Source organism: Paenibacillus sp. GCM10027628 (assembly GCF_042676385.1).
GTDB lineage: Bacteria > Bacillota > Bacilli > Paenibacillales > NBRC-103111 > Paenibacillus_E.
The window spans coordinates 1-80,819 of record NZ_JBHTHA010000050.1; the positions used below are offsets into that span (position 1 = coordinate 1).

The window sequence follows — 80,819 nt, forward strand, 5'->3', positions numbered from 1 at the left end:
CTACTGCCTTCGCCATTCGGGACTTGAACCCTATAGATAGCGCCCATGCTGGGCGCACACGGACAAACAAAGCAGTTGCCGCGGCAACCTGCTTTGTCATCAAGAAAAGGGCTATTTTACAATATTTTAAGCCAAGCCCGGTACGGAAGCGCTACCTCTGGGCGATGAACACCCTTAGGCTTATATCCCAAGCTTTCGCTCATACCGACCACTTCAGTGAGTAAATAAACGATGCTGAGCCACATCTCTGTGCCTTGAAGGCTTGGTTGATCCAATCGATCTAACTGAAAACTGAATCCCCTGCCCTCTACCCATCGGTTTAACACCCGTTGTAGCTGGTGTTCCGCCCAAATTTGGATCTCATTACGACGGTAGTCGGTTTGCTTCAAACATAGCCACAATGGGTGAATGACGTCCAGCACATTGCAAGCATTCCCTTTTTCACTACTGAAGAAAGCCGTATTACGAGTGTGTGCCAAAACGGTATCGATTGTTGTCTCGGCATAGGGAAGCTTTCCTCCGAATTGTGCATGAGTCGCTCGGGTTAACCGGTAAAAGCCATTTACAGGCTGCAGCCATTGCTCTGTGGCTGTCGGAGAACCCCAAAGACCTGATTGCGGATTGGCGTGTGTATTTAACCAGCCCAAGAGGGCGTCTGGTGTCCGTTTTGAGCCAAAATGTTTAGCATTTAAATACAGCCCTGTCCCAATACTATCGATCCAATCTCCACATGACCACGCTTGATTTGCCCAAGGCAAGTTATCTAGCAGCTTGTACAGTGTTTCAACATTCATTCGTTCAACGGCCTGAATTGGATATAGCGGCTTGGAATCTAGCAGTTCCAGAGCGTAACCGATGGCGAGTATGTTATAGCGTGACAAGTGATCGGACAGTTCGAATGGGCGGTTCGTGGCAGGATCAGGCAGCTTCCAAGGATCGGGGAACAGCCCAAACTCAGGCTCCTGGAAACCTTGCAACAGTTCCACCAATTGTTCTCTTGTAAAACCTGGTGGCAAACGATTGAACATAGCACCAATCTCGACCGCATCACACCATGCCCGTACCGTTTGACCAGCATCAGGAGTATTGCGATAGGCATGTCCCTTCTCATTAGGAACCAAATACCCGGAAAGTAAACCCTCGATTTGATGACGGACTTTGGTGCCAAATTGCTCAACAGATTCGCGCAGTGAGTTTTCACTGTGAGCGTTCATAGGTTGATGTACTGTCAAACCTGCCGTGTTAGCGCCTCCGCTCAAACGATTGCGAATTAATCTGGCAGGGTTGCCGCCAACGATACTGTATTCCGGAACATCCTTAGTCACGATGGCGCCTGCAGCAACAATACTATGGCTTCCTATTTTCACCCCGTCTACAATCACAGCGTTAGCACCGATCCAAACATCATCCCCGATATCGATGCCCAAAGAGGTGGAGGGCTGCTGAAAAATCGGTTTTGTAACATCTTCATAACCATGATTGAAACCATAAATTGAAGCATGAGATGCAATCCGCACGCCGTCCCCCATCGATACTTTACCTACAACTAGCGCGTAGGAGTTAACGGTGCTATTAGCGCCCATTGTTAATTCCGTGTTTCGTACGATAGCTCCTGCCGCAATATAGCTATGTTCCCCCATGTGGAGTCGGATTGGATGGATAAACGCTTTCCTTGATATATAACAGTCTTCACCGAACGTGGCTCCAAATCTAGCTCTTAGTTCCGCTTGCCATTGTGCCTGATCAGCCAACTGAGTTTCATTTCGCAACATCCAAGGCATGTAGTCCATGTTTATTTGATCCCAGTCATCGTACATTTCCATTGCACCCCTCACCATGATCATCTTTGAATCCATTATGGCTGGTTTGGCATTGATGCACCATGGTTAAATCCGTCTTATTCTTGTACAAAACGCTTCATGCTTTATAATATAAAAATTAGGGAGGGGAGAGCGAAATGATCTATTCCTTAGACGATCTAGTTGTACGTATTCATTGGATGGATGATGAGCACAAGATGTCAGGTTGGAACGATACAAGACGAAACATTTCTAAACATAGCTTCTATTGGATCTATGGAGGCAGCGGATCGTTTCTTACCGAGGAGGGAATTCAAACATTTGGACCTGGGACTCTACTTTACTTAAAGCCCGGTCTTAGAATGTCAATGGAGGCTGGTAGCGAAGGTATGGATATAATCATGACGTTGACCGATCTCATACAGGTCACGAAGAAGCCAGAGACTTCTTTGCATTGGTCAGCCGACTCATTGACAGAATCTATTCATTTACCGTTTCTACATAGAGCTTCTCCCGAACATCTTCTTTTATGGACGCAAAGGCTTCGAAACGCGCACAGATGCTGGGTCCCGGGCTCACAGCGAGGAGAGTTCCAAACACAAGCGATACTTCTTGAGCTCATTGAAGAATGGCATCGAATGACTACTATCGAAGAAAGTGGAGCATCCGAGTCCCGTAAGAGTTATGAACGTATTCGTCAAGAGTTGGAACTGAGATACGCTGACGATCTTAAGATCCGCACTTTGTGCGAACTAAACCATCTCTCTACATCGTATGTTCGGAAATTGTTCATGCGTTATTTGGGAGAGTCCCCGAAAGATTACTTAATACGTATCCGGACTGAGCACGTTAAGAAGTGTCTTCTTTACACGGATATGCCGCTTAAGGCTATTGCTACCAATTGCGGCTTCCTCGATGAATTCCATTTGAGCAGGACGTTCAAGCGATTGAACGGGATTCCGCCAAGCGAATACAGAAAGGTCAACCGGCAATAAGCTTGAGACCGCTTTAACTAAGAGGGCGATTCAATGGAGTGGTAGTAACTTGAATATTTTCAGACCGTAGTCCGTTTGGAGGGGAAGACGTATGCTCCCCTGTTTTTGTCAGTTTCCCAATGAAGAAGGAACTGGGAGCACCGCTGCTCGACCGCCAGGGCCGTACGATTAAACGTAACTTCTTTCAACTATCGTTCTCCGTTTAGCTGAACGAGCTAGATGCCTGATATATCTTTAGAACAGTTGTTTTACGAACAGTTAATCTTTGTTTACTTTTTTTCGTCGGGTAAGCGATATCCCACCAAAACCACTGATGATTGCTATGTAAAATCCTAAATCGTACCACCATCCTGAATTATATATTTCATAAACTCTAATATGGTGTTTGAAAATACCAATAATGAGTGAAAAAGGTGCGATCCATCCATGCCATATTCCCCAGAAGAAACCCGCGGGACGATGAACGTTATTGACTCCATCTCCAGGTACACAGCCCGTTAATGAAAGTACAGTAACAATCAGAATAAGCGTAATAAATAAATACCTTGATTTCATATTCCACCACTCTCCTCAAGTTCTATTTTGATATCGGACAGTGGAAAAACTGTCTTGGGAAAGCTGTCCAATAGCACCAGTATTCTATAATATAGAATCTTTTCGCTCTATATTCGTTGGCCTGCGAAAATAAACTCTTAGAATTAAGAGCGACAGTCTTGGACGAGAAAGTCCTAGACTGCCGCTGATTTATACTGAGGAGGATATCATATCCTGACAACTCGCACGGGTCCAATAAGTCCACTTGGTTCCTGCTGCGCAAAGGCCGATAAGAAGTCGCGCTGATCCTTCACGAGCGTATTCGTGACTTCAATGACAAGCTTGTTTGTGCCCATCTTAATCAGTCCATTGATTTCAAAGCGATAAGGCGGACAGATGCGTACTCCTGCTTGCTCGCCGTTTAACCAAACTTCTGCCGTTTCATAAACCTCTCCTAACTCTAATAGAGCTTGGCTTACGGTTTCATTCCACTCAAATTCCGTTTCATAACGGAAGGTACCTGAGAATCGAGGCAGGCAATCCGGCCCGCTCATATTCATTAAAGCCGTCAGTTTTCCCCATTCCTTAAAACGAGGATAATGTTCAGCTTCAGCAGTGGATACGGTCCATTCACCTGTTAGCTCAAGTTCCGACCCCAACGTATACTGTGGCAGTGCAACATAACTTTCAAGGTCAGCTCCGTGGAGCAGAACGATGGATTCATACGGATTAAGGATAAGCTGCACTGTTTTCGCACCGTTCTCCATACTTACATTCAATTCGATCAACCGATTCTGGAACGCATCATATGCATATACATCACCTTTGATGGGCAAAACAATCTCCGTGCGTATCGTTCGATGCGGATGTTCGTTAAAGAACATAAAGACATCCAAACCGTCATGTATATAATGATAGTTCCGGAGATACGGTTCGTGGTTGTCGACTCTAATATCGTAATGTCCGTCTGCAAGAAGTTCATGCGCAAGTTTGTCTAAAGCTACTACCTTTACATTCCGGTGATCGGCAAGACAAGAGATTTCGTCAGAAACATCAATGCCCTCGCTCGATCGCAACGGCAGCCCGTCAACAAAACGTACGGCTAGTCCTTGATCCGCAAGCTGGGTCAAACGCCGTACCATCGCCGCCGGAAGCGCTTCTGCATAAGGTACGATTAAGCACTCGTAATCCTCGAGATTTACATGCAGCTTGTTGTCTTTCACGTTTGCCGCTTCTAGAAGAACATCGACGGGAACAACTTCGCAGTCGATCTGATGCTGCATCAGTAACTTCACGGGCTTATGAAAATACATCGCTTCCCCGGACCATTCGGCTTCAGCATGATACACGACGGCCGCAGACGCCAAGTGCCTTCCGCCTGATATCAGGTGACTGATCCGATTCATATATCGATTTAAATGCTTGTAGTAGCGATACTGCGGGTTTTTCCCGTTCGCATACATATGCGGCGGACAATCCGGGTCCGAATCTTTTTGGGTAAAGGCATGCGGGACAAAATAATTGACGCCGCGAACGAGCATATGGTCTGTGAGCCATTTCATCAGCTTTAAGCCTTCCGCCCAGCCATATGCCCCATAGACTTCACACATCGTCCTGCCTTGTTTTTTCGGATCAATGTGTCCAAGAGAAACTCCTAGCTTAGCGAGACCATAATGGAAAAATTCGCTATCCGTATCCCCCCCTGGCTTGCTGAAAGACAATTCATCGAAACCGGGGACGATTTGCCACAGCACGACATCGAGGCCTGACATGTCTTGTCCCCACATCGAACGGAAGAAGTGTCCGGCGCCGGGGCCAAGCCTTGCATGAACGTTGTTGTCTTCGAGTACATGTCCGATATATTCTACCCCGCGGGCTCTGCACCACTCTCCGATTTGGTTGCAGAAGTTTTCCGCGTAGAGCTTGCTGACAATATTCATATAGGAGTACCGCACGATGTTCGACTGTTCGCCCGCATCATGCCAGAGAAGATATAGGTGCCTACGGTAGTCCTCACCCAACGCCTGCTCAAGCAAGGCTGGCATTTCCCGGCCCCAAGGAAGCGGCACTCCCTGTTTTCCGGGTTTCGATTTGAAGTCAAAGGTCATCTTATCATTGTAAAATCCGGGTTCGTCCGAAAAGAATCCGGCGAATGTCTTTCCGAAATCCGACTTGTATCTTTCATAAACAGCCTCATAAACCGTATCGAGCAGAATACGAACGGAATCCCGAACTAGCGGGTTCAGATGATCCTCCTGCTCCTTGCTGCCGCCATCCTTATTTTCTGAAATAATAAATACTCGCCAATACCCTTCAGGGATATCCCAATAAAGGATACCGTCTTGCACAAGTTCAGTTATGTCGACACAATCACTGAGTAATGTTCCATTGGATGGATCTCTGCGGACTGCGACAACTGAAATCAGCTTATTTTTACCGCTCGCGTGTTGGCTATGCGAGATGGTCGGTCGAAGCCCACGCATAAGCAAGGTATCCAGCAGCATAGAGGTTCCTTGGGCAGGACCGATGGTATCGATATAACGTTCACCCAAAAACATGCGCTGAAGCTCATCCGGAGCATCCTTGACTCTCCCCGCCGCATGTCCCGTTGGAAAATGATCGTCATCGAGAAGCCATACCTTCATGCCCCGATTCCGGGCTTCCTCCATAATAATGTCCATATCCTTCCACCATTTCGGACCGAGAAAATCAGGATGAGGACGAGCTTCGATGCAAACGGCTCCAATGCCAGCTTCATGAACGCGGGCAATCTCTTCACGTATCGCCTGCTCTTCCTCACCATGCTGCCAAAGAAAAGGTAGGATATAATTTTGTTCTTGACCCTCAAGCACTTCCTTAAGACGATTGTTCATGTTAGCCCCCTGTTTCCAATTAGGTTCGATGATCCGATGACCTCAGCTTGGATTGAAATATCCGCCCGTCTTCGCATCGAAGCCGGGCGGATATTTTTGATCCACATTTATTTCTTCACTTTCGCATACCATTCTCTCGCGCGCTTCGTTACTTCTTCGCCGCCAGATTTGTTCCACTTGTCTACAAATTCGTCAAATTTGCTGATCGGATACTGTCCGGTAATGATCTTGCTGGCATATTCGATATAGAGAGTGCGATTGTTGATATCCGGGAAACCTTCATAGACGCTGGCCGGCATGCCGTCTCCAGCAATGACCTTGGCATACTTCTGGGCATCCTGCATGATTTGAACGGTTTGGTCAATCTCCCACATTCTGTCATCCGAAGCAGTGCTTTTCTGGAGATTGCTTATAAAATCAAGAGTCGAAATTTTTGCATATGGATCGAGAATGAGATTCTCTTGAGTACTCTTGTCATCCGGAAGTTTAACGGCTTTACCATCCTTCATCGTATAGTGCATGCCTTCAACACCAAGGTACAGAGCGTTCCAATTCTTCTTGTCGTACATGTTGTTCAGTAATTTTAAAGTGGCCATCAACTTCTTTTGATCCTTGTTGTTTTTAACGACCCATGCCGGAGGCGTAAACCTTTTCCAAGTATAGAATCCCTTATATCCCGGAACTTCTGGAATAGGAAGGGCTGCAAAATTGCCCTTTACACCACTGTTCTTTTGCAAATTATCCAAATATAGATTGGTTTGCTCTGCCCAGTGGAAGTAGTTACCTGCTTTGTTGGCTGCAACCTTGCCGTCCCACTTGGCCTTGTCGTTTAGAAGTGATTCCTTATCTATTAATCCTTCCTTGTACAGTTTGGAGATGAACTCCAAGGCGGCTTTCATATTAGGTGTTACCGCGGAATAAGTGAGCTTACCGTCATAAATGTCCCAATCCGGATAGCCTTCGAACATGGCTACACCATACATAGCGAACAGATGATCCATCCAGCGCGCCTCCGCTCGGCCGCCTGTCGGAAGCTCATCCTTCTGCCCATTGCCATTAGGGTCCTTATCCCTGAATGCTTCCAAAACCTTCACGTATTCGTCTTGCGTCTTCGGCATCTGTAAGCCCAGCTTGTCAAGCCAATCTTTGCGGATTATGCCGGAATATCTTCCATAGTCTACCATACCAGGGATATAATAAATTCTTCCCTGGCCCGTAGGGTCATTAGCTTTAACAATATCCCACATATCCTTCGGAATGGCTTCCCATAAATTCGGCGCATATTTCGGCAGTAGATCTGTCAAATCGGCGATAGCTCCGTTTTTTGCCAAGCTATTTTCAATGCCCTGTTGGGGTAAAAACAAATCGGGCATTTCGCCGGATGCGATCTTTAGATTTAACTGATTTAAATAGGCAGTCCCTCCGTTCCATTCCACATACGGACTAATGACACCTACGCCCAGTTTTTCCTTATATAATTCATACAATTTGCTGCCTTTGGTGGTTGGTTTATAGCCGATGTTCGTACCCCAAACTTCAATATCGACGACTTCCTCCGATTTTGAATTCGCGCCTTGGTTCGGCGAAGCTGCTGAAGGACTTCCGGAAGAGTTCGTTTTGCCCGTACAGCCGGTAACGACCGTAAAGGCAAGAGCGCCGATTGCTGCAAGGACCCCAAGCTTTTTCATTGCCATGACAAGTTTCCCCCTTAGAATGATTAATATATGTTTGGGCTCAAAGAGCCGTAAAACCGATGTGAGATTAGCCTTTCACGGAACCAAGCATGGCTCCTTTAACGAAGTATTTTTGTAAGAAAGGATATACCGCCACAACAGGAATCATTGCAAAGATAACGGTTGCCGCCCTTAGTGTGCGCTCATTGTACGCTAAATCAGCTGTAGAGACGGCTCCTGTAATCAAGATGTTATCATCGGTGATGAATTGCCGAATCTTGATCTGCAATGGGAATAGATTCGTATCCTGCAAGAACATCAGCGGATGCTGGAACTGGTTCCATAATACAACGCCATAGAATAAGGCCAGTGTGGCTAGCACAGCCTTGGAAAGCGGAAGTACGAATTGGAACAGCATTCGGAAATATCCGCAGCCCTCTATAAAGGCGGCTTCCTCCAACTCCTTGGAAAATTGCTTGAAGAAGGATCGCATAATGATCAGGTTAAACGGATTCAGAATATGAGGAATAATCAGTACCAATGGGTTATTGTAAAGTCCGATACCGCGCACTGTCAGAAAATACGGTACAATTGGCGGCTTGAAGATCATCGCGATCACGACGCCGACCATAATGACAGGGCCCCAGCGAAATTCCGGCTTCGACAGCGGGTATGCAAGAAGAGCCGTGACAAGCAGCGCCAGAATCGTGCCAATCACCGTCGAGCCCAGCGTCAGGAAGAACGATTTCCATAAGTCGGGACGATACATCATAAAATCCCAGGAGGCCAGCGTAAATTCCTTCGGCCAAATCGTGACTTGATTCAGATCCACCATTCGTTTAGAACTGAACGAGGTCGAGAGTACGGAAAGCAGCGGTATAATCGCGATAAAGGATAAAAGCAGGAGGACGACAGTAACTACTGAACCAAATAGTTTTTCCCTTCTGGATTCAAGCATGCTTACCACAACCCCCCGTCTGAAACTTTTCTTGACAACTTATTAAAAATGTAAACCAGAATAAATCCGATAACCGATTGGAATAAACCGACGGCAGTTGCGAAACTATACTGCGCTTGCTGAATACCTGTCCGGAATACATAAGTATCCAGGATATCCCCTACGCTATAAGTCATTGGCGTCTGCAGATTGAACACTTGATCAAAGCCCAAATCCAAGAAGTTGCCGATTTCCAGCAAAAGCAAGACCAATACGGTAGGCAGCAGCAGCGGAAATGTAACGTGGCGGATTTGCTTGAACCGGGATGCTCCGTCAATCATCGCAGATTCATACAGCTGCGGGTCTATCGAGCTGATTGCGGCCATATAGACGACAGTTCCCCACCCCGCATCTTTCCAGATGGAAGTAAGCACATAAACAATACGGAAATAGGAGCTCTCCTGCATGACCAGGATGGGATCCTGATGAAACCATCCAATCACCACGTTAAACAATCCGCTTAGAGAGAACAAATCAAATACAATTCCGGCGACGATAACCCATGATAGAAAATGTGGAACATAGAGAGCCGTTTGAATCCCTTTCTTCAGAGCGGATTTCCGGATTTCGTTGATCATGAGCGCGAGCAGGACGGGCACTGGGAACACAATCACAATTCGCAGAAATCCAAGCATCAATGTATTACTAAACACCCTGATAAAATCGGGATAGTGGAACAGGGCTTCGAAATTTTTGAAGCCAACCCAAGGGCTATCCAGAAAACCTTTGAATACAGAATAGTTCTGGAAAGCGATTACGGAACCAGCCAGCGGAATGTATTTAAAAACAATTAGAAATACAATGCCCGGTATGGCCATCACATACAGTGGCCAAAACACCCTCATTCGATAGATCAACTTGATTCCCCCTAATTTCTAGTTGCTTGTATTCGCTTACAAATAATATACCTTTAGGGGGAAAATTGCTCAAAGGGTCGTTTTTAAGTATTTACTAGGTCATTTTATAGATATAAAAAAAGCCCCTTCGCCTTCGGAACATGGCGATGGGCCTTCTACATTTAGTTCTTCAGGACGTTCTTCCGGTATTCGCTCGGCTTGAAGCCCGTTAGCTTCTCAAACTGCCTGGCAAAATACTGCGTATCCGAGTAACCTACCTTCTCGCAAATTTCATACACCTTAAGATCTGTCTTCTCAAGCAGTTCTTTCGCCTTATTAATGCGAATTTGTGCTAGAAAATTCAAATAGGTGTCCCCTGATTTTTGTTTGAACAGTTGGCTTAAATAATAGGGATTGATGAAAAATCGGGCCGAAAGCTCCGCCAAGCTGATGGATTCATTGTAGTGTTCGGTTACGTATTTCTTGATTTCTGCAATGATATCTTTCTTCTTGGTAATATGATGTTCCAATTTAAATGTAATAATTCCTCGAATAACCTCAACCATCCACTCTTCCAGACGCTCAAGTGTCCGAAACCGCGAAATCGCCTCCAGCGAAAGGATATGGCGCCCCAGAAGCTCGTTCTGTTGCAACTGCTGGAAGGACATCTTGCGTACACTCGACAATAAAATATTCAAGCACTGTAACTGGAGGTTGGTCGGGCTTATATTGCGCTCTGCTTCCATACGCCCAAAAATTTCTCGAATGAGGTTCACGCATTCCTGTTCATCCGTATTGTCCAAAGCGACCTCAAGCTTCTCAATCAACGCTTCCGGGATGGTAAGGCGCCCTCCCATCAAGTTCACGATATCAGGGTATGGAATCACAGCCCCGTCTCCCTGGATGACCTTATAGCCTAAGGCGTGACGAGCCTCCTCGAAGGATAAGCTGATCTCAACTGCCTGTTCCTTAACTGTTCCAACGCCAGCAGTCATCGTCTTTTGCAGCTCCCGAAATACCTCTTCCTTCAGGCTATGAATGGCATGAACCAGCTCATTGTGCTCAATAACCCCGCTATCCGTTACTAATATTGCGATTTGAAGGACGGAATATCGGAACCGATACACGCCTTGGTACTGCTTGTGTAACAACTGATCCACCTGGCTAAATATCACATTCAATTCGTACTCCGTCAAGGCATTTTGGCTATTGTCAAACTCCAAAAGTGCGCAGGCGTATCTGGTTTGTTCCATCGGAATACGAGCTAACCGCAGCAACTCGCTCACATAAATGGGGTTATCGCTGCTAGCGTCGACGATGTCACATAGCGTGCTGTTCAGCATACGGTTTCTGAGGTTGTCCACCTCTTGCATTTTGGCCCGTTCTTCCCGAATTACCTCCATCACCTTATAGACGCAATCCCGCAACTCCTCTTCTTCCACCGGCTTGTTGATGTAAAATTGAACTCCGAGCCGCATGCCTTTGCGCGCGTACTCGAAGTCCGCGTATCCGCTCAGCAGAATGAATTTAGCCTGACAATCGGCGTCTTTCAGCTTCGCGATCATTTCTAAACCGTCTGCATGCGGCATCCGAATATCCGTAATCACGATATCCGGACTAAGCTCTTGAATCAAACTCACACCTTCCAAACCGTTGTAAGCTTCCCCAATAATCTCGCATTCTGGGATATAGCGGCCAATTATTTTTTTCAACCCTTCCACAATGCCTTTCTCGTCATCCACCAAGAACACTTTCATACAAGGTACCTCCCTCTCCATGCCGTACCTCCGGCGCCAAATTATCGTTTGGGGATATGAATCTCGATCGTTGTTCCGCTTCCTTGTTCCGAGTAAACTTTTAAATAATACTGATTGCCGTAATGCAATTTAATGCGTTCCGCGATATTTTTGAGACCAAGCCCATGGCCTATCATTTCACCAGACTGCTCCATCTTGTACTTGTTCGATTCTACCTCCTCCAGCAGAGCGCACATTTCCTCCTGCTTGTCCTGAGGCATGCCGATGCCGTCATCCATAATCCGAATGAAAATCCCTTCGTCCTCCGTCCAAGAACCTTCTATCACGATATTCAAGAACTGGCTATAATCCCGGAAACCGTGGCTAATGCTGTTCTCCACAATTGGCTGGAAAACAAGGGGGATGATGCTGCATTCCAACATTTCATCTGGAAGCCGGGTATCCAGACGGAACCTATCGTCGAACCGGATATTCTGAAGCTTCAAATAATTGATCGTATATTCCAGTTCATCCTTGATTGAATGTTTTCTGCCTTCCTTGCCTAGAACAAGCCGGAACATACGCGCAAGAATTTTAATCATGCCGGCTACCTCGTCGTCCTCCTTCACCAGTGCCTTCATGCGTATCGACTCCAACGTGTTGTACAACATATGCGGGTTGATCTGGTTCTGAAGCGCAAGAAACTTGGCTTGCCGCTGCTTGATCTCCGCAATATATACATCTTCGATCAATGTTCGGATCGTGACGATCATCTTGTTATAGCTGTTGACTAGACTTCCGATCTCATCATGTGCCTGCACCCTTTCGATAGGCATATACTGTCCGGCCTCGGCCTGCATCATGCTCCGCCGCAAGCTTTTGATCGGCTTGGTAATTGCATAGTTTAGACCTAACGAAACGAAAACCATGATTACAAATCCCGTCAGGATCACGATTCCTGTTACAACTTGAATCTTTCGAATCCTCAGCAACAGTTTCTGACGGGGAATTTCCGTCTTAATGATCAGTTTCCCTAATTTCGTACCGCCGGTGATTACGATGCGTTCTTTGTCACTCACATCCTTGGTATAATCGACCCCTGAATCCAAAACATGCTTCCAGGATGCCCGGCCGCTAGCCGCATCAGAATGATAGACCGTTTCACCTGAAGCATTGCTGATAATCACACTCATATCGTATTTATCCCGAGCCAACACAAAATCAGGATTCGGCGCCAGAAGCGTGAACGGATCAAGATCGATGAGAAGCCATCCGGCAAACGCCCCGTCGGAGGTCAGCAGCACCCTTCCCACAGTAACAATAGCACCGACCCCTTTATCCTCGTAATAGGAGCGATCGTGCAATCCCGTTACAAAAAACGTTTCGTCCGAGTTTCGAGGCTGCTTGTACCACTCTTTGGACAATAGCGCGCTTTCATTTACTGTGCTTGTTGTATTCGTAATTTGGTAGACCGTGTTATTGGGGCTTACAAGCATCACAGTATCTATCTCTGGCTTGAGCAGAGCAACCCGCCTCAAAATGCTCCGGACTGTTTCATTTTGGAGGATCAACTCATCCATCGACATTTTCTTACTATCCCTAAGCCTGGAGATGAAATCTTTATCTACCAAAACTGACTTGGTGATTTTGTCGTATTCTTGCATAAGTTGATCCAATGAATTCTGAATTTGTGACGTATATAAGGTGGCGAACTCTTGGGAGGAATCTTCGAGACCCGCAACCGATTGACTGTAAATAAGTGTACTTACAACAAGAACTGGAATCACGCAGCCTAGTAAGTACCCGCCCATCAGCTTATTCTGGAGCTTCATGTTTCTTATTGTCGAGACTATTCTTCGTATCCAACAGATGTGCAACATTTACGTCACTTCCTCGGCTTTATGTCGTCTACTCTTATTGTACGTGTATCAATTAAACAACGCGAACAAATATTTATTAAATGGACCGGCTTCATAAGCATGTTCACATTTTTTTCCGCATGATGAAATACAATGGAAGTATTTGATTAAACAGGAGGACATGATACCCAATGTCACAACCGTCGCAAGCCTTCATGAGAGGTACGTTATTCTTATCCGTCGCCGCGTTTATTAACCGCATACTGGGCTTCATCAGCGGGATGTTCGTAGCCAGGGTGTTGGGTGCGGAAGGAATCGGCCTGTTGATGATGGCGCATCCCCTGGTTCCGCTGGTCATCACAATTACGGAGCTGGGCCTGCCGGTAGCCATCTCCAAGCTGGTCGCTGAGGCCGATGCCCGCGGAGATCGGGCCAAGGTGAGACGCATCCTGCATGTCTCCCTGTTCGTCACCGGCTTCCTGAGTGTCACGCTGACGACCCTCTCCCTGCTTGGCTCGGAATGGATCGCAGCCTTACTGCTCAGCGATCAGCGCGCTTATTACGCCATGCTCGCGATCACGCCCATTGCGCCGATCGTTGCTGTTTCAGCGGTTCTGAAGGGCTACTTCCGCGGGAAGCAGCGGATGCTCACCATCGCCGCCTCCGATGTATTGGAGAACACCGTACAGATCGCATGTGTGCTGGCCTTGGTGCACGTCTTGCTGCCCTACGGCGTTGCCTATGCCGCCGCCGGCGCTATGGCCGCCTCGGTGGTGAGCGAGATCAGCAGTCTGCTGTTTCTACTGGCAAGTTACAAGATGCGCGGTGAAGCCAAACTGCCGGGAGAGACATGGGCTGCCCACCTTCGGAATGGCCGATCGACCCTCACGGAGCTGCTTCGGATTGGCTTGCCGACTACCGGCAATGGTGTGATTCACTCGCTCTACGGTGCCTTCCAGCCGCTGCTCATTACGACAAGCTTGGCAGCTGCCGGCATCAGTACGGCAATGGCTACCAAGCAGTTCGGCATGATCGCCGGATATGCTTTCCCACTGCTCTTCATGCCCAGCTTCATCACCCAATCCCTCTCCACTGCCCTCATCCCAGCCATCAGCGAAGCGGCTGCCAACAAGAACAGCCTGTTGATGCACAAAAGAATGGAGCAGGCCATGCGTCTGGGCTTTTTTATCGGGGCACCGGCCACCGTCATCCTGTTCGTTTGGGCCACGCCGCTCACCACCCTCATCTATGACGCGCCGGAAGTCGGCTTGCTGCTGAAGATCCTGGCACCAATGTTTTTCCTGCATTATTTCGATGCGCCGCTGCATGCCATTCTGCTGGGGCTCGGTCGTGCAAATGCCACCCTGTGGAATTACGTAATTACCACGGTGTTCAAGATTGCAGCCATCTACGTGCTAGGCAGCCAGTTCGGCATTGTTGGAATCGCTTTTGCGCTGGGCTTGAGCATTGTGCTCATCACTATGCTCAACTTCTACTCGATCTCCGGCAGCATCGGGTTCTACTGGGATATCCGCCCTTATGTGAGGGTCACTTTCTCTATGATCATCATGGTTCTTTGCGGGCAGTGGGCGATCAGGTACCTGGATGGCTTGGACCTTCCAATGCTGTGGAACGCCCTCGGTTCCCTCATCTTCTCGTTGCTCGCATACTTCGCCGCCCTGTTTCTGACAAACGCCTGGAGTCGGAAGAGTAGAAAAATCTATTCATAAATGGCAGAAACAGCGGCAGCTCTGTACGAAAGACAGAGCTGCCGCTGTTACTTTAGAAATCCTAGTTTCCGACCCCTATTGTCGCGGATTCTTGTAAATGCCGTACTTATTTCTGATGTGCCCCCTACAAGAAAACGATTTTTCAACAGACAAGAACTGGCGTCGGCAAAACTTTTTCCTACAGCGATTAATGGAGTGCATGGTTCGGCACTTCCTGTGATTGAGAAATTAGTGATCGTTCCCCTTCTTTTTCCGGTTAAAATGACAAAATCTCTTTCTATTCTGCGACGACGTTTACAACCTTTTCCAACCCTGACACTAACCATAGGAGTTTTACTAGCGGGTTTGTTGCGTTTCTTCCCGCCGCATCCACACGAACATGGCATTCTGATACACCTTCTTAATCAAATTAAATTATGATGCATCGTATGTAATAGTTGGTTCATGTGCGTAGACAAGTATCACGGCTTGTTGAACATAACTGACCGTTTAATCCCGTCCCGCTCTGTTGATCATCCGTCGGGAACGAGACAAAGTTGTTGCCACCGATAAATAACAAGAACTTGACCCGATAATAAATAAAGCCCGCAATTTAAGCAGACTTCATTCGGCTAATGTTCTTGTCAACCGGCACATGGCTGTGACAAGCCAGGTTAAGAGATCTTGAGCTTTTTTTGTTTATAAACTTAAAACGTATTATATACATTTTCACATTCTGCTCCGGTCGGTTCATAAAAACAGTGCTTCTTCCATCGTCCTACGAGCGGCTGATTATACCAAGTTGGCGGACATGGTCCGGGATTTTCGAACGTTCCTGGACGGAAATACCATAGCGAGAATTTGCCTGGCCAATTCCGCTCCCCATTCACAGCCCGTTGCGCCAGACGGCGTTCCTTCTCTCTAGCGTTTTGATAGTACAAACCATGTTGCAACGCTTCGAACGCATGCGGTTGGTTGATCATTTTGGGAATTGTCCGGATTCCTTTAAAATCGGAGCAATTCGCTCTTATTCGGTTAATGCCAACATTTCCAACAAGGAGCATGCCCATTTCGCCTTCGGTCTCAGCTTCAGCTCGAAGCAACCTTGCCAGCATATCAATATCCTGTTTCCTGGCTCTTACGACTGCCATTGGCTCACCTCTTTAGATTTCTAGACTCATTATATTGTAGGTGAAGCGGATGTGTTACTCTGGCAAAATAGAGTGCGATAATAAATAGCCGTGGAATATAATCTACTTTGTAGCCACTATCATGAACCTCTTGGAATTTGAGCAAATTCCCTTTGGTGTTCGATTTCTTTTAATGAAATCGTTCAGAAGATGAAAGTCCTCTTCAGCCTGACCAAAGCGGGGAATGATTGGTGTATGTTACTTCCCGCGACCAAAAGTTCTTTTTAAGTTCAACTTATCAGCTTCACTTACTTGTTGCGTCAAAAAAATTCCACCATTTTTTATCACCCGGGCGACTTCATTTGAGGAGAATGGTGCGTGACAGCAAGAAATTACATCAAAGAAACCAGAAGGAAATTGCAAAGAGTCAAAGGGCATTTGGGTGAATCGAAAGTTGGACACATTTGCATTATGAAGGTTGGATTGAGCAGCTTCCATCATTCCACTCGATATATCAATCCCAATCACGAACAGCAAATGGGAAGCTATTTTTAATACATTTTCGCCCCCGCCTGTTCCGATGTCTAGAAGAACATCCGAGCTTTTACAGCTTTTATTACTTCTTCATAAAAATCCCACTGAATCCCTTCAGACGTTACCTGCAAATGGCTAAAATCCCAGCCGTTTATTTTTCCAACCTTATCATAAAAATCTTGATATTCTAACTCATTCATTTATTGAATACCACCTTTCAAATGATAAAAAGCCAAGTCACATTACAGTGTCTTGGCTTCACCTTTTGGAATGACTCCCACACTGATCTAAGCTTTAGTTTTCAGAAAAAGGGCATACTTCTCCCTTGATGGCTGGTACGCGTTTTTTCCAGCCCGAAAACTAATTACTTCGAACAATGCGGAAAGACAATTCCATTCACCCCATTTGAAAGAATGTAATTAGCATAATTTATCCAAATAGCTATTGTAAAGATAGACTATCCTCCCGTTAGCACAACGCGGCTTACTATACCACATTCATCCAATCTATACGATTAGATCGGAGAGACTACTAGTCGATTTCACTGGCAGCGCTCCCTTGATATATCGGTCGCCCCACTCGCACATTATGTCGATAATCGGCGCAAGTGATTCTCCCAAACTGCTCAATTCGTATACGACTTTCGGCGGGACTTGGTTATAAACCGTTCTGATAATAACACCATCCTCTTCCAATTCTCTCAGCTGCTGGGTCAGCATTTTTCGCGTGATGTTCGGTATAGCTTTTTGCAATTCGCCTGTTCGTTTGGCTCCGTAGGTCAAGTGACATAAAATCAGCGTTTTCCACTTGCCTCCAATAACATCTAGCGTAGCTTCCACCGGGATGTTATAGTGCCGATCCGGATTGGGTTTCATGTTGCGTGCCTCCTTTCAGTAAAACGCGCGCGTATGCTTGAATTAATAGGAACCTTTTAGTACCTATGATACTTTTAGGTGATAATGATACAAATTAGTGCGTACTTTTCTAATTTCATTATAAGATAGATAATTTCCTTATGCCACCGATGGGCAATAAAATAAAGGAGGAATATTCATGACATCCATAATAATCGCAGGCGGCTACGGCGTTGTTGGAAGCTCAATAGCCAAGCTTATACGTTCGGTAAACCGTGATATCGAGATTGTGCTAGCAGGACGTAATCCGGAACGCGGCGCAACACTCGCGCAGAGGCTGGGTAATGCCCGAACGGTCTATCTTGATTTAGAGAAACTGAGCTATTCGGAAAATTGGGGGCGATTTGACCTAATCGTCTCGGCTCTGCAAGACCCGGCAGACGCTCTGATAGACATCGCGTTGAAGCAAGGAATTGCACATATCGGAATTACGAAGCTGTCCGACGAGATTACGCCTTTATCGTTCTCGATACTAGGAACGCCGCCAAAACGCCCTATCGTTCCGCTCGGTCATTCACAATCTGGAGTCATGACACTGGTGGCGTTGAAAGCCGCCGAAGCATTCAGCCAAGTGGACTCGATTGAGTTGGCCGGACTGTACGACGACCGTGAGCAGATGGGACCTATGACTGTCGGCGATGCCGAGGGTTTTATGCACAGGGCACTCATGCGCGAGAATGGCAAATGGATATGGGCAGAGGCCGCTAACCGAAAGAGGCATATTCGCCTGACGGACGGAAGCGAACTGGAAGGATTTCCGATGGGGCTGCTCGACGTACCGAGCTTGGCGACGAACACCGGCGCACCGAACGTCCGGTTTGATTTTATCATTGGCGAGTCGATCGGGACGAAAGCTGGAAAGCATCCTTCCCAAGACCTGTACATTGATATCGCAGGGTTACTAAATTCGGGCGAATCGGTCAAGCGGAGAACGGTCGTCTCTGATCCATACGGGCAAGCGCATCTTACCGGTCTCGGTATGTTGGTCGCGGTAGAGCGCATACTCGGCCTGGACGGCATGCCTGCTGCGGTTGGTGGTGTCTATTTGCCGGAAACGCTCATATCGGTGGATACAGCGATTGCGTGTTTCGAACGATTCGGCGTTCGGATTTTCTCCGAAGATATATGAATAAAATAAAGAAAGCGAGGAAGACGAAATGAAGGTATTAACCGTCGTATCTCATCCGCGGAACGATTCGTTTACGTTCGCGGTTGCTCGTCGTTTCGAACAAGGGCTTAAAGATGCTGGGCACGAAACTGAAATATTGGATCTGTATCAAATCGGGTTCGACCCCGCGCTTCGGGAAGCGGACGAGCCAGATTGGTCCAACGAGAAGAAGCGGTATTCTTCCGAAGTGGAGGCAGAAATAGAACGTATGAAGCGGCATGAGGCGCTGGCTTATATTTTCCCGATCTGGTGGTATGCGATGCCGGCCATGCTCAAAGGCTATATCGATCGTGTGTGGAACTATGGCTTTGCTTATGGATCCAATCGACTGAACCATCGACGCATCTTGTGGCTAGGGCTTGCCGGCGCACCGGCCGAGCATTTCGAGAAAAGACAGTACGACAAGATGATTGCGCATCATCTTAACATAGGGTACGCAGGATATGCGGGAATCGAGAACTCGAAGCTGGAATTGTTCTACGAGACGCTGGACGCGAAGCCAGGCCATCTGGAAGAGTTACTGAATCAAGCTTACAACCTGGGACTGGCTTTTACCGAGGAATGAGCCTTAAAGGTATCCTCACAAACTTAGCCCATGCATACCGATAGCAGACAAGTAAATAAGTTTACTATGGAAACTGCAGGATGCATGACAGGAATGTCATACCTTGCGGTTTCTTTTATAAGATTCGCTTCTGCTGCCAGAAGTAGAGTATAGTAGGAGTAGTTGGAAATATATTTCAGGAGGCTACAGCCATGTCACAGGAGATTTGGATTAACCTGCCGGTCAAAGATGTTGAGCGGTCAACTGCCTTTTTCAATGAGATTGGATTCCATGCGGTGAGCGTTGGTAACGAGAGAGCCAAGCTTGCCATAGGCCAAACAACGATTCTGCTGTTCCCGGATGCGGCGTTTGAGAAATTTACAGGTTCAAAAACCGCAGATACTTCCCATAGCGCAGAAGTCATATTTTCCATTGGCGCTGATAGCAGAGAAGAAGTAGATGCCTTTATTCAAAAAGTTGAGTTTGCTGGAGGAAGCATCTTTGGCAAGCCGAGTGAAACTGACGGCTGGATGTACGGCGCAGGATTTGCCGACCTGGACGGTCACCGCTGGAACCTGTTGTACATGGATGAGAGCAAAATGCCGAAACGCTAATATGGAAACGCTGGTCACCTGCTTAAGGTCACCGGCGTTTTTTTACACCCCGTAGAATCTCATATCTGTCATTCAAATCAAAATCGTTGCTTAGAAGGAAATATTCGTGGGTTAAACTAATTCAAATCACCTGGGTTAGCCCGTGTTAATTTATTGGTCTTACATAAACTATATTAACACATATTGGAACTAACCTGCCCGTTACTTGAACAGGCTGCCGAGTTTGCCGGCAGCCTGTTTTAATATTATGCTATCGTTTTCCGTTTGCTCAATCCCCCAAGACCCATACTTAAGAATTTAAAACCATGTTAGCCTTAGACAACGGGCATATCGTGTTTAAGTAGTAGTCTTCCGCTTTCCAATACCTTGTCTTGAATTTCTCGACTTGCTGTCTGGTATTTGCTGATTCACGTTCAAAACGTGTTTGCCTTGGGCAATCCAAATAGACAACGAAATCAAAAAACTCCCGCCATTCCTTCCGTTGAAGAAATACACCCTCTACGATAACAATGCTATTACGTGGAATTTCAACAACCGTTTGAATAATTTCGTCACGATTCGAATTATAAAATGGAAGGGTCACTTTAATACCATCTCGTAACTTAGCAAATAACTGCTGCTTTAAAAGCTCAACATCCCATTGCAGATTGTAATACTCATACCATTCTTCAAATCCTGTATCATATCTCTTCTTGTGTTCCACAATGTAATCGTCAATGTGAAGAACACAAAAGGTTTTTTCAAAATCAGTTAACCCTTTTTGTATTTCTTCTACAATGGTCGACTTACCCGACCGACTTAATCCATCTAAACCAAGAATAAAGCGTCCATCAACATACCGATCTAAAATAACCTTAAATAATGCACTATCTTGCATCTGTTTATCACTTCTCCCTTGTCCAATCGTGTCCTGTTAGTGGAACAAGATAGTTAAAATTCAACATAGAATGGATGAAGTTCTTCATTCAAACAAAAGTCACCATCTCTAATGCAGTTTCGATTGGGAAAAATCCTACTTCCAAAGCTTCAGGTGTCGTTGTTGCAGCAGAAACAATATGTTTTGGAGCCATCTCTTTGTCCTCCCCTACTCTTACAAGAACTTAAGAATATCATTTGTTATTCGTTCAGTTATCATCTCACGATTATCTTCACTCAGATGATAAAGTCTTATCCCAGATAATTCCTTTATCTTGTCAATGCTAGGATGGCTATCTACACAAATCGTCCCTAAAATAATATGTTTAGAACTCGAAACTACTTCATGGATCACTGTTTCAAATGGAGCGGATAACATTTGCATGAATCCGATCTCATCAATAACTGTAATCTGCTTTGTATTTAACGATAGGTTCACTGCCTTTAAAGCATTATTTTCAAAAGCATCGATGTCAACCCCGTATCTACCTACTCGCACTGAACTTTCACTATCAACATTTGCAATACAAACAGTCTCGCCATTGAGTGTGATGCAATTAAATCCAATACGGTCTGTACAGTTGCGTATTTCTTCAGTGTAAAAACCACCAAAATATTCAGGACCAATTTGTTGTATAATTCGTTTTATCGCCGTTGATTTTCCTACCCGAGGTTTCCCAGTTAACAAAAAACACGTTTCCAACCTCTTCACTCTCCTTAAATCTAAATAGGAAAATATTCACTAAATGGTTAAATTATCTCGCAAGTTAGCTCAGTGCCCAGCGGTACATCCGAACAAAAATCTTTCTTTTGTTCAGATTTCTACACTTAGAGTTGCCACAGCATTATTGGGCTTCTACATTTGAAATGTTATATACAGGGAGCCATATAAAAAACAAAGTTCCTTTACCTCTACCGCTAATTACATCGACTGTCCCCTTATGTTCTTCCAAGATCCACTTTGCTATTGATAATCCTAAACCAGTACCCGGCGTTTTCCCTCTCGAGGAATCGGCTCGATAAAATCTATCAAATATGTGAGGGAGTTCGTTAGGGTCCATTCCAATACCGGTATCTCTAATCGTTAATCCAATTTTGGCATTATCTCTTAAGACGATAATCTCAACATAGCCTTCTGCAGTAAATTTAAAAGCGTTATCGATAAAAATAAAAAGCAATTGTTGTAGGTAATTCTTATCTCCTAATACGATGGTATTCTCTAGAACATCTAAGCCTTCAGTTTTCAATTCAGCAACCTTGGGAATTAATTGTGCCTTTCTCACTGCCGAATCGACAATAGATTTAAGTTCGACTAATTCACTTTTCATTCGAAAACCTGCATCCGCTCTGGCGAGTGCCAGGAGATCATTAACCAATCTCCCCATTCTAGTTGCTTCATCTGTAATGTCATTAAGAGCCTCCACAGATATTCGAATTTCCTCTTCCTCGGGTAATCTACTAGGGTTGTTATCCAGAGATGTCCATATTTTCTTAAGGAATTCGGCATTCCCTGTAATTGTGGTAAGAGGTGTTCGCAGTTCGTGAGAAGCGTCAGCTACAAAACGTCGTTGAGATGCATACGAATTATCTAATTCTCCATAAATCGTTTGAATACGTTTAAGCATTCCATTGATGGTTTTACTTAGCAGACCAATTTCATCTTGTGCGCCATTATGTTGTATCCTATTTCCAAAATCCTCACTGTTTCGAATTTGTTCTGTAGCACTAATTAAAGAATACACCGGTTTTAAAGCCTTTTTCGATAACAACCATCCCATATACGTTGCAATAAATATTACAATAAGCGATAAACTTAGGAGTACTAGACGCAAAATTGAAAAAAACATACTTATAACACTAGTATTATAGGCGGATTGTAACACCCCAACCAGCTCACCGTTTAGCATTAAAGGGGCATTATATATTAAAAAAGGCGAATGATGAATTGTTGGGGTATCATAATATCCAGCTTTCTTATCTGCAAGAATTTTTGTGGAAAATGGCAATTGAACATTTCTTAAGTTAGCTGACTTTGTCTTATATCCACTAACTAAGTTAATAATTTGCAAGTACATACCTGACTGAACTGAATCGAAATCGTCAAGTTGAATTAGCATATTCCATCCCATAGGGTATAGTTCAAGCTGATACTGTACATTCCTTTGAAGCACATCAGTTTGTTCCTTAAGCGTTTTTTTAGGTCACTAAAAATGTAGAATTTTAAAAAAACATATAAGACAATACCAAACAACAATAAGGTTATAGATAAAATGCCTGAGTATAATAAGGTCATCCTTAAACGGATAGTCATTAGATTAGTTCCGCCTTTGCCTCATGGATTTTCCCTTTATTATCCATTTAAGTGATTAATTTAAAATTAAAATAAGATAAATTCTTGTTGTTAGTTTAGTACATATGCATAAAAACCCTCATTTTATGAATATGTAAAAGGAGCTGCCGCGGCAACTCCTTCATCGTTTGTATAGAGGCCTTTATTAAGCTAACGTATCCGCAATCATGGTTTGAACGAAGAATATGTTCGAAAAATCATACATAAATACCTTTTAAACAGCAAATTCCATAATTCTGTGTGAAAATTCATACAGATTAGTGCTTTTTTAAGAAAAGAGTATAATTCTGTTCGATAATTCATACAGATTCGTTCTTGTTTCGATAACTTTACCTTACTTATTCCGTTCAACTATACTGCCAGTTAGTTCAATAAGGCTGCCAATCGAGCTGGCAGCCTTGTCATGTTTAAACTATAGTATCCGGAATGGCGACTTGATTGGGAAGTTAAAGTATGTATTAACCGTTCAAACTCCAGTTCTAACATTGAATTGATCCGAAGGCTATAATCATCGAAAAATAAATCTTTAGTTAGTTCATTTGGAACAATTACGGTGTGCATTTCAACCCCAAAAAGGCCGATTAAATTCAAAATTCACCGGCCTTTTTTTTAAAACAACGACGAGCCGCGGGGCTCGGTGTCAGTCTTCGATTGCCTGATAGACCGTGGTCCAGAAGTCGTGGATAAGCCGCGCTGAATCCGGGGTTGACATCCCGACCTGGGTGAGCAGGATTCCGGTGAGCTGGTTGTCCGGGTCGGCGTAGGTCGAGGTGCCGCTTCCGCCGTCCCAACCGAACTGGCCGATGGACGCGTAGTCACCACGGTAGGTGCGGACCGCCATCCCGAATCCCCAGCCGCCGTGCTGCCCTTGGCCGAATGACACATGGACGTTGTTGCTGGCCATGGCGTTTCGGGCGGCTTGTTGCTCGGATGTGAGGCGGTTGGTGGTCATCAGCTGGACGGCGGGCCGGGACAGGATCCGTTCGGTCCCGTGCATCCCGTGGTTCAGCAGCATCCGGAAGTAGGCGTGGTAGTCGTCGACGGTGGAGGAAAGTCCGCCTCCGCCGCCCTGGAACGCCGGAGGCTGGCTGTGGCGTCCCCCCTTGGCCTCGTCCCACACGATGAACTCTCCGGTCTGCGGGTTGGGGGCGTAGAGGGGCGGCAGCCGATCGAGCTTGTCGGCGGGCACGTGGAAACCGGTGTCCTTCATGCCCAGGGGGTCGAAGATGCGTTCGCGCAGGAACGTCTCAAACGACTGGCCCGTGACCCTGGCGACGAGCACGCCGAGTAGATCGTTGCTGATGTGGTACTGCCAACGCTCTCCGGGCTGGTGCATCAGCGGAAGCGTGCCAAAGCGGCGCATCCACTCATCCGGCTCGGGCATCGGCTCCGGTAGATCGGGCGTGAGCCCCTGCTCGAAGATCGCGCCCATGATCGGAGTGCCCAACGACGTCATATCCATGCCGAGCCCGAACGTGGAGGTCATCAGGTCCCGTACGGTGATCGGCCGCCGCGCCGGCACGGTGTCGTCCAGCGGGCCGTCGACCCGTTTCAGGACCCGCCGGTCGGCGAGTTCGGGCAGCCATGGCTCTACCGGGTCGTCCAGCCGCAGCCTGCACTCGTCGAGCAGGATCATCACCGGCGCGACCGCGACCGGCTTGGAAGTGGACGCCATCCGGAAGATCGTGTCCCGACGCATCGGCGCACCACCGTCATGGCGCATCGTACCGATTGCTTCGACGTGCGTCTCACCGTACCGGCTGACCAGGGCGACGAGCCCAGGAATCTTCCCGGACTCGACATGCCGTGCCAGCACGTCGCGCATTCTGCGCAGCCCTGTTTGGGAGAAGCCGCTGTCGCTTTGTCCCGTTGTAATCTTTTTCATTTGGTTTCCCTCCTTATCGAACCGTAACCTTGGACAAATCGGCTCCCATGCCTTTGAGCAGCGCATAGGTCAGTTTATCCATCGTTGCGCCGTCAAAGCAGATGGTTTTGATCATACGATAGTACTTATTAGTGAGAGTAAACCCAGGCTGGAAAGAAACATTTTTAAATGTAGCGCCCCTGAATGAGACTTCGGTTAGGGCCGCTTTGTCAAACTTAACGCCGATAAACGTCTGTCCGTCAAAACACAGCCCGGTCAGATCTGAGTACTTGAAGTCAACCCCATCAAATAAACAACCTTCAAAAATCGTTTTTCTAAGATCAGTCATCGTTAACGTCACGTCGGTCAGTCTTATTCCTGTGAATTTGGCTCCGTCAAGCCCCGACTTGCTGAAATTGGTTCGTACAAGGATCGTTTTATTGAAGCTTGCATTTGCCAGGTCAAGCGCGGATAGGCTGCAGTCCGTCAGATTCGCGCCGTCAAAATTGGCTTCGCGTACGTCGCTGCCCTTAAACGAACTGCCGGTCAAATCTGCGCCCGAAAAGTCGGAACCGTGCAACGCGCTGCCTTTAAACTGTCCTTTATGGGCCGTAACGCCTGCAAAGTCGCTTTTCGCCAGGTTGCTTGCGTTAAAGTTTGTCAGTACTTGCCGTTCCAGCGAGCGGGAGAGGTTGGAGACCTCCAGAATCGTTTGCTCGATGTCACCGATACTCTCAATGGTCATCTTAAACGCTGTTTCATCGTCCTTGCCCTCCGCTCTGAGTTCACGGTATCGTTCCTGCAAATCGGTAAGCAGGTCGGCCTTTAATTCGGTGACGCTTTTCACCCCATCGTATGGCGTAAAAACGCTGTTCAGATAATCCGTCAGTTTGGGATTCATCATATCAAATCTCCCCTTATACTAAGTTTTCTAACACGCGTTTTGCATACTCCCAATTGCTTTTGTTGCGATCGTAAGTGTTCTTGCCCTTTTCGGTAATCCTAAAATATTTGCGCCGTCCGCCCTGTGATTCATCGCCCCAATACCACTCGATGTCGCCGTCTGCTTCAAGCCGCCGGAAGCTGGAGTACATCGTGGCTTCCTTTAGTTCATATTCGCCGCCCGAACGCTCGGCAATCAGCTTGACAATCTCGTAACCGTAACGATCAGCTTCGGACAAGAGCCGTAAAATCATCGTATCCGTATGTCCGCGCAGCAGGTCGGATGTGATCTTGTTCTCGCTCATACAATCACCTCCATAACTGCATAATAAGACATATTACTTTGTCTGTAAAGGTAATATTTTAATTATATTACACTGTCTAAAATAATTTGTGCATCCATGAGAAAAACGTCTATCGACGTACTTTCGAAGATGATCGACCGCGTTTAGCGGAAGTTTTTATCGCCAATAGGAAAGTTGGTTAATCGCTTTAGCACTTTAACGAAGTTAAACTTTCCTATGTGGTAACAAAAAAACCGCGCAGAACGCGAGTTTCCTAAGGAGTATAATTATTTCTCCCAAAGCTCGATCAATCGACCTTCAGGATCTTCAATCCAAATAAACTTTCCAAATTCACTAATCTCTTTTTTCTTTGCAAGAGGTACACCAATGTGTTCAAGATGCTTAATAGTCTCGTTTAGATTATGCACTTGGAAATTTAACATCACTTGTTGTTCTGTTGGAAAATAACTGTCATTCTCGGTAAAGAAAGAAAAGATAGTCTCATTTCCTAATTGGGGTTTTATCATAGTCCCATTCCAATTTTCTATTTCAATTTTCAACACTTCACTGTACCATTTTTTTATAACTTCAAGATTCTTAGTTCTCCAAAATATTCCTCCAAAACCTTTTATCATCGTATCTAACTCCTGTCTGTCATCAAATTTTTAGCTATCCATTTCACGCTGCAAGAGCTCCTCCCCGAGTGCCTTCTTACTTGGCTCAGCCTCCCCTCCCTTTTAAGGGATCACCTCATGCCTGCCCCTGCAGCCTCCGAACCAGCTTACCCTGCACGAACCACGCATACACAGTAAATCCCGCCAGCAGCGCTCCCGCCGTTAACAGGAATGGCAGGGAGTAATGATTCCCGGCCAAAATGTACCCCGCCCAATAAGACGCAATCGTGTTGCCGATACTGCGCGAAACCGTCCGCATCCCAGCGAAAACATTACGGTCTTCTTCGGCAACGGCGGACATGCATTCGCTGTCCATCAAGTTGTTCAACATCGTAAAGCCAGTGCCTCGAATCAGCAACAGTACGGCGAAGACGGACCCCGGCATGGTAAGCGCCATCAGCCCTACCACTACAATGTTATAGAGAAACAGGAGCACGAAGGACTTGCGGCTGCCCATACGCTCCAATATGTACGGCACGAGAAGCGATCCGACAAAAAAGAACATACCTGAGAGCGCTAGAAGGCTGGAGATGCTGCTATCCTCCATCCCGAATCGAAATTTCAGGATGACGTTGAGGAACGGGCTCAACAGACCGAAGGTGAAGCCGGAATTAAAAATAAACAGCGCAAGCAGGAGCATGAAGGAATAGGCGTGCGCCTTCTTGGGCCGCTCCGAAGAAAGAACTGCGGAAGCACCCTTTTCCCCGGTTGCAGCAGCTTGGTCGTTGGCAGACGGGAGCAGCCAGCCCCTTAGAATACCGGAGAACCCCAAACAGCCGCCTGCCACGAAAAAGGCGTATTGGTACAGCGTGCTGTGCCCCGGCAGCCACAACGGGAGATAGCCCCCCAACCATGTGCCGATGCCGGTGCATAAGGTAAAGATCGCAAACAGCAGCGAGTAGGCGCTGGTTTCTTCTTTTTTCGTGCGGCAATATTGAAAAAGCAGTTGGATTTCCGAATTCACGATGGCGGCAATGCTCAGTGACCAGATGAGCTGTGCCGTGGTAATCATCCCGACGCCGGTGCCGATGCCAAAGATAATCAACGCAAAAAAAGCCAACAGCATGCCGATGACGAGCATCGTTTTGCGGCCTATGTATTTGACGACGAAGCCTGCCGGCAGACTGGTCAGTCCCACGGTCAGCGCTCCCAGCGAGGTGATGCGCCCGATGTCCTCTTTGGAGAAGCCGAGGTCCAACAGATGTAAGTTCAAGATCAAATTGAAAATGCCGGCGCCGATGCCAAATAGGCTTTCGGTTGCGATAAATCGTTTGACGCCGGGGGATAAATCACGGAATAAATCGACCGTATACGACCACATAGCTGCTCCCTTCCTCTTGCTGTATGCTCCTGTAAATACTCCCTCAAAAGAACATCGACTTCCTATATTATACCAGAATCACCTAATGCTTCGTATATGAAAACCTTCTAATCGAAATCTACATCCCCCACGCAATCCTGCCCGTTCGTTTAAAAATCGCCAAGGCTAACAACCGTCTTATTGTCTAATCATCTAGTATAGTTTCCTTCCATTTCCTGCTAAGGTAATTAGGCGTTCACCCAGTATAGTGAACGCCTAATTCTTAACCGAGTTCCCTATGAGAAAAAGCTGCTCAATTTTCGAAGAATCAGTGCCACTAATTTGGCTGGCGTCTTAGGTGAAGCTGGTGACTTGAGTAGTCCGGTTTAATTTTGCAGCAATCGGGCCAAGTGAATCAAGAGCTTGGCTTGAGCTTCTGTCAGCGCTTTGCCGCTCTGTGCGGCGAGCTCATTCATATACGCTTGGATCTTACCTGCCTTTGGTGTTATTATTGCCGCGGGCTTCAGCAGCTTTGGCTGTGTCAAGCTTCGAGCCAAGCGAATCTTTTTGTTTTGTCTTATGGCTATTCGCTTCGCAATCCGGCCTTCCGGCCATGTCGGTTCCCGCAGGCTTCGCCGGTCATCTCCCCGTAGGCTTCGAATTGGTCGGTAAGCCGTATGATGCCGCTGATCACTTCTGCAAACATCGCCTGCGGCTTCCACGGTGGGGACCCTCGCGTCATGCGCGAGACGGTGGCCCTTGCCAAAAAGTACGGTGTTTGCGTAGGCGCCCACATCGAGCTGCCCGATCGTGGAGGCTTCGGCCGCAGGTATATGCAAATGTCGACGAATGAAGTATACGATCTTTCGTTGTATCAGCTTGGTGCGCTCGATGCGTTCCTTCGTACGGAAGGAATGACTATGGCGCATGTGAAGCTTCACGGAGCCCTTTATATGATGGCATCCGACGATGCGACGCTCTCCGACGCCTTCACTGAAGCCATATAACGACTTCCTACGAATCACCGTAAAAATTCAATGCCCGAAAGCTCATAAATAAATGGCTTTCGGGCATGCTTTGGTACTAACTATTTCTGAATGACGATCATAATAAGTTTTTTGCCATTTGCTGCGATAGCAGTCAACTGATAAGTAACATAGGCGGCTCCGTTACTGTCCTTTCTGGTTCCGTCAGTTGTTGCTGTTACATTGCCATACTGATTAATGCCTACGGTACCTCCACTAATATGATCTACGGAGAATTGAATACCAAACAGATTGTTATATTGCCTTACCGGCCCACCGCTTGCAAATCCATAAAGCTTATGTCCATAGTTATCATAAATATACATGAGACTGAATGCGTTCAAACCTGAAAGGGAAGTCGTGGTTTTCTCGTTGTTAGCACCCATAAATACAGGTGCAACCGGATCGCTACGCACCATTACCGATGCTTTTGTTAAGACATCATTTCCAGTAATTGTTTTGTATACGACTGTAATGCTGGCAGTTCCCGCTTTTCCGCCAATGATATATGCTTTACCGCCTGGGCTATAAACAGCTTGAACGACTGATGAATTGGAGGATACGACGGAACTAATCTGTTTGGGCAAGGCTACCTGATTGCCTGCTGCGTCAGTTGCATACAAATATACTTCTTGCCCCAAATTACTGGTAGGCTTCTGCATATCAGAGATCGATAATTTAAATTCTTCAAAAGGAAGCTTGTTGAAGTCGGGATCATCGTTCGGAATAAGAGCGTTATTCTCTATCGCATCCCCTGTCGCAAACAGGGAGTAATTCGGCATGTTCCAAGGTATAGTCGCTTTATAAGTTAAGCTTTCATTAGAAATGCTGTTTGCATCAATGATTGTAATGTCACGATTCATTGTATACACGACAGATTCGGAACCATTCGAATTTACTTTGATAAAATCCACTTTGAAACCGGAAGCTTTACTAGTTGCATTTGCAGATGTAGCTACACGGTAAACATTGCCTAACTCTCTGAATCCGGTATTCCCTGCATAACCGGAGTTTCCATTTACATAAGCAAAAGTATTGTACTCTTTCCCTGAAGTAATGTAAGGAACCAATGCATTAGGCGCTACAGCACTATCAAGATGCTTTGTGATCGCTACCGTGACTCCGTCCATATTAATCGGAGTCAGTTTAAATTTGTAATAGACAACTCCAGTTACATTATTGATATCGGCTACATTCACCGGATTTCCCAATCCATCGGCAGCCAGGAAGGAGCCACTAGTGTCAAATTCCTTCCCGTATTGATCAACCGCTATGAACCTGAATTTTGTATAACCTCCGGCGACTATCTTCTGTGCAGGTACATAGCCGGCTAAAACGTCATATTTCAGATGATCCGGTACTCGTACGCTAGCAACTTTGAAAGATTTCGTCGTACTGCTGCTGACATTGGCCGAATTGATAAAGGCATTTACCGTTACCATACTGCCGTTTAAGGCGGTAACCTGGGATAAACGAATAGAGCCCCTATGCGGTCCGTAACTCCATATCATGGCGCTGGATCCGGTCGAGTCATCGGAATTCAATACCGAAGCGCCGCTAACGCCAATCTTAATGCGGTTTACATTCACGTCACTGATCAGATCTTCGACACTTAATTTATTGCCGCTCGCGTCATAAGCAATGATAGGGATGTACACGTCCGCATCGCCGGCTGCAATGACGCCTCCGTCGGGTTCGCCGATCTCCACCTTCGCAGATATTGATTTAGATCCAACCGAAATCTTGATGCCGGCGGCTGCGGCTTGGAGATAGACATTTGTCGTATATTCTCCCGCTTTATCAATATTTTCGTTAAGGTTCAGGCGAATTTCTGGGGTATCGGTGTTATCGTAATCCTGCAGCCCCGCTTTGAGATTCGACTCAAATGGCGAAACGACAATCTGCGCTTTCCCGGCTGTCGCGAGGTCATTATTGCTTGTTGCACCAAGTATCGTCTGGATTGCTTTAAAACCGAGTTCATTTCCGTATTGATCGTAAACCTGTAGAGGTACTGTAGCGGTTTCGCCTTTTTGACTTAGACTGCTTCCATTTGTGTATTTGACATTTCCGGAGGACATTTTTGTAATGAATGGTGCGACACCTACAGTAAAGTTTTTGCTGGCGGAAAGGTGCGTGTCGTTAAAATAAATATGGATCGAAATGACAGACACGTTTGACATCGAAGCGCTTCCATTCGAATCTTTACTGCTGTCAAACGTCAATTTCAGCAATCCGTCGTCTCTCCTGACGATTTGTGCAGTCTGGCCATTACTCAATATTACACTGTACAAACCAGCGGAAAAAGAAGCGTTTTCGCCATATTGATTCGTAGCCTTTACTAAAACGGAAGCGTTTTCAAATAATGAAATCGTATCGCCAGTATTGGCAAATTCAATTTTCTGCAGCTTTTCATCTTCGGCTGTAAACGTACCTGTAGCCGTTTTAATGCCAGCAGCCTCAATACCCCCAAGTGTGACTTGGTATTCGCCCGCACGAAGTGCGCTATCCGTCAACGTCAAAGTGGCTGTTTTCTTGTCATCGGACCATGCTATTTTTGTTGCAGCGTCGATTGATCCTTTCTTTAATGTAAGAGTAGCTTTTGAGGTGTCTACTTCTCTGTCCAAATCGACAAGAACCGTTTTAACACCGATTGCTTTAACGGATGTAATAGAAACTGGACCAGGCTTATGTGCCTCAGCATATGCTTGTTGTCCCTCATAAGCGCCAAAAACGAGATCTGCACGAGTAGCAAGTTTTGCTCCGTCGGTGTTTTCCGGTAACAGCTTGGCGGCAATTGCTTGCTTCACGGCGGATGTATACCAAGGACTTCCAGAAGTATCCACCTTGTTGCCGAGACCTTTGACAAGCGCTGTTGCCAATTGTCCGATTGTAATGTTGCCGCTGGGAACGAATGCAGGACCTGCAGCGGAATCACTCACGCCTTCGATAAGACCTGCCTTTTTCGCAGCTTCGATGTAAGGAATCGCCCAACTGTTAGCCGCATCATCTGGGCTTACGTCATTGAAGCTGGAAGTCTTTACGCTCATATCTACTTTGATACCGTAGACCAGCGTCAATACTTTTGCGAATTGCGCCCTTGTCATCATTTGATCAATACCGAACGATTTGTCGGCAACGCCTTCGAACACACCTTTGGCCAGCATCGCATCGATTTTCGTTTTCAGGCCTACGTCAATATTGGCCAAATCTTGAAAATCTGCAGACGTTTTCGCCTCTTCCGATGCTGCACTCGTGCTTGCAGATTTGGACGCTGTCATATCCGCCATTGCGGTCGATGAAATCAACGAAAAGGCCAATGCCATCGAAGCAACAGAGATGGAGCTTTTCTTCATCATGCTTACGACCCCCTAATAATTGAACTACTTTTAGTCTAGCGAAAGCCATCGTCGTTTGTTATGTCAGGAACGAAACTATATGTTAAATCAATAAATGGTGAAACGGTGAGCTAGTGAATTACCGCACTTTGAATACGCTTCCAAATTTGATAATTGTAATTTTTTTCCTGAAGCATCGAGTAGATCAATTCAGAGGTTTTCCATGGAAAATGGTTTCCTGCCAATAAAAACCAATATAAATATGCTGCCCTTGCTCCGAAATAGGAGAATAAATATAACTCAATTTGCACTTTCCCCTTTCCATTAAAGCTAATGATCAAGTGATATGTTTCCTGAACATTGATTTGTAACTGTTGAAGACTATCATTTAGTCTTTACATGACATTATTTATAGCTGTCCCCCCCCATTAGCCTTCATATGTGTGTAGCTGGATAAGATGCCTACATGTCCATCATCCCCACTACCGGACATATGATTAGAGTTATTATATGAAAACAGCTCTGTAGTCACTAACACTTTAACGACTTGTTAATAGTGTTTTGACGACTATGTACTTTCCGCCAACGACGGAAATTGCATTAGCCATTTTACTCGCTTGACAAGAAGCATTATCGAAGTTAAGATCGAGAAAAAAACATACACATGTATGTTTTTATGCAAAAGGAGGATATTCATGTCTGATTTCTCAAGCGTAAAAGGCAAAGTTGCAGTTGTCACTGGCGCTGCAGATGGCATAGGCAAAGCTATTGCTTTGTGTTATGCAGAAAATGGTGTAAAAGTCGTCGTATCGGATATTCATACTGAAAAAGGTTTGAAGGTAGTAGAAGAAATCCAATCCAATGGAGGAGAAGCGTCTTACTTTCAAACGGATGTAAGCATAGAAGAAGACGTGAAGGGACTGATCGACTTTGCGGTCGACACCTATGGCCGTTTAGACGGTATTGTGAATAATGCCGGTATCGGCGCTGACAATAGACCGACTCACGAATATACAACGGCCGAATTCGATAGGTTAACCTCTATTGACCTTAAAGGCGTATTTTTGGGGATGAAGTATGGGATTGAAGCGATTCTTAAGTCGAAGTCGCCTGGCGGATTCGTAATTAATATCGCTTCTATAGCCGGTTTAGCCGGGAACAGCTCTATGGGGATTTACACTTCGGCGAAACATGGTGTCGTGGGCTTGACCAAAAGCGCAGCGCTAGATTATGCGCCACATAACATAACGGTGAACGCGATTTGTCCGGGAACGTTTAGAACCTCGATTTGGGGAAATGCGCCTGAGGAAGTCATTCAACAATACGCAAAAATGATCTCTCCGAACGGAAGACTCGGTGACCCCAAGGAGATCGGTTACCTTGCCTTATTCCTTGCTTCGGACATGGCTCGGTACATCAGCGGTTCTGCAATATCAGTTGACGCAGGCTCCATTGCCGGTAAGATTACTCCTTCCCAATGGGTACACCCGGAAATTTTGGATTAATTCAAATACCGATAACGAGAATAACTTCCATCATTGGAGGTTATTTTTCTTATTGTGCTATAATCCGAAATAGGAGTTGAAAGGTTATGATCACAACAAAAGATAGCATGTGTGGAGTAGCTATAGATCTGTTTATAGAGATTGGTTATGAAAATGTTAGTATCAATATGATTTGTAACAAGCTTAACGTAACGCGCGGCTCTTTCTATCATCATTTCGATAGTAAGAATGATTTATTATTATATTGGTTTTCTTCCCAGGTGGAAAAGAATATCGTAGTTGATCTAAGTATGGGGTCTCCAAAACAAATTCTTAAGAAACTTGCTTTGGATTACGCTAAGATCATTCATGAAGTCGGCAACGATTTTATGTATCATATTCTGATGGCGGAATTTGAACTTGACGGGAAGCATTTTTATTCCTACTTTCATGCGGAAGGTCAGTCTATCGATTTAATCAATAAAGCCATCGAAAAGAATGAAATTCAATCTACGAAATCTGCGAAACAATTATTCGATGCATATACGTCTGCTATGATTGGCGCGATTGTTACATGGAAATTCGACAATGGTCGATTTGATATCGTAAGCAAGATCGAATCCATCTTCGATGCGATTTACAGATAAGTCACAGGAAACCAAATACGTGGCTGCAAAATCTAAAAAAGAGGGATTCGCTACCCCTCTTTCCTTTTTCCGCCAATCCGTCACCCCGCCACCAGCTCCGTCTCCGGATGCTCAAACTGACTAAGAATCGCCCTCGCGATTGTCAGCAACTGCTTCTGTCCTTGCGAAACATTGCTCGTTTCCTCATTCAGTTCCATCTTATACCCATCCGGCAACGTCCGGACAAAGTGATCGACTTGCGCTTCTCTAGCCGCTTCGATTACCGCTTCGTCGGACGCTTCCAGCCGACCAGCTCTTATAATGTAAAGCGATAATCGCCGCTTCCCGCTGTGAATACAATACGTCCATCTTCATAACGGGCATCCGGGAAATCGCCGGATACGTTCTTCAGATCATCCTGGTTGCCCGGAAGCATGATCGTGGCCGTCGTATTCGCCGGTACCTCGAAATGATAGGTTATACCTCGGTCTGCCTTCTCCCAGTTGGATCGAATGGTTCCGTATAGAGATTCATACGTTGCTGAAGCGCGCATAAGCGTCCCTCCAACGAGCGGTTTCAATATAAAGTGCTTGTATCCAGGGGTCTCCCAAACGGGACGAATTCCCGTTACGCCCGCGAAGAGAAAGTCGCAAACAGCACCATACGAATAGTGATTCAGAGATCCTGACAATTCGCCATCCGGCTTAATTCCTTTCCAGCTCTCCCAAATGGTCGTCGCACCGTTGCTGACGGCATACAGCCACGAAGGGCACGTATCCTGCTCCAACAACCGGAAAGCGATATCAGCATGTCCGTAATCCGCCAACACCTGAAGGATGAAAGGTGTCGATAGGAAACCAGTATTCAAGTGATAATCCTGTTCTTCGACCATCTGGGCCAGCCTGTCAGCGAGAGCTTGTTTCTTATCCGCATACGCTAATCCGAATGCTAACGTACGGACATTAGGCGCCTGCCTGCCTTCCAATATATAGCCGTCATCTTTAATAAAATATTGATTATATACGCGTCTAATTTTCTCATAAAGTGCTTGGTACTTGGCTTCTTCCTCTGCCTTCCCCAGCACAGATGCCATTTCAGCCAACAATCGGGTGGAATAGGCATAGTAGGCGGTTGACACATCCGGATGATTTCCTTTGGTTTTGGTCAAAACTGCCATGAGATCTCCCATTTCAGTGTCAGTTTCAAGCCACTCCCCCCAATGGAACCTCGTATCCCAGATGTAATCAGCGTCAAGTTCCCCGTCCGTATAATGTTGATAAGCAGGCGAATCTTGGTATAGCTCATTCGCATTCTTCGCACAGGCAGCCATGTAATCGACCCATGCCTTGGCAGAATCGAACTGATTCTCTAATATAGCCTTGTCTCCATAACAAAGATACATCGTCCATGGAATGATAACAGCCGCATCGCCCCAGCCTGCTGAACCGTCAAGAATGCTGGCTGTACCAGGTTTCGGCCTGCGCATGGCCACCATCGGGTTGTTATTTTGCTCTGTGAATCTTTCCCATTCCTCCACGCTGTGATGCCCAATAACAGTTGGCACTGTGCTGCCGACCGAACCGTCAGCGAATTGTTCCGCCGCTACGTCGGCCATCCACTTTTCAAAGAATGGATACACATTCATAAAATCCGACGCCGTTCTACAGAATACTTGGGCGTCCCCTGTCCATCCCGCCCTTTCCCGGGTTGGGCAATCGGTAGGCACCTCCATAAAGTTTCCCTTTTGGCTCCATTTGGAGTTGGATACCAACCTATTGATTAATGGATTCGAACAGGTGAAATCCCCCGTCTCACCCAAGTCGGAATACACCGCCACAGCTGTAAAATTCTCGGGTATTATTTCTCCTGGATAATTCTTAACGAGTACATAGCGAAAGCCGAAGATCGAAAACCGCGGACAGTAGCGCTCTTCACCATTACCAGCCGTAATGTAACGAATCTCTTGGAAATCTTCCAGTGTTCCGTGATCCGCTAGATTTTGTAGAGTAAAGTTTCCGTGCTTATCTAAGGTTTCCCCATGGATTAGAACAATCTCAGTCCCTGCGTCGCCTTGAACCTTCATTTCTACCCAACCTGCGATGTTTTGACCAATATCAAGAATCGTTTCGCCATTTGGCGTTCGTATTACTTTTGGCGTAAATCTTTCTTTCTCTCTTACCGCGACACTCCGGGTAGCAATCAAGTTGTCGAATCCATCGTCTGCGAGCCCAACAGGCTCCCAGGAGGAATCGTCATAAGAAGGTTGATTCCATCCCTCTATGTTGATTCTGGCATCATAAAAATCACCAGCTTTCATGTCCGATTTACGTAATGGTCCAAGGGACGTCTTAAAGGAGTTGTCACTGCCGATGATCTCGCGGCTTCCATCTTCGTAGTCCAACACGAGTTGCCCCAGAAAAGCTACTTTATAGCCAAAATTGTTCTTTAAACTTGCTCCACCCGTAGCCCCTCTCCACCAACCGTCCCCGAGAATGACACCTAGCGCATTGGGGCCTTCTTGCAAGAATGGAGTCACATCGTAAACTTGGTATTGCAGGCGTTTGTAATAAGAAGTGAAACCCGGCGTGAACAGATGGTCCGTGCCCTCGATTCCATTCAGATAAAAGTTGTACAACCCCTTCGATGTCAGGCAAGCTCTGGCCGATTTGAGCCCCTTCTTTACGATGAATTCCTTCCGGATATACGGAGCCGGCTTATAGGCGTGAATGTCTACTTCTTTCTCAGGTTCAATCCAACGGGCCATCCAATCCGAAGCATTCAACAATCCAGCTTCAAAGAAAGCGGGATCGCTGAAAGAGGACTCCTCTTCAAGATTACTCCAAACTTTAACTCTCCAATATATCCGTTCAAGCGATTTTAATTCCGGACCCTCAAACAGAATGCCCTGCGATTTGTCCGTCTCAACCTTGCCGCTGTCCCAAATCATGTTAGTGAAGCTCTCGTTCGAAGATCCTTGAACTTGATATGCGGTTTGTAAGACGTTTCTGCCATCACTCTGAAGTTTCCAACCTAGACGAGGCTTTTGCGTGTCCAATCCCAAGGGATTTTCCAAATACTCCGTTCGCAATGATACTACTTCCAACATGTCGGTGACCTCCCAAAGCTACGATTTATAATTAAAGTCAGGAATCGATTTCCATCTTTTACGCAATTCATGCGCCACGTATTTCGGCTTCCGGTCCCTGGTGAAGATCCCCTTCTTATTTCCTTGAACCCTAATGATGCTTTGGCTCGTCTGGAAGTCCGCGAAATTCCAAACCTGTTCGCCGATGAAATGCTCGAATTCGTCGAACACCTCGTGATTCGCGCGATAAAACTGGGCTTGGTACTCTTCCGTGAACATGACGGGATCGATGTCATGAAGTCCGGCGATGGTATCTGTCCCATACTCCGTCACCATGATCGGCTTCCCCGGGCAGCGCTTGCCCCAACCGTTCAATTCGGCTCGAAGCGCCATCTTTGCGGAATCGAAATCGCCGGGGAACGCGTACCAACCGTAGTAGCGGTTAATGCAAATGACATCGATCAGCTCCGCAACTTTGTCACATTCGGGAGTAGCCGCAATATGCGTAACGATGGTGACGGGTCTTCCCTGCGGATCGATCGCTTTCGCGAGTTCCACGAGGGGTTTGAAATATTCCGCGGCACCGTCTTCTTCGGAAGCTGGCTCATTCGCGATACACCACATCACGACGCTAGGATGGTTCTTGTCGCGGGCGATGAGCTCTCGCACCGCCTCCTGATGAGCTTCTTGCGTCCGCAGGACCTCCCAAGTGTTCCGCTTCTGTCCGTTGCTATGCGCAACCACATTAAAATTAAGATGCAAACCTACGGCCGGGGTTTCATCGATCACCACGATTCCCTCTTGGTCCGCCAGTCTCATCACTTCCTCGGAATAAGGGTAATGCGCCGTCCGGAAGGAATTGGCTCCAATCCACTTCATCAACTGGAAATCCATCACATTCGCAGCTTCGTTCAAGCCTCGGCCGTTAAGCGGCGTATCTTCGTGCTTACCGAATCCTTTAAAGTAAAAAGGCTTGTCATTAATCAGGAACTTTTCGTCCTTCACTTCGACCGTCCGGACGCCAAACGGTTGATCATACACGTCAATAACTTGTCCGTCTTGAATCAGTTGCAGCCTGAGTTGATACAGGTATGCATTGAGCGGCTCCCAGAGTTTCGCATTCTCGATGCGGATCGTGCCGGACAACCCCTGGCAATCTCCAACCGTGACTCCCGATTGATCGACGACTTCAGCCTTCACCTCCGCTTCGCCTTCGAACGTTGCCTCGAAGCGAACAATCCCCGTTGAGGCACTGAGTTCCGTTATGATGCTTACGTCTTTAATGTAGCTTCGAGGCGTTGTGTAGATTTTGACCGGTCGATGAAGCCCCGCATAGTTAAAAAAGTCAAAGTAAGGACTGTTCTTGACGACCTTGCCTACCCCCGGAACCTCCGACTCGCTATAACTGCCCATCGGAAGCGTTGTCTCGTCGACGATATTGTTCACCGCTACCGTCAAGCGGTTTTTACCCGCTTTCAAAAACGAATTGATCTCCGATTCGAATGGAGTAAAACCTCCTACGTGTTCCATGACCAGACGGCCGTTTACATACACCTTGGCCTTATGGGTCGCGGAACCGAAGCGCAGAACGATTCTCTCCGGGAGCAGTAGGCTCGGTACCGTAAAGTCTCTTTCATACCATACCCAGCCTACATGGTTTCGAATTTCAGCCGTAACCCCTGCATCATTGAAAGAAGAAGGTACGGACATACTAATGGTGTCAGTAAGAGGTGCGCTCTGCCACTCTTCCTGTAGTCCTGTTCCCTTGTCCAACTTAAAATTCCAAACTCCTCCAAGGTCGATCACACTGCGCGATTCCGTCAAGATAGGATATAACATGTCTCACAAGCTCCTTTTATAAAAGTGATATAATCTCACGCATGAGGCGTGTATTGAAACCAATCAAACGATGCGGGAACCGTACACGATTTGCCGTTACCCGTTGCATACAGACCAAAGTACACGCCCGTAAAGCCGCCGGCCACTTCGGTCGAAAGCAATGAGCACTCACCGGACCCAAATGGTTTACGCTCCCCATTCGGGGAAGAGTAATAGAACGAGTATTTAGCTGGCTCCGCTTCCAAACCGAGGATGATGTTCGAGCCTTCAAACTCTTCTTCGAGCTCCACTTTCCAGAGCGACCCGATCCGCCTGCGAAGGATCACTTGGCGTCTTCCATTTGCTCCACAGGTAAGCGCTATCTCATAATGGAACCTCTCATTCATATACACCGTAAGCCCAGCTTCTTCGCCTTCATGTACGGGTTCAAATAACATAAGCGTAGAAACACTGCATCGAAAATGCTGCTGTCTCCGTCCTATAAACGCCGGAGAACCGATATCACTTAAAGTTAAGGCTGAACCGTGAAGTGTCATCCAACCCATTCTTTCTTCTAGGGACCAATCCGCGTCCTGCGGATTTCTTAAGAAGTTCCACTCCAGCTGCAATCGGTTGGAATTAAAATCATCAACGTCAGGCGTAGGCGTTTCATCGACTACAAGCGGAAGCGTTCCGGCATCCATCTTCTCGGCAATCATGCCGCCCTCCCCGATCACCGGCCATCCGTCCGCGGACCAGGTAACCGGGGCTAGGAAGGTCTCACGTCCCAAATGGTGGTGCCGCCCGCTAAACGGAACGGATACGGGGCGAATCCCCAGGAAAACGGCCCACCAGCTTCCATCCTCCAGTTGGACGAGATCCGCATGGCCCGTTGCCTGGATGGAACTTCCAGAACTCCGGTGAGTCAGGATAGGATTGTCAGGATTGCTTTCGAACGGTCCGTATGGCGAATCACTCCTTGCGATCGTAACCATGTGACCATACTCGGTCCCTCCCTCTGCAATCATCAAAAAATACTTCCCGTTAACCCGATACAGATGCGGGCCTTCCGCAGATTTTCCACCCGTGCCTTGCCAGATGAGACGTCGTTCGGATAACAGTTTTCCGGACTCCAGGTCGATTTCCGCTTGATATATCCCCTTCGGCTCGTCCCCAAAGAATCCGCCGGTTCCTGTAATATAGACACGCCCATCTTCATCAAAAAACAGGGATGGATCTACACTCGGCCATTCCGGCCAAATCGGCTCGGACCAAGGCCCCTCCGGCTTTTCCGCCCAAACGTAGAAATTGCGGAACATTTTGACATTCGTCGTAATCATATAGAAACGGCCGTTATGGAAGCGGATGGTTGGCGCATAAATGCCCATTGAGCTTCTGCAGTCTTCCAGATCCAACTGGCTTTGGCGCGTGAGGCAATGTCCAATCTGCTTCCAATGAACAAGATCGCGGCTATGAAAGATCGGTACGCCCGGGAAATATTCAAACGTACTTGTGACCAGATAAAAATCTGCACCTACCCGACAAACACTCGGGTCGGGATGGAAGCCCGGGATTACCGGGTTTGAATATTGAATAGTCGAATCAGCCATTTTATCTCCCTTTCCTCGTTTGCCAACCTGTTCGGTCAACATCACGTGTAAAGTTCACGATTTTCTCTAAGCACAATTATCCTCTCACGAAAACAAAAGGATCTATTAACATCATAAGGTCAATCTAACTCACTCACTAACACTCTCACGACTTATCCATAACGTTTTACCGACTTCCTGTTTAGAAGCATTGGGCTAATGAAAAAACCAGGCCCATTAAAATGGAAACCTGGTTTTAACTTTCTTATTTTTTGTTTGCAGCCGTCCAAGCGTCAAGCTGTTTTTGCTTCTCAGCAATAACTTTATCGATACCCGCTGCTTTCAGTTTAGCTTTGAACTCGGATAACTTATCTGCTGGGTCGAGTGTTCCTGACTCCAACCCCTTCGCATACTGATCTGTTACATTTTTGAGAGCAATAATCTCATTTTTAACAGGCTCTGAATTGAATGTGAAGCCGAGGGCTTTCGATTTGATCGCTTTTTGATTGGCTTCTGCAGTCAATTTCCACATTTCCTGCAAATCTGACTTCATCAAATAGGCGATGGATGGGTTCGTATAGATCCAACTTTGAATCGAATATCCAACCGTCTTCGAATCAATACCGGCTGGGTAATCAATCGTATTTTCCGACACCTTCACATAGTGCTTCCCTTCAATGCCATAGATAAATAAATTAGCAAGATCCTTATCTGTGTACATCAGATTCATGAGCATCATGACGCGTTCAGGGTTAGTTGAGTTAGCGGATATGGTCCACAATCCCCCTTGCGTATTGGATGTAGTCGCATATATATTCTTCATTAACGGTGCAAACACGAGCTCTTTACCATTCGCCCGGATTTCCGATTCCAGGTTACCCGGTCTAAGGCCGATGAAATAAGAAAATGCCTTATCTGCTTTTAACAAATCAGAGGCGTTAGCTTGAGTTGTAGCGGCATCCTTGTTGATATATCCAGCCTTAGCCCAACTATGGACCTTATTCAAATAGTCTTCATACTCTTTGGTCTCAAACAAGTTCACGACCTTTAGGCCATTGTCATATCCTGGCAATACTCCCAAACGATCGCCCAGTTTATCATACCAAACATACACATCCGACGGCATGGATAAACCGGCGCCGAGCGGAACGATATTAGGCTCATTATCCTTAATCGTCTTATACACTTGATCCAAGTCATCGATCGTCTTGATGGATGCTACATTAATTTTGTACTTATCCACTAAGTCTTTCCGCATAAGAACTCCTGGAACTCCTGTCGTGTAATCCTTATAGACAGGCACTCCATAGGTTTTTCCGTCAATTTTAACGCTAGAAAGATAGGCGGGATCGATCTGTTTTTTGATGCCTTCGCCATACTTATCGAGCAGACTGTCGATCGCGACTATTTTTCCCGTTGCCACATCGGGGCTGTACCCAGCACCAAATTCAAAGAACAAATCAAGTTTCTCACGGCCAGAAGTCATCAAATTCATTTGTTGCGCCCAGGCGCCGATGCTGATGGGCATGATTTTCACTGTTGCGTTGATTTTGGCCTTTGTGATTTTGTTAATTTCATCTTGTACCGCTTGGGTATCCTTAGGTGCTGCTCCGAATGCCGGCATGGCAATTGCGATCTCATAGGAATCTTTCGTAGCACTGCTCGTGCTCGCACTGGAAGCCGGAGCTGCTGTAGAACCACTGACTCCTCCATTTTTCGAAGACGAACACCCGACAATCATCCCTGTTAACATGACTGTGACAAGCGACAATGTAGCCAATATCACTTTCCTATTCATCGTATCCCCCCAATAAGAATCATTGATTCACACCTTCATCATATCGTCCCGTATCGTGAGCGACTAACACTCTACCGACTTCATAATAGCGTTTTCACGACTTATTTGCCGCTGCTTTTTTGACTTCTATATTCCATTGGTCCCATCCCGACATGTTTCTTAAATAGTTTTGTAAAATATGAGAAATTCGTGTACCCCAAAGTCGACGCGATTGAGCTTACAGGGCGCTCCGTTTGAGACAATAACTCTTTGGCGACTTTGACTTTTTCAAGTACAATATAATCGGATAAGGCATAACCCGTCTCTTTTTTAAATATTCTCGTTAAATAATCTGGATGGAGAAAGACTTGGTCCGCGATGATTTCGCGCGTCATATCTTGATCCATGTTAAGAGAGATAAAGGTTTTTACGAACTGAACAATTTTTTCTGTCTCTTTGACCGCTTCTGCATGGATCATCGCTTTGCTCACAGAATGACGTACCCAAGCGAGCATATCCGTTATGGACCGCACCGCCGACTCTGAAATGCGTCTTGACTCTTCATCTCCAAATAATTGATTGGCTTCAATGCCTCTCAAGTTCAGATAGGAAAAAACGACTTGTGTGAAGTTTTGGTTGAATTGATGTAAGATTTCAGCATTGATTCCTTGATTGTTAACAAGGCTGCCTAATATCGATTCCACTTCATGAACGACAGCATCCTTAGTACCCGTCTTCATTAGAGACGCGACTACACCCAATGCCGGCAACTTCGCAGGGGACATGGAAGTACCGTTATCATGTTGAAGAAATACTTGATTCACGAAGGCAACATTGTTTCGGTCATGTCTCCGCAACTCAGCTACCATTCCGGTCATTTCATGTGCTTCTACAGATTGTCCAAAATAACAGGAGAGGTCACAGTAAAAATAATCTTTACAAGAATCGATATATTGTTGGCATGCTCGGTAAAGTTGTTCGTAATCCCAATTCTTCCCCCTATTGTCTACCATAATAATCAAGAGCATTCCTCGATCCAAATGAAAACAGATTCCGTTAGAACCATCACCGATCAGGATTTCTTCAGCTGAATTTTTAAGCGCATACTCAAGGATCTTCTCATCCCTTCGGTTTAACCCTTTTTTCCATCTCTGGACCGAGATAAGAATAGGGAGAAAGATCGATTCTTCGGTAATGGGAATGTGATGCAATTCTACTTGATCTCGTATCGCGGCAGGCTGGCTGGGTATGGAATTGTTGATCAAATCCACCCAGAACCGTTCAATGATAAAGGAATGATGCTTAATCCATAATTGATGGGACTGGCTGTTTCTATTGATTTCACTGTTTCGATCTATAATAGCCTGTGCCTTTAGAATGGCATTTTCCAAGTCAACTGCACGAACAGGCTTGAGTAAATAATCGATACTCCCAAGTTGAAGCGCTTCTTTGGCATATTTAAAATCAGCATGACTTGTAAAGAAGATCGTCACCGTATTCGGATGATACTCTCTTGCCCAAGTCAGCAAATCGAAACCGCTGCCAAGAGGCATTTCAATATCACACAACAGGATATCAATCCTTTCCCTTACGAACAGGTCTTTGGCTTGTCTGATATTTATCGCTGTAAACAGTTTACTGATGCCCAATTTATTCAAATCAAGATCTGATTTCACCCCTTCGATGGCAAGAACTTCATCGTCTACAATGAGCAGGTGATAACTCATCTGGTTTCCTCCATTCCTGGATTTGTAGGTATAATTATCTCGATTGTCGCTCCATGAGTATCCTTAAAGTTAGCGTATTGAATGGATGCGGCTTCTCCGTACAAGAGCCGTAATCGCCGTTCCACGTTCCAAATGCCAGTATGCTCGCCTCGTTCATTTTCCACACTTCTACCTGCCTGAAGTTTTTCAAGCACTTCTTTATTAAATCCAGGTCCCGTATCACGAATGCTTATTTTCATTCTGGAGCCGTGATCTTCAATCAGAAATTCAATCTGTACGACAATGGTAAGCGGCTCATCCAACGTAACGGCATGTTTAATGGAATTCTCGACAAACGATTGAATGACTAGTGGAGGAATAGGGACATCCAATAAATAATCCGGTGTGTGGAGCGTCCATTTCAATTTCCCAGGAAACCGCAAGTTCTGAATCTTTAAATAATTGCGTGTATGATCAAGTTCGTCTTTGAGCTGTACGAACGAGGTATTGCTGCGAAACATAAATCGGAAATATTCGATTAAAGACATGGTCATGTCCAAAATTAACTCATAATTCTTGATCTTGGCCAGATTATAAACGATATTAAGCGTATTCAGAAAAAAATGAGGGTTCACCTGCAGCTGCAGCCGCTGCAACTCCTCCTTTTGCTTATTTAACTGCTCCTCATACACGTTAATCCGGAGCCGTTCAACCTCGGACATCATGGCATTAAACGCGCCGCCCATCAGTTGAAATTCCCCCGAAGTATTACTAAGCTCTACCCTGCTGCTCCAATCTCCTTCTCGAACCTTTTTCATTGTTCGCAGTAACCGATATAACGGCACCAAAACAGATTGTCTCATGGAATACAACCCTATCGGAATAAAGAGGAAGGCAACGATCGTAATGAACCAAATGATGGATTGAAGGTAGGGCAGTTTAGCCAAAATATAATGATCAGGTATCAGTGCAATTAGACTGAAGTCTCCTCGATTGGACGGAGCACCTACCACTAGAAATTTCTTTTTGGTACCGGAAATATAATATTCATTCTCCTTTTCTTGCAGTTCAATCCCGTATTGATTTACTAGTTTTGAATCAGATATAGGCTCACCTTGCATATTGGCTAGTAGGACCTCTCCCCCTTCCCCGATCTGAAGAGAACGAAGAGGTTTTAATAAATCATCCGTACTAATCCAAGCTCCAAGATAGGTGTCCCCTGAACGCACAATGTCAATGAGGTAATTAACGTGGTTAATCCGGACATATTTCCAAACCTTAGAAGAACTCCCCATCGAAAATAGCTCAGAATGAATATAATCAATCAGATAATGTACAATCATCTCATTTTGCTTTATGGCAGAAGGGTTATTCTTAGAAATGTTAAAATAATCTTGCCTGTGTTCCGTATATACAAAAAATGAATTTATCGGATCGTACAAGTTAATATCTCTATTTAATTTGTTGAACAAATAAATTTTTGCACTGTAATACTCTCCATCTGTTCCAGCCTGACTAAGGGATAACAAATCATAGCCGGAATCGGCCACCGTTCTCATATAAGTGTCGATGTCGTCTAATCGGGAATCGCTTTGTTTCGTGTACAGGTTCAACATGTTCTTATATGAATCCGCAACCTGGCCGCGAACGACATGAATAGCATAGTAGTTGTTATATAAGAGCATCCCCACCAGCGGCATCGTCATAATAAGTACGCTGACGATTAGCTTGACTCGCAATGAGGCTCGTCTCCAGTGCCATCCGGGAGTAAACATGATCGTTTCGGCTCCTTTGAGGAAATGTTTTAAATTTCAAATCTATCATACTCTTATAACAACTGGTAACGCCACAACCATAATAAGTCAGTTGTGGCGCCAACGCATGTGGAGGAAATCAAGTCGGCACCTTATCCTTTTACAGCACCAATCATAATTCCTTTGATAAAGTATTTTTGGAAGAATGGGTACGCCACCAAAATCGGTAGGACCCCAATTACTGCAATGGCCATTTTCACAGCATCTGTAGGCATTTGTTGCAGAGCATCGCCTGTATTGTTCGTCATATTGGTAGTTATGAATTGAATATCCTGCATGATTCGATTAAGAAGATTTTGAATACTGAAAAGTTTAGGATCGGTAATATAGATCATGCCAAGCTGCCAATCATTCCAGTACATGATACATTCAAAGAGTCCAATCGTTGCTAGAATGGGGGCCGATAACGGAAGCACGATTGACCATAAAGTCCTGTATTCTCCGGCTCCGTCTATTTGTGCAGATTCGATTAGTGCACCTGGAATTGTCGTTTGAAAGAAGGTTCTCATCAACATAACGTAAAATCCGTTCATCAGGAGCCCTGGCACAATCAAGGACCAGATCGTATTTTTAATATGGAAGATTTGTGTATACACCAAGTAGGAGGGAACCAATCCCCCATTGAATAACATCGTGAAGAAGACGATAAACATAATCAAATTGCGATATGGTGTAACACTTCTGGATAATGGGTAAGCCAGAAGCGCCGTTATGGCTACCCCTAATAACGTTCCGACTAAAGTAACGAAGACCGTTACTCCGTAAGCACGAGCGATATCCCCCCCTCTTTCATACAAATATTCATACGCGGCCGTACTAAACGTATGGGGAATGAAAGAATAACCATGCGCAATAATGTCATTCTGATCCGTAAACGAAGCGGAAATGAGCAGAATGAAAGGGAGAATACAAAAGACTGTGAACAAGAACATCATGATATGGCTAAACCACGTCAAGCTTCTGCTTTCATTTTTCAAGGGTATCTTCCTCCTTAGAACAACGCGCTATCTTTGCTGTACAGTCGCACCATATAGTTTGCAAGCATAACAAGTAGAAATCCAACGATAGATTGATATACACCTGCTGCTGTGGACAAGCCAATATCACCATTGCCCGTTAATCCTTTAAATACATACGTATCGATCGTAGCCGTTGTATTAAATAATGCTCCGGAATTCATAGGAACCTGATAGAATAAACCGAAATCAGAGTAGAAAATCCGTCCGATACTGAGCAGTGTCAACATGATGATGACTGGTGTTAGAATCGGCAAGGTAATATGGCGGATCTGCTGCAATCGGCTTGCGCCATCGAGTCTCGCAGCTTCATAATATTCTTCGTCAATCCCAAGCAATGCCGCAAAGAAAACAATGCTCGAATAGCCAACACTTTTCCAGAATTGAACCAAAGATAGAATCCACGGCCAATACTTTTCCTCCGTGTACCAAGAAATGCCGTCTTTTATTCCGAACCAAGGGAGTACCGTATGATTCATGAATCCCGTATCCGCACTCAAGAGGGCATATACCAAATAGCTGACAATGACCATGGAAATCAGGTGGGGCAAAGTAATCACGCTTTGATAAAACTTAAGCAAGATTTTGTTTTTAATCTCATTCAACAAGATCGCGCAAGCAAGGGACAAAAAGGTTCCTACAACAATAAATAATAGGTTGTATAGAATCGTATTTCGGGTAATGATAAAAGCGTCCGATGTCTTAAAGAGATATTCAAAGTTTTTAAATCCAACCCAGTCACTCTCAAAAATGCCTTTAGCAAAATTTATTTTCTTGAAGGCAATGGCGATTCCCAACATCGGGAGATAATTATTAAACAACAAGTAAAGAAGTCCAGGGGCCATCATAGTCAGAAGCGGCAAGTATTTACGGTACCGATTTTCTCTTTTCTTGTACTGGATACCGGCCCGCGGTACAGTCGCCGATACGGCTTTTTCCATTTTATTGTCCCTTCCTTTCTGTGTTATACTCAAATGTCTTACCTTGATCATAATGGATTCGCTCTCGTCTATCTAACAATCTAACGACTTCCTATTGACGTTTTAACGATTTTTTTCTATCGAGAAAACTTATACTTTCTGGTAAAAAAAGACTGATTGGGGAAAAGCCCCAGTCAGCCCTTCACTAACCTCAATACGACGTCCAGCCACCATCAGCCGTGATGACAGTCCCATTCACAAACTTTGAATCCTCAGATGCAAGGAAAAGAGCAACGGTAGCAATTTCATTTGGGTCCACCGGTTCGCGCCGTTGTGTACCCGCTCCATCTTGGAATATCTGTAAAGCTGTCATATCGATATTGCCCATCGAATTCATGATGCTGGTTAGAACACCGCCTGGTGCTATGGCATTACAGCGAATGCCGGATTTCGCGTACATGTAACCAACGTTTTTGGTCAGTCCCACTAGACCATGCTTGGAGGAGGTATAGGCTACTCCCCCTTTAGCCCCAGTTATTCCTGCGGCGGAAGCAATATTTACAATTACGCCCTCCCCTTGTTTCAACATGAACGGAAGCGCTTTGCGAATGGCGCGCATTGGACCTGTCAGATTAATGCCTATAACCCGTTCCCACAAATCGTCCTCGATCGTTTCGATTAATCTGAACCCGTCCATAATCCCTGCATTGTTTACGAGAATGTCGACTCTTCCAAATGCTTCGGAAGCTCTTTCCACCATGGCCTGGATGTCTTCTTCCTTCATGACGTTAGCGACAACGCCTATGGCGGTACCACCATTTTGGTTAATCTCGTCAACAACTGCTAAGGTGGCTTCTTCATTCAGGTCCGCTACCACGACCTTGGCGCCTTCCTCCGCATACAGTTCCGCAATCGCCTTGCCAACACCTGAGGCAGCTCCTGTTACAATAGCTACTTTATTTTTCAGTTTCATACCCATCTTTCCCTCCTCCTCCTCTCCTTAGATCGCATTTTCTCTAGCGATGTTTCCTAGATGAATGCCGCTAGGCTTAATGGTTCGCTCTTGAGTCGTACGATCCACTGCAATGAGTCCAAAACGTTTAGAGAACCCAAGCTGCCACTCAAAATTATCCATCAAGGACCAATGCATATAGCCCAACACCTGCAATCCGTCCGCAATACAATCATGGACACCTTTCAAAGCACGATCGATAAAAGCAACACGACGTGTATCATCATCCGTTGCGATTCCATTTTCAGTAATCATAATTGGTACTTTCAGATGCTCGCTAACATATCGGACAACAGCTCCAAGCGCCTCCGGGTAAAATTCATTCCCCATTTGTGTCGTCTCCGCGCTTTCCGGCACGGGCAGAATGCCATCAGGCCCATATACCATCCGCGTATAGTTTTGCAACCCGAAAAAGTCATCGTCCTTCAAATAAGGAAGGAATTGAAGGAACTCCTCTTGCAATGCATGGGCCGCCTTCTCTTCTCCCCCAGGAGTACTCTGGATGTCGTATAGCGATAAAGTGATTCCGACTTGTGTATGCGGACTAATCTGCCGGATTGCAGCTTTCGCTTCCATATGCGCTTGAAAAATGATTGCCAAGCCCTCATCCGTGCGTGGAGCCAGAAACGAGTTAACCTCGGTTGGAGGCAAGCCAAAAGCCTTGCTCAGCTCCTCAAAATATTTTTGCATTTTAGACATTATGTCCATATTCATGCCAACCTGTGCACCTGGTGCCCCCGCTTGGGCTTCGTGACGCTTTATGATTTTTTTAATTCCAATGGAGATATTCGCTTCATTAATCGTACATACATATGGCATCAATTCGCCTAATTCACGCATGACATGTGTACAATATCGTACAAATCGGGCAGGCGTATCCGCCGACTCCCAACCCCCTAGCCGAATGAGCCATTGCGGTGAGCTGAAATGATGGAGAGTCACAATCGGAGTTATATTATTTTCTTTGCACGCAAGTAGAACTTCCCGATAATGTTCAATTTCTGACGCTTCGAATTGCCCCTCCTCCGACTCGATTCGAGCCCATTCAATAGAGAACCTATAGGAATTCAATCCCATATTAGCTATCTCAGTAATATCACTCTTAAAACGGTTATAATGGTCTACTGCGTTGCCTGACGGTTCCTTGAACACCGAGCCCTCCAAGTTTTCCATCAGCCAAAAATCAGAATTCCTATTATTGCCTTCCACCTGATGCGCTGCAGTGGATGCCCCCCATAAAAAACCTTCTGGAAAATGTGCCATGCCTACTCCTCCTTAACTTCAGTTAATAATAGCTGTATTCCCATTTTATAAAGATCCTCTAATAGCAACTAACAATCTAACGACTCTTCTCTGACGTTTTGACGACTTTCTTAAAAACAAAAATAGACCTGTTCGCTAGGTCTCTAGAATGAAAAAGACATGATTAAATTGTCGTTTAAGTACCAGAATAAAATCGGTAAAACGTTAGCGAAGAACCATCAATTGACTTAAGGGTTGAAAGAATAATTCCCCAATCTATACCTTGCTCTTCAAAAAAGGTTTTTTCTATTTGAAAGAGTTCTAGGGTCCTCGGAGTTAAATCACTAGGAGTCTTAACCGTTCTAACAACATCTTCTAATCCTTTTTCTGTCTCAATTGTGATCATAAAATCAGTCGTTGCAAGAATAGGTTCATTATCTTTATTTGCATGCTTAATATTCAATTGCTCCGCAATTTCAATACTTCGTTCAATCGGAGTAAAGAGTTTTGTTGGATGACAAATTGGTTTTGAAGTACTTCTGAACAGAAGATTTTCTGTGCAAGGTCAATTACGCCGTCGAAGGAAGATGGATCGGCTCGGACGGAAAAGCGTTCCGTCCGTCTCTATCGACGACGGATGCCTTGTTCTATTCCAAACCAGTCAAGCGCGCGTTGAGCTCCCACAGCCTTCGACGAAATTGGCTGTCATATGCTTGCTTGTCGGCAATCGATTCCTTTTTCGATCAAAGTATTTCCCCGACACCCCTACCAGTTCGGACGAAACAGCCAGATAGACAACTGCATATGCGCCGGAACGGACGCTGCCCAACGGAGAAATTCCGCTTTCGCGCACCATTTTCGTATCGAGGATCCGTTTCAGCCCGGCGGACGCGACGTTCATAATTCGTGCTGAATTTGTTTCCAACATCGGCAGCAGCAAACCGTTGAGCAGAAACGAGGCCAAATAATTGACGCTAGTCGAAGCTCATAACCATCCCAGCTTAAGGTGCGCTCCCCCCGGCCCGCGATACCTGCGTTGTTGATCAGCCCATCCAGACCGGCATACTCGGCCTGTACCTCCGCTGCGAGCCGCCGCACTTCGGCATGCGACGAAAAGTCCGCCTTATGAAAACGAATGTTTTCGTTTCCCATTAACCGGACGATCTGCTCCACCGCAGCTCTTCCCCGCTCGTCGCTTCTCCCGTGCACAATTACGGTCGCCCCTCGCGCCGCCAAATCGATCGCGGTCCGTTTGCCGATGCCGTCCGTCGCTCCCGTAACAAAAATCGTTTGTTCATTAGTCCTCCTTGATCATGACTTTTGGTCAACCACTATTTGCTCCGATCCACTACCGGTATTGATACATCTCCACTCGCAAGGCGGCAGGATTGATCCCGATTTTCATTCTATAAGCAGCTTCGTCACCATTAAGTACGCGTCCGGAAACCCATTCATCTTGTACAAACGTTCCTTCTTCAATTCGGATAAAACTTACCTTCCCCGAATCCCCGCGTTTCGGCAAAAACTCTACTGAAAATCCAATCCCAGTGAAAATAAATTCATGGTCAGAGACCTCAATTACGAGTCCCCCCGATACCGGCTTGCCTTCTTGCCGACGACTGTAGGATACCTTTATATCATATTTGGAGAAGGATAACATGCACCCTAGATCATGGTTTTGGAGAAATCCCGTCATTTTGCCTGTTCCGCGATACTTCTGAATGACACCCAACATATTTCCTAGTAACTCATAACTGCGTGCAAGATAGGGACCGGTTCCATTCAGGTTAAAGCCAGAAAAGTCTATATTGAGAGCCATCAAAAGACCTATATCGATTTGACTGCCGTCATTCAAGGGTGGAGCGAGGAAATCTTCAATACCGAAAGGCGAATAACATAAAGCATCATGCTTTCCAAGCGCATAAAAAACATTCGTAACCGATTCAATATCCCTTCTAGCTTCGGGTATAAATAGTGGATTATCATTGTTTGCCGTATATTCCTCGCAAACCTCGGCGAAATTGGACAAATAAATATCCGGTGCATACAGACAAAGGGTCGGTGCCGTTGCCTTCCATAGCTTCATCACCTTCGCAATCGGTCCCCCGCTCGGGTATGTTCCGGGTCTCCAAGGAAATTGCTCCAACCAAGCGTTGACAAATAGCGGCAATGGGTAGACCTTGGAACCCGCGCTTGCTATTTGTTCGACCGCTCGGGCATAATGATAAGCCATGAAGTATTCTGCCGCGTCTTCCGCGAATGCTTCCGCCCACGTACCTCCAATTCCGTAAAGGGATTCAATCTCGGTAGGGATCGGACGATCGAATTCAGCGTTCGCATGGTCGGAATAATCCCGGTCGCTGCCGAGAAACCCGATTTCATTCTCCACTTGAACCATGATGACCGTATGCCGGTCACCGTCTACCTTTTTCAAATGAGCCATAAGCTGTGAAAAAGCATTCGCGTCGGCTTCTACCGCAGTCACGCACAACGGCGAAATGGTGTCAGACGGTTCATTATTTTTATATACGGCTCGGAAATAGGTTTTGTAATCCTTCTTCACCCAGCCCGGGACATAACTGGAAATTCCATTCTTCCATAATCCGAACCATAATAACACCAAACGCACATTCTCTTCCCGTGCTTGTTCGATGATACAATCAACCAAATGAAAATCGAATTCTCCCTGACTGGGTTCAATTAATTCCCAAAAAACCGGAAAAATCACTGTATTTAGATGCAGGCCTCTGAGATGTGGCCATACCTTTTCTTTCATGTAGTTTAGATTTGAGGAACTGGAATTATGAATTTCGCCGGCTAAAGCGATGTAGGGTTTACCATCAACATAAAGGTTATAGACTCCGTCTTCTTTTAACAATTGCGGCAATGTCATGAAATATCTCTCCTTAGACGAATAGCCCCCACGCACGCGAAGAGGCTATTCTCGTTTATTGATTCAATTGCGCCAAGATCCGCTCAAGATGCTCCTCCGTCATGGCCTCACCGCTGAATGCGATCAAGGCGCGCAAAGGCAAATATTTCATGATCGCCTCCATCATATCTGAAGCATCGCCGGCATCCTCTCCTGCAGCGCCGAATGGATTCCGCTGCTTCAAGATGTGCTCGATGACCGGCCGCGTCGCTGGATCCGCTAGCAAATCTCCGACAGTCGAGTTGCGGGTCGCCTTCGCTCGAATGGCCGCCGTCGATTCGACGCGAACGGTATCCACTAGGACGATGTCTCGCGAGGATTTCCCTATCAGAATCTCGAACTCGCCCGTCTCGACGCGCCAATCCTTCGTATCGACGTCGTAATAGGCGAACGAGCGCTTGTCGAGCGTGATCGTCACGGTCTTCTGCTCGCCTGGCGCAAGCTCCACCTTCGCGAAACCCTTCAGCTCTTTCATCGGCCGGATCACCTTGCTTTCCACGTCGCGAACGAACAGCTGAACGATTTCTTTGCCGGCGCGATTTCCCGTGTTCTTCACCTTCACCTGAACGTCCAGCGTCTCGTCGTCGCGGATTTCCTTCTTCGCGATCGATAGATCGGAGTAAGCGAATGTCGTGTAGCTGAGGCCATGGCCGAATGGGAACAGCGGCTCGACTTTCTTCGTGTCGTAGTACCGGTACCCCACGAAGATGCCCTCCCGGTATTCCACCCGGTCCCCTTCGCCGAAGTAGAATAGATAGGACGGGTTGTCCTCAAGCCGAGTTGGGAACGTCTCGGCCAGCTTGCCGCACGGGTTCGCGTCCCCGAACAGCAGATCGGCGATCGCGCCGCCGAGCGCCTGCCCGCCCAGGTACGCCTCCAGCACTGCCTTCGCGCTTCCGATCCAAGGCATCTCCACCGGCGAGCCGTTGCTGAGGACGACGATGAGCTTCTGCTGCGCAGCGGCCACCGCTTGAATCAGCTCGACCTGGTTGGCCGGCAGGCGCAAGTGCGTCCGGTCGTACCCCTCAGACTCGTAACGGTCCGGCAAGCCGACGAACAGAACGGCAACATCCGCTTGCGCCGCGGCACGGATCGCCTCCTCGACCATCTTATCGTCCGAAGCGTCGCTGTCCAAGTCGTAGCCTTGAGCGTAGGAAATCCGCGCCCCGCTGCCGGCCGACTTCGCGATCTCTTCCCGAATGTCCTCCAGCTTCGTCGGCTTGATATGCGAGCTTCCGCCGCCCTGGTACCGGGGCTTTGCAGCCAGCGCTCCAATGACAGCGATGCTGCCTTCTTTAGCCAGGGGAAGTATGCCGCCTTCGTTCTTCAGCAGCACCATGCTTTCCCGCGCGACTTCTCTGGCAAGCTGATGATGCGCCTCGGGATCATAGCTGGCGCTTTGCTTTTTGCTGTCCACCGCTTTGAAAATAATCCGCAAAATCCGCTCAACCGCCCGGTCCAGCTTCTCCTCGGACACCTTCCCGGCGCGGACTGCTTCGACGATCTTCCGGTCGCCCGCCCCGCCGCTTGACGGCATTTCGAGCTCGAGGCCCGCGGCCAAGCCGTCCGCTCGCTCGTTGACGGCGCCCAAGTCGGAAACGACGAAGCCCTCGTGCCCCCATTCATTCTTCAGAATATCCGTCAGCAAGTATTCGTTCTCGGAAGCATATTCCCCGTTCACTTTGTTGTAGGAGGACATGACCGTCCACGGCTGCGACATCTTGACCGCGCCCTCGAAGCTTGCGAGATAAATCTCGCGCAGCGTCCGCTCGTCAACGACGGAATCGCTTGTCATCCGGCGATGCTCCTGGTTGTTGGCGGCGAAATGCTTGAGCGACGTACCGACGCCCTGGCTCTGCACCCCGCGGATGTGGTGAGCGGCCATCTGGGAGGACAAGAACGGATCCTCCGAGAAGTATTCGAAGTTCCTGCCGCACAGCGGCGAACGCTTGATGTTCGCGCCGGGCCCAAGCAGAACGGCCACGTCCTCGGCCTGGCATTCCTCGCCGAGCGCCTGCCCCATCTTCTCAATCAGCTCGCGGTTCCACGAGCTCGCCACGCCGGACGCGGACGGAAAGCAGGTCGCCGGCACGCTGTCGAACAGGCCGACATGGTCGGCGCCTGCCTTCTGCTTGCGCAGGCCGTGAGGGCCGTCGGTCACCATGATCGACGGGATGCCGAGCCGTTCGATCCCTTTCAGATGCCAGAAGTCTTGCCCGGAGCACATGCCGGCTTTCTCCTCCAGCGTCATCTGAGAAATCAATGTCTTTAAGTCGCGTTCCATTTCTTTTCCTCCCCATATATCTGCTTTGCTCCCATACCAACGGCGGCTTCGGCGCTAGCTTTAAACCGCTTTGAATACTTCGCCTTCGGTTATTCCTTTTTCATTAAAGGCATCCACTCTGACATATACCGGCCGATCTTTTATTAAAGCCTTGATCGATAACTGATTGCCGCCGAATATCATGTGACTATGATATAGTTTCTCAGGCGCGAAGCCCCATAGCACGTTAGGTCATTTTCGTCCCGCATGTCATTCGCCCATCAGTTCAAATGACGCTTCAGTCACGTCGCGGGAATTCGAACCGATAAACACCTTGAATTCCCCCGGCTCCACTTCGTATTTCATTTCGGAATTCCAGAACGCAAGCTCCGCTGTCGTGATCGTGAAGCGAACCTCCGTGCTTTCGCCCGCGGCGAGCGTCACCTTAGAGAATCCTTTCAGCTCTTTCACCGGACGGACGACGCTTCCATACAGATCCCGGATGTACATCTGCACGGTTTCCTCCCCGTCTACCGTTCCCGTATTCGTCACGGTCACGCTGGCGATGATCGATTCCGAAGCTGTCATCCGGTTCTGCGACAGACGAATATCGGAATATTCAAACGTCGAATAGCTAAGTCCGAAGCCAAACGGATAGAGCGGCTCGTTCGGACCGTCGAGAAACTTGGATATGAATTTCTGGTTCTTGTTGCTTTCCGTCACCGGTCTGCCTGTATTGAAGTGATTGTAATAGACAGGAACTTGCCCGCCCTTCGCCGGAAAGCTCATTGTCAGCTTGCCGGACGGATTGCAATCGCCGAACAGCACGTCGGCAATCGCATGTCCTGCTTGCGAACCGAGGAACCACGTCTCTACAATGGCATCGACACGGCCGTCGAACCAATCGAGCACAAGTGGCCGCCCGTTCGTCAGCACGAGCACCGTCGGCTTGCCCAGCCGCATGACTTCTTCCGCCAGCCGCAGCTGCGCTTCCGGCAGCGTAATGTCCATGCGGGATGAGGCTTCTCCGGACATATCGCTGTTTTCGCCAAGCGCCAGAATGACGACGTCCGCTTGCTCTGCCGCCGCGACAGCCTGCGCGATGCCGCCCTCGATCTCGGCTTCCACCCGGCAGCCTTCCACAACGCGCAACCGCTCCGGAGCAATGCCTCTGCTCTCCAGCCCTTGCCGAAGCGTGACGGTTTCGTGACCGTAACGGGAAAACTGCCAAGGACCGAGCAAATCTTTGCTGTCGCCGAACGGACCGATCAGCGCCACGTTCCTTGCTTCGCCCGCGAGAGGCAGAACGCCGTTATTTTTCAGAAGCACGATCGATTTGCGAGCCAGCTCGCGGCTTGCCTGCAAATGCGCATCGCTGAAGTTGTATTCGATCTCCTTCTCCGGCCTGATATAGCGGAACGGATCGTCCATAATGCCGATTTTGAACTTGTACGTCAGAATTCGGCGCACCGCGTCGTCGAGCTGCGCTTCCGAAACGAGACCTTCCTTAATCAGCAGAGGCAAATGATCGTATGCCCGCGTGACCATCTCGACGTCCATCGTCGCGTCAAGCGCTTTCTTCGCGGCTTCCTTCGCGTCCTTGGCATTTCCGTGAAGTATGATCTCGTCGATCGCACCGTAATCGGAAATCAGGATGCCTTCAAACCCAAGCTCTTTGCGCAGCAGATCGTTGAGCAGAAACCAGTTTGCGGCGACCGGAACGCCTTGATAGATGTTGAACGAGTTCATCACCGAGCCGGCACCCGCTTCAATGCCAGCCTGGAATGGAGGCAAATATACGTTTCGCAAGGTGCCTTCGGAAATATCGACGGTATTATAGTCCCTACCCGCTTCCGCAGCACCGTATGCGATAAAATGCTTCAAGCACGCGATAATCGTTTCTGTATCGAACAGGCTGTTGCCTTGGAAACCTTCCACCTGCGCCTTGGCGATAACGCTCCCCAAATATGGGTCTTCACCGGCACCCTCTACGACACGTCCCCAGCGGGGATCTCTCGTGATATCGACCATCGGCCCGTGGTTATAGGTAATGCCGGCGGCGCTCGCTTCTTTGGCCGCGATGGAGCAAGCCAGCTTGATTGCCTCCGGATCCCAGCTGCAGGACCAGGCGAGCGGAACGGGGAAAATCGTCTGATGGCCGTGAATGACGTCCGCATTAAACATGAGCGGAATGCCGTGCGGAGATTGCTCCACGGCAATTTTCTGCAGCTCGAACACGCGACGGCTGTCGAATGCGCCCAAGATCGAGCCCGCTCTTCCTTCCGCCACGAGCTTCTCCGGCGGGTCGGAGGCGACGTCGCCGCCGAACGAGAAGTTCGAGGCCATGCATTGGCTCATCTGTCCGACTTTATCCTGAACGCTCATCCGACCGAGCAAATCTTCTACCGCCTGACGGATCTCTTCGTCCGTCCGCTTCACGACATCTTGTTTCCGGTAGGGGGCCACTTCTTCAATCAGATCCTCCGCCAAGGAAGGGCCGCGGCCTTTCGCGCCTTCAATCGGGAAAGCTTCGCGGAACGGAAGCTTGATCCGGCCGCTGAACGAGCTCTCCAGGAAGGAAAGATCGAGCTCCACCGGGTCGTTCGGTGCAAATGCGGAAAACCCGACAGCCTGGAGACGGTTTCCGTCCACGGTTACCTTCGTGATCGTGATAGGTAACGGAAAGGGTTCCGTTACAACGGACAAGGTGTAACCTTCCTTTTTCTCAATAATAAACTGCAGCTTCATACGGGCTTGCGGCGGCTTGAATAAAGCGTGCCAAATTCCGGTAATCATAGATTCATCTCCCTTTCACTAAATTAAGCTTTTACCATTACCACTCCGTTTGATTGATTCAGCCTTTCACTGCACCGATTGTCATGCCCTTGACAAAATACTTCTGAAAGAACGGATATGCGATCAAAATCGGGATCACGCCAATCACCGCAATCGCCATCCGGAACGTTTCGCTTGGCAGCTGCGCGACCGCTTCGCCTGCATGCGAGCTCATATCACTGTTGCTTGCCAAGAACTGGATGTCCGACATAATCCGGTTCAGCACGTTCTGCAGACTGAACAATTTGGGGTCGGTTACATAAATCAAGCCGTTGTTCCAATCGTTCCAGTACGCAAGCCCTTGAAACAAGCCGACCGTGGCCAAAATCGGAAGCGACAGCGGCAGGACGATTTTATAATACATCTTGAATTCGCTCGCACCGTCCATGCTTGCCGATTCCAGCACCGGAACCGGTATCGTTGTCATAAAGAACGTCCGCATCAGCAGCACGTTGAAGCCGTTCATCAAAAGTCCCGGAACGAGCAAAGCCCAAAGCGTATTTTTGATATGGAACACCTGTGTATAAATCAGGTAGGTCGGAACGAGACCGCCGTTAAACAGCAAGGTGAAGAACAGCATAAAAGCGAAGAACGTTCCGCCCGGCAAATCGCGCCGCGATAGCGGATAGGCCAGCATCGAGGTGATCAGCAAGCTTGCCGCCGTCCCTACCACCGTAATCAGAATCGTAATCCCGTATGCGTTAAACACAAGAGACGATTGCTGCCACAAATATTCATATGCGTTCAAACTGAAATGCTTTGGAAAAAAGGAGTAGCCGTTCTGCAGAATGGTCGTTTCATCGGTCACGGAGGACATCGCCAGCAGCACAAAAGGAAGCAGACAGCAGAGAGAGAACGAGATCATAATCAGATGCGCCGCCCATTGCCAAACCCGATTTTCGATATTCATGATGATCCCCCTTAGAACAATGCGTTTTCTTTATTGATTTTTCGGACGACATAGTTGGAAACAATGACAAGCACGAAGCCGACAACCGATTGATAGAACCCGGCCGCCGCCGACATGCCGATGTTGCCGAGCTGCAGAAGACCGCGGAACACGTACGTATCGATGACGTTGGTGGTGCTGAACAGGGCGCCTGCGTTCATCGGAACTTGATAAAAAAGTCCGAAGTCGGAGTAGAAAATGCGGCCGATCGCCAGCAGCGTCAGCATAATGATGACGGGAGTGATCAGTGGAATGGTTATTGTACGGATTTGCTGCCACTTGGAAGCTCCGTCCAGCTTCGCTGCCTCGTAATACTCGGGATCGATGCCGATGATGGCGGCCAGGTACACGATGCAGGAGTAACCCGCCCCCTTCCAGATATGAACCAGTGTAATAATGATCGGCCAGTACTTCGGCTCGTTGTACCAGCTGATCGGTTCGATACCGAGAGCCGGCAAAATCGTTTTGTTCATAAACCCGCTCTCCATGCTCAGCATGGAATAGACGAGATAACTGACCAGTACCATCGAAATCAAAAAGGGCAAAATAATCATGCTTTGATATAGACGGGAAGCAAATTTGCTTTTGATCTCATTAAGCAGGATGGCGAAGCCTACGGCAACGACGAGACCGATGACGATAAAGGCCGCGTTATAAAAAATCGTATTGCGGGTGATGATAAAAGCATCCGACGTTTGGAACAGAAATTTGAAGTTTTCAAAGCCGATCCAATCGCTCCCCCAGATGCCTTTCACGAAATTGATGTCCTTGAAAGCGATGGTGAGTCCGAACATCGGCAAATAGTTATTGATGATCAAATAGGCGATGCCCGGGATCATCATCAGATAGAGCGGGCTGTATTTCCAAATTCGTTTGGCCATGCTAGGCGTTCCCCTTTCATTGCTGGTTGGCTGCAAAAATTTCGTGTTGCCGTACTTTCATCTTAAAGAAATCCGGGTAACCCCACTACCGTTCCCACGACTTCCGAATTGCACTTTGCCGACCATGCTTCCTGCTCTCTTCGCAAAAATGATCCCCTTCAACAGATGCATTGAGAGGGATCATTCGCAAGCATTATTTTTTAATGACATTCAGCTCTTTGTCGATGACCGCCACCAATTCAGGGATGATGTTGAGTTGCACCAGCTGGGACATTTTCTGAATGGACATGACGCTTTTCGTCGCCTCAAAGAACGGATTATTGATCATTTCTCCGAAATATTTAAGAAATACCGCTTTCGCCTCTTCATTGCCGTAAAGGTCTTCAATCGTATCGAATGTGGAATAATACCCGTCCTTCAATTCAATGGGTTCGGCATTGGACAGATCGAATTTCTCAAACCAATTGACGGCGTTTTTCGCTCTGTCCGGTTTGATGTGGATATAGCTTTGGTCCGCTTCCGAGGCAAGACGGAGCACCATGGAATCCTTATGGATAGCACCTTGCTCATCCGTGCCTTCGACTCTGATCTCATTGTCCCCTTCGAATAAGGTAGCATTCTTTACGATTTTCACAGGTTCTTCGCTCTTGATTTCAGCAAGATGAACATCATTCAGATATACACGGATATGAGGCAAATTGGACAAGATCATAATGTCATTTAACTCTTGGTGCCTGTTGACAAAGCGCCGGCCTGCTAGATGAACGAAGGGGTCCTTGGACCAATATGCCTTGTACAAATAGAAGGCGTCCTTCTTGAGTTTGCGGTCGATCGTGACGAGCCCCTTCTGGTTTTTGCCGATTTCGCCTCCCTCGTTGCGGTTGGCGCTGCCGAAATCGAACATGTTCCATACATATCCGCCCAGTACATAAGGCCGCTTATTGATCGCTTCAATGGCGTTCCGATGGAACAGGAGCTGGTATTCCTCCGTATAATCTTGAACTTGCGGCGTATAGGAATGGTATTTCGGGTTCGTATCCACCCCATACTCGGACAAAATCAGCGGGACGTCGGGCCGCGCTTGATGAAACGCGTCGAAGCGGTCCTGCAAATCCTTGATTTCGCCGTAGTACCAGCCATAATACAAATTGTAGCCGACAATGTCGGTAAAGCCGTTGATCACACTTTCATCCTGTACCCCGTTAATATTGGCTTGGGTCGTGAGCCGATAAGGATCCAGGCGTTTGGCAAGTGCTGCCAACCTTTGGATCGATGTATACGTCTGCTCCGTCTCCACGGCGATCGTGATTTCGTTTTGCACGCCCCAGCCATAGATCGAGCAGTGATTATAAGCCTGCTTAATGAGCTTTTCCAGCTGTTCATCGGCGTTACGGTTTTCCGGGTCTTTGGTGGAAGGAATGCTGATAAACGGGATCTCGGCCCATACCAATATACCGTAACGGTCGCATAAGCTGTAGAAATAGTCGTCGTGCTGATAGTGGGCAAGACGAACGCTATTGGCTCCGATCTCGCGGATCAAAGCCATATCCTCATCCATATGCGCTCTCGTAATCGCATTGCCGACGCCTCCGAAATCCTGGTGGCGGCATACGCCGTTCAACTTGACCGGCTTTCCGTTCAGAAGCAGGCCCTGGTCCGTCGTCACTTCTATCGATCTGAATCCGATATCGATCGTGCGAGAATCGCGAATACGTCCATCCACGATGACGGATACTTCCGCCTTGTATAGATAAGGCTGCTCCACGCCGTCCCAAAGCATCGGACGGGCGACCTCGCCTTTTATGCTGAATGCAGCCGAGTCCGCACCAGCTGCCATCTTCGAATTTGTTGTCAGCACTGTATTTCCGTCCTGATCCTTGAGCTGCACTTGAATCGTTCCCTCGGCGAACGTCTTGGTTTCATTGACAACTTGGCCTTGAACGAGCAGCTCAAACCTCTGCTCATCTGTTCGCTGCTGCGATAAATAAACGCCGTCCCGGCCGTTATCCATAACGTCGAAATGGATGTCGTCCATGACAAGCAGCTTTACTTCCCGGTATAATCCGCCATAGAACGTAAAATCCGCCATTAACGGAAATACGTCATTGTGGTTACTGTTATCAACCCGGATGGAGATCAGATTATCTCCTGCTTTCAAATAGGGAGACAGAGGGACCCGAAACATGGCGTATCCGCAACGACTCTCCCCGGCCAGACGGCCGTTGACATATACGTGCCCGATATTTCCCGCGGCTCCGATCTCCAAGTAAATGCGCTTTTCCAGATCCTCCGCGGAGACGTCCAGGATTCGCTGATACCAGCATTGCCCCCGATAATACGGCTCGCTGCTGCCTTGCCCGTCGGTATCGTTCCAGGTATGCGGCAGTGTGACGGTCTGAAACAGTTGGCTAAGCTCGCCAGCATAGGAAGGATCGTTCTTCTTAGAGAACATCCATTGATCGTTGATTTGCACGGTATGTACCATTGTACATTCCCCTTTCCGTTTGCCTTGATGTTTTCTGCAAATGAAATGCCCGGTCAACAGGTACGTTAACCGGGCGCGCTGACTGATTATTTGCTGCTCTTCGCCCATTCGTCGAGCTGCTTTTGCTTCTCGGCAATAATTTTATCGATGCCGGCGGATTTCAGCTTCGAGATAAACTCCGGCAAAACTTTATCCGGATCGACGCTTCCCGTTTCTAGCGGCAGCTTGTACTGCGTCACCACGTTGGTCACGGCGGCGTATTCCGCTTTGACCGGACTTGCGTCGAACGTAAAGCCGAGCGCCTTGGACTTCATAGCCGTTTTGTTGAACTGGTCCATCTTCTCCCAAATTTTCGGGTCGTCTCCATTGAATACATGGGACAGGAACTGATTACCGAACAGCCATCCCATATTCACGCTGTAGCCCGATGTTTTGGAGTCGACTCCTTGCGGGTAATCGATGACGTTATCCGATTTGACGACATAATGTTTCCCTTCGACGCCCCAATCGAACAGGTTGACAATATCCTTGTCCGTATACATCAGGTTCAAGAAATCCATTGCTTTTTCCGGCGTTTTGGAATTGATCGGAATTCCCCACATGACACCTGTAACGGTCGTCGTTGTGGATACCGGCGGTCTCAGACTTGCCGTAATGACAGGCACGCCGCTGCTCTTCGATTCCTGCAGTTCGAAGCCGGGCTTCATATTCGCCATATAAGCGAAACCGCGGCCAGATTTGATCAGATCGAACTGGGAAGTCTTATTCGTAGCGGCATCTTTCAGGATTAAGCCCGACGTGTACCAGCCTCTCATCTTTTTAACGAACTGCGCATATTCCTGGGTCTCGTATAGATTGACCGCTTTCAGGTTATTATCATAATTCGGCAGCACGCCGATCGAATCTCCGAGTATATCGTACCAGGGATACACATCCAGCATGGATCTGCCGATGGCGCTCGGAATGAGCGGCGCCACATTCGGCTCATTGTCCTTGATCGTTTTCAATACCGCTTCCACATCATCCAGCGTTTTGATCTTGGCAGGATCGATATGATATTTATCGGCGAGGTCCTTCCGCATGGTCAGACCGTGATAGGTGGCCAAATCGCGGATCGTGGGAATCGCGTAGATCGATCCTGCAATTTGGGAAGCATTCAAATAGGACGGTTCGAGCGCCTTCGAGATTCCCTGACCGTGCTGTTCGATCAGTTTATTGAGCGCAACGATTTGGCCTTTCGCGACATAACTGCTGTAATTGGATCCACCTACAAACATTAAATCCAGTTTTTCATTGCTGCTGAGCATCAGGTTGACTTGCTGATCCCAGTTCCCGAAGCTGATCGGCGTCAATTTCACGGTCGCGTTGATTTTCTGCTGCGCGATTTTATTGATTGCGTCCTGCACCAGTGACATATCCTTCGGCACAGCCCCGAATAACGGGAATGCGACATTCAGCTCCACCGGTTTTTCCGCAGGCTTCGCTGCATTATCTCCAGCGGCCGGCACTGCGCCGCCATTATTGCCGCCGCAAGCGGACAAGACGAGCATAGAACCGATGATAAGCGCGCTAACCGATGTTAAGCTTTTTTTCATGGTACTCCCCCATTTGCGTTGTAGTGTTCGCCGCCTGAAACCGTTTACGACAAGCCGGAATCGTCAGCGAAGTTATCTTTATTGTATCTTCGCTGCTCCCCGCGCTCTGCTCCGCTCACGACTTTTGACTATGCATTTGCCGACCATGCGTTACTCGGGAACGTGCTGATGCAATTGGCGGTATTCGTTCGGATTCAGATCGGTGTGCTTCTTGAACATCCGGGAAAAATGCGAGAAATTCGCATACCCGATATGTGAAGCGACGGCACTGATCGGCATATCGGTCTTCGCCAGCAGCTCCTTCGCGAGCTTCAGCCTTTCCTGAAACAAATAGTCCGAGACGGCCATTCCTGTCTCCTTCTTGAAAATTCGGGTCAAATAGTCCGGATTCAGAAATACATGACCCGCGATGTCCTCCCGCGACAGATCTTCTGCGATGTGTTGTCTAATGTAGCTCATAACCCTCTCGACAACGCTCTGGGATTGTTCGACCGAGTTCGCATACTCCATCGCTTTGTGGACCGCGTGCTTCATCCATCCAATTAAATCGGTAACCGAACGAGTCGCGCTTGCTGTATATTCGAGCGAAACATGGTCGCTGAACAATTGGTGGGCCTGAATACCTTTCGTCTGCAGCACATAATAGATCATTTGTTGAAAATCCTGATAAAATTGCCGCAGCAGCTTCGCATCCAATCCGTCCTGCCTCAGCAGCTTGTCAAGGAAAGCAGTCGCTTCCTCCAACGCTTTCGCGTATTTTCCTTCTTTCATCATCACGGCCCAAACTCCCATGTCGGGAAGTTGTATGGCGGAATGCTGTAATGGAAATTGGGAAAGCAGGAAAACCTTATTGTTGTAAGCTACATTATTTTTCTCAACTTCCTTAAGGCGGCCGACCATCACAAACATGTCATGGCCATGCACTTTTTCACCGATATAACAGGATAAATCGCAATAAAAATAGTGCCGGCAAGAATCAATGTACCGTTCGCACGCTTCTCTCAGCTTCGCTTCAATCTCGGCATGACTCGCAAAGGATAAGATGGCGAGCAATCTGCCGCTGCCCAGGGCGATCACTTGGCCGTTCCGATTATTGTCCAACAACATTTCCTCGGCGGCATTTTTCAATGCATATTCCAAGATCTTCTCGTCGCGCAAAGTGAGCGGCTTATGCCACCTCTGAACGCTGATGAGCACGGGCACAAAGGTCATTTGCTCGGCATAAGGAATATTGCGGTCGGCGGCGGCAGCACTTACCGCCTTCGCTCTGGGCGGTATCGTCTGATTCAGGATATCCAGCCAGAACCGCTCGATCAGCATCGGCTGATGCTGGACCCAGAACTGGCCGTATTGGCTGAACTCGGCGAGTTCCGTCTCCCTCTTGATTTTCCCGATCGCTTTGCGGATAATCTCCTCCAGCTCGCCGAACGGAATCGGCTTGAGAATATAATCCAGGCTCCCCAATTGGAGTGCTTGTTTGACGTATTTAAAATCGACATGGCAGGTTAAGAATATCGTCACAGTCCGCGGATACCGCTCCCTGACCCATTCCGTCAGCTCCAGCCCCGTCGCCTGCGGCATTTCAATATCGCACAGCAAGATGTCGATGCGCTCTTTCTCGAACACTTCTTTCGCTTGGTTGACCGTATAGGCGGTAAATACGCCGGTGATGCCGAGCTTTGACCAATCGACCCCGGACCGTATTCCTTCCACGGCATGAATTTCATCGTCCACAATCATTAATTGAAGCATTCCGGTTTCCCTCTCCTTTCTAACTTGCCTGTTCATACGGAAGTCTGATTTCAACCACTGCGCCCCTCGGGAAGCCATTGTAGCAAGATATCGCCGCTTTCCCGCCATACAGCAGCTGCAGCCTCTGGCGAACGTTCCAGATCCCGATATGCTCACCATGCTCGTCCACCACGCGGTTCCCCGAACGGATCTTGTTTAGCACTTCCTCCGAAAACCCTTTGCCCGTATCCCGGATCACGATTTCGATGTACGGCTCAAACCCGGTTTCCTTCAAATCGATGGCGACGGAAATAAGCACGGGCTCCTCCAGCGTCACGCTGTGCTTGATCGAATTTTCCAGGAACGTTTGGATGACAAGCGGCGGAACAGGAACATTCCCCAAGAAATCCGGAGCGTCGATCGTGCAGCTCAGGCTGTTCGGAAAGCGGAGCTCCTGAATCCGGACATAATTGCGGACGTGCTGCAGCTCCTCACGCAAAGAAACGAACGATAAATTGCTTTGGAACATAAACCGGAAATACCGGACTAGGCATAAAGTCATCTCTTGAATCAATTCGAAGTTTTTCACTTGCGCCAAATTAAACAGGATATTGAGCGAGTTCATGAAAAAATGCGGGTTGATCTGCAGCTGCAGATGCTGCAGCTCCGCCTTTTGCTTGCTTAGCTGCTCTTCATAGACGTTGATTTTCAATTCTTCGATCTGCGCCATCATCCTATTGAAGGTTTGATTCACCAACTGAAACTCGTCGGAAGCCGGATAAGATTCGATCCTTACATTGACGTTGCCGTCGTTGATCCTTCTCATGACAGCGATCAAACGTTTGAGCGGGATAAGCAGAATTTTGCGAAGAAATAAAAGACTGATTGGCAAAAGTCCGATGGAAGCGAACGATATCGCTTTAATGACCCGCGATAGAATCGGCAGGTTTTGCAGGATTTGTTGGTCCGGAATAACGGCTGCCAGGTTAAAGTCGCCTTCCTGTGAAGGTTCTCCGACGATAAGCAAATTATTCCGGTCACCGGACATGTAAAATTGGCGAAATCCTTTCGTGAAATCGATCTTTTCATCCGGCAACGGCTTGGTGCTGACCATCGGCTCCCCCCGATCAGTAACGAGCAGCGAGCTTCCTTCGCTGCCCAGATCGATCAGATTCAGCGGAATGAGCAGCGTTCTCGCGTTGACCCATGCCCCGATATACAAAGTGCCCGATTTGATCACGCGCAGCATGTAGTAATCCTGTCCGATTTTCTGCACGAACCATTTTTTCATGCCCGTACCCTGGGGATCGCCGCTCAGAAGAAGCTGTAAATGCCGTTCCACTTGATCGCGCTCTGGAAATGCGACATCGGCTTTAAAAACGTCCAATAAATCATACCGGGACTGGGAGTATACAAAAAAAGCATCGACGGATTTATAAAGTACGATATCTCTCGCTAGCGTATTAGACACCCGTTGTTTGGCAAGCTGATACTCGTCATCCGAAGCAGGGGCGTCCATGAACGCAATATCGAAATTGGCAGTAGCGAGACCGATTAAATTGCGGTCGGCATCCTGTAGCTGGGCATCGATCTGCCCCATATACAAAGACATCATATTTTTGCTGGAAAGCGCTACCTGATTGTGCACAACGCCGATACTGTAATAATTGTTGTAAATCAGCAGTGTGATTAGCGGAACTATAGCGGCCACTAAACCAAACACCAGCTTGAATCGAATGGAATTCCATGAAACGTGCGGGATTCTGCCCCCCATCGTCCGACCCCCTTGTAGAAAAAGAAAAGAACTGCCGTGAACATGATCGACAGTCCCGATTATTCTTAACATAATGACAGAATCATATCAAATTTTCAGGTATGGAACCACTCATTGTACGACATTTAAATGTGCATTTCACGACTTATTTGGTTCCTTCCTTCGACGGATACAATTGAAGAGGAAAATCCCGAAGATACGCATTTTTGCATCGGCCTGGAAAATGCTCGCGTTTTACTTGCCGCAGCTGCTCCGAGATTTAAGCCGCTTCATCACCCTCCATGAATTCGCCACTTTGATTCGATGAATTAAATCCATTGCCCGCTGCCCATGATCAGGATGCTGTCATTCCGATCTAAAGTCTTCAAGCCCAGTACCCGCATATACCACGTTCTGGAAAAGGGATCAAATTTATGTTAAAAGGGGGCGCGTGGACGCCTTATGATGCAGATGGAATCAAACAGGATGCGATCACCTATGACGGCAGTACGTATTTGCCGCTTCGTTCCGTTGCAGTCGCTACAGGATTGAAAGTCGATTGGAATGACTCTACCAAAACGATTGTGCAAAATAAATTTATTATTCAAAACGCTACTCATACCTCTCTCCACACTTACCCACTTTCCTTACATTTTCGAGCACTTTGTTTGTTACTTCAAGACTTTATTTGTCATTTCAAGACTTTATTGTCTACTTCAAAACCAATTTGTCATTTAACATCATCTGTTGGGTGACAAATAAGTTTTGAAGTGAAAGAAACCAGCAAACTCAAGGGTTTGCTGGTTTTTCTTTTAAAATCGATTTACAAATTAAGTTCTGAAGTGGTGTTTTCCGGTATAAAAACTGAATTACAAATAAGTTTTGAAGTACTTCTTACAAACCATTTCGCCTACAATCTCTATCAACTATCGTTCTGCGTTAGCTTAATGTTTTGGCTATGTTAAATTCTAATGTTGATATGTAAGCGTCAAATAGCCCCCACCATGCTGCGACATCTGTGATGATGAGGGCTATTTGACGCTTACCGCCCTACTAATAATTCGTAAGCGTCAAACCCAGCACACCTTCAAGAACCCAAATATACATGAGAAAATGAAGGCATCCCAATTAAATTGGAGGTTGCCTTATGACCACAAAAGAACAGCGTCGCAAGGATTGGTCAGCACGTATCGAGGATTATCGAGCGAGTGATCTTTCAATGGCAGCTTGGTGCGATGCTCACCAAGTAACCAAAGAGCAGTTGAAGTACTGGCTCCGCAAACTAAAAGTAGTTCATTCAGAGGCTGATGGCCCTATCTCTCCTAGCTGGGTTCCGCTAAAGGTTTCCGACCCAATCCAATCTAGCACCCATGAATCTACACTTGTCGTTCGTATCGGTTCAGTCCAAATTGAGATCCGTCCTGGCTTTGACCCGCGGTTGCTTAGAGAAGTTGTGCAATCACTGGAAGAGCCATGATAGCATTATCCAGTGTCCAGCATGTCTATCTTGCCACTGGATCAACAGATCTGCGAAAGTCTATCGACGGATTAGCCGCAATCGTGCAAGAAGGCTTTGGACTCAATCCCTTTTCTTCATGCTTGTTTGTTTTCTGCAACCGCGAGTGCAACAAGCTCAAGATCTTACACTGGGAGCACAACGGTTTTTGGCTGTTTTACCGCAGACTTGAACGAGGTACGTTTCAGTGGCCGAACGAAAGCGTGGGCACCGCAACAATTACCTCCCGTGAGCTTCGCTGGCTGCTGGATGGGCTTTCGCTTAGTCAGCGTCAGGCACACCAAAAAGTTATAGCCGAAACGGTCATTTAACTTGAATGTTCGCTGTATCGTCATACCTTGCGGCAGGGATGAAGCGATATTTACCGAAAGTATATGGTATGGAAAATCGAGCGGAAAACTTGGAAACAATCGAAAAGCTGCATCAGCGAATTGCCAAGCAGGAACAGCAAATTGCTGAGCTTACTGCTATGCTCAAATGGTATGAGGAGCAAAACCGTCTTGCGAAACAAAAACGCTTTGGTGCATCGAGCGAGAAGACGAGTCCTGATCAATTGGAACTGAATCTGTTTAACGAAGCCGAGGTGCTTGCGACGCCTGGAGGACAAGATCCACAGATGGAGCAAGTGACCTACGAGCGCCGGAAGACGAGCGGTAGGCGTGAAGTAGATTTTGATCGGTTGCCGATTGAAACGGTGACTTATGAACTCTCTGAGACGGATCAGGTCTGTTCGTGCTGTGGTGGAGCACTCCATGAGATGAGCACCGAAACACGTAGCGAGATCGCCATTGTGCCGCCTCGAGTCAAAGTCATCCGGCACGTGCGGCAGGTCTATTCCTGCCGATCATGTGAGCGCAATGAAATTCAGACACCTATCGTCACAGCACCAATGCCAAAGCCTGTTTATCCGGGGAGCCTAGCTTCACCATCGATTCTGGCGCATGTGATGTGTCAGAAATATATGGAAAGCTTACCGCTTTATCGGCAAGAACAGCACTTTGCTCGCCTAGGCTTTACATTGTCCCGGCAAACGATGGCGAATTGGATGATCTACGGAGCTGAGAAGTGGCTGACGCCAGTGGTTAGTGCCATGAAAGAATACTTGCTGAAGAAAGATATCTTACATGCTGATGAGACCACGTTACAGGTATTGCGCGAGCCAGGAAAATCGGCCGAATCCACATCCTATCTGTGGTTATATCGCAGTGGACGCGGAGAAGACCCGGCTGTTGTGTTCGATTACCAGAGAACCCGAGGCGGTGAGCATCCGCGAAACTTTTTGGCCGGATTTAAGGGTTACCTTCATGTCGACGGTTACCCAGGGTATCACAAGGTAACCGATGTGACACTTGTCGCCTGTTGGGCTCACGCACGGCGAAAATATGACGAGTCTTTGAAGACAGCGCCGCCAGAGGCAAAGAGTAATCCGGAAGCAGTAGCGAAGCAAGGCCTAAAGTTTTGTAACGAACTCTTTGCCATTGAGAGGGATCTGAAGGAAACAACGCCGGAAGAACGCTTTGCCGCACGGCAGGCACGAAGCCTTCCTGTGATCGAAGCGTACCATACGTGGCTGAAGCAACAGCGATCTCGAACGTTACCTAAGAGTTTGACAGGACAAGCGATCGCCTACAGCCCGGCTAAAATATTAAGCAGCAGATATTTCTTCTCTCCCATCCCGAGGTGGGGGCTGTTTGACTTTCAACTCAAAGGAGAAATTTATTTTTCGCTTTCAAAGATGCAGCATTGTTTAGTATCGCTGCTTTTGAAAACTTCTTTGGGCTGTATAATGGCCGCATCAAGAAACCTTGAGAAATAAGGTAGCATTCAGATAAAAACAGGCAGCTCAAGGCATATTTTATTTCCGACAACTCGCCTTATTTCCATGCCCTGTAGGCAAGTAGACACATGTATTCGACATAAAATATTACTTCTAACGAACCGTGTAAGTATAGTAATTAAATTGATATATTGGAATTAACCGAAATATTTCCATATTTCGAAAAAAAACGAATTGCTGCGCAGCGTTCAAAAAAAAAAAAACATACCAGCCTTTTCAAAGGATGATATGTTCAATCTCTTACAATATTTCTATGTCTTGCTATTCCTAATTATTCCAATATACCTTAAGGAGTGTTTGATATGAAGAAAAAATTTGGCTTACTCTTGGATTGTCTTTCTTAGTAGCTGCTATTTCCATAACATCTAGTGCTTATGCAACTTCAGCTAACTTTACTATTTATAACTCAAATAGTCAAAATTCAGGGATTGTTAAAGCATTTTCTACAATTGGAACAACAAATCAACAGATAGTCGGCGTAACGGCTACGTCAACACTTTCTTATGATTCTTTGCAAGTAGATCTTTCCTCTGCTGAAGTTTATATTAGTGCTTTTAAGAATGGGTCATTTTATGGTGATATTTCTGGTACAAAAGTCGCTTCAAATGGCGCTCAAGCAAATGCCTCTTTAACTATGGGTACTTTTGATGGTGTACAATCACACTATACCGCTGCTACTACACACTATACTTATAGAAAAGATGGTATTAAGACGGGTTATGGAACTCTTAATCCAACTTGGATTAACTAAGTTTTATAATAAGGAGTCCCCCTAAAGGGCTCCTTATTTTCAAAATTATAATATGAGGTAAAGCCATGAAAAAAATATTACTGTTAATCGTATTATCAATTTCATTAGCAGCTTGTTCTACGAAAACTGCCTCATCTATAATAAATGACAATGAATTTGGAGGGTCCTCTTTTGGTGTCGCGTGGAGTAATTCAAATGAAAATCAGACTATTCACAGCATAAAACCAAACGAAAACTACTCTCCAAGGGTAACAGTCATAAACCATCTTCCTACTAGGCAAACTTTTAGAGTGTTCTTTTTCGTAGACTTTAAACAAACCCCATTTATCGCCGATAGTAAAAATTATGAACATATTGATCTGACACTTGAACCAGATGAAAGAAAAGATTTTACGATTTCCCTTCCTAATATTCCAAATGGGAAACATGATTTTTTAGCAACCCTAATCCGAAGTCCTGATTACATACTAAAAGAGGCAAAAGTCATTCCAGAAACTCAATATTTTAGCTATCGACGTTGCATATTAGTTGTTGGTAATGATGGAAAAAGTACTCCAACAGAAGTTAAATATTCAAAATTAGAAGCCTCTGATCCTGTTTGGCAATCTAATTCACCCTTTATTACCCTCGATAGTAGCATGAAATCTATCAGTGAAGCAGCAACATTGCTGACCAAATTACCATCAAATCTTATAATTAATTACAATGTTAGTAAAAAGGAAAATCAGAAATTTGCTGTAATTTTATTATCAAATATCGGGCAAATTCAAACAGAAAATTCATTTTATGAACTAAATGCATTAGGTAAGGCTTCATTTCAGATAAAAACAAATGGATATCCTAAGAAATTTCCTTTTAATCTATACGCAATAACTGTATCACAACCTTTTTCAGATTCTTCACCTGAAACCCTAACAATAAGCAGCGTTCACTCATCAAATTTCATTAGCATTAAGAAGTGACGCTCTCGAAGCGCTAGACAAACTGCTGCCATGGTCATCTTCGCTACCACTAACTTGTCGGGTATTTAAGGCCGACTAAAAGCATAATAGCCCTCATCTTGATAACAAGGTGTGGGCTATTTGACGCTTACAATAATTCTATGTAAAATTTGCTAGTTTTATTCAATACAACAACGAAAAATAAGCCCATCCAATGTTGAGGGCTTTATCTTTATTGATTGGAGAATTCAAATGGCAATTTACCAAGTTGATTATACAGTAAATAAGCAGAGTAAACTCGGTATGATCGAAATCCCAGAAGTGAAAAACGAAATCGAGCTGCTAAGGGAAATCAAGGATGCGCTGAGTTATCTTGAGAATGTGGCGATGGTGGACATTAGGAAGGGGTATTGGAGATGAAAAAAACTTAAAAATGCCTAGTGAGTAGCTTTAAAATATACATCACCTTTCTTTATAGCAATCGCTTTCTGTTGATCTTCGCCAACTATTCTATATAATTTACTCCCTACTTCTGCTGAATTTGCTTCTCCATTATTTTTTGGCAAAGGATGCACTCTTTTATTTGTCTCACCTATTTGCTCTCCAATATCTTTGGATGGTACGGTTTCAGCAGATTCAGAATAAATGACATCGCCCCACATGACTTGTGCAGGATAGGAACCTCTGGACTGATCACATGCAGAAAACAATGAAATGAAAATAAACATATAGATAATAATTTTCAACAATTAACACCTCACTCTATTTTTTTGCAGAAAACCATCCTTGGAAGCACCAAAGGATGGTTCAATATTATACTATGGTTGATATAATTTTGCATCTTTCATTTTAGGTCTATCCTTGAATTTTTCTATCTCTTTTGGTATTTCGTTGGTAAAAGTTGAAGGATCTATCTCATCTCTTACCCCTTTGAAAATCTTCTTATCCGCATTTTTTTCTTTTAGATTATATTTACCTTGGAGCATACCAGTTAGGATATAGTAATCTTCATTAGTATTAGCAACATCACTATCATCTCTTGAGAGGAAGACAAGAACCTCTTCACCTTTTTCAAAACTTGGATATCCTTCTGAAATAACTTTCACACCTTTAGTTTCCCCTGAGTCAATTCTGATCACTACAGAATCACTTTTGGTAGGATTTCCTTTAAAAGTTTTGTTTACTGACACAACTATGTCTGTTTGAAGAATGTTGCTAACATCCGCGCCTCTACTACCATCAGGATTACTCCATTTACTAGGTAAAACCTCAGAAACCGTACCAGAAACGATGACATCAGCTTCACCAACTAAAGTCGTCTTATCCTTATACGGTTCATGAACTGGAGGACAAGCTGCACCAGACCTGGTCGCCTGAGCAGATCGCTGAAGAACGTCGTGCAAGCGGAAAGCCGTTTGTATGCTTCAAAACAATTTACCGGTGGCTTTATAACGGGCGTCTGTCCGGGGGCGAAGTTAACGTGTTGCGCCATAAAGGAAAACGACGGAAGCCTATGGAGACACGTGGCCGGTTTCTAGTGGGTAAAACGATTGTCCAGCGTCCTAAATCCGTTAAGAAGCGTGAGTCGTTCGGTCACTGGGAACTCGATACAGTTGTCTCCAGCCGCGGAAAAAGTCGTGCCTGTGTAGCGACTTTTATTGAACGCAAGACGCGTATGTACCTGGCTGTTAAGATGCCAGACCGCACCGCTCATTCCATGGAGATTGCATTCGGCGTAGTAACTGGGCAGTTTCCACAAGGAGCCTTCAAGACCGCCACCGTTGATCGTGGGAAGGAATTCGCGTGCCATACAGCGTTGGAGTTCTTTCACGGTATTAACGTGTATTTCGCCGATCCTTACTCGTCCTGGCAACGTGGATCCAATGAGAATGCAAATGGGCTCCTCCGTGAATTTTTCCCGAAGGGTAAAGATTTTGCGGAGGTCACAGATGAAGAACTGGCCCGCGCCCTCCACCTCATTAACCACCGGCCTCGCAAGTGTCTCGGTTGGAAGTCTGCAAACGAATCGTTAATGGAGGATCTGTCGCACTTCTTTTTACAATCCGTCACTTGAAATAAGTGCTTTGTCTTGATCGCTTAGATTCTCATTCTTCTTTACATATGAATAAGCAACACTATCTACGAAAACAGCGTGTGTTGAGCATAATGTCCCCTTTAGCGTAACGTCCATTTACTCTTTGATGATATCTTCGAACTATTCCAAATCAGGCTCCAAGTTCAAGACACCTAGTTCTTCATTAAAATAGGCAAACTCCATTCTTGCATTCATATGTGATTTTATTACCAAAATCATGATAAAAAACGACTTCTTCAAAATTGACAAAAGGAGCAGCTGCTGCAGAAACTGCTCCTCCTTGATCGCTCAACTCGTGTCCCGTTTAATCCTCTTTGCACTTTCCAACTTCCTCATCTATTTTTTCCTTATCATAAAAAATCATAAAAAAACTTAATCCACTGATTGTACCACCGAATGCCGTGATGCCATGCTGGATAATACAAACACAGCAATGATGGCGATAAGTACGCCGAGTACCCCGAACCAGGTAATGGATGCTAAAGAAACATGGTTAACGATCAGCCCACCGATTCCTGCTCCGACAGCCATGGCAAGCTGCATCATGGAACTGTTCAAGCTCAGCATGACGCCCGAGGATTCAGGAACAAGCGAAACCAGGTTAAATTGCTGCGCGGGCGCGGATGACCAAGCGGCAAAAGACCAGAGGATCAAAATGACGATTACGGCAATGACCGACTGTCCGACTAAGGATAGCAAAATCAACGAAATGACGTGAAGCACCATCCCTGAAACGAGCGTGTATTTGATACCCCGTTTATCCGCACTGTAGCCACCGACTTTCGAGCCAATCAAACTGGCAACGCCGAACACGAACAGAGCTGCGCTAATCAATGATTCATTTAAATGAGTCACCTCTAGCAGAAAAGGTGATAAGTAAGTATAGGCAAGGGAATATCCTCCCAACCAGAAAAAAGTAATCGCTAAAGCAACCAAAACCTGAGGTTTTTTTAACAAAGCAAATTGTTTGATCAAAGGGACAGGCTTGTCGCCCTGCATACGTGGTATAACCGCAGCAATGACAAGCATGGCCAAGCCCCCGACAATTGCGATGGCCAGAAATACCGCTTTCCATCCAAAAGCCGAAGCTACCATTCTGCCGAGCGGGACTCCGATGATGAGCGATGCGGTAATGCCCATGGTGACGTTGGCGATGGCGCTTGCCTGTTTACCTGGCGGAGCGATTTTGGCGGCGATGCTGAGCGCATTAACTGTGACCACCCCGGCGCCTAACGCCGTAATGATTCTCGCGGCAATGAAGAAACCGAAGCCGGACAATATATATGTCAGCAGATTTGCGGCAATAAAGAGGCCCAACGAATAAAGTAGGAGCTTCTGTCGGTCCATTTTGGCCGTCAGCGCCATCAAAATAGGAGTACCGACCGCATAGGCCAGGGAATAAACCGTAATGAGCTGGCCTGCTGCCGAAACGCTTGTTCCCAACGTCTCTGCGATTCGGTCTAATATCCCGGAAACGATGTAATTGGATGTTCCAACTAAAAAACTGATCAAGACTAGAACGTAAACTTTCCATGTGCTCTGCATAATTCACTCTCCTGATGTGTTTTAAATAACTATATTTTTGTCGATATCGAGAAACCGTCACGGCTTCATGTTAGCAGCTGAAGGAGCCAGCGCGGGGCTTGTCGTAATGTTTCGTTCAATTCCTCAGAGAAATCTTGATCTCGGGATCGTATCTACGAACCGACAGGCGTTCTCGAATAATATCAAAAAATGAGTTGGTGCTCCATCGTTTGCGACGGTTCTGAAACTGACATGGTTCTCTCCTCCTTTTGGAAAAGCGGCGTTCTGTATTTTGTTTCAATACTACATTAGTTGTTTGAACAACACATGTTGTATTTGTATGTTATAATAACAACCAAATGGTACGCAATCATCAATAATCATAAACCGTTGTATAGACAACACCATTTCAATAATGTCGTTATACTGGGGAGATCTTAATTATGACAATTAAAAAGAATGAAGCTGATCCTCGTGTGATACGTACACGGCGACTCCTTCAAGACGCTTTTGCTTCATTAATTCAAGAAAAAGACTTTGAATCGATAACCGTTAGGGATATTGCAGAGCGTGCTACTGTTAACAGAGCGACTTTTTATGCGCACTTTGTAGATAAATTCGAAATACTTGAGGCCAGACTAATGGAATCATTTATGACAATCATAAATCGTAGAATAAGCGGTCACGAAGTATTGAATGAAGAAACAATTCAGAGTATTTTTCTGGGGGTATGCGAATTTCACAAGGGTTTAAGCACTATGTGCAAAAGAAGAAATACATCGCTTGTACCTGTATTCGAAATTCAAATAAAGGAAAAAATTCAAACGATACTTCTTTCCTTTATAGACAAAGACAAGATGCTATCGAATCCAAACTCGCAATTCTTAATAAATACAGCTTCTATCATGTTAAGTTGGGGGATGTATGGGGCGGCTTACGTTTGGAACAAAGAGGGGTGTCTAATAAGTGCGGAATCATTCGTTAAACAGTCTTTGCCCTTAGTGATGAACGGAGCCAAAGAATTGCTGGTATAGGTCCTTTCGCTATTGCTCTGCCCTGCCCGTTCAGATGAAACCATTAACTTGAATCACCGATTGTTGTGTATCACAATGAATCATCCCGCTATCCTTGTATGCTGTACGACGACCTGGCTCCAATCTCGTGATCATCCTTCCAGATCGTCGACTTGCACAGCATCTTTGTCTTGCCAATTCTGGATATGACCATCTGGGTGGCGTAGTACATCCACCCTTCAGATGTGCTATAAAAAACCTGCTGAGCATTTTCGTAGAGTCCAGAATGTCATCTCCTGCAGCATTGCGCTCCTCACACGGCCTAAATTATAACTATCCTCCAGTTAATTTAACGAAAAAAGCAGCCGGTTATCATGGCCGGCTGCCGATTGCACTAACGTTCGCCGTTAGCTGAACAATACGAACGGAGCATCATTGTTTAGTTCTACATAAGAACGATATATTTTATCGCCAATATGTCCCGAAACTTTTACCCGATTGTTACTCCTCCAGTTATCCTGCAATAAAAATAGCGCAGCCAAAGACGGGAGATTAAAGTCTTTGCTGCTGTCTTATTGAACTGACGCACCTTATATCCTTGCTGGGAAAGCAGAGTTGCACCACAGAGGAAGAGAATAGTTCTTGTTTATCTAGGTGTTCGAACGGTGCCAACTCGAAAAATATTATATACATATACTAAACGGTTTTATTTTCATTTTGAAAGGTAAGTACTTCCCTTGCTGCTTCTATAAAAGATAACACGATTGGTGAAAGCCACTTGTCTTTATGCCACAACATCTGTGTATACACGTGCAAGTCAGGAATTTGCCATGAAAGGGGAACTAGTTCCCCGCGTTCAACTTCGGCTACCGTTACGATTTCTGGAAGAAAGGCAATACCGATTCCTGAAATTGCACATTGTTTAATGGCCTCAGCACTTTGAAATTCTAAATAAGTAATGCTATCAATGCCCTCTTTCTCAAATGACCGGTCAAACATGGTTCGATAGGGACAACCTTTCTCATTTGTTAGGAAAACTTGCTCGTGAAAATCTTCCAGCTTTAGCACAGTTCGTATTGCGAGCGGGTGATCTGGAGCAGCGAACAAGCGGAAAGTTTCTTCAAGCAACGGTTCCACGGTGAGTCCGGTCGAGCGAATGGGTTCGTCCAACATATAGACGATATCTGCTGCTCCCTCAAAGAGTGTCTGCTTGAGCTCTTGATTTGGAACGGAGCGAAAATTCAGACGTACTCCCGGATGCTGCGAACGAAACTGTTGAAAGACAGCTGGAAGCCGATAAGCGCAAATAACCTCATTGGAACTTATTGTTATGGTGCCGCTTAAATTTTCATTGTCATGAACGACGCTATGAGCCTCGTCCAATTTATCAAGAACGCCTTGGATATGAGTTAAAAAGCGCTTACCCGCTGTAGTGAGAACGAGTTGCTTGCCCAAGCGATCAAAGAGGCGGACACCAAGCTCATCCTCCAATGCTTTAACTTGCATCGTGACGTTGGAAGGGACGTAGTTCAGCACTTCAGCAGCCCGAGTGAAATTTAATGTTGATGCAACCGTGCGGAACGTATTTAGTTGGCGCAACTCCAATATACGATCCCCCTTAACTTTCAATATTATTGAACTCTACTATGAATTTCATTCACTTTTATTGAGAATATCACGGATCTATACTAACAACAAGAAATACAATTTAAATCTAAGCTTTCATTTTGAGAGGAGCAAACAACACGATGGAGTATGAAATTTTTGATTTGGGTGACGTATCTTTGCAATCAGGAGTGACGTTACCGAACGCTTTTCTTGCTTATAAGACTTATGGAATATTAAATGAAAAGAAAGATAATGTCATTGTCTATCCAACTGCTTTTGGCGACCAGCATGTTCAAAATGAATGGTTAATTGGGAGTGGGATGGCACTTGATCCTGAGAAATATTTCATTATCGTTCCAAATTTGCTTGGAAACGGATTATCTTCATCCCCTAGTAACACGCCTCCGCCATTCGACCGTGCTAACTTTCCGCAGGTGACCATCTATGATAATGTTAAGCTCCAGCATCGGCTGATTACCGAAAAGTTCGGCATTCAAAAGATTGCTCTTGTAGTTGGATGGTCCATGGGAGGGATTCAGGCATTTCAATGGGGTGCAAGTTATCCAGAGATGGTGGAACGAATTGCACCTTTCGCGGGAATTGCCAAGCCGTGGCCCCATACATTTGTTGTCTTGAACGGTATGAAAGCTGCTCTGCTATCTGCAGTTGGTTTCGATTCAAGTAAACTAAACCAGCTGACTTTTGCAGACATGCGCGCCGTTGGCCGGGTCTATGCGGGATGGGGATTATCGCATGCGTTTTATAGACAGGAGCTTTATCGTGAGATGGGATTTGACTCCTTGGAAAATTTCGTAACTGGCGTCTGGGAAGATAGCTTTATGAAGATGGATCCGCATAATGTCCTAGCCATGTTATGGACAGGCCAACATGCAGATATTAGTGCAAACCCCTCCTATCATGGAGATTTCGATAAGGCACTTAAGAGTATTAAAGCTCTTGCCTGCATCATGCCGGGAAGCACAGACCTTTTCTGTACAGCGGATGATAATGAATACGAAGCTAAGCTTATACCCAATGCTATCTTTAAACCAATCCCGTCAATCTGGGGCCATTTTGCCGGTCGCGGAATCAACAGTGCCGATAATCAATTTATCGATGATAACCTAAAACATTTGTTAGCACGTAGCACAAACGGATAGATCGTTTCTTGCATTGCATCCCAGTTATTTCTCTCATGAATTCATTACCTAACCGTTCGTATTTGGGGTCCACCAGAACTTACTGGTCCGACCTCTTTTTTTGTGGTCGTACTTGATTTAAAAAAGAGCAGTCTAACACTATATTATCTTCAACAAAGACCTGTAAGTAAATTAAAAGTGCAACCACGCTATCCTGCCCGTTCGTATTATGAGGTCACCAGATATTTCTGGTCGACCTCATTTTTTTGAAGCCGTAA

General features: G+C 46.5%; 60 protein-coding genes and 7 pseudogenes. 18 read left to right on the plus strand and 49 right to left on the minus strand.

The genetic code is table 11. From position 1 onward, the window contains the following. Positions 1-1,247: 1,247 nt before the first annotated feature. A pseudogene (locus tag ACFQZT_RS30505) lies at positions 1,248-1,421 on the minus strand (DapH/DapD/GlmU-related protein); the annotation flags it as partial. A gap of 536 nt (positions 1,422-1,957) precedes the next feature. On the opposite strand from ACFQZT_RS30505, the gene ACFQZT_RS30510 reads away from it, so the two are divergent. Next, positions 1,958-2,794, plus strand: coding sequence for a helix-turn-helix transcriptional regulator (locus ACFQZT_RS30510; RefSeq protein ID WP_379306420.1), 837 nt, complete (start codon positions 1,958-1,960; stop codon positions 2,792-2,794). Between the two features lie 258 nt (positions 2,795-3,052). Here ACFQZT_RS30510 and ACFQZT_RS30515 read toward each other — a convergent pair whose 3' ends face one another. The 7 genes from ACFQZT_RS30515 to ACFQZT_RS30545 form a co-directional block, all read right to left on the minus strand. Next, on the minus strand, positions 3,053-3,349 hold the full coding sequence (locus tag ACFQZT_RS30515) for a hypothetical protein (RefSeq protein WP_379306422.1): 297 nt from the start codon (positions 3,347-3,349) through the stop codon (positions 3,053-3,055). 206 nt (positions 3,350-3,555) lie between these two features. Next, entirely contained in the window at positions 3,556-6,201 is a 2,646-nt protein-coding gene (locus ACFQZT_RS30520; protein WP_379306424.1) for a glycosylhydrolase-like jelly roll fold domain-containing protein, read from the minus strand. A 107-nt stretch (positions 6,202-6,308) separates the two neighbouring features. Next, positions 6,309-7,895, minus strand: a complete 1,587-nt coding sequence (locus ACFQZT_RS30525) for a type 2 periplasmic-binding domain-containing protein (RefSeq protein WP_379306426.1) — start codon at positions 7,893-7,895, stop codon at positions 6,309-6,311. Positions 7,896-7,962: 67 nt separating this feature from the next. Then, positions 7,963-8,832 carry a carbohydrate ABC transporter permease gene (locus ACFQZT_RS30530; RefSeq protein WP_379306428.1) on the minus strand — a complete coding sequence of 290 codons (870 nt, stop codon included), beginning with the start codon at positions 8,830-8,832 and terminating at the stop codon, positions 7,963-7,965. Between the two features lie 2 nt (positions 8,833-8,834). Beyond that, a complete protein-coding gene (locus tag ACFQZT_RS30535; protein ID WP_379306526.1) occupies positions 8,835-9,716 on the minus strand; it encodes an ABC transporter permease in 882 nt (293 codons plus the stop codon). 173 nt (positions 9,717-9,889) lie between these two features. Continuing rightward, positions 9,890-11,464 carry a response regulator gene (locus ACFQZT_RS30540; RefSeq protein WP_379306430.1) on the minus strand — a complete coding sequence of 525 codons (1,575 nt, stop codon included), beginning with the start codon at positions 11,462-11,464 and terminating at the stop codon, positions 9,890-9,892. Positions 11,465-11,505: 41 nt separating this feature from the next. Next, positions 11,506-13,323: a cache domain-containing sensor histidine kinase gene (locus ACFQZT_RS30545; RefSeq protein ID WP_379306432.1), complete on the minus strand. Its 1,818-nt coding sequence runs from the start codon at positions 13,321-13,323 to the stop codon at positions 11,506-11,508. Between the two features lie 170 nt (positions 13,324-13,493). Here ACFQZT_RS30545 and spoVB point away from each other — a divergent pair, with 170 nt between their 5' ends. Then, on the plus strand, positions 13,494-15,032 hold the full coding sequence (gene spoVB, locus ACFQZT_RS30550; RefSeq protein WP_379306434.1) for a stage V sporulation protein B: 1,539 nt from the start codon (positions 13,494-13,496) through the stop codon (positions 15,030-15,032). A 686-nt stretch (positions 15,033-15,718) separates the two neighbouring features. On the opposite strand, the gene ACFQZT_RS30555 is transcribed toward spoVB, so the two are convergent. From ACFQZT_RS30555 to ACFQZT_RS30565, 3 genes and pseudogenes are all read right to left on the minus strand, one after another. Next, positions 15,719-16,162 (minus strand): cell wall hydrolase, encoded by a 444-nt coding sequence (locus ACFQZT_RS30555; RefSeq protein ID WP_379306436.1) that lies wholly within the window; start codon positions 16,160-16,162, stop codon positions 15,719-15,721. A gap of 102 nt (positions 16,163-16,264) precedes the next feature. Further along, positions 16,265-16,875, minus strand: a pseudogene (locus ACFQZT_RS30560) (class I SAM-dependent methyltransferase). 306 nt (positions 16,876-17,181) lie between these two features. Then, positions 17,182-17,550, minus strand: coding sequence for a winged helix-turn-helix transcriptional regulator (locus ACFQZT_RS30565; protein ID WP_379306438.1), 369 nt, complete (start codon positions 17,548-17,550; stop codon positions 17,182-17,184). A 178-nt stretch (positions 17,551-17,728) separates the two neighbouring features. On the opposite strand from ACFQZT_RS30565, the gene ACFQZT_RS30570 reads away from it, so the two are divergent. The 3 genes from ACFQZT_RS30570 to ACFQZT_RS30580 all read left to right on the plus strand — a co-directional run bounded on the left by ACFQZT_RS30570 (position 17,729) and on the right by ACFQZT_RS30580 (position 19,915). Beyond that, positions 17,729-18,718 carry an SDR family oxidoreductase gene (locus ACFQZT_RS30570; protein ID WP_379306440.1) on the plus strand — a complete coding sequence of 330 codons (990 nt, stop codon included), beginning with the start codon at positions 17,729-17,731 and terminating at the stop codon, positions 18,716-18,718. Positions 18,719-18,746: 28 nt separating this feature from the next. Next, a complete protein-coding gene (locus ACFQZT_RS30575) occupies positions 18,747-19,322 on the plus strand; it encodes an NAD(P)H oxidoreductase (RefSeq protein WP_379306442.1) in 576 nt (191 codons plus the stop codon). Positions 19,323-19,513: 191 nt separating this feature from the next. Beyond that, positions 19,514-19,915 (plus strand): VOC family protein, encoded by a 402-nt coding sequence (locus ACFQZT_RS30580; RefSeq protein WP_379306444.1) that lies wholly within the window; start codon positions 19,514-19,516, stop codon positions 19,913-19,915. Positions 19,916-20,204: 289 nt separating this feature from the next. Here ACFQZT_RS30580 and ACFQZT_RS30585 read toward each other — a convergent pair whose 3' ends face one another. The 10 genes and pseudogenes from ACFQZT_RS30585 to ACFQZT_RS30630 all read right to left on the minus strand — a co-directional run bounded on the left by ACFQZT_RS30585 (position 20,205) and on the right by ACFQZT_RS30630 (position 28,966). Then, positions 20,205-20,792: a kinase gene (locus tag ACFQZT_RS30585; protein ID WP_379306446.1), complete on the minus strand. Its 588-nt coding sequence runs from the start codon at positions 20,790-20,792 to the stop codon at positions 20,205-20,207. 53 nt (positions 20,793-20,845) lie between these two features. After that, positions 20,846-20,955 (minus strand): annotated as a pseudogene (locus tag ACFQZT_RS30590) (NUDIX hydrolase); the annotation flags it as partial. 50 nt (positions 20,956-21,005) lie between these two features. After that, positions 21,006-21,533 carry a nucleoside-triphosphatase gene (locus tag ACFQZT_RS30595; protein ID WP_379306448.1) on the minus strand — a complete coding sequence of 176 codons (528 nt, stop codon included), beginning with the start codon at positions 21,531-21,533 and terminating at the stop codon, positions 21,006-21,008. Positions 21,534-21,675: 142 nt separating this feature from the next. Beyond that, on the minus strand, positions 21,676-22,947 hold the full coding sequence (locus ACFQZT_RS30600) for a sensor histidine kinase (protein ID WP_379306450.1): 1,272 nt from the start codon (positions 22,945-22,947) through the stop codon (positions 21,676-21,678). Positions 22,948-23,820: 873 nt separating this feature from the next. Then, a complete protein-coding gene (locus ACFQZT_RS30605) occupies positions 23,821-25,065 on the minus strand; it encodes a serine hydrolase domain-containing protein (protein WP_379306452.1) in 1,245 nt (414 codons plus the stop codon). Positions 25,066-25,078: 13 nt separating this feature from the next. After that, positions 25,079-25,945 carry a pentapeptide repeat-containing protein gene (locus ACFQZT_RS30610; protein WP_379306528.1) on the minus strand — a complete coding sequence of 289 codons (867 nt, stop codon included), beginning with the start codon at positions 25,943-25,945 and terminating at the stop codon, positions 25,079-25,081. Positions 25,946-25,961: 16 nt separating this feature from the next. Further along, positions 25,962-26,291: a PadR family transcriptional regulator gene (locus tag ACFQZT_RS30615; protein ID WP_379306454.1), complete on the minus strand. Its 330-nt coding sequence runs from the start codon at positions 26,289-26,291 to the stop codon at positions 25,962-25,964. Positions 26,292-26,557: 266 nt separating this feature from the next. Next, positions 26,558-26,905, minus strand: coding sequence for a VOC family protein (locus tag ACFQZT_RS30620; protein ID WP_379306456.1), 348 nt, complete (start codon positions 26,903-26,905; stop codon positions 26,558-26,560). A 115-nt stretch (positions 26,906-27,020) separates the two neighbouring features. Continuing rightward, positions 27,021-28,265 carry an MFS transporter gene (locus ACFQZT_RS30625; RefSeq protein WP_379306458.1) on the minus strand — a complete coding sequence of 415 codons (1,245 nt, stop codon included), beginning with the start codon at positions 28,263-28,265 and terminating at the stop codon, positions 27,021-27,023. 365 nt (positions 28,266-28,630) lie between these two features. Continuing rightward, positions 28,631-28,966, minus strand: a complete 336-nt coding sequence (locus ACFQZT_RS30630) for a hypothetical protein (RefSeq protein WP_379306536.1) — start codon at positions 28,964-28,966, stop codon at positions 28,631-28,633. On the opposite strand from ACFQZT_RS30630, the pseudogene ACFQZT_RS30635 reads away from it, so the two are divergent. Further along, positions 28,934-29,248, plus strand: a pseudogene (locus ACFQZT_RS30635) (LamB/YcsF family protein); the annotation flags it as partial. The gene ACFQZT_RS30630 and the pseudogene ACFQZT_RS30635 overlap by 33 nt on opposite strands. Positions 29,249-29,331: 83 nt before the next feature. Here ACFQZT_RS30635 and ACFQZT_RS30640 read toward each other — a convergent pair. After that, complete coding sequence (locus ACFQZT_RS30640; RefSeq protein ID WP_379306460.1) at positions 29,332-32,625, minus strand: S-layer homology domain-containing protein; 3,294 nt, start codon at positions 32,623-32,625, stop codon at positions 29,332-29,334. Between the two features lie 674 nt (positions 32,626-33,299). Here ACFQZT_RS30640 and ACFQZT_RS30645 point away from each other — a divergent pair. Both ACFQZT_RS30645 and ACFQZT_RS30650 read left to right on the plus strand, forming a co-directional pair. Then, complete coding sequence (locus ACFQZT_RS30645) at positions 33,300-34,109, plus strand: SDR family NAD(P)-dependent oxidoreductase (protein WP_379306462.1); 810 nt, start codon at positions 33,300-33,302, stop codon at positions 34,107-34,109. Positions 34,110-34,195: 86 nt separating this feature from the next. Continuing rightward, complete coding sequence (locus tag ACFQZT_RS30650; protein WP_379306464.1) at positions 34,196-34,735, plus strand: TetR/AcrR family transcriptional regulator; 540 nt, start codon at positions 34,196-34,198, stop codon at positions 34,733-34,735. A 119-nt stretch (positions 34,736-34,854) separates the two neighbouring features. Here the strand turns inward: ACFQZT_RS30650 and ACFQZT_RS30655 are convergent. The 23 genes and pseudogenes from ACFQZT_RS30655 to ACFQZT_RS30765 form a co-directional block, all read right to left on the minus strand. Next, positions 34,855-35,034: pseudogene (locus tag ACFQZT_RS30655) on the minus strand (ABC transporter ATP-binding protein); the annotation flags it as partial. Further along, positions 35,031-37,820, minus strand: a complete 2,790-nt coding sequence (locus ACFQZT_RS30660; RefSeq protein WP_379306466.1) for a family 78 glycoside hydrolase catalytic domain — start codon at positions 37,818-37,820, stop codon at positions 35,031-35,033. The gene ACFQZT_RS30660 and the pseudogene ACFQZT_RS30655, both read right to left, overlap by 4 nt. 18 nt (positions 37,821-37,838) lie before the next feature. Then, positions 37,839-39,638 (minus strand): beta-glucuronidase, encoded by a 1,800-nt coding sequence (gene uidA, locus ACFQZT_RS30665; RefSeq protein ID WP_379306468.1) that lies wholly within the window; start codon positions 39,636-39,638, stop codon positions 37,839-37,841. 35 nt (positions 39,639-39,673) lie between these two features. Next, on the minus strand, positions 39,674-41,227 hold the full coding sequence (locus tag ACFQZT_RS30670) for a glycoside hydrolase family 43 protein (protein WP_379306470.1): 1,554 nt from the start codon (positions 41,225-41,227) through the stop codon (positions 39,674-39,676). Positions 41,228-41,471: 244 nt separating this feature from the next. After that, complete coding sequence (locus ACFQZT_RS30675; RefSeq protein WP_379306472.1) at positions 41,472-43,004, minus strand: ABC transporter substrate-binding protein; 1,533 nt, start codon at positions 43,002-43,004, stop codon at positions 41,472-41,474. A 101-nt stretch (positions 43,005-43,105) separates the two neighbouring features. Continuing rightward, positions 43,106-44,710, minus strand: coding sequence for a response regulator transcription factor (locus ACFQZT_RS30680; protein WP_379306474.1), 1,605 nt, complete (start codon positions 44,708-44,710; stop codon positions 43,106-43,108). Then, a complete protein-coding gene (locus ACFQZT_RS30685) occupies positions 44,707-46,464 on the minus strand; it encodes a sensor histidine kinase (protein WP_379306476.1) in 1,758 nt (585 codons plus the stop codon). The genes ACFQZT_RS30680 and ACFQZT_RS30685 overlap by 4 nt, the downstream gene beginning before the upstream one ends. A 131-nt stretch (positions 46,465-46,595) precedes the next feature. Continuing rightward, complete coding sequence (locus tag ACFQZT_RS30690) at positions 46,596-47,480, minus strand: carbohydrate ABC transporter permease (RefSeq protein WP_379306478.1); 885 nt, start codon at positions 47,478-47,480, stop codon at positions 46,596-46,598. 14 nt (positions 47,481-47,494) lie between these two features. After that, positions 47,495-48,460 (minus strand): ABC transporter permease, encoded by a 966-nt coding sequence (locus tag ACFQZT_RS30695; protein WP_379306480.1) that lies wholly within the window; start codon positions 48,458-48,460, stop codon positions 47,495-47,497. A 190-nt stretch (positions 48,461-48,650) separates the two neighbouring features. After that, complete coding sequence (locus ACFQZT_RS30700) at positions 48,651-49,412, minus strand: SDR family oxidoreductase (protein ID WP_379306530.1); 762 nt, start codon at positions 49,410-49,412, stop codon at positions 48,651-48,653. A 27-nt stretch (positions 49,413-49,439) separates the two neighbouring features. Next, a complete protein-coding gene (locus ACFQZT_RS30705) occupies positions 49,440-50,714 on the minus strand; it encodes a glycoside hydrolase family 1 protein (RefSeq protein ID WP_379306482.1) in 1,275 nt (424 codons plus the stop codon). Positions 50,715-50,889: 175 nt separating this feature from the next. Further along, on the minus strand, positions 50,890-51,240 hold the full coding sequence (locus ACFQZT_RS30710; protein ID WP_379306532.1) for a TnsA endonuclease N-terminal domain-containing protein: 351 nt from the start codon (positions 51,238-51,240) through the stop codon (positions 50,890-50,892). Positions 51,241-51,354: 114 nt separating this feature from the next. Further along, entirely contained in the window at positions 51,355-51,594 is a 240-nt protein-coding gene (locus ACFQZT_RS30715) for a hypothetical protein (RefSeq protein WP_379306484.1), read from the minus strand. Beyond that, on the minus strand, positions 51,591-51,980 hold the full coding sequence (locus tag ACFQZT_RS30720; protein WP_379306534.1) for an SDR family NAD(P)-dependent oxidoreductase: 390 nt from the start codon (positions 51,978-51,980) through the stop codon (positions 51,591-51,593). Before ACFQZT_RS30720 ends, ACFQZT_RS30715 begins: the two co-directional genes overlap by 4 nt. Before the next feature lie 61 nt (positions 51,981-52,041). Continuing rightward, positions 52,042-53,586, minus strand: coding sequence for a DUF5597 domain-containing protein (locus ACFQZT_RS30725; RefSeq protein ID WP_379306486.1), 1,545 nt, complete (start codon positions 53,584-53,586; stop codon positions 52,042-52,044). A 55-nt stretch (positions 53,587-53,641) separates the two neighbouring features. After that, entirely contained in the window at positions 53,642-55,909 is a 2,268-nt protein-coding gene (locus ACFQZT_RS30730) for a beta-glucosidase family protein (protein WP_379306488.1), read from the minus strand. A gap of 249 nt (positions 55,910-56,158) precedes the next feature. Next, a complete protein-coding gene (locus ACFQZT_RS30735; RefSeq protein ID WP_379306490.1) occupies positions 56,159-58,684 on the minus strand; it encodes a glycoside hydrolase family 3 N-terminal domain-containing protein in 2,526 nt (841 codons plus the stop codon). 58 nt (positions 58,685-58,742) lie between these two features. Then, positions 58,743-59,633 carry a carbohydrate ABC transporter permease gene (locus tag ACFQZT_RS30740; RefSeq protein ID WP_379306492.1) on the minus strand — a complete coding sequence of 297 codons (891 nt, stop codon included), beginning with the start codon at positions 59,631-59,633 and terminating at the stop codon, positions 58,743-58,745. A gap of 11 nt (positions 59,634-59,644) precedes the next feature. Continuing rightward, entirely contained in the window at positions 59,645-60,553 is a 909-nt protein-coding gene (locus tag ACFQZT_RS30745; RefSeq protein WP_379306494.1) for an ABC transporter permease, read from the minus strand. A 193-nt stretch (positions 60,554-60,746) separates the two neighbouring features. Next, positions 60,747-63,038: a glycoside hydrolase family 2 protein gene (locus ACFQZT_RS30750; protein WP_379306496.1), complete on the minus strand. Its 2,292-nt coding sequence runs from the start codon at positions 63,036-63,038 to the stop codon at positions 60,747-60,749. Between the two features lie 86 nt (positions 63,039-63,124). Then, positions 63,125-64,633 (minus strand): ABC transporter substrate-binding protein, encoded by a 1,509-nt coding sequence (locus ACFQZT_RS30755; protein WP_379306498.1) that lies wholly within the window; start codon positions 64,631-64,633, stop codon positions 63,125-63,127. A 150-nt stretch (positions 64,634-64,783) separates the two neighbouring features. Then, entirely contained in the window at positions 64,784-66,385 is a 1,602-nt protein-coding gene (locus ACFQZT_RS30760) for a response regulator (RefSeq protein WP_379306500.1), read from the minus strand. Positions 66,386-66,404: 19 nt separating this feature from the next. After that, on the minus strand, positions 66,405-68,138 hold the full coding sequence (locus ACFQZT_RS30765; RefSeq protein ID WP_379306502.1) for a sensor histidine kinase: 1,734 nt from the start codon (positions 68,136-68,138) through the stop codon (positions 66,405-66,407). 413 nt (positions 68,139-68,551) lie between these two features. On the opposite strand from ACFQZT_RS30765, the gene ACFQZT_RS30770 reads away from it, so the two are divergent. The 7 genes and pseudogenes from ACFQZT_RS30770 (at position 68,552) to ACFQZT_RS30800 (ending at position 73,582) form a co-directional block, all read left to right on the plus strand. Next, positions 68,552-68,872, plus strand: a complete 321-nt coding sequence (locus ACFQZT_RS30770) for a stalk domain-containing protein (RefSeq protein WP_379306504.1) — start codon at positions 68,552-68,554, stop codon at positions 68,870-68,872. A gap of 392 nt (positions 68,873-69,264) precedes the next feature. Further along, the gene (gene tnpA, locus ACFQZT_RS30775) at positions 69,265-69,594 is read left to right on the plus strand and encodes an IS66 family insertion sequence element accessory protein TnpA (RefSeq protein WP_379306506.1); all 330 of its coding nucleotides are present in this window, start codon (positions 69,265-69,267) and stop codon (positions 69,592-69,594) included. After that, positions 69,591-69,944, plus strand: coding sequence for an IS66 family insertion sequence element accessory protein TnpB (gene tnpB, locus ACFQZT_RS30780; protein ID WP_379306508.1), 354 nt, complete (start codon positions 69,591-69,593; stop codon positions 69,942-69,944). Before tnpA ends, tnpB begins: the two co-directional genes overlap by 4 nt. Before the next feature lie 68 nt (positions 69,945-70,012). Continuing rightward, positions 70,013-71,263: pseudogene (tnpC, locus tag ACFQZT_RS30785) on the plus strand (IS66 family transposase); the annotation flags it as partial. 538 nt (positions 71,264-71,801) lie between these two features. Beyond that, positions 71,802-72,221 (plus strand): hypothetical protein, encoded by a 420-nt coding sequence (locus tag ACFQZT_RS30790; protein ID WP_379306510.1) that lies wholly within the window; start codon positions 71,802-71,804, stop codon positions 72,219-72,221. A 65-nt stretch (positions 72,222-72,286) separates the two neighbouring features. Next, the gene (locus tag ACFQZT_RS30795) at positions 72,287-73,183 is read left to right on the plus strand and encodes a hypothetical protein (protein WP_379306512.1); all 897 of its coding nucleotides are present in this window, start codon (positions 72,287-72,289) and stop codon (positions 73,181-73,183) included. A gap of 231 nt (positions 73,184-73,414) precedes the next feature. Beyond that, positions 73,415-73,582 (plus strand): hypothetical protein, encoded by a 168-nt coding sequence (locus tag ACFQZT_RS30800; protein ID WP_379306514.1) that lies wholly within the window; start codon positions 73,415-73,417, stop codon positions 73,580-73,582. A 17-nt stretch (positions 73,583-73,599) separates the two neighbouring features. On the opposite strand, the gene ACFQZT_RS30805 is transcribed toward ACFQZT_RS30800, so the two are convergent. Continuing rightward, positions 73,600-73,908: a hypothetical protein gene (locus tag ACFQZT_RS30805; protein WP_235118413.1), complete on the minus strand. Its 309-nt coding sequence runs from the start codon at positions 73,906-73,908 to the stop codon at positions 73,600-73,602. A 72-nt stretch (positions 73,909-73,980) separates the two neighbouring features. Next, positions 73,981-74,565: a hypothetical protein gene (locus ACFQZT_RS30810; RefSeq protein WP_379306516.1), complete on the minus strand. Its 585-nt coding sequence runs from the start codon at positions 74,563-74,565 to the stop codon at positions 73,981-73,983. Between ACFQZT_RS30810 and ACFQZT_RS30815 the strand changes: the two are divergent. Beyond that, positions 74,502-75,236: pseudogene (locus ACFQZT_RS30815) on the plus strand (IS30 family transposase); the annotation flags it as partial. The gene ACFQZT_RS30810 and the pseudogene ACFQZT_RS30815 overlap by 64 nt on opposite strands. 393 nt (positions 75,237-75,629) lie before the next feature. Here ACFQZT_RS30815 and ACFQZT_RS30820 read toward each other — a convergent pair. After that, on the minus strand, positions 75,630-76,802 hold the full coding sequence (locus ACFQZT_RS30820) for an MFS transporter (RefSeq protein WP_379306518.1): 1,173 nt from the start codon (positions 76,800-76,802) through the stop codon (positions 75,630-75,632). 422 nt (positions 76,803-77,224) lie between these two features. On the opposite strand from ACFQZT_RS30820, the gene ACFQZT_RS30825 reads away from it, so the two are divergent. Further along, entirely contained in the window at positions 77,225-77,815 is a 591-nt protein-coding gene (locus ACFQZT_RS30825) for a TetR/AcrR family transcriptional regulator (protein WP_379306520.1), read from the plus strand. A gap of 675 nt (positions 77,816-78,490) precedes the next feature. On the opposite strand, the gene ACFQZT_RS30830 is transcribed toward ACFQZT_RS30825, so the two are convergent. After that, positions 78,491-79,399, minus strand: a complete 909-nt coding sequence (locus tag ACFQZT_RS30830) for a LysR family transcriptional regulator (RefSeq protein ID WP_379306522.1) — start codon at positions 79,397-79,399, stop codon at positions 78,491-78,493. A 143-nt stretch (positions 79,400-79,542) separates the two neighbouring features. Here ACFQZT_RS30830 and ACFQZT_RS30835 point away from each other — a divergent pair, with 143 nt between their 5' ends. After that, positions 79,543-80,562, plus strand: a complete 1,020-nt coding sequence (locus ACFQZT_RS30835) for an alpha/beta fold hydrolase (RefSeq protein WP_379306524.1) — start codon at positions 79,543-79,545, stop codon at positions 80,560-80,562. The last annotated feature ends 257 nt before the right edge of the window (positions 80,563-80,819 follow it).

Coding starts and splice junctions, on each gene's coding strand:
- ACFQZT_RS30510 (WP_379306420.1), top strand. CDS start 1,958: ATGATCTATTCCTTAGACGATCTAGTTGTACGTATTCATTGGATGGAT.
- ACFQZT_RS30515 (WP_379306422.1), bottom strand. CDS start 3,349: ATGAAATCAAGGTATTTATTTATTACGCTTATTCTGATTGTTACTGTA.
- ACFQZT_RS30520 (WP_379306424.1), bottom strand. CDS start 6,201: ATGAACAATCGTCTTAAGGAAGTGCTTGAGGGTCAAGAACAAAATTAT.
- ACFQZT_RS30525 (WP_379306426.1), bottom strand. CDS start 7,895: ATGGCAATGAAAAAGCTTGGGGTCCTTGCAGCAATCGGCGCTCTTGCC.
- ACFQZT_RS30530 (WP_379306428.1), bottom strand. CDS start 8,832: ATGCTTGAATCCAGAAGGGAAAAACTATTTGGTTCAGTAGTTACTGTC.
- ACFQZT_RS30535 (WP_379306526.1), bottom strand. CDS start 9,716: ATGAGGGTGTTTTGGCCACTGTATGTGATGGCCATACCGGGCATTGTA.
- ACFQZT_RS30540 (WP_379306430.1), bottom strand. CDS start 11,464: ATGAAAGTGTTCTTGGTGGATGACGAGAAAGGCATTGTGGAAGGGTTG.
- ACFQZT_RS30545 (WP_379306432.1), bottom strand. CDS start 13,323: ATGTTGCACATCTGTTGGATACGAAGAATAGTCTCGACAATAAGAAAC.
- spoVB (WP_379306434.1), top strand. CDS start 13,494: ATGTCACAACCGTCGCAAGCCTTCATGAGAGGTACGTTATTCTTATCC.
- ACFQZT_RS30555 (WP_379306436.1), bottom strand. CDS start 16,162: ATGGCAGTCGTAAGAGCCAGGAAACAGGATATTGATATGCTGGCAAGG.
- ACFQZT_RS30565 (WP_379306438.1), bottom strand. CDS start 17,550: ATGAAACCCAATCCGGATCGGCACTATAACATCCCGGTGGAAGCTACG.
- ACFQZT_RS30570 (WP_379306440.1), top strand. CDS start 17,729: ATGACATCCATAATAATCGCAGGCGGCTACGGCGTTGTTGGAAGCTCA.
- ACFQZT_RS30575 (WP_379306442.1), top strand. CDS start 18,747: ATGAAGGTATTAACCGTCGTATCTCATCCGCGGAACGATTCGTTTACG.
- ACFQZT_RS30580 (WP_379306444.1), top strand. CDS start 19,514: ATGTCACAGGAGATTTGGATTAACCTGCCGGTCAAAGATGTTGAGCGG.
- ACFQZT_RS30585 (WP_379306446.1), bottom strand. CDS start 20,792: ATGCAAGATAGTGCATTATTTAAGGTTATTTTAGATCGGTATGTTGAT.
- ACFQZT_RS30600 (WP_379306450.1), bottom strand. CDS start 22,947: ATGCTAATTCAACTTGACGATTTCGATTCAGTTCAGTCAGGTATGTAC.
- ACFQZT_RS30605 (WP_379306452.1), bottom strand. CDS start 25,065: ATGAAAAAGATTACAACGGGACAAAGCGACAGCGGCTTCTCCCAAACA.
- ACFQZT_RS30610 (WP_379306528.1), bottom strand. CDS start 25,945: ATGAATCCCAAACTGACGGATTATCTGAACAGCGTTTTTACGCCATAC.
- ACFQZT_RS30615 (WP_379306454.1), bottom strand. CDS start 26,291: ATGAGCGAGAACAAGATCACATCCGACCTGCTGCGCGGACATACGGAT.
- ACFQZT_RS30620 (WP_379306456.1), bottom strand. CDS start 26,905: ATGATAAAAGGTTTTGGAGGAATATTTTGGAGAACTAAGAATCTTGAA.
- ACFQZT_RS30625 (WP_379306458.1), bottom strand. CDS start 28,265: ATGTGGTCGTATACGGTCGATTTATTCCGTGATTTATCCCCCGGCGTC.
- ACFQZT_RS30640 (WP_379306460.1), bottom strand. CDS start 32,625: ATGATGAAGAAAAGCTCCATCTCTGTTGCTTCGATGGCATTGGCCTTT.
- ACFQZT_RS30645 (WP_379306462.1), top strand. CDS start 33,300: ATGTCTGATTTCTCAAGCGTAAAAGGCAAAGTTGCAGTTGTCACTGGC.
- ACFQZT_RS30650 (WP_379306464.1), top strand. CDS start 34,196: ATGATCACAACAAAAGATAGCATGTGTGGAGTAGCTATAGATCTGTTT.
- ACFQZT_RS30660 (WP_379306466.1), bottom strand. CDS start 37,820: ATGTTGGAAGTAGTATCATTGCGAACGGAGTATTTGGAAAATCCCTTG.
- uidA (WP_379306468.1), bottom strand. CDS start 39,638: ATGTTATATCCTATCTTGACGGAATCGCGCAGTGTGATCGACCTTGGA.
- ACFQZT_RS30670 (WP_379306470.1), bottom strand. CDS start 41,227: ATGGCTGATTCGACTATTCAATATTCAAACCCGGTAATCCCGGGCTTC.
- ACFQZT_RS30675 (WP_379306472.1), bottom strand. CDS start 43,004: ATGAATAGGAAAGTGATATTGGCTACATTGTCGCTTGTCACAGTCATG.
- ACFQZT_RS30680 (WP_379306474.1), bottom strand. CDS start 44,710: ATGAGTTATCACCTGCTCATTGTAGACGATGAAGTTCTTGCCATCGAA.
- ACFQZT_RS30685 (WP_379306476.1), bottom strand. CDS start 46,464: ATGTTTACTCCCGGATGGCACTGGAGACGAGCCTCATTGCGAGTCAAG.
- ACFQZT_RS30695 (WP_379306480.1), bottom strand. CDS start 48,460: ATGGAAAAAGCCGTATCGGCGACTGTACCGCGGGCCGGTATCCAGTAC.
- ACFQZT_RS30700 (WP_379306530.1), bottom strand. CDS start 49,412: ATGAAACTGAAAAATAAAGTAGCTATTGTAACAGGAGCTGCCTCAGGT.
- ACFQZT_RS30705 (WP_379306482.1), bottom strand. CDS start 50,714: ATGGCACATTTTCCAGAAGGTTTTTTATGGGGGGCATCCACTGCAGCG.
- ACFQZT_RS30715 (WP_379306484.1), bottom strand. CDS start 51,594: ATGAACGTCGCGTCCGCCGGGCTGAAACGGATCCTCGATACGAAAATG.
- ACFQZT_RS30725 (WP_379306486.1), bottom strand. CDS start 53,586: ATGACATTGCCGCAATTGTTAAAAGAAGACGGAGTCTATAACCTTTAT.
- ACFQZT_RS30730 (WP_379306488.1), bottom strand. CDS start 55,909: ATGGAACGCGACTTAAAGACATTGATTTCTCAGATGACGCTGGAGGAG.
- ACFQZT_RS30735 (WP_379306490.1), bottom strand. CDS start 58,684: ATGATTACCGGAATTTGGCACGCTTTATTCAAGCCGCCGCAAGCCCGT.
- ACFQZT_RS30740 (WP_379306492.1), bottom strand. CDS start 59,633: ATGAATATCGAAAATCGGGTTTGGCAATGGGCGGCGCATCTGATTATG.
- ACFQZT_RS30745 (WP_379306494.1), bottom strand. CDS start 60,553: ATGGCCAAACGAATTTGGAAATACAGCCCGCTCTATCTGATGATGATC.
- ACFQZT_RS30750 (WP_379306496.1), bottom strand. CDS start 63,038: ATGGTACATACCGTGCAAATCAACGATCAATGGATGTTCTCTAAGAAG.
- ACFQZT_RS30755 (WP_379306498.1), bottom strand. CDS start 64,633: ATGAAAAAAAGCTTAACATCGGTTAGCGCGCTTATCATCGGTTCTATG.
- ACFQZT_RS30760 (WP_379306500.1), bottom strand. CDS start 66,385: ATGCTTCAATTAATGATTGTGGACGATGAAATTCATGCCGTGGAAGGA.
- ACFQZT_RS30765 (WP_379306502.1), bottom strand. CDS start 68,138: ATGGGGGGCAGAATCCCGCACGTTTCATGGAATTCCATTCGATTCAAG.
- ACFQZT_RS30770 (WP_379306504.1), top strand. CDS start 68,552: ATGTTAAAAGGGGGCGCGTGGACGCCTTATGATGCAGATGGAATCAAA.
- tnpA (WP_379306506.1), top strand. CDS start 69,265: ATGACCACAAAAGAACAGCGTCGCAAGGATTGGTCAGCACGTATCGAG.
- tnpB (WP_379306508.1), top strand. CDS start 69,591: ATGATAGCATTATCCAGTGTCCAGCATGTCTATCTTGCCACTGGATCA.
- ACFQZT_RS30795 (WP_379306512.1), top strand. CDS start 72,287: ATGAAAAAAATATTACTGTTAATCGTATTATCAATTTCATTAGCAGCT.
- ACFQZT_RS30800 (WP_379306514.1), top strand. CDS start 73,415: ATGGCAATTTACCAAGTTGATTATACAGTAAATAAGCAGAGTAAACTC.
- ACFQZT_RS30820 (WP_379306518.1), bottom strand. CDS start 76,802: ATGCAGAGCACATGGAAAGTTTACGTTCTAGTCTTGATCAGTTTTTTA.
- ACFQZT_RS30825 (WP_379306520.1), top strand. CDS start 77,225: ATGACAATTAAAAAGAATGAAGCTGATCCTCGTGTGATACGTACACGG.
- ACFQZT_RS30835 (WP_379306524.1), top strand. CDS start 79,543: ATGGAGTATGAAATTTTTGATTTGGGTGACGTATCTTTGCAATCAGGA.